At 65.5% G+C, this 112423-nt stretch carries 107 protein-coding genes, 1 tRNA gene, 1 other RNA gene and 5 pseudogenes (2 of these 114 only partly in view); 56 read left to right on the top strand and 58 right to left on the bottom strand.

Features of this window, described 5'->3' with window-relative positions:
* The 8 genes from ACZ1JS_RS08135 to ACZ1JS_RS08100 form a co-directional block, all read left to right on the top strand.
* On the top strand, positions 1-866 hold the 3' portion of the coding sequence (locus ACZ1JS_RS08135; RefSeq protein ID WP_465168480.1) for a bifunctional [glutamine synthetase] adenylyltransferase/[glutamine synthetase]-adenylyl-L-tyrosine phosphorylase. It extends 1807 nt beyond the left edge of the window; 866 of the gene's 2673 nt are visible here — the last part of the coding sequence; its start codon lies off the left edge, out of view; the stop codon is at positions 864-866.
* The gene (bcp, locus tag ACZ1JS_RS08130; RefSeq protein ID WP_465168479.1) at positions 847-1308 is read left to right on the top strand and encodes a thioredoxin-dependent thiol peroxidase; all 462 of its coding nucleotides are present in this window, start codon (positions 847-849) and stop codon (positions 1306-1308) included. The genes ACZ1JS_RS08135 and bcp overlap by 20 nt, the downstream gene beginning before the upstream one ends.
* Positions 1309-1587: 279 nt before the next feature.
* Positions 1588-2739, top strand: a complete 1152-nt coding sequence (locus ACZ1JS_RS08125) for a M23 family metallopeptidase (protein WP_465168478.1) — start codon at positions 1588-1590, stop codon at positions 2737-2739.
* 68 nt (positions 2740-2807) lie between these two features.
* Positions 2808-3143, top strand: a complete 336-nt coding sequence (gene erpA / locus ACZ1JS_RS08120; RefSeq protein WP_465168477.1) for an iron-sulfur cluster insertion protein ErpA — start codon at positions 2808-2810, stop codon at positions 3141-3143.
* Between the two features lies 1 nt (position 3144).
* Positions 3145-3915 (top strand): exodeoxyribonuclease III, encoded by a 771-nt coding sequence (gene xth, locus ACZ1JS_RS08115; protein WP_465168476.1) that lies wholly within the window; start codon positions 3145-3147, stop codon positions 3913-3915.
* Complete coding sequence (locus ACZ1JS_RS08110) at positions 3912-4670, top strand: transporter (RefSeq protein ID WP_465168475.1); 759 nt, start codon at positions 3912-3914, stop codon at positions 4668-4670. The genes xth and ACZ1JS_RS08110 overlap by 4 nt, the downstream gene beginning before the upstream one ends.
* A 195-nt stretch (positions 4671-4865) precedes the next feature.
* On the top strand, positions 4866-5180 hold the full coding sequence (locus tag ACZ1JS_RS08105; protein ID WP_242116475.1) for a hypothetical protein: 315 nt from the start codon (positions 4866-4868) through the stop codon (positions 5178-5180).
* Positions 5181-5204: 24 nt separating this feature from the next.
* Positions 5205-5423 (top strand): hypothetical protein, encoded by a 219-nt coding sequence (locus ACZ1JS_RS08100; RefSeq protein ID WP_465168474.1) that lies wholly within the window; start codon positions 5205-5207, stop codon positions 5421-5423.
* A 45-nt stretch (positions 5424-5468) separates the two neighbouring features.
* On the opposite strand, the gene ACZ1JS_RS08095 is transcribed toward ACZ1JS_RS08100, so the two are convergent.
* From ACZ1JS_RS08095 to ACZ1JS_RS08045, 11 genes are all read right to left on the bottom strand, one after another.
* Positions 5469-6626, bottom strand: a complete 1158-nt coding sequence (locus ACZ1JS_RS08095; RefSeq protein ID WP_465168473.1) for an N-acetyltransferase — start codon at positions 6624-6626, stop codon at positions 5469-5471.
* Between the two features lie 68 nt (positions 6627-6694).
* Positions 6695-7453, bottom strand: a complete 759-nt coding sequence (locus ACZ1JS_RS08090; RefSeq protein ID WP_242116472.1) for a sterol desaturase family protein — start codon at positions 7451-7453, stop codon at positions 6695-6697.
* 94 nt (positions 7454-7547) lie between these two features.
* The gene (lptG, locus tag ACZ1JS_RS08085) at positions 7548-8639 is read right to left on the bottom strand and encodes an LPS export ABC transporter permease LptG (RefSeq protein ID WP_465168661.1); all 1092 of its coding nucleotides are present in this window, start codon (positions 8637-8639) and stop codon (positions 7548-7550) included.
* Positions 8639-9832: an LPS export ABC transporter permease LptF gene (gene lptF / locus ACZ1JS_RS08080; RefSeq protein WP_465168472.1), complete on the bottom strand. Its 1194-nt coding sequence runs from the start codon at positions 9830-9832 to the stop codon at positions 8639-8641. The genes lptG and lptF overlap by 1 nt, the downstream gene beginning before the upstream one ends.
* A gap of 174 nt (positions 9833-10006) precedes the next feature.
* Positions 10007-11269, bottom strand: a complete 1263-nt coding sequence (gene spt, locus ACZ1JS_RS08075; protein WP_465168471.1) for a serine palmitoyltransferase — start codon at positions 11267-11269, stop codon at positions 10007-10009.
* Positions 11270-11300: 31 nt separating this feature from the next.
* Complete coding sequence (locus ACZ1JS_RS08070) at positions 11301-11546, bottom strand: acyl carrier protein (RefSeq protein WP_242116468.1); 246 nt, start codon at positions 11544-11546, stop codon at positions 11301-11303.
* Positions 11547-11591: 45 nt separating this feature from the next.
* On the bottom strand, positions 11592-12482 hold the full coding sequence (locus tag ACZ1JS_RS08065) for an SDR family oxidoreductase (RefSeq protein ID WP_465168660.1): 891 nt from the start codon (positions 12480-12482) through the stop codon (positions 11592-11594).
* 5 nt (positions 12483-12487) lie between these two features.
* Complete coding sequence (proB, locus tag ACZ1JS_RS08060; RefSeq protein ID WP_465168470.1) at positions 12488-13648, bottom strand: glutamate 5-kinase; 1161 nt, start codon at positions 13646-13648, stop codon at positions 12488-12490.
* A complete protein-coding gene (gene obgE, locus ACZ1JS_RS08055) occupies positions 13633-14679 on the bottom strand; it encodes a GTPase ObgE (protein ID WP_465168469.1) in 1047 nt (348 codons plus the stop codon). Before obgE ends, proB begins: the two co-directional genes overlap by 16 nt.
* A gap of 45 nt (positions 14680-14724) precedes the next feature.
* Positions 14725-15207 carry an N-acetyltransferase family protein gene (locus tag ACZ1JS_RS08050; RefSeq protein ID WP_465168468.1) on the bottom strand — a complete coding sequence of 161 codons (483 nt, stop codon included), beginning with the start codon at positions 15205-15207 and terminating at the stop codon, positions 14725-14727.
* A gap of 2 nt (positions 15208-15209) precedes the next feature.
* Positions 15210-15788 (bottom strand): TetR/AcrR family transcriptional regulator, encoded by a 579-nt coding sequence (locus tag ACZ1JS_RS08045; protein WP_465168467.1) that lies wholly within the window; start codon positions 15786-15788, stop codon positions 15210-15212.
* A gap of 47 nt (positions 15789-15835) precedes the next feature.
* Between ACZ1JS_RS08045 and ACZ1JS_RS08040 the strand changes: the two genes are divergently transcribed.
* Together ACZ1JS_RS08040 and ACZ1JS_RS08035 are read left to right on the top strand one after the other, a co-directional pair.
* Positions 15836-16684, top strand: a complete 849-nt coding sequence (locus ACZ1JS_RS08040; protein ID WP_465168466.1) for a metal-dependent hydrolase — start codon at positions 15836-15838, stop codon at positions 16682-16684.
* Between the two features lie 40 nt (positions 16685-16724).
* Entirely contained in the window at positions 16725-16922 is a 198-nt protein-coding gene (locus ACZ1JS_RS08035; protein ID WP_465168465.1) for a hypothetical protein, read from the top strand.
* A 14-nt stretch (positions 16923-16936) separates the two neighbouring features.
* Here ACZ1JS_RS08035 and ACZ1JS_RS08030 read toward each other — a convergent pair whose 3' ends face one another.
* From ACZ1JS_RS08030 to rplU, 4 genes are all read right to left on the bottom strand, one after another.
* The gene (locus ACZ1JS_RS08030) at positions 16937-17824 is read right to left on the bottom strand and encodes a hypothetical protein (protein WP_465168464.1); all 888 of its coding nucleotides are present in this window, start codon (positions 17822-17824) and stop codon (positions 16937-16939) included.
* A 256-nt stretch (positions 17825-18080) separates the two neighbouring features.
* A complete protein-coding gene (locus tag ACZ1JS_RS08025; RefSeq protein WP_465168463.1) occupies positions 18081-18623 on the bottom strand; it encodes a GNAT family N-acetyltransferase in 543 nt (180 codons plus the stop codon).
* Between the two features lie 158 nt (positions 18624-18781).
* The gene (rpmA, locus tag ACZ1JS_RS08020) at positions 18782-19051 is read right to left on the bottom strand and encodes a 50S ribosomal protein L27 (protein ID WP_242116461.1); all 270 of its coding nucleotides are present in this window, start codon (positions 19049-19051) and stop codon (positions 18782-18784) included.
* A 30-nt stretch (positions 19052-19081) separates the two neighbouring features.
* The gene (gene rplU / locus ACZ1JS_RS08015) at positions 19082-19408 is read right to left on the bottom strand and encodes a 50S ribosomal protein L21 (protein WP_055785208.1); all 327 of its coding nucleotides are present in this window, start codon (positions 19406-19408) and stop codon (positions 19082-19084) included.
* A gap of 255 nt (positions 19409-19663) precedes the next feature.
* Between rplU and ACZ1JS_RS08010 the strand changes: the two genes are divergently transcribed.
* Positions 19664-22237 carry a TonB-dependent receptor plug domain-containing protein gene (locus tag ACZ1JS_RS08010; protein WP_465168462.1) on the top strand — a complete coding sequence of 858 codons (2574 nt, stop codon included), beginning with the start codon at positions 19664-19666 and terminating at the stop codon, positions 22235-22237.
* 40 nt (positions 22238-22277) lie between these two features.
* Here the strand turns inward: ACZ1JS_RS08010 and ACZ1JS_RS08005 are convergent, their stop codons facing one another.
* From ACZ1JS_RS08005 to ACZ1JS_RS07985, 5 genes are all read right to left on the bottom strand, one after another.
* Positions 22278-23381 carry a Gfo/Idh/MocA family protein gene (locus ACZ1JS_RS08005; RefSeq protein WP_465168461.1) on the bottom strand — a complete coding sequence of 368 codons (1104 nt, stop codon included), beginning with the start codon at positions 23379-23381 and terminating at the stop codon, positions 22278-22280.
* A gap of 57 nt (positions 23382-23438) precedes the next feature.
* Entirely contained in the window at positions 23439-24527 is a 1089-nt protein-coding gene (locus tag ACZ1JS_RS08000; RefSeq protein WP_465168460.1) for an AI-2E family transporter, read from the bottom strand.
* 258 nt (positions 24528-24785) lie between these two features.
* Positions 24786-26423 (bottom strand): M28 family peptidase, encoded by a 1638-nt coding sequence (locus tag ACZ1JS_RS07995; RefSeq protein ID WP_465168459.1) that lies wholly within the window; start codon positions 26421-26423, stop codon positions 24786-24788.
* A 118-nt stretch (positions 26424-26541) separates the two neighbouring features.
* The gene (gene rhaT, locus ACZ1JS_RS07990; protein WP_465168458.1) at positions 26542-27597 is read right to left on the bottom strand and encodes an L-rhamnose/proton symporter RhaT; all 1056 of its coding nucleotides are present in this window, start codon (positions 27595-27597) and stop codon (positions 26542-26544) included.
* The gene (locus ACZ1JS_RS07985) at positions 27594-28532 is read right to left on the bottom strand and encodes a DUF4861 family protein (RefSeq protein ID WP_465168457.1); all 939 of its coding nucleotides are present in this window, start codon (positions 28530-28532) and stop codon (positions 27594-27596) included. The genes rhaT and ACZ1JS_RS07985 overlap by 4 nt, the downstream gene beginning before the upstream one ends.
* Before the next feature lie 199 nt (positions 28533-28731).
* On the opposite strand from ACZ1JS_RS07985, the gene ACZ1JS_RS07980 reads away from it, so the two are divergent.
* The 3 genes from ACZ1JS_RS07980 to kduI are packed head-to-tail and all read left to right on the top strand — an operon-like array spanning position 28732 to position 31989.
* Positions 28732-29997: an MFS transporter gene (locus tag ACZ1JS_RS07980; protein ID WP_465168456.1), complete on the top strand. Its 1266-nt coding sequence runs from the start codon at positions 28732-28734 to the stop codon at positions 29995-29997.
* Between the two features lies 1 nt (position 29998).
* Complete coding sequence (locus ACZ1JS_RS07975) at positions 29999-31153, top strand: glycoside hydrolase family 88/105 protein (protein ID WP_465168455.1); 1155 nt, start codon at positions 29999-30001, stop codon at positions 31151-31153.
* 2 nt (positions 31154-31155) lie between these two features.
* Complete coding sequence (gene kduI / locus ACZ1JS_RS07970) at positions 31156-31989, top strand: 5-dehydro-4-deoxy-D-glucuronate isomerase (RefSeq protein ID WP_465168659.1); 834 nt, start codon at positions 31156-31158, stop codon at positions 31987-31989.
* A 95-nt stretch (positions 31990-32084) separates the two neighbouring features.
* On the opposite strand, the gene ACZ1JS_RS07965 is transcribed toward kduI, so the two are convergent.
* Complete coding sequence (locus ACZ1JS_RS07965) at positions 32085-33383, bottom strand: BNR repeat-containing protein (protein ID WP_465168454.1); 1299 nt, start codon at positions 33381-33383, stop codon at positions 32085-32087.
* 172 nt (positions 33384-33555) lie between these two features.
* Positions 33556-36246 (bottom strand): TonB-dependent receptor, encoded by a 2691-nt coding sequence (locus ACZ1JS_RS07960; protein ID WP_465168658.1) that lies wholly within the window; start codon positions 36244-36246, stop codon positions 33556-33558.
* Positions 36247-36573: 327 nt separating this feature from the next.
* Here ACZ1JS_RS07960 and ACZ1JS_RS07955 point away from each other — a divergent pair.
* The 3 genes and pseudogenes from ACZ1JS_RS07955 to ACZ1JS_RS07945 form a co-directional block, all read left to right on the top strand.
* Positions 36574-36768, top strand: a pseudogene (locus tag ACZ1JS_RS07955) (FadR/GntR family transcriptional regulator); the annotation flags it as partial.
* Between the two features lie 3 nt (positions 36769-36771).
* The gene (locus tag ACZ1JS_RS07950; RefSeq protein ID WP_465168657.1) at positions 36772-37287 is read left to right on the top strand and encodes a FadR/GntR family transcriptional regulator; all 516 of its coding nucleotides are present in this window, start codon (positions 36772-36774) and stop codon (positions 37285-37287) included.
* Positions 37288-37424: 137 nt separating this feature from the next.
* Positions 37425-38774, top strand: coding sequence for a GntP family permease (locus tag ACZ1JS_RS07945; RefSeq protein ID WP_465168453.1), 1350 nt, complete (start codon positions 37425-37427; stop codon positions 38772-38774).
* A 530-nt stretch (positions 38775-39304) separates the two neighbouring features.
* Here ACZ1JS_RS07945 and ACZ1JS_RS07940 read toward each other — a convergent pair.
* The 5 genes and pseudogenes from ACZ1JS_RS07940 to ACZ1JS_RS07920 form a co-directional block, all read right to left on the bottom strand.
* The gene (locus ACZ1JS_RS07940) at positions 39305-39439 is read right to left on the bottom strand and encodes a hypothetical protein (RefSeq protein ID WP_465168452.1); all 135 of its coding nucleotides are present in this window, start codon (positions 39437-39439) and stop codon (positions 39305-39307) included.
* Positions 39440-39603: 164 nt separating this feature from the next.
* Positions 39604-39795 (bottom strand): annotated as a pseudogene (locus ACZ1JS_RS07935) (transposase); the annotation flags it as partial.
* A 57-nt stretch (positions 39796-39852) separates the two neighbouring features.
* Positions 39853-42069 (bottom strand): TonB-dependent receptor, encoded by a 2217-nt coding sequence (locus ACZ1JS_RS07930; protein ID WP_465168451.1) that lies wholly within the window; start codon positions 42067-42069, stop codon positions 39853-39855.
* Positions 42070-42116: 47 nt separating this feature from the next.
* On the bottom strand, positions 42117-43340 hold the full coding sequence (locus ACZ1JS_RS07925; protein WP_465168450.1) for a serine hydrolase domain-containing protein: 1224 nt from the start codon (positions 43338-43340) through the stop codon (positions 42117-42119).
* Between the two features lie 121 nt (positions 43341-43461).
* Positions 43462-44526, bottom strand: a complete 1065-nt coding sequence (locus ACZ1JS_RS07920; protein WP_465168449.1) for a helix-turn-helix transcriptional regulator — start codon at positions 44524-44526, stop codon at positions 43462-43464.
* 348 nt (positions 44527-44874) lie between these two features.
* Here ACZ1JS_RS07920 and ACZ1JS_RS07915 point away from each other — a divergent pair, with 348 nt between their 5' ends.
* The 3 genes from ACZ1JS_RS07915 to ACZ1JS_RS07905 all read left to right on the top strand — a co-directional run bounded on the left by ACZ1JS_RS07915 (position 44875) and on the right by ACZ1JS_RS07905 (position 46582).
* Entirely contained in the window at positions 44875-45909 is a 1035-nt protein-coding gene (locus ACZ1JS_RS07915) for a TonB-dependent receptor plug domain-containing protein (RefSeq protein WP_465168448.1), read from the top strand.
* The gene (locus ACZ1JS_RS07910) at positions 45906-46040 is read left to right on the top strand and encodes a hypothetical protein (protein WP_465168447.1); all 135 of its coding nucleotides are present in this window, start codon (positions 45906-45908) and stop codon (positions 46038-46040) included. The genes ACZ1JS_RS07915 and ACZ1JS_RS07910 overlap by 4 nt, the downstream gene beginning before the upstream one ends.
* A 113-nt stretch (positions 46041-46153) precedes the next feature.
* Positions 46154-46582, top strand: a complete 429-nt coding sequence (locus tag ACZ1JS_RS07905) for a hypothetical protein (RefSeq protein ID WP_465168446.1) — start codon at positions 46154-46156, stop codon at positions 46580-46582.
* Positions 46583-46710: 128 nt separating this feature from the next.
* On the opposite strand, the gene ACZ1JS_RS07900 is transcribed toward ACZ1JS_RS07905, so the two are convergent.
* From ACZ1JS_RS07900 to ACZ1JS_RS07890, 3 genes are read right to left on the bottom strand one after another with little or no spacing between them, the layout of a single operon-like run.
* On the bottom strand, positions 46711-48270 hold the full coding sequence (locus ACZ1JS_RS07900) for a sulfatase family protein (protein WP_465168445.1): 1560 nt from the start codon (positions 48268-48270) through the stop codon (positions 46711-46713).
* Positions 48271-48317: 47 nt separating this feature from the next.
* Positions 48318-49133: a TonB-dependent receptor domain-containing protein gene (locus ACZ1JS_RS07895; RefSeq protein ID WP_465168444.1), complete on the bottom strand. Its 816-nt coding sequence runs from the start codon at positions 49131-49133 to the stop codon at positions 48318-48320.
* Between the two features lie 11 nt (positions 49134-49144).
* A complete protein-coding gene (locus tag ACZ1JS_RS07890; protein ID WP_465168443.1) occupies positions 49145-49480 on the bottom strand; it encodes a hypothetical protein in 336 nt (111 codons plus the stop codon).
* A gap of 255 nt (positions 49481-49735) precedes the next feature.
* Between ACZ1JS_RS07890 and ACZ1JS_RS07885 the strand changes: the two are divergent.
* Positions 49736-50005, top strand: a pseudogene (locus tag ACZ1JS_RS07885) (hypothetical protein); the annotation flags it as partial.
* A gap of 128 nt (positions 50006-50133) precedes the next feature.
* A pseudogene (locus tag ACZ1JS_RS07880) lies at positions 50134-51281 on the top strand (IS3 family transposase).
* A gap of 114 nt (positions 51282-51395) precedes the next feature.
* Here ACZ1JS_RS07880 and ACZ1JS_RS07875 read toward each other — a convergent pair.
* The 5 genes from ACZ1JS_RS07875 to ACZ1JS_RS07855 form a co-directional block, all read right to left on the bottom strand.
* A tRNA-Glu gene (locus tag ACZ1JS_RS07875) sits at positions 51396-51470 on the bottom strand.
* Between the two features lie 325 nt (positions 51471-51795).
* Positions 51796-52386: a 50S ribosomal protein L9 gene (rplI, locus tag ACZ1JS_RS07870; protein ID WP_465168442.1), complete on the bottom strand. Its 591-nt coding sequence runs from the start codon at positions 52384-52386 to the stop codon at positions 51796-51798.
* A gap of 12 nt (positions 52387-52398) precedes the next feature.
* Positions 52399-52623: a 30S ribosomal protein S18 gene (gene rpsR, locus ACZ1JS_RS07865; RefSeq protein ID WP_010543816.1), complete on the bottom strand. Its 225-nt coding sequence runs from the start codon at positions 52621-52623 to the stop codon at positions 52399-52401.
* Between the two features lie 12 nt (positions 52624-52635).
* Positions 52636-53061 carry a 30S ribosomal protein S6 gene (gene rpsF, locus ACZ1JS_RS07860; protein WP_056451105.1) on the bottom strand — a complete coding sequence of 142 codons (426 nt, stop codon included), beginning with the start codon at positions 53059-53061 and terminating at the stop codon, positions 52636-52638.
* A gap of 149 nt (positions 53062-53210) precedes the next feature.
* Positions 53211-53588, bottom strand: a complete 378-nt coding sequence (locus ACZ1JS_RS07855) for an RcnB family protein (protein ID WP_465168441.1) — start codon at positions 53586-53588, stop codon at positions 53211-53213.
* Positions 53589-53757: 169 nt separating this feature from the next.
* Here ACZ1JS_RS07855 and fabD point away from each other — a divergent pair, with 169 nt between their 5' ends.
* From fabD to mltG, 7 genes are all read left to right on the top strand, one after another.
* Positions 53758-54693, top strand: a complete 936-nt coding sequence (gene fabD / locus ACZ1JS_RS07850) for an ACP S-malonyltransferase (RefSeq protein ID WP_465168440.1) — start codon at positions 53758-53760, stop codon at positions 54691-54693.
* Positions 54694-54739: 46 nt separating this feature from the next.
* On the top strand, positions 54740-55156 hold the full coding sequence (locus ACZ1JS_RS07845) for a GxxExxY protein (RefSeq protein ID WP_465168439.1): 417 nt from the start codon (positions 54740-54742) through the stop codon (positions 55154-55156).
* Between the two features lie 15 nt (positions 55157-55171).
* A complete protein-coding gene (gene fabG, locus ACZ1JS_RS07840; protein ID WP_465168438.1) occupies positions 55172-55909 on the top strand; it encodes a 3-oxoacyl-[acyl-carrier-protein] reductase in 738 nt (245 codons plus the stop codon).
* Positions 55906-56415 carry a hypothetical protein gene (locus tag ACZ1JS_RS07835; protein ID WP_465168437.1) on the top strand — a complete coding sequence of 170 codons (510 nt, stop codon included), beginning with the start codon at positions 55906-55908 and terminating at the stop codon, positions 56413-56415. Before fabG ends, ACZ1JS_RS07835 begins: the two co-directional genes overlap by 4 nt.
* Before the next feature lie 80 nt (positions 56416-56495).
* A complete protein-coding gene (locus ACZ1JS_RS07830) occupies positions 56496-56732 on the top strand; it encodes an acyl carrier protein (protein ID WP_055760552.1) in 237 nt (78 codons plus the stop codon).
* A gap of 118 nt (positions 56733-56850) precedes the next feature.
* Positions 56851-58107, top strand: a complete 1257-nt coding sequence (gene fabF / locus ACZ1JS_RS07825; protein ID WP_465168436.1) for a beta-ketoacyl-ACP synthase II — start codon at positions 56851-56853, stop codon at positions 58105-58107.
* A gap of 4 nt (positions 58108-58111) precedes the next feature.
* Entirely contained in the window at positions 58112-59080 is a 969-nt protein-coding gene (gene mltG / locus ACZ1JS_RS07820) for an endolytic transglycosylase MltG (protein ID WP_465168435.1), read from the top strand.
* 144 nt (positions 59081-59224) lie between these two features.
* Here the strand turns inward: mltG and eda are convergent, their stop codons facing one another.
* The 8 genes from eda to ACZ1JS_RS07780 all read right to left on the bottom strand — a co-directional run bounded on the left by eda (position 59225) and on the right by ACZ1JS_RS07780 (position 67242).
* On the bottom strand, positions 59225-59833 hold the full coding sequence (gene eda, locus ACZ1JS_RS07815) for a bifunctional 4-hydroxy-2-oxoglutarate aldolase/2-dehydro-3-deoxy-phosphogluconate aldolase (protein WP_465168434.1): 609 nt from the start codon (positions 59831-59833) through the stop codon (positions 59225-59227).
* Positions 59830-60798: a glucokinase gene (locus ACZ1JS_RS07810; RefSeq protein WP_465168433.1), complete on the bottom strand. Its 969-nt coding sequence runs from the start codon at positions 60796-60798 to the stop codon at positions 59830-59832. The genes eda and ACZ1JS_RS07810 overlap by 4 nt, the downstream gene beginning before the upstream one ends.
* A 121-nt stretch (positions 60799-60919) precedes the next feature.
* On the bottom strand, positions 60920-62740 hold the full coding sequence (gene edd, locus ACZ1JS_RS07805; protein ID WP_465168432.1) for a phosphogluconate dehydratase: 1821 nt from the start codon (positions 62738-62740) through the stop codon (positions 60920-60922).
* Positions 62740-63444, bottom strand: coding sequence for a 6-phosphogluconolactonase (gene pgl, locus ACZ1JS_RS07800; RefSeq protein WP_465168431.1), 705 nt, complete (start codon positions 63442-63444; stop codon positions 62740-62742). The genes edd and pgl overlap by 1 nt, the downstream gene beginning before the upstream one ends.
* Before the next feature lie 136 nt (positions 63445-63580).
* Complete coding sequence (zwf, locus tag ACZ1JS_RS07795; RefSeq protein WP_465168430.1) at positions 63581-65041, bottom strand: glucose-6-phosphate dehydrogenase; 1461 nt, start codon at positions 65039-65041, stop codon at positions 63581-63583.
* A gap of 125 nt (positions 65042-65166) precedes the next feature.
* Complete coding sequence (gene argC, locus ACZ1JS_RS07790) at positions 65167-66096, bottom strand: N-acetyl-gamma-glutamyl-phosphate reductase (protein ID WP_345875474.1); 930 nt, start codon at positions 66094-66096, stop codon at positions 65167-65169.
* A complete protein-coding gene (locus tag ACZ1JS_RS07785; protein ID WP_465168429.1) occupies positions 66093-66986 on the bottom strand; it encodes a C40 family peptidase in 894 nt (297 codons plus the stop codon). The genes argC and ACZ1JS_RS07785 overlap by 4 nt, the downstream gene beginning before the upstream one ends.
* Positions 66919-67242 carry a MarR family transcriptional regulator gene (locus ACZ1JS_RS07780; protein ID WP_056401160.1) on the bottom strand — a complete coding sequence of 108 codons (324 nt, stop codon included), beginning with the start codon at positions 67240-67242 and terminating at the stop codon, positions 66919-66921. Before ACZ1JS_RS07780 ends, ACZ1JS_RS07785 begins: the two co-directional genes overlap by 68 nt.
* Before the next feature lie 223 nt (positions 67243-67465).
* On the opposite strand from ACZ1JS_RS07780, the gene secG reads away from it, so the two are divergent.
* Entirely contained in the window at positions 67466-67825 is a 360-nt protein-coding gene (gene secG, locus ACZ1JS_RS07775; RefSeq protein ID WP_345875476.1) for a preprotein translocase subunit SecG, read from the top strand.
* 94 nt (positions 67826-67919) lie between these two features.
* Positions 67920-69569, top strand: a complete 1650-nt coding sequence (locus ACZ1JS_RS07770; RefSeq protein WP_465168428.1) for a CTP synthase — start codon at positions 67920-67922, stop codon at positions 69567-69569.
* A 337-nt stretch (positions 69570-69906) separates the two neighbouring features.
* Here the strand turns inward: ACZ1JS_RS07770 and ACZ1JS_RS07765 are convergent, their stop codons facing one another.
* Entirely contained in the window at positions 69907-70395 is a 489-nt protein-coding gene (locus ACZ1JS_RS07765; RefSeq protein ID WP_465168427.1) for an Hsp20 family protein, read from the bottom strand.
* 952 nt (positions 70396-71347) lie between these two features.
* Here ACZ1JS_RS07765 and ACZ1JS_RS07760 point away from each other — a divergent pair.
* From ACZ1JS_RS07760 to ACZ1JS_RS07740, 5 genes are all read left to right on the top strand, one after another.
* Positions 71348-72598, top strand: coding sequence for a lipoprotein-releasing ABC transporter permease subunit (locus ACZ1JS_RS07760; protein ID WP_465168426.1), 1251 nt, complete (start codon positions 71348-71350; stop codon positions 72596-72598).
* Positions 72591-73265 (top strand): ABC transporter ATP-binding protein, encoded by a 675-nt coding sequence (locus ACZ1JS_RS07755; RefSeq protein ID WP_465168425.1) that lies wholly within the window; start codon positions 72591-72593, stop codon positions 73263-73265. Before ACZ1JS_RS07760 ends, ACZ1JS_RS07755 begins: the two co-directional genes overlap by 8 nt.
* Complete coding sequence (locus ACZ1JS_RS07750; RefSeq protein WP_465168424.1) at positions 73262-73741, top strand: glutathione peroxidase; 480 nt, start codon at positions 73262-73264, stop codon at positions 73739-73741. Before ACZ1JS_RS07755 ends, ACZ1JS_RS07750 begins: the two co-directional genes overlap by 4 nt.
* 120 nt (positions 73742-73861) lie before the next feature.
* On the top strand, positions 73862-77449 hold the full coding sequence (dnaE, locus tag ACZ1JS_RS07745) for a DNA polymerase III subunit alpha (RefSeq protein WP_465168423.1): 3588 nt from the start codon (positions 73862-73864) through the stop codon (positions 77447-77449).
* Positions 77450-77496: 47 nt separating this feature from the next.
* A complete protein-coding gene (locus tag ACZ1JS_RS07740; RefSeq protein WP_465168656.1) occupies positions 77497-79071 on the top strand; it encodes a long-chain fatty acid--CoA ligase in 1575 nt (524 codons plus the stop codon).
* 41 nt (positions 79072-79112) lie between these two features.
* Here the strand turns inward: ACZ1JS_RS07740 and ACZ1JS_RS07735 are convergent, their stop codons facing one another.
* Both ACZ1JS_RS07735 and ACZ1JS_RS07730 read right to left on the bottom strand, forming a co-directional pair.
* Positions 79113-80930 (bottom strand): S8 family serine peptidase, encoded by a 1818-nt coding sequence (locus ACZ1JS_RS07735; protein ID WP_465168422.1) that lies wholly within the window; start codon positions 80928-80930, stop codon positions 79113-79115.
* A 178-nt stretch (positions 80931-81108) separates the two neighbouring features.
* A complete protein-coding gene (locus tag ACZ1JS_RS07730) occupies positions 81109-82326 on the bottom strand; it encodes a TetR/AcrR family transcriptional regulator (protein ID WP_465168421.1) in 1218 nt (405 codons plus the stop codon).
* A 132-nt stretch (positions 82327-82458) separates the two neighbouring features.
* Between ACZ1JS_RS07730 and ACZ1JS_RS07725 the strand changes: the two genes are divergently transcribed.
* The 4 genes from ACZ1JS_RS07725 (at position 82459) to ACZ1JS_RS07710 (ending at position 86635) form a co-directional block, all read left to right on the top strand.
* A complete protein-coding gene (locus tag ACZ1JS_RS07725) occupies positions 82459-83703 on the top strand; it encodes an acyl-CoA dehydrogenase family protein (RefSeq protein ID WP_465168420.1) in 1245 nt (414 codons plus the stop codon).
* Complete coding sequence (locus tag ACZ1JS_RS07720; RefSeq protein WP_465168419.1) at positions 83693-84700, top strand: phosphotransferase family protein; 1008 nt, start codon at positions 83693-83695, stop codon at positions 84698-84700. Before ACZ1JS_RS07725 ends, ACZ1JS_RS07720 begins: the two co-directional genes overlap by 11 nt.
* On the top strand, positions 84700-85494 hold the full coding sequence (locus ACZ1JS_RS07715) for an SDR family NAD(P)-dependent oxidoreductase (RefSeq protein ID WP_465168418.1): 795 nt from the start codon (positions 84700-84702) through the stop codon (positions 85492-85494). Before ACZ1JS_RS07720 ends, ACZ1JS_RS07715 begins: the two co-directional genes overlap by 1 nt.
* A 61-nt stretch (positions 85495-85555) precedes the next feature.
* On the top strand, positions 85556-86635 hold the full coding sequence (locus ACZ1JS_RS07710) for a catalase family protein (protein ID WP_465168417.1): 1080 nt from the start codon (positions 85556-85558) through the stop codon (positions 86633-86635).
* Between the two features lie 5 nt (positions 86636-86640).
* Here ACZ1JS_RS07710 and ACZ1JS_RS07705 read toward each other — a convergent pair whose 3' ends face one another.
* The 4 genes and pseudogenes from ACZ1JS_RS07705 to ACZ1JS_RS07690 form a co-directional block, all read right to left on the bottom strand.
* Positions 86641-87513, bottom strand: coding sequence for an acyl-CoA thioesterase (locus tag ACZ1JS_RS07705; protein WP_465168416.1), 873 nt, complete (start codon positions 87511-87513; stop codon positions 86641-86643).
* Entirely contained in the window at positions 87513-88640 is a 1128-nt protein-coding gene (locus ACZ1JS_RS07700) for an acyl-CoA dehydrogenase family protein (RefSeq protein WP_465168415.1), read from the bottom strand. The genes ACZ1JS_RS07705 and ACZ1JS_RS07700 overlap by 1 nt, the downstream gene beginning before the upstream one ends.
* Before the next feature lie 19 nt (positions 88641-88659).
* On the bottom strand, positions 88660-89838 hold the full coding sequence (locus tag ACZ1JS_RS07695; RefSeq protein WP_465168414.1) for an acyl-CoA dehydrogenase family protein: 1179 nt from the start codon (positions 89836-89838) through the stop codon (positions 88660-88662).
* Positions 89835-91860: pseudogene (locus ACZ1JS_RS07690) on the bottom strand (3-hydroxyacyl-CoA dehydrogenase NAD-binding domain-containing protein). Before ACZ1JS_RS07690 ends, ACZ1JS_RS07695 begins: the two are co-directional and overlap by 4 nt.
* A 208-nt stretch (positions 91861-92068) precedes the next feature.
* On the opposite strand from ACZ1JS_RS07690, the gene ACZ1JS_RS07685 reads away from it, so the two are divergent.
* From ACZ1JS_RS07685 to ACZ1JS_RS07665, 5 genes are all read left to right on the top strand, one after another.
* The gene (locus ACZ1JS_RS07685; RefSeq protein ID WP_465168413.1) at positions 92069-93781 is read left to right on the top strand and encodes a class I adenylate-forming enzyme family protein; all 1713 of its coding nucleotides are present in this window, start codon (positions 92069-92071) and stop codon (positions 93779-93781) included.
* Between the two features lie 238 nt (positions 93782-94019).
* A complete protein-coding gene (locus tag ACZ1JS_RS07680; protein ID WP_242117458.1) occupies positions 94020-95876 on the top strand; it encodes an ABC-F family ATP-binding cassette domain-containing protein in 1857 nt (618 codons plus the stop codon).
* A 554-nt stretch (positions 95877-96430) separates the two neighbouring features.
* Entirely contained in the window at positions 96431-98071 is a 1641-nt protein-coding gene (locus ACZ1JS_RS07675; protein WP_465168412.1) for a DNA polymerase III subunit gamma/tau, read from the top strand.
* Complete coding sequence (locus ACZ1JS_RS07670; protein WP_056401092.1) at positions 98068-98391, top strand: YbaB/EbfC family nucleoid-associated protein; 324 nt, start codon at positions 98068-98070, stop codon at positions 98389-98391. Before ACZ1JS_RS07675 ends, ACZ1JS_RS07670 begins: the two co-directional genes overlap by 4 nt.
* Positions 98392-98464: 73 nt before the next feature.
* On the top strand, positions 98465-98713 hold the full coding sequence (locus tag ACZ1JS_RS07665) for a hypothetical protein (protein ID WP_465168411.1): 249 nt from the start codon (positions 98465-98467) through the stop codon (positions 98711-98713).
* 44 nt (positions 98714-98757) lie between these two features.
* Here ACZ1JS_RS07665 and mtgA read toward each other — a convergent pair whose 3' ends face one another.
* From mtgA to ACZ1JS_RS07650, 3 genes are all read right to left on the bottom strand, one after another.
* The gene (gene mtgA, locus ACZ1JS_RS07660) at positions 98758-99483 is read right to left on the bottom strand and encodes a monofunctional biosynthetic peptidoglycan transglycosylase (RefSeq protein WP_465168410.1); all 726 of its coding nucleotides are present in this window, start codon (positions 99481-99483) and stop codon (positions 98758-98760) included.
* 146 nt (positions 99484-99629) lie between these two features.
* On the bottom strand, positions 99630-100535 hold the full coding sequence (gene rpoH / locus ACZ1JS_RS07655; RefSeq protein ID WP_055792879.1) for an RNA polymerase sigma factor RpoH: 906 nt from the start codon (positions 100533-100535) through the stop codon (positions 99630-99632).
* A 51-nt stretch (positions 100536-100586) separates the two neighbouring features.
* Complete coding sequence (locus ACZ1JS_RS07650) at positions 100587-101540, bottom strand: RluA family pseudouridine synthase (RefSeq protein ID WP_465168409.1); 954 nt, start codon at positions 101538-101540, stop codon at positions 100587-100589.
* A 17-nt stretch (positions 101541-101557) separates the two neighbouring features.
* Here ACZ1JS_RS07650 and ACZ1JS_RS07645 point away from each other — a divergent pair, with 17 nt between their 5' ends.
* From ACZ1JS_RS07645 to ACZ1JS_RS07595, 11 genes are all read left to right on the top strand, one after another.
* Positions 101558-102052, top strand: a complete 495-nt coding sequence (locus ACZ1JS_RS07645) for a M67 family metallopeptidase (RefSeq protein WP_465168408.1) — start codon at positions 101558-101560, stop codon at positions 102050-102052.
* Positions 102049-102687 (top strand): histidine phosphotransferase family protein, encoded by a 639-nt coding sequence (locus ACZ1JS_RS07640; RefSeq protein WP_242117474.1) that lies wholly within the window; start codon positions 102049-102051, stop codon positions 102685-102687. The genes ACZ1JS_RS07645 and ACZ1JS_RS07640 overlap by 4 nt, the downstream gene beginning before the upstream one ends.
* Positions 102688-103023: 336 nt before the next feature.
* Positions 103024-105363, top strand: a complete 2340-nt coding sequence (locus ACZ1JS_RS07635) for a chemotaxis protein CheA (protein WP_465168655.1) — start codon at positions 103024-103026, stop codon at positions 105361-105363.
* 2 nt (positions 105364-105365) lie between these two features.
* Positions 105366-105806, top strand: coding sequence for a chemotaxis protein CheW (locus ACZ1JS_RS07630; protein WP_465168407.1), 441 nt, complete (start codon positions 105366-105368; stop codon positions 105804-105806).
* Between the two features lie 61 nt (positions 105807-105867).
* Positions 105868-106233, top strand: coding sequence for a response regulator (locus tag ACZ1JS_RS07625; RefSeq protein ID WP_056401071.1), 366 nt, complete (start codon positions 105868-105870; stop codon positions 106231-106233).
* Between the two features lie 19 nt (positions 106234-106252).
* Positions 106253-107302 carry a chemotaxis protein CheB gene (locus ACZ1JS_RS07620; RefSeq protein WP_465168406.1) on the top strand — a complete coding sequence of 350 codons (1050 nt, stop codon included), beginning with the start codon at positions 106253-106255 and terminating at the stop codon, positions 107300-107302.
* A complete protein-coding gene (locus ACZ1JS_RS07615; RefSeq protein ID WP_465168405.1) occupies positions 107299-108135 on the top strand; it encodes a CheR family methyltransferase in 837 nt (278 codons plus the stop codon). Before ACZ1JS_RS07620 ends, ACZ1JS_RS07615 begins: the two co-directional genes overlap by 4 nt.
* Positions 108136-108202: 67 nt before the next feature.
* Complete coding sequence (locus tag ACZ1JS_RS07610; protein ID WP_465168654.1) at positions 108203-108886, top strand: N-acetylmuramoyl-L-alanine amidase; 684 nt, start codon at positions 108203-108205, stop codon at positions 108884-108886.
* Positions 108887-108919: 33 nt separating this feature from the next.
* An RNA gene (gene rnpB / locus ACZ1JS_RS07605) (RNase P RNA component class A) lies at positions 108920-109319 on the top strand.
* Positions 109320-109370: 51 nt separating this feature from the next.
* Complete coding sequence (locus tag ACZ1JS_RS07600; protein ID WP_242117486.1) at positions 109371-109907, top strand: J domain-containing protein; 537 nt, start codon at positions 109371-109373, stop codon at positions 109905-109907.
* Positions 109904-110206, top strand: a complete 303-nt coding sequence (locus tag ACZ1JS_RS07595) for a (2Fe-2S) ferredoxin domain-containing protein (protein ID WP_465168404.1) — start codon at positions 109904-109906, stop codon at positions 110204-110206. Before ACZ1JS_RS07600 ends, ACZ1JS_RS07595 begins: the two co-directional genes overlap by 4 nt.
* Positions 110207-110430: 224 nt before the next feature.
* Here ACZ1JS_RS07595 and ACZ1JS_RS07590 read toward each other — a convergent pair whose 3' ends face one another.
* The 5 genes in view from ACZ1JS_RS07590 to ACZ1JS_RS07570 are tightly spaced (at most 25 nt apart) and all read right to left on the bottom strand, a layout consistent with a single transcriptional unit that may run on beyond the window.
* The gene (locus ACZ1JS_RS07590; RefSeq protein WP_465168403.1) at positions 110431-111243 is read right to left on the bottom strand and encodes a metallophosphoesterase; all 813 of its coding nucleotides are present in this window, start codon (positions 111241-111243) and stop codon (positions 110431-110433) included.
* Positions 111240-111644 carry a SufE family protein gene (locus ACZ1JS_RS07585; RefSeq protein WP_465168402.1) on the bottom strand — a complete coding sequence of 135 codons (405 nt, stop codon included), beginning with the start codon at positions 111642-111644 and terminating at the stop codon, positions 111240-111242. Before ACZ1JS_RS07585 ends, ACZ1JS_RS07590 begins: the two co-directional genes overlap by 4 nt.
* Positions 111645-111667: 23 nt before the next feature.
* The gene (locus ACZ1JS_RS07580) at positions 111668-111898 is read right to left on the bottom strand and encodes a hypothetical protein (RefSeq protein WP_465168401.1); all 231 of its coding nucleotides are present in this window, start codon (positions 111896-111898) and stop codon (positions 111668-111670) included.
* 25 nt (positions 111899-111923) lie between these two features.
* A complete protein-coding gene (locus ACZ1JS_RS07575) occupies positions 111924-112187 on the bottom strand; it encodes a hypothetical protein (RefSeq protein WP_056451243.1) in 264 nt (87 codons plus the stop codon).
* A gap of 11 nt (positions 112188-112198) precedes the next feature.
* Positions 112199-112423: the 3' portion of a hypothetical protein gene (locus ACZ1JS_RS07570; RefSeq protein WP_465168653.1), read on the bottom strand. It continues 87 nt past the right edge of the window; the window shows 225 of its 312 coding nt (coding positions 88-312); the start codon falls outside the window, past its right edge; the stop codon is at positions 112199-112201.

Raw genomic sequence — 112423 nt, 5'->3', positions numbered from 1 at the left:
TCGCGGAGCGTCACGGCCGGGTGCCGGACAGCGAATTGATCGTCCTGGCGCTCGGCCGGTTGGGTGGCGGGGCGCTGACCCACGCCTCCGACCTCGACCTCGTCTATTGCTTCACCGGCGACTTCTCGGCGGAATCGGACGGCGCCAAGCCCTTGGGCGCGGTGCTCTATTACAACCGGCTGGCGCAGCGGCTGACCGCGGCCTTGTCGGTACAGACCGCGTCCGGACCGCTGTACGACGTCGATACGCGGCTGCGGCCCTCGGGGGCGCAGGGGCCGCTGGTGGTCTCGCTTGCCGGGTTCGAGCGCTATCAGCGCGAGGATGCGTGGACCTGGGAGCATATGGCGCTCGCCCGGGCGCGACCGATCGTCGGATCACCGGCCGGGCGCGTTGCGGCGGCGGACATCATTGCACGGGTGCTGGCGGGGGATCGACCGGACCGCGATGTCGCGGCGGAGGCAGTGACGATGCGTGGCGACATGGCGCGCCACAAGCCTCCCGCCGGTCCCCTCGATGCGAAGCTGGCGCCGGGCGGCCTCGTTGATCTCGAGTTCGCGGTCCATGTCACGCAGTTGCAAAGCGGGGAGGGGCTGTCACCACGACTGGGCGAGGCGATCGATGCGCTGGCGGCGGCCGGCCGGTTGCCGGCAGGGCTGCATGCGGCGCATGATTTCCTCACCCGGCTGATCGTTGCAATGCGGCTGGTCGCGCCCGATGCGCAGGTCCCGCCCGAAGCGACGCGACCGATCCTCGCCGCCGCGCTGGGCTGCCCCGACTGGCCGACCGTACTTGCCAGGCTCGATGCTGCGCGGCAGGTGGTCGGCGATACGTGGCAGGAGATAGCGAATGGCGTTGGCGATCGGTGACATGCTGCCTGCGGGCGAACTGGTGCTGGCGGACGGCACGCCGCTGTCGTTGCACGATCGGCTGGGAAAGCCGCTGGTTCTGTATTTCTATCCCAAGGCTGATACGACCGGCTGTACGCGCGAAGCACAGGATTTTTCGGCACTTACCGACGATTTCGAACAGGCCGGGGCAAGCGTCGTCGGTATCTCTCGCGACACGCCGGCGAAGCTGGCGCGCTTTGCCGAGAAACATGCGCTGGCCGTGACGCTGGCGAGCGATGCCGATGGTAGTGTGTGCGAGGCGTTCGGCGTCTGGGGCGAAAAGCAGATGTACGGCCGGACCTATATGGGCATCGAGCGCGCGACCTTCCTGTTCAATGCAACAGGCCGGCTGGTCCGCGAATGGCGCAAGGTGAAGGTCGCCGGCCATGCCGCCGACGTCCTTGCCGCGGTTCGGTCCTGATCCCGGCGAATCGATTGCAGGCGATGGCACAGTCGATTTGGCGGCGGTGGCAGGCCCTTCCGATGCAGATGGTTAAACGACTGACCGCGCCGGTACGACGCTTTGCCGCGCGGGTGCCGCCGGACGCTTGCGCAACCGGGCCACGATCCGGCAAGTCCTCGATCCGTCGACGCGCGGTGGGGCAAAACCGTCGGGACATTGGGGTTCATCGTTCGTGTCGGCGCTTCCGACGCGTGCATAACGCTCGGATAGCGGGACAGAATGTCGATTAATTCCGTATTGAAAAACAACGTCGCTCCGTTCGCCGGGTTCCGTTCCATCTTCCGTACGCGGCATTTTCTGTTCCATGACGGCGGCCAGCTCCGCCGCCACACCATCACCGGCCGCAATCAGGCCGCGGCCGCGGGCCTTGCCGCGGTTACCATCGCCTTCTCGGCATTCGGCATGAGCCAGGCGGCGACCGGTGCGGTCGCGACCTCGGACGAAAAGGTCGCGGCGATGCAGCAGCAGGTCGATGCGATGCGCGCCGATGTTGCCCGCCTTCACGCCGATGCCCGCGCGCATGCCGCCCGGCTCGACAAGCGGCAGGCAGCGCTGGCGGCGGTGCTGACCGGTGACGAGGATGCCGATGCGCTGGCGCTGGCCGCGCTCGATCAGGCGCCTGCCACCGGTGCCAATTTCGTCACCCGTCCGTTCGAACGCGTCGCCCGGCAACAGGCCGCGATGGCGTCGCAGGCCAAGGCGATCGCCGATGCCCGCTATGCCGATACCGCGCGAACCATCCGCAAGCTGGGGCTGAACCCGCGCCGCGTGATGCCGGCAATGGGTGGCCCGTACGAACCGGTCGATGCCGCCACCGCTGCCGCGGCGACCGCAGCTTCCGCCACCGCCGATGCGCAGGCCGATGCCCAGTTCCGCGCCCTCTTCCTCAGCTGGAAGAAGCTCGACACGCTGGAACAGGCGGCGATCTCCATCCCGTCCTATCAGCCGGTCGAACGCCTGTCGTTCACCAGCAATTTCGGCGTCCGCTCCGACCCGTTCCGTGGCACCGCAGCGATGCACGCCGGGGTCGATATTCCCGGACCGATCGGCACCCCGGTCTATGCCACTGCCGACGGCATCGTCGCCCGCGCCGAACGCGCCGGCGGCTATGGCAATCTGATCGAAGTGAACCATGGCAAGGGCATCGCCACCCGCTATGGCCATTTGTCGAAGATTATCGTCCATGACAGCCAGCGGGTGAAGCGCGGCCAGTTGATCGGGCTGATGGGTTCGACCGGCCGGTCGACCGGCAGCCACCTCCATTACGAAGTCCGCATCGACGGATCGGCGGTCAATCCGGCCCCTTATCTGCAGGCGGGTGAACTGGCGATGGCGGCGGATCGTGCGCAGCGGCAGCGGGTGGCGATGGGCGGTCCCGTCGCCGACTGATCCGTGGGTGACGGGCCCATCACGGACTGCCCGTTGCCGATCGGTCGCGGCGCGCTTATCTGAACGCGATGACGACCAGCACCGACATTTCCCTGTCGCCCTCCGCCGCGCAACGCGTCGCGGCGATCGCGGCGAAACAGGCCAAGCCCGCCATCCTGCGCCTTTCGGTCGAGGGGGGCGGTTGTTCGGGTTTCCAATATCGCTTCGGACTGGCGGAAACGGTCGAGAGCGACGATAGCGTTGCACAGACCGATGGCGTTACGTTGGTCGTCGATCCGGTCAGCATCGATCTGGTCCGCGGCAGCGAGGTCGATTTCGTCGAATCGCTGGGCGGCGCGGCGTTCCGCGTGACCAATCCGCAGGCGGCATCGGGCTGCGGCTGCGGCACCAGCTTCGCGATCTGACGTGCGGATCGTCACCTACAACGTCAACGGCATCAAGGCGCGACTGCCCCGGTTGCTCGAATATCTGGCGGGGGAACAGCCGGAGATCGTCTGTCTGCAGGAGCTAAAGTCCAGCGACGATACCTTCCCCGAAGCCGATATCCGCGCTGCTGGCTATGGCGCGCTATGGCACGGGCAGAAGGGGTTCAACGGCGTTGCGGTGCTGGCGCGGGGCGCCGACCCCGTCGAGCGGCAGCGCGGCCTGTCGGGTGAACCCGAGGACGAGCATAGTCGCTATCTGGAGGCGGAGGTCGACGGTCTGGTGGTCGCCTCCATCTATCTGCCCAACGGCAATCCGCAGCCGGGGCCGAAATTCGACTACAAGCTGCGCTGGATCGACCGCCTGCGCGACCGGGCGGCGGCGCTGCTGACCGAGGAACGCGCGGTCGTGCTGGCGGGTGACTATAATGTCATTCCCAACGACGACGATGTCTTCTCGGTTCGGGCGATGCAGAGCGATGCGCTGATGCAGCCCGAATCCCGGGCCGGGTACCGTGCATTGCTGGCGCAGGGCTGGACCGACTCGCTACGGACCCGCTTTCCGAAGGGTGGCGTGTGGACCTTCTGGGACTATCAGGCTGGATCGTGGCAGCGCGATGCCGGGTTCCGGATCGATCACCTGTTGCTCAGCCCGATCGCCGCCGACCGGCTGGTCGATGCCGGCGTCGACAAGGCGTATCGCGGTCGGGAAAAGGCAAGCGATCACGCGCCGACCTGGGTCCGCCTGCGTTGATCGCGCGGCTGGCGGCGCTGGGCGCGGTGGCGGCGCTGTCGACCACCGCTGCGGCGGCGCGCGACTATTGTCCGACGCGGCCGAGCCTCGGCCAGTCGGCTTGCGTGCTCGATCCCGGCCGGGCCGCCATCGAAACGGCGCTCGCGGACTGGGAACGCGACGACGATAGCGATACCGTCCTGTTCGGCGACAGCCTGTTCCGGCTCAGTCTGACCGACCGGATCGAGGCGCAGGTGAACTGGACGCCGCTCGGCATCGAACGCGACCGAGGCGATGGCCGGCGGACGACGCGGACCGGGGATATCGAGGTCGGCGGCCGGATCGCGCTGCGTAATCCCGATGGCAAGGGGTTGTCCTATGGCGTGCAGCCATCGGTCACGGTGCCGGTCGGACGCTCGCCGATCGGCGGCGGCGGCTGGGGGGCGGGGGTCGTCGCACCGATCAGCTACGATCTCAGCAAGGTGCTGAACCTGCAATTCTCCCCTGAACTGGCGTGGATGCCGCGCGAGGACGCGGCAGGGCATATGGTGGCGACGACCGCGACCCTTGGTCTCGGCATCACCTTGTCCGATCGGTGCCAGCTGACGGCGGAGGGGCAATGGTCGCACGACGACGAAGCGACCGAGCATCGCGTCGCGCTTGCCATCGCATGGCAATTGTCGCCGGACTTGCAGATCGATGCGGGCGGTGTCGCCGGCCTGGATGCCGATACGCCGAAATTACGGATTTATAGCGGGGTCTCGCACCGTTTCTGACCGGTGCCGATCGATGCATGGGATACTATCCCAACCGATGGCGGTATTTCCCGCGGATTGGTGGCGGATACCACATCTACAACTGTAGTCATTTGTTAAGATATTGATAAATAACGAAATTTAAAACTGGCACGGTCGCTGCAAAGCTACTGGCATGTCCGGCAACACACCGGACGCGCACAGGGAGACAGCATCATGACCGCCATTCGCTTCGCCACTTCGATCGTTCTCGGCCTCGTTGCCACCACCTCGGCCTTCGCCGCCGAACCCGAAGCGGCACCGGTCGCCACGCCCAGCCCAGTTGCCGCAACTGCCGCGGTTTCGGCGCTGCCGCTGACCGTCACGCTCGCCGCCGGCCCTGCCGCCGTCGCGTACAAGGCCGCACCGAACGCGCGCTACTGCTTCCGCACCGAACGCACCGGTTCGCGCATCATGCCGCGCGTCTGCAAGACCCGGGGCGATTGGGAAGCGATGGGGGTCGATCTCGACGCCGCGCTGGCTGGCCGCTGATTTCGGGAACGGGAGGGACTATCCATGATCGCAACCTTGCTGGCCGCATTGATCGCCACCGCCGCGCCCGCCGCCGAAGCACCTGCGCAACCGGCCACGCCGGTCGCCACCACGCCACGCGTCAAGCGCTACTGCATTCTCGATCGCCGCGAAGGGGCGCGGCTGAAGGGAAAGATTTGCCGAACCCGTGACGAATGGCGCACCCGCGGCTTCGACCCCGTCCTGGTGCTGAGCGGGAAGTGACGGCGACGATCGCCGCCGGGGCGGGGCACCCGGCGGCTGTCGGCGTCACAGTGTCCGTTCGTACATCTGATAAACGCGATTGATCTTGCTATCGATGGTGGTAGCGATCGCGTTCATGCCTTGATTATCATCGAGCACCCAGCCGATCTCGCCGCGAGAGGCACCGAATTTGGCCACTGCATCGCGGCGGATATATTCGATCATCATAAAGGCAAGCTGGCTCGCCATGCGCGATGCCTGCAGCTTCTTGACGACGCCCATCAACGGCACGCGCATCGTCCGTGCCTTGGGCGCACGCAGCCATAGCAGCAGTTTCAGCCAGTTGAACGGCAGCAGCGACCCGCCCATGGGTTTGAGCGGCTCGTTCATGTCCGGCAGCGTGATCATGAACGCGACCGGCTCGCCGTCCAGCTCGGCGATGCGGATCAGGTCCTCAAACACCAGCGGTTTCAGCTTCTTGCCGACGTCGTCAACCTCGGGCTGGGTCAGGGGCACGAAACCCCAATTGTCCGACCATGCGTCGTTGAGGATCCGCAGGATGATCGCAGCCTCGTCGGCGAACTTGGCCTTGTTGACCCGGCGGATGCGGATACGCTCATTCTTCTCGCCGGCAGCGACGATGCGCTGAACGATCGGCGGAAAATCCTTGGTTATGTCAAGCTCATAGGTCACCAACTGCTTGACGGGAGCATAGCCGGCGCTCTCGATCCAGCCACGATATTGCGGCAGGTGATGGCCCATCAGCACCGTCGGGCTGTGATCGTGCCCCTGAATGAGCAGACCCGGTTCTTCCCAGATCGACAGCGCGACCGGACCGATCGCGCGGGTCATCCCCTTGTCGCGCAGCCACTGCTCGGCCTGCGCGATCAGCGCCTTCGCGGTCGCCTCGTCCTCCGCCTCGATCATGCCCCAGAAGCCGACACCGGGGCCAAAGCCCTTCTCGGTCGGCATAGTCAGCGCAAGCGTGTCGATATGGGCGGAGATACGGCCGACGACTTGTCCGCTACGTTCGGCGATGAAGAGTTGGCCATCGGCATGGCTGAACCAGCCATTCTTCTTCGGGTCGATCGTTGCCGCGACCTCGGTCTTGAGCGGCGGCACCCAGTGCGGATCCCGGGCGTAGATCCGGTAGGGAAGGGCAATGAATGCCTTGCGATCGGCTCCGTTCAGAACCGGACGAACCTTCACCAGTGTATCCGACATTGCTTCCCCCCAAACGACAACGGGGCGGCAATGCGCCGCCCCGTATCAAACATCAAATGACAAATCGGTCATCCGCGATAGCGGGGATGCCCCTTGGCGACGCCACCCGACAGTTCGGCAACCTTCGGATATTTCTTGGCAACTTCCTCGGTATAGCCGAGGTTGAACACCGTCGCGCTCTTTTCCGGGCGTTCCGACCGTTCGTAATGGGTGCCGAACACCTTGTCCCAGAAGAAGTTGGTAATGCCGAAATTGCCATGTTCGTCATGGAAATGGTGCGCCATATGCTTGCGCTTCCATGCCACCAGCAGCTTATTCTTCGGCTTGTAGGCCAGATGCTGGATGCAGTGGCAGAATTCGTAGAAGCAGGTCGTCAGCAAGCCCGTGGCCAGCGCCGCCATCGCCCCGCCGAACCCGCCGATCAGATATCCGATCGGTGCCGTCGCAATTGCGATCGCGGGCAGGGTGGTGTGCAATGCGCCGAACAGCACCTCCAGATGATTGGGGTCCTGATGGTGATCATAGTGGATGCGCTTCCACGTCGCGGCGAGCGGCGAAATCTTGAACATCCAGTTCGAATGCAGCACCCAGCGATGCAGCACATACCATACGAACGGATAAGCGAGGACAGCCACCCCGACCGATGCCAGCGTCGGCAGGAGCGGTGCGGGCGACCAGACGAACAGCCCAATCGCGACGAACGACAGCGCGATATAGGCGATGATTGCCGGGTACTGAAAATACGCGACGACAAGCTCCTTGAAGGTCATCTTGTCGAGATGGTGCGACTTCTTCCAGAAGCCCTGCTTCTCGGTGATCGCGTTCATCGGGCCAACTTCCTCAACTCATTCCTCGATCGGGCGATGCCGCCCATCCTCCGCATCTGGGGACGATTTGCGGCCAAAGTACGACGATCCTGCGTCATTCCTCGGTTCGGATCAGCACCGCTTCGCCGATCAGAAAGAACAGCAGGAACGGTGCCCATGCCGCTAGGAACGGGGGATAAGCGCCAAGGTTGCCCATCGCCAACGCAAAATTGTCCGCCACGAAATAGGTAAAGCCGAGCGCCATGCCAATGACCGCGCGCACGAACAATTTTCCCGAACGCGCCACACCGAATGCGGCGACCGCCGCGAGCAGCGGCATCAGCACCGCCGACAGCGGCCCCGACAGCTTGTGCCACAGCGCGCCCTCCAGCGCCTTGGTCGGGCGACCGGCCTCGACCAGATCGTCGATCGCGCGCGACAATTGGGCGAAGGACAGGCCGTCGGGATCGACATTTTGCAGCGTGAACTGGTCGGGCCGTACGCCGCCGGCGATGCGCAGCGTGCCCAGTCGTTCGCGAACGCCGGTCGCAACGGTGAAGCGTTCGGCATTCTCGATCCGCCACGCGCCATTCTCGCGCCGGCCGCTGCTGGCCGTCGTCAAGGCGCGGAGCGATGAGCCATCGCGGCTGTAGACTGTGATTCCGCGCAGCCTGGTCTGCTCACCACGTCCCGTCACCCGTGCGACCTGGATCAGATTGTCGCCGTCGCGGACCCACACATTGGTACGGTCGCCGCGATCGATCGGCATCGCGCCGTAATCGACATCGTCCCACGCCGTCAGCGTCGCCGTCGCCCGCGCCACCACGCGTTCGTTGAACGCGAACGACAGCGCGGCGACCCCGAAGCTGGCAAGGATCAGCGGCGCGAGGACCTGATGCGCCGACAGGCCGGCCGCCTTCAGGCTGATGATCTCGCTATTCTGGTTCAGCTGGGTCAGCGTCAGGATCGTGCCGAGCAGCACCGAGAAGGGCAGGAAGCGTGCGACGATCTGCGGTGCGCGCAGCGAAATGTAGCGCAGGATTTCGGCCTGCCCGTTGCCCGGCTGCGCGAGAATCTTGCCGCTCTCCGACAACAGGTCGAGCGCCTGCAGCACCAGCACCAGCGCGAACAGGATCGCGAACGTGCGCACGAGGAACAGCCGCGCCATGTAGATGGCGACCGTCGTCGATGGAAAGAAACCGCGCATCACGCGGTCGCCTTGCGACGGCCGGGCAGGTATCGGCCGATGAACTTGCCGATCTTGGCCGCGCCGCGCTCCAGCCCGCCGATCGGCTCTCCGCCCGGCACGCGCGCGATCACCCAATAGAGGCGGAACACCAAAGCCGCGAACAGCAGGAACGGTACCCACAGGGCGAGGATCGGATCGATCCGCCCAAGCCCGCCGACCGCTTCGCCATATTCGTTGACCTTGTGATAGGTCACGATCATCACGATCGACAGGAATACGCCGAGCGCGGACGACGACCGTTTGGGCGGCACGCCCAGCGCCAGTGCCAACATCGGCAGCAGGAACATCGTCGCCACTTCGGCCAGACGGAAGTGGAAGTTGGCCCGCGCGCCGTCGCGATCCTCCTCGCTGACCTTCGGGTCATGGCCGGTGATGGCGAGCTGCGGCAGCGTCTGTTCAAGGTCGCGTCCGCCGCGCGGGCGGAAGCTGCCGAACTTGGGCAGGTCGATCGGCAGGTCGTGCGCGGTGAAGGTCAGCGTCCGTGGTACCCGGAAGTCGGGCGAATTATGGATGAGCGTCCCGTTGGTCAGGCGAAAGATGATCGTGTTGGGATCGTCGGTGCGCAGAAACTGGCCGCGTTCGGCGGTGACGCCCAGCCATTGGCCGTCGGGCCGGCTAGCCTGCACGAAAATGCCGCGCAGGTCGGCCCCTGAATTTCGGCTTTCCTCGATGCGCAGCGTCATCCGTTCGCCGAGCTTGGTAAACTCGCCGACCTTGATCGATGCCCCGAGCGCGCCGGTGCGCAGTTCGAAGCGCAACGCTTCGTAATTATAGCGGGCCAGCGGCTGGATATAGCCGACAATAGCAAGGTTCGCCGCTGCCAGCACCGTAGCATAGATGAACGGTACGCGCAGCAGCCGCCAATAGCTCATGCCGACGCCCAGCATCACGTCGAGTTCGGACGAGGTCGCCAGCTTGCGGAAGGCGAGCAGGATGCCGAGCATCAGTCCGATTGGAATGCCGAGTCCCAGATATTCGGGCAGGAGGTTGGCGAGCATGCGCCACACGACACTGACCGGTCCGCCCTCCGCCGCGACGAAATCGAACAGCCGCAGCATCCGGTCGAGGACGAGCAACATCGCCGAAATCAACAGCGTAGAGAAAAGCGGCACCGCGATCAGCCGGGCCATGTAGCGATCGATCGATGGCATGGGGGACGGCTATACCGAAGGTTGCGAGCGAAGCTAGTCCCCACAAATCTCCCCGCTTCGCGGGAGGGGGAGCGCCGCGAAGCGGTGGTGGAGGGGGAGGGCCGCAAACGATCCGTTTGGGGATGCCCCCCTCCACCAGCTTCGCTGGTCCCCCTCCCCGTACCGGGGAGGAGTTCAGGCGATAACCCCCACCGCCTTACCGGCTGCTTCGAACATGCCCAGGATCGTCTCAACCTGTTCCGCGCTATGCTCGGCGCACAGCGAGCAGCGCAGCAGGAAGGTGCCGGCCGGGGTCGCGGGCGGGCGGGCCATGTTGACGTAGAGACCGCCTTCCAGCAGCGCCTGCCACATCGCCACCGCCTGCGTCTGATCCTCGAGGATCACGGCGATGATCGCCGATTGCGGCGTGTCGGTACCGAGCTGGAACCCCAGGTCCTTCAAACCGCCGTGCAGCCGCTTCGAATTGCGCCACAGATGCGCGCGCTTGTCGCCGGCATGCATCAGCTTGCGGATCGAGGTGGCGGCGGTCGCGACGACCGAGGGCGGCAGCGACGCGGTGAAGACATAGGGGCGGCAGACCAGCCGCATCACGTCGAACTTCGGATGGTTCGACACGCAGAAGCCGCCGACCGTGCCGACCGATTTCGAGAAGGTGCCGACGACGAAATCGACGTCCTTCTCGACGCCCTGTTCCTCATACACGCCACGGCCGTTGGGGCCGAAGAAGCCCATGCCATGCGCTTCGTCGACCAGCACCATCGCGCCGTGCTTCTTCGCGACGGCGACCATTTCGGGCAGCGGCGCGATGTCGCCAAGCATCGAGTAGACGCCCTCCAGCACGACCAGCTTGCCCGGTTCCTTGGGCAGGCGTCCCAACCGCTTATCGAGGTCCTCGACAGAATTATGGCGGAAGCGAACGATCTCGGCATTGCCGAGCGAGCAGCCGTCATAGATCGACGCATGGCTGTCGGCGTCGAGGATGATATACTCGCCCTTGCCCGCCAGCGTCGAGATGATGCCCAGATTGGCCTGATATCCGGTCGAAAACACCATGGCATGGTCGGTGCCATAGAATTCACGCAGTGCCGCCTCGCAATCCTTGTGCGGGTCATAGGTGCCGTTCAGCACCCGGCTGCCGGTGGTGCCCGATCCGAAATCGTCGAACGCCTTCTTGCCCGCGGCGATCACGTCGGGGTCGAAGGTCATGCCCATATAGTTGTAGGTGCCGAGCAGGATCGTGTCCTTGCCACGGATCACTGCCTGGGTCGGCGACGTCACCTTGTCCATCACGATCGCGAACGGATCGCGCACCCCGGTCGCGAGCAGCGCCTCGCGCTCGGCGATCAGCGGATCGAACTTGCTGAACAGGTCGCGTTCGGGCGCGACCGTTTCGGGCGAATCGGACGGGGCATGGGCGGTGGCAGCGGCTTCGGTCATCGGTTCGGTCTTTCGGGGCCGGGCAGGGCGGTCAGGCGGTCTTCAGCTTTTCGACGGCGTCGGCAAGCTGGCCGACCGTTTCGATATCGGCCTGCATGTTCATGGTGATGACGATGTCGAATTCGTCCTCCACCGCCGCGACGAAATCCATTACGGTCAGGCTGTCCCATTCGAGATCGCCGGCGAAGGTCGTCGCCTCGGTCAGCGCGACGCCCTTCTTGTTGAACGGTTCGATCAGGCCGGTGATGGTGTCGAGGGTGGCTGCGCGGTCGCTCATGCGGGTCTTTCCAATATGCGTGCCAAAGTATTTGGTTCTGCGGGCCTATAGCAGACCGTGCGCGCGATACCATGCCGCGGTGTCGGCAAGCCCGCGCGGCGTGGCGATGCGCGGTTCCCAGAGGCGCGGATCGGGACGGCGCTCCGGGTCGGCGGTCCAGTCGGGATGCGCAAGATAGCGGGCGCGGTCCTCGGTCAGCTTGGCCGCCGCGCCGCGAAATTTACGGTCGAGTTTCGCGCCGATCCGCAACAGTTTCGCCGGCAGATGCATTGGCAACACCCGCTGCCCCACGGCATCGCCGATCAGCTTGGCGAGCTCGGCATGGCTCATCGGATTGCCGTCATCGACTTCGAGGATCGCGCGAGGACCGTCGCTGTCGGCCAGCGCCAGCAACAGCCGCGCCAGATCATCGACCGCGACCAGTGCGACCCGGCCCGGCGGCGGCAGCAGCGCCAGCCCCAGCTGCGCCATGCGGAACATGTCCCGCATCTCGGTATCGCCCGGCCCATATACCCCGCTCGGCCGTACGATCGTCCAGTCGAGACCGCTTCCGGCGACCAGATCCTCGCCCGCGCGCTTCGATGCGCCATAGGCCGAAAGCTGTGGCTCGCGCGCCGATAGCGAGGAGACATGGACGAAGCGTCGTACGCCGCCCGTCCGTGCCGCATCGAGCATCGCTTGGGTGCCGGTCACGTTGCCGGCGGTGAAGCCTGCCGCATCGGGCGCGTTCACGACGCCGGCAACATGCACGACGACATCGGCCTGCGCGGCCAGTTCGGTCAGGCTGTCGGGCTTGTCGAGTGCGCCGCGAACCCAGCTGACATTCGGTTCGGCCGGCTGCGCCCGGCGGGTCAGCGCGCGCACGTGCCAGCCCTGACCGACCGCCTGCGCGATCACGCGGCGCCCGACAAAGCCGGTGCCGCCGGTCAACGCCATCGTCCTCACAGCAGGGCCATATGGTTGCGATGGACCAGCGCCGATCGTGGCGCATAGCCGAGCAGGTCGGGCAGTTCGTCGCTGCGCCGCCCGACGATGCGGACGACTTCGCCCGCGTCATATTCGACCAGCCCGCGCGCGATCGTGCGATTGTCGGCATCGACGATGCGGATCAGGTCGCCGCGAACGAAGTCGCCCTCGACGCCGATGGCGCCGGCGGCCAGCAGGCTGCGCCCGGTGGCGAGCGCCTTCGCCGCGCCGGCATCGATGCGGATCGCGCCGCGATCGGTCAGCCCGCCCGACAGCCACGCCTTACGCGCAGGGGCATTGCCCGCCGTCGCAAAGACGGTGCCGTGCCCGGTTTCCCCGAACCGGGCGAGCGGATGGTCTATCCGGCCGCTGGCGATGGCGAGATTGGCGCCGGCGGCGGTCGCGATCCGCGCCGCTTCCACTTTCGACACCATGCCGCCCGATCCCATGCCCGACGACGATTTTGCGTCGGCCATGCCCATGATCGCGGAGTCGATCTGCGGGACGTGCGGAATCAGCTTTGCGTCCGGGTTGCTGTGCGGATTCGAATCGTACAGCCCGTCGATGTCAGACAGCAGAACGACGCCGTTCGCCCGAGCCGCGGCTCCGACCCGCGCGGCGAGCCGGTCATTGTCGCCGAAGCGGATTTCCTCGGTCGCGACGCTGTCATTTTCGTTGACGACCGGCACCACGCCCAGCGTCAGCAACCGGCCCAGCGTCGCCGAGACGTTCAGGTAGCGGCGGCGATCCTCCAGATCGTCGAGCGTCACCAGCAGTTGCGCGGCGGTCAGGCCGTGGTGGCCAAGCAGTTCGGCCCAGATGCTCGACAGCGCGATCTGCCCGGTTGCCGCCGCGGCCTGTGCGTCTTCGAGGCTGGCACGACCGCCCTTCGCAAGGCCGAGGCGTCGCGCGCCGAGCGCGATCGCGCCGGAGGAGACGATGACGATCTGCTGCCCTGCCGCGACGCGTTCCGCAATGTCCGCAACCAGCGACGCCAGCCACTCCCGCCGCGCCTGTCCATCCGAAGCGACGAGGAGCGCGGAGCCGACCTTTACGACCAGGCGCGGGCAAGCTTGCGGAGAAAACTCCTCGCCACGAAGCGGGGAGGAGCTTTCCCCCCCTAGATCGGCGACCATGCCCGTGGTTCCTCGTCGTCGCCGGTGTCCTGCGCGTGCATCTCGGCCGGCCCGATCGCCTCGATCAGCCGGTCGAGCACTGCTTCCAGCCCCTGTCCGGTCGCGCCCGACAGCGGCAGAACCTTCGCCCCGCTCTCCGCCTCCAGTTCGGCGATCAGCGCCGCGGTCAGTTCGTCATCGAGCAGATCGGCCTTGTTCAATGCGATGACCTCGGGCTTTTCCGCCAGGTCGGCACCGTAATTCTCCAGCTCGCCGCGCACGATGCGGTACGCCGCGACCGGATCGTCGACATGGCTGTCGATCAGATGCAGCAGCACCCGGCAGCGTTCGATATGGCCGAGGAAGCGGTCGCCGATCCCGGCCCCTTCCGCCGCACCCTCGATCAGCCCGGGGATGTCGGCAATCACGAACTCGCGCTGCTTGTGGCTGACCACGCCCAGCTGCGGCCGGGTGGTGGTGAACGCATAGTCGCCGACCTTCGCATTCGCGTTGGTGACAGCGTTGATGAACGTCGACTTGCCGGCATTGGGCAGCCCGACCAGCCCGGCATCGGCGAGCAGCTTGAGCCGCAGCCAGACCCACGCCTCGTCGCCCGGCCAGCCGGTACCATGCTGGCGCGGCGCGCGGTTGGTCGAGGTCTTGTAGCTGGCATTGCCGCGGCCGCCGTCGCCGCCGCGCAGGAACACCTCGCGCTGGCCGGGGCGGGTGAAATCGGCGAGGACGGTCTCCTTGTCCTCCGACAGCACCTGCGTCCCCACCGGCACCCGGATGATCAGGTCGCGCCCGCCCGGTCCGGTGCGGTTCGCACCCGACCCGCCCGACCCGCGCGGCGCGCGGAAATGCTGGGTGTAGCGAAAGTCGATCAGCGTGTTGAGGCCGGGGACCGCTTCGAAGATGATGTCGCCGCCCTTGCCGCCATTGCCGCCGTCGGGGCCGCCATATTCCATGAATTTTTCACGGCGAAAACTGACGGCGCCGGGGCCGCCTCCGCCCGAACGGACGAAGATCTTGGCTTGATCGAGAAAATGCATTGCGTGCGCTTAGTCGGAGTCGCCCCAAGGGGGAAGGGCATTATGCTATAGCCGTCGGTAGAGTACCAGCGCGTCGACTTCGCCCAGTGTCGGATGGTCGAACGCTCCGGGCAGGCGGCCGACCTGTTCGAAGCCAAGCGACAGCCATAGCCGGACCGCGCGGACATTGCTCGCGATCACGAAGTTGTACTGCATCGCACGAAAGCCTGACGCCCGCGCATGATCGAACGAATGCAGCGCCATCGCACGAGCGACGCCGCGCCCGGTCGATTCCGCATGGGTGGCATAACCGCCATTGGCCACATGCGCGCCGCCCCCGGCCTGGTTCGCACGGCAATAATAGCTGCCAATGACCCGGTCCTCGACCTCCGCCACGAACACGCTTTGGGCGGGGGCCATCCAGTAACGAAGCGCATCCTCCCGGGTCATGTCCCGGTCGAGCGCATATACTTCCCCGGCGCGGATGTGCGGCAGGATGATTTCTGCGATCGCGGCGTGATCGGCTGGCGTCGCGGCACGGATCAGCACGTTCAGTTCTCCCGCACCGCGATCAGGCTGCGCACTGCCAGTTCCCGAGCGCGTTCGCGCGGCAGGCGCAGCGCCTTGGCCATCGGCCCGCCCAGCAGTGCGTCGCCCAGCGCCATCAGCACCAATTGCAGCGTCTCGTCCGCCAGCGGCATCCCGCTGAGCGCATTCTCATGTCCCAACCGGTCGACCAACGCATGGATCGCGTCGAGGATCGGATCGAGCGCGTCGTCATTACCCGACAGGATCATCCAGCTCGCCAGTGCGCCGGCACCCTCGCGATCGAAGGCGTCGAATGTGAGGTCGACCACTTCGCGCGGATCGTGATCGCCGTCGCGGGCGCGCAGCACTGCCGCGCCGATCGTCGCGGTGATCGTCGTCGCCATCCGCTCGGCGAGCGCCTTTTGCAGGCCCGACGCCGATCCGAAATGATGCAGCAAATTGGCGTGCGTCCGTCCGATTCGCGTCGCGACCGCCTTCAGCGTCACCGCCTGCGGTCCGGCCTCGATCAACAGGTCGCGCGCGGCATCAAGTGCCGCGTCACGCGATGCTTCGGGGGAGAGGCGGCGGCGAGCTATTGACATATGTGTAAGTAGTCGGCATCTGGCATGGTATCAGTTGGAGCAGAACCGTGGCGAAAGCAAAGACTCCCGACGATCTGACGATCACGCCGCGCGACCTGCGCTTCGGGCGCGATGGCGGCTATCGCCGGTGGTGGCTGAACGATGATCCGATCGCCACCGCCTTCTACAACGCGTTGTCGGTCACTTTTCCGAAAGGGGAGGGGTTCTTTATCGACAGCGTCCGCCAGTATCGCGATGACGTGCCGCCCCGCCTCGCCGCCGAAATCCGGGCATTTGTGAAGCAGGAGGCGATTCACACCCGCGAGCATGTCGCGTTCAATCGCCATGTCACCGATCAGGGCTATGATACGTCGCGGCTCGACGCGCGGATCGATCACGAATTGTCGATCACCAAGGGGCGTCCGCCGATCGCTAATCTGGCGGCGACGATGTGCCTCGAACATTTCACTGCGATCCTCGCGCACGAACTGATCGCCGATCCGGCGCATCTGGCCGGCGGCGATCAGGCGGCGGCCGACCTGTGGCGCTGGCACGCGATCGAGGAGATCGAGCATAAGGGCGTTGCCTACGACACCTGGCTCCACGCAACGCGCCACTGGACCCGGTTCAAGCGCTGGCGGGTCAAGGCGCTGGTGATGCTGATCGTCACGGCCAGATTCTTCCGCGGACGTACCGAGGGGATGCTCGACCTGTTGGCGCAGGACGGTTTCACGGGGGCGCGGTTGAAATGGCGGCTGTTCGCCTATGCCTTTGGCCGGCCGGGCATGGCGCGCAAGGTGCTGGGCATGTATCTCGCCTTCTTCCTGCCGGGCTTCCATCCGTGGAACCATGACGACCGCGCGCTGATCGGACTGGTCGATAGCGAGTTCGAGGCGGCACGACTGGCCCGCGCCTGACCGGCTTGCACCGCGGGCCGCGGCCGCGCATGGATCGGTAATGCGAACGGTATCGGAAGAAGCGGCGGTCCGGCTCTATCACCTCGATGACGAAGGCGGCGTGGCGAGCACCATCCTGTACGGCACGCTGGCCGAAGCGATGGCGGCAGCGGCGCGCGAGCCGGAGGAGATACAGGCCGGCCTCTATCTGCAAACCAGCAACGACGTGGTCGGCTATCTCGATTTGCTGGGGGGATAGGCTGCCATCAGGCGTCAGTTTTTGTCCGATTGCGAGGTTCTGGTTGCAGGCGATCGTTCCTGTGGCTGCACCGGGATCAAGGTCGGGACGTCGCGGACCGCAAGCGCCCAGCGATACAGTGCATCCCCTATGAACGCGCGGAACTGGTAGGGATCTACCGTCAGCCGCTTTGCGTAGCCGGTGCAGGCTCGCGTACGTTCGATAAGATGCGCCTGAACGGCTGCGGTCGACCTTTCAACCGGATTGGTCTGGATCAGCCGGATTGCCAGTTCCGGCTGTTCGCGCACGATGCAGATGGCGGTCCGGAAGAATCGGAGATCGCCCGGCAGTCGCTTGCTGGCGCGAGCATCTTCGCGCATCAGGAAACGTTGCTGCACCTGAGGGTCAGCGAGCTGTTCGCGAGTGATCGAAAGATCGGGTGCGAAGGCGCGGATGGCCTCGATAATGAACGCTCCGCGATAGAGCGTGCCCGGGTAATAGGCAGAGTCGGCCCGGACATTCACCCGATCAAAACTGTTGATTCCCTGGTTGCGGATCCCCGATCCCTCTCCGCAAGTTGCAGTCTGCCAGACCAGCTGGTCCTGCGCTCTTTCTTGAGCCGATGTCGCAAAGACGCCGTCTACGACTCTGCGTAGCAGCGCCAACCTGCCGGAGCCGCCGCGCGTGGCGCACAGGGCGGCACGGCGGGAGGCATCTTCGAACACTACCGCCGCTTCTGTGTCGTAGCCGCCCGTTGAAGGTGGCGGCACGATGACAGTGTGTGGATTGGCGGGCATCGAAAGTTCGCCATTTACGATGATATCCCGTGCTGTTCCCGCTCCGCTGGAACCGCTTCGGTCCTGCGCCATCGTTGGTGATGCGATGACCATGCCAATCAGGGCGGTTACACCGGAATATCGCATCGGATCGTTCCTACCTTGCCTGTTGGCAGGCTAGGATAATCGGTTTTTCCCGGCAAGCCGGCGTGCCGTTCGCACGCCGGCCCGGCAGGTCACTGATAGCCGCCTTCTTCCTCACGTTCCTCGGCGGCTTCTTCCTGTGCCTCTTCCATTTCTTCCTGTTCGGGCGTGTCGGGGTCGATCATCGCGGGCATCCTCTCGTGCGGCAGCAGCGCCGTCCGCTGTCAACCAGCCGGACGGCGCGAGCGTTCCGTGCGTTTCATGCCGCCTTCCGCCGATCGTGGCGACGATCGGTCAGGTCGATCGCATAGTCGATCGTCTCGACCGCCACGCCGCGCCCACGCGAATGAATTGCGCTGCGCGTGCCCGTGGCCACGAAGCCCAGTCGGCGCAGTACGGCGCCCGACGCCGGATTGTCGACATAATGGCCAGCCGTGACCCGTTCGATGCCGAGCGTCGCGGCGATATCGAGTACGGCGCGTCCCGCCTCGACCGCATAGCCGCATCCCCATGCCGATGGCGTCAGCCAATAGCCCATGACGTGCGGCTGGTCGCCGAGCGGACCGATGCCGATTCCGCCGATCAGGTCACAGCGTCCGCCGTCATGGGCGAAGATCAGGAACAGGGGGCCGGGCTCGCCCTGCCACGCAGCGATGAACGCCTCGGCATCGGCAGTCGTGTACGGCCACGGTACGCGCGACAGGTTGCGGACGACGGCTTCATGACCGATCGCGGCAAGCAGTGCGGGCGCGTCCTCGATCCAGCCGGGGCGCAGGGTCAGGCGTTCGGTACGGGCGAACATCAGCATCTCTCCAATGCGACGCGCCTCCGCAGAGGGAAGCGGGCAGGGGCCGGAGAGAGCAATAAAAAAGGGAGCCGGGGTGACCCGCCTCCCTCTTGTTGGCTGGTTCCGTCGCCGGAACCCGGGTCACCCTGGTGGGCGACCCGTTTGGTAGCCCGTTATTCTGCGGCCTGCGCCTGCAGTTCGACATAGGCGAACTTGCGGCCGAGCTTGCCTTCCTTGAACGCCACGCGGCCATCGACCAGTGCGAACAGGGTATGGTCCTTGCCCATGCCGACGTTCACGCCCGGATAGAATTTGGTGCCGCGCTGACGCACGATGATGTTGCCGGCGACCACTTCCTGGCCACCGAACTTCTTCACGCCAAGGCGACGGCCGGCCGAGTCACGACCGTTGCGCGACGAACCGCCTGCTTTTTTATGTGCCATGGTTCAAACTCCTCGTATTCGCTCAGGCGCTTATGCGGCGGCGCTGTCGTCGGCGCGCTTGTCGCCGATCGCGGTGATCTTCAGGATGGTGTGCTGCTGGCGATGACCGTTCTTGCGACGGTAGTTGTGCCGGCGGCGCTTCTTGAAGACGATGACCTTCTCGCCCTTCGCCTGCGCGATGATTTCCGCCGAAACCGTCAGCCCTTCGACCGACTTCAGTTCCGAACCTTCGCCGGCAAGGAGCACGTCGCCGAGCGTCACGTTGCTGCCAGCTTCGCCGTCGAGCTTCTCGACGACGATCTTGTCTCCTGCGGCAACGCGATACTGCTTGCCGCCCGTGCGCACGATTGCGAACATGGCCCTTGCTTCTTTCCCAAATGCAATATGTCCGCGTGGAGATACCCCACGCGGCAAGTGGATCGTGACTAGGCAAGCTGCTCGCCGCTGTCAATGCCGAACAGTCGATTCGCCTAGGAAACCAATGTTGCGGCGCGGCAACAGCGGCGTGACAATCGTGTTACGCTATCTGGCACAGGGTTGCGCCAGAATATGTCCCGGTCGAACTAGACGGCGCAACGACTAGCCCTAAAGGGCGGTTTCGGGGAGATTTTCATGCGTAAACCGGTTTTCACCGCGCTGTTCCTGTCGACGGCATTCACCGCCATCCCTGCCTTTGCGCAAGTGACCGAGGCGCCGCCGCCCGCCGCCGATGTGCCTGCGGGCGAAGAGATCGTCGTCGTCGGCACGCGTGCGCAGGGCCGCACCGTCGCCGAAAGCCCGGTGCCGGTCGACGTCATTACCGGCGACGCGCTGGTCAATGCCGGCTATACCGAAACCAACAAGCTGCTGAACCAGCTTGTCCCGTCGTTCAACTTCCCGCAACCGTCGATCACCGACGGCACCGATGTGGTCCGTCCGGCGACGCTGCGTGGCTTGTCGCCCGATCAGACGCTGGTGCTGGTCAACGGCAAGCGCCGTCACACCACCTCGCTGCTGAACGCGAACGGATCGGTCGGGCGCGGTTCGTCGGCGGTCGATCTGAACACCATTCCCAGCCTCGCGATCGAGCGGATCGACGTGCTGCGCGACGGCGCGTCGTCGCAATATGGGTCGGACGCGATCGCCGGCGTCATCAACGTGCAACTCAAGCGTCGCGAAGGCGGTCGCGCCACGATGACCTACGGCAAATATGTCTCGCAGATGGAGGGGGTCGCCGAAGTATCGGGTGTCGCGCGGCAGACGAACGGGGAGCCGCAGGTGCGCGCCGACGGCACCTATGTCCTCGAAGAGACCGGCCGGGATCGTCAGGTGCGTGACGGCCGTACTGTCACCTTCGCCGCGAATATGGGCCTGCCGATGGGCGAGACCGCCTATCTGAACCTGACCGGCGAATATCGCGACCGCGAGCCGACCAACCGGGCCGGCTATGATCCGCGCCGCAACTATCCGCTGCTGTCGACCGGCGGCGTCGATCCGCGCGAATTCGGCTTCGATCGCGTCAACCATCGCTATGGCGATGCGAAGACCACCGACTTCAACTTCTTCCTGAATGGCGGCGTCGATCTCGGCGCAACCTCCGAACTCTACATCTTCGGCAGCTACGGCATTCGTGACGGCGAAAGCGCCGCCTTCTATCGCCGTGCTTCGGGTCGCGACGCCAACAGCAACATCCAGGACCTGCGCAACTGCACCTTTACCGGCACGGTCTGCACACCCTTCTACGCCGATGGCTTCCTGCCGCTCATCACCAGCCAGATGGAGGATTTCTCCGGCGCGCTGGGCGTGAAGGGTGACATCGCCGGGTTCAACTACGACCTGTCCTATGTCTACGGGACCAACAGCTTTGATTTCCGCATCGAGAACAGCTATAACGCCTCGTTCGGTCCGCAGTCGCAGCGCGCATTCAACGCGGGCGGCACGCGCTTCGGCCAGCAGACGGTCAATCTCGACCTGCAGCGCGACATCGCCGTCGGCTTCCTGTCGCAACTGTCGCTGGCGCTCGGCGGCGAATATCGTAACGAGAATTACCGCATCGTTGCCGGCGAATTCCAGAGCTACGCCGCCGGCCCGTTCGCGTTCAGCAACGGCGCTGCCGCCGGGTCGCAGGGCTTCCCCGGCTTCTCACCGAGCACCGCGGTCGACACGTCGCGCGACAGCTTCGCCGGCTATGTCGAACTGGACGGCAAGGTCAGCGATGCGTTCAACGTCGTCGCCGCCGGTCGTTACGAACATTACAGCGATTTCGGCGATACGGTGAACGGCAAGCTGGCCGCCCGTTTCGCGCCGGTCGAATGGGCAGCGCTGCGCGGATCGATCTCGACCGGTTTCCGCGCGCCGAGCCTTGCGCAGCAATTCTTCTCCTCCTTCGCCACGCAGAATATCGGCGGGACGCTGGTCGAGATCGGCACGTTCCGGGTCGGCGATCCGGTCGCCCGGGCGCTCGGTTCACGGCAGCTGGAGGCCGAAAAGTCGGTCAACATCGGCGGGGGCCTGACACTGACGCCGTTGCGCGGGCTGACGCTGACCGCCGACTATTACAACATCAAGATCAACGACCGGATCATCCTGTCCGAAAACCTGCAGGGCACGGCGGTCGTCGCGGTGCTGCGGGCCGCCGGTATCCAGGACATCACCTCGGCTCGCTTCTTCATCAACGGCATCGACACCCGGACGCAGGGCGTCGAGGTCGTGGGAACCTACCGCGTGCCGGACCTCGGCATCGGCAGCGTCACGCTGACCGCCGGTTACAATTACAACCAGACCGACATTACCGACCGTTCGACGCTGTCGGCGATCCCGGGCGTCACCCTGTTCGGGCGGCAGGAATCGCTGCGGCTTACCGAGGGGCAGCCGCGGTCGAAGATCAATGCCGGTCTCGACTGGTCGCAGGGTATCTTCGGCGTGACCGCGCGCACCAATCGCTTCGGCAACACGCTGTCGCCGGGCGGATCGGCGGCGACCGATGTCGAACTGACGCCGAAATGGCTGACCGACGTCGAAGTCCGTGCGACCCCGGGGCAGTTCGAACTGGCGATCGGCGCGAACAACCTGTTCGACGTCTATCCGACGCGCAACCCGATCCTCGGCGCGGCGGCGATCAACAATTACTTCATTCCCTATTCGAGCTTCTCGCCCTTCGGCTTCAACGGGCGGTATCTCTACGCGCGTGCCGGCGTGAAGTTCTGATCGATCGGCGGGCAGGGGCCTTACGCTCCTGCCCGTCGCTTCAGGCGCGCTGGTCCAGCCGGATCGTGCGCCCTTCGCGAGCCGATCGATAGATCGCCTCGATGATCCGCATGTCGCGCAGGCCTTCCTCACCCGACACGATCGGTTCGCGCCCGCTGACCGCGCATTCGGACAGATGATCGAGTTGCGCGGCGAACTGGTTCCGCCCCGGCCCCGGCGGTGGCGTCACCTGCCGCTCGCGGTCGCCGCCCACCCATAATCGCTGTCCGCTATAGCCGGTCGCCGGTTCGAGCTCGATCCGGCCCTTCTCGCCCATCAGCATGATCTGGTTGCGGTTGGCGCTGTACATCGACTGGCAACTGCCGATCGCCCCCGACGGGAAATCTAGCGTGAAGTCGATCATGTCCTCGACTTCCCGGAAACGCGGATCGCGCCGGTCGGTGGATTCGCGCGCGGTGACGGCAACGGGTTCCTCGCCGGTCATGTAGCGCACGGCCTGCAAGGCATAGATGCCGATATCCATCAGCGACCCGCCGCCCGACAGCGCGCGCTTCAGCCGCCATGCATTGGGGTCGCCGAAATCGAAGCCATGTTCGGACCGGACATAGCGGGTCCTGCCGACCGCGCCGGTCCGGGCAAGGCGCATCGCTTCCCGGTTATGCGGTTCGAAATGGCTGCGATATCCGATCATCAGCTTGCGGTTCGCGGTGCGCGCAGCGGCGATCATCGCTTCGCATTCGGCGACGGACACCGCCATCGGCTTTTCGCACAGGACATGTTTGCCGGCCTGCGACGCGCGGATCGAATATTCGGCATGCATCGCATTAGGCAGGCAGACATAGACGATGTCGATGTCGGGATTGTCGCGGATGCGATCGTAATTCTGGTAGGAATAGATCGCGCTGGCCGGCAGGCCATGTTCCCTCGCCACCCGTTCGGCCTTTGCCCGGTCGCCGCTGACCAGGGCGGCGAGGCGACTATGCTCGCAATTCCGGAATTCGGGGATGATCCGGCCGAGGCCATATCCGCCCAGCCCGACAATGGCATAGCCGAGCTTGCGGTCGGACTGGCCGAACGATGCGCAGCCAGGGGCGATGGACAGCGCGGCGGCGGTGAGGATCAGTTCGCGACGGCCGATTTCCATGGGCTTCTCTCCGGCAACGATCGCCGCAGGATGACCCGATAGCGCGGTCGTTACAAGCTATGCCGTTGATTTCTCTTCGTCCGCCGCCGCCTGTGCCGCGCGTTGCTCGGTCAGGATGCTCCATGCGGTAATGAACAGCGCGCCTGCCAGCGGTCCGACGACGATCCCGCTCAGTCCCATCAGGTCGATCCCGCCCAGCGTCGTCACCAGCACCAGCCAATCGGGAATGCCGGTGTCGCGCCCGACCAGCACCGGGCGCAGGATATTGTCGGCCAAGCCGATCACCAGCACCCCCGATGCGACGACCACCACCCCCTGCCAGATCGCTCCGGTCGCGAGGAGATAGATGGCGACGGGCGTCCAGATGATGGCTGGTCCGATGGCCGGCAGCAGCGCCGCGATCGCCATCACCACGCCCCACAGCAATGCGGCGGGCAGCCCGACGATCCAGAAGGTGATCGCCCCCAGCGCGCCCTGCACCAGCGCGACGACGCCCGACCCCTTGATCGTCGCCCGGACGACGGCGGTGAATTTATTGGCGAGCCGCCATGCCACGTCGCGCTCCAGCGGCAGCGACCGGACGATTGCCGGGCCGAGCCGGTCGCCGTCGCGCAACAGGAAATAGGTGACATACAGCCCGACGCCGAACGCGAGCAGGAATGCCGCAGCATTGGCGCCGATCGACAGCGCGCTGCGGGCGAGCACGCTGGCGCTGGCGCCGACCGCCTGTGAGACCCGGGCCTGTGCGCGTTCGAAACTGCCGAACCCGGCGCTGTCGATCGCGTGCTGCATGCGCTGGGGCAGGGCGCTGTGAACCTGTTCGAAATAGGTCGCGAAATTGATCTGGCCGCTGCGCAGCTGCGTATAGACGCCCGCCGCCTGTTCGACGACCATGCTGGCGATGACGAGCGCCGGGATCACCACCGCGACGGTGATGATGAGCAGCGACAGCGCCGCCGCCAGATTGCGCTGCCCGGGCCGCCACCGCAGCAGCCGCTGGAACAGGGGCTGGAACAGCAGCGCGGCAAGTGCCGCCCATAGCAGCGCACCGACAAAGCTCGATACGACCAGGATCAGCCCGATGGTCACCAGTGCAAGGAACAGGATGAAGCCGCCGGATTCCACGCGCCGCCGAACGATCGCCATGCTTTGCTGCCTTATAGTCTCTGCCGACGAAACGCCGGAATTGGTCGTTGCGCAAGCGGAACGCCGCGCCGCGCTCTATGCTCCCTCGCCGGATGACGATAGCCGGAATTGCGTATGCGGAGCCGGCCGACGATCGGCCCATGGCGATGCCGCATCATTCCGTCTGAACCGAAGCGGCCATCGTGCCAACCTGGCATCAGGGGCGCGGCGGAAGCGCCAGTGCAAGCGACCGGCCGCGCGTAGCCGGTCCGGCCGCCCTCATTGCGAGGCGCGGCTGCGGTCACGGATCGCGCGGAATTCGTCCCCCGCGACCCAGTTGGGCCATGCGGTCGTGTTCGCCAGTTCGCGTCCGATCGTGTAGAACAGGTTCAGATCCTGCGCGACGCCCGCCCAGTTCCAGTTCGGGTCATATTCGTCCTTGGGGCCGTGATAGCGCTTTTTGGTATAGTCCTTGACCGCCGCTTCCCCGGCCGCCTTGCCCCCTTCGATCAGGTCGTCGCCCGAATCGACATAGAGCATCGGCACGCCATGCTTGGCCAAGCTGAAATGGTCGGAGCGGTAGTAATAGCCGTTCTGCGGCATCGGATCGGCCTCCGCGACCCGGCCCTGCGCCGCCAGCGCGCGGTTCAGATAGGCGTCGAGTTCCGATTTGCCCTTGCCGACGACCACGACGTTGCGGGCCGGTCCGGCGACCGACAATGCGTCCATGTTGATCCCGCCGACGGTCTTTGCGAGCGAATAGACCGGATGGTCGCCATAATAGGCCGAACCGAGCAGCCCCGATTCCTCGCCGGTCACCGCCAGATAGACCTGGCTGCGTTCGGTCGCGCCGGCCTTGGCATTCGCCTGCGCCAGCCCGATCAGGGCGGCGGTACCGGTCGCGTTGTCGACCGCGCCGTTGCAGATATCGTCGCCGTCGCTCGCCGCCTCGCACCGGCCGAGATGGTCCCAATGGCCGGTGAACAGCACCACCTCATCGGGGCGTTTGGTGCCCGGCAGGATACCGATCACGTTCTTGGACGCATGGCGACGCACCTGATTGTCGAACGACACGCTCGCCTTGACCCCGGTGAGCGGCACCGCACGAAAGCCCTTCTTCTGCGCGGCCGCGACTAGTTGATCGTAATTCTTCCCCGCTGCCGCGATCAGGCGCTTTGCGGCGGGCAGTTGCATCCAGCCGATCGCCTTGCTCTGGTCCAGATGGTCGTTGGCGGCGTCGGCAACCTGTTGCGGACCGGTCCAGCTCGACTGGACGACGTTCCAGCCATAGGCGGCGGGCACCGTATCGTGGATGATGATCGCGGCGGCCGCACCCTGCCGCGCCGCTTCCTCGAACTTGTAGGTCCAGCGCCCGTAATAGGTCATCGCCTTGCCCCCGAACGGTCCGTCCAGCGTCGGGCTGGCATAATCGGGATCGTTGACGAGGATCAGCACCGTCTTGCCGCGCACATCGGTGCCGGCATAGTCGTTCCAACCCTTTTCAGGCGCGTTGATGCCATAGCCGACGAAGACGACGTCGCTGTTCGCGACGACCGACTTCGGCGTCACCTGATAGGTGCCGACGACCATATCGGAACCGTAGCTCAGCGCGATCGGACTGCCCGCGCCGGTGAAGGTCAGCGGCGACACGTTGCGGCTGGTGATCTCGACCAGCGGCACGTCCTGGAACCAGCTACCCTTGTTGCCCGGCTTCAACCCCGCCTTCGCGAATTGTTCGGCCAGATAGGCGAGCGTCTTCTCCTCGCCCGGCGTACCGGGGGCGCGCCCTTCGAACGCGTCGGACGACAGGACGCGCGTGGCCTCCTTCACCGTTTCGATCGAGACTGGGGCAGGGGCCGTCTGCGCGAGCGCCGATGCGGCGACGGTCAGGCATGGGGCGAGCAACAACGAACGCATCGAACCTCCGGAAACGCTGGAGGGCGGAATGTGCCATGCTCAAAGCGGTCAGGCAACGCGGGCGGACCATGAGGATCCGGTGTCGGCCGCGCCCTGTATCTGCGAATGCTGTTCGGCCTTATCCGATCATGTTGCCATAGCCGATGACGATCGTCGCGAGCACCAGCAGCGCCACGCCGGCCCACACCATCGCGCGGGTACGGGGGGCGGCGTCCTTCCATTCCCGGAGCGCGAAGCCCCACAGCGTGCCGAAGATGATGATCGACGCCATATGCAGCGTCCAGCTCGAAAAGCCGAACCGTCCCATCTGGCTTTCGCCCATGGTGTAGAAGAAGAACTGGAAATACCATGCGGTCCCGGCCAGCGCGCACAGCGCGAAGTTGCAGCCGAGCGGCGCGCCCGCCGCCTTGCCCCGACCGGCCCATTCGCCGCCGCTGCGGTTGCGGACGATCAGGATCGCGCACCACAGCGCATTGGTCAGCAACCCGCCGAACATGACGAGGCACAGCACCGGCAGGCCGGTCCATAACGGCCCGGTCCCGGCCGCCGCCGACAGCACCTTGATCGGTTCGCCGGCTGCAAGACCGAAGGCGAAGCAGGCCGACATGATCCCGGCGAAGATGGCGACGACGATCCCCTTACGGAAGTCGAACTCGGCGACGGCCGCTGCTTTCTGTTCGGGCGAAAGTGCCTGATCCTTCTTCGCGCCGGCCATGGCGACGACGACGATCCCGGCGAGCGTCAGGGCGAGGCCGAGCAGGATGATGTTGCCCGACACGCTGTCGAGCAGTTTCGCTGCGAATTCGCCGGCGAACAGCGGCGGGATCAGCGTGCCGAAGACGGTACACAGCCCCAGCACCACCGCCATGCCCAGCGACAGGCCGAGATACCGCATCACCAGCCCGTAGCCGAGCCCGCCAAAGCCCCACAGCACCCCGAAAAAGATCGGCCACAACAGGGTCGCGACCGGCGTCGCCGCGAACACGCCGAGCAGGTTTTCGGTCTGGATCCCGGCGAAGAACCAGGGTGCGAGAACCCAGGAAAATATGCCGCCGGTCAGCCAATAGATTTCCCAAGACCAACGTTTCACGCCGCGATAGGGAACGTAGAAACTCGCCGAGGCGAAGCCGCCCAGCCAGTGATAGAAAACGCCGGTCAGCGGATTGGGGGTCATTTGGCCTGGCCTGCGCGCGAGGAGGGTTGGAAGTCGAGAGGTGTCCGTCGCGCATAGTCGGCCCATGCTGCGGCCGACCGGAACCCGCCGACGCCGCGGCTCCACGCCGAACCTGCGAAATAGACAAAGGGGCGCCCCGGATTTGCGCGAAGCAGGATCAGATAATTGTCGGCATCCTGCCGTATTTCGACGATCGCCGCCGGATCCACGCGAAGGGCGAGGCCCAGCGTGCCGTGATCGGGGTGTTCGGGGCCCCATAGCGCGATCAGTCCGCGCGACCGGTCGATCGTCGCAACCGGATTGTCGCCGCCCGCGCGCTTCGACAGGCCGATGCCGATCGTCAGCGCGCCCGGCCGGTCCGAACGGATCGTCGATTCCATGCGGGTGAAATGGGTCCCCATCGGCAGGGTGAAGCGTCGCGTTTCCCAGACCCGGCGCCCGACATCGACCGGCCATGGGGCGTAATCCACCTCGAATTCCGCAACCTTTCCCCCGGTCTGGAGAATGCGGTGGGCGACGAAGTTACGCGAGGTCCACAGCTTGTTGTCGAACCAGATGCCGAGCCCGCCCATGCCGCGGCTGGTACCTACATTGTAGAAATCCATGCCCTCGCCATGGAAGCTATGCTGGTCGCCGGTGCGAAGCTGACGGTCCATGAACGGACGCGCCACATTTTTTCCCCAGGCATCGATGCCCGATCCGGACGGCGGTTCCACCGGTTCCAGCGCATGTCCATAGATGCGGTGCGCGGTCCGATCATTCTCCCACAACAGGTCGTCGTGGCGATAATCGGCAAGGATGACACGGGCGCCCGGCGTGCGGTCTGCCACCGGCGGTTCGGGGAGCGGACGGACGACCGGTGGCAGCGGCGCATCCTGCCCCGGTGCCGCAGCGGCGGCGGTCAGCAACGCAAACATGGCGATCGATCGACGCATCCGGTTCGTCCTGTTGTGGTCCCCCGTACCTAATCACAAAAAATTGATACGACAACACCTGACGCCGCCCGGCCCGTTGACGGACGGATGCGGTTCCCGGACGGCGGCTTGTTGACATCCGTGGAATTGTTGTCGTACCAATTCCGCCGACCGGAACGATCCGGCGGGGGAGGACGCGATGGCCGGAACGGGCAGGACGATGGCGGCCAAAGCCGGATCATACCGCTGGACGATCTGTGCTTTGCTGTTCGCGGCGACCGCGATCAATTACATCGACCGGCAAATGATCGGCGTGCTCAAGCCGCTGCTGCAAGCCGATCTTGGATGGAGCGAGCGGCAATATGCCGACATCGTGTTCTGGTTCCAGGCGGCCTATGCGATCGGATTTCTGGGCATCGGGCGGTTCATCGATCTGGCCGGGCCGCGCGTCGGCTATGCGCTGGCGTTCGGGTTCTGGACGCTGGCGCATATGGCGCATGGGCTGGTGCATAGCGTCGTCCAGTTCGCGGCGGTGCGCTTCGCTTTGGGTCTGGGCGAGTCCGGCAACTTTCCGGCAGGGCTGAAGGTCGTCGCGGAATGGTTTCCGCAAAAGGAGCGGGCCTTTGCGGTCGGCGTGTTCAATGCCGGGGCCAATGTCGGGGCGATCGTCACGCCGTTGCTGGTGCCGGCGATCGCGCTTTCCTATGGCTGGCGTATGGCGTTCATCGCCACCGGCGCGTTCAGCATCGTGTGGCTGATCGCCTGGGTCGCGATCTATCGTCGACCGCGCGAGCATCGCCGCGTCGGCGCTGCCGAACTGGCGCTGATCGAAAGCGATCCGATCGCGCCCGCCGGGCATCTGCCCTGGCGACGGCTGTTCGCACGGCGCGAGACCTGGGCCTATGCGCTGGCCAAGTTCCTGACCGATCCGATCTGGTGGATGTTCCTGTTCTGGTTGCCGGACTTCCTGGGGAAGCGGTACGGCCTCGACCTGAAAGGCTATGGCCCGCCCTTGGTCGCCATCTATGTCCTCTCCGATCTGGGGAGTGTCGCGGGCGGATGGATGTCATCGCGGCTGATGGCAGGCGGACGCAGCGCCAACGTCGCGCGCAAGCTGACCATGCTCGTCTGTGCGCTGGCGGTGCTGCCGATCGTGACCGTGCAATATGTCGATCATCTGTGGGGCGCGGTGCTGCTGATCGGCCTCGCCACCGCCGGGCATCAGGCGTTTTCGGCCAATCTCCTGACGTTGCCATCGGATTTGTTTCCCCGCGCGGCGATCGCATCGGTGGTCGGAATCGGCGGCACGGCCGGCGCGATCGGCGGCATATTGATCGCCCAGTTCGTCGGCCATGTGCTGGAAGCGACCGGCAGCTATGCGCCGATCTTTGCCGTGGCAGGCAGCGCGTATCTGCTGGCGCTGCTTGTAGTTCATTTGCTCAGCCCGCGTCTGACGCCGGTGCATATCCCTGTCGTGGAGGAATAAGATGACGAAATTGGCGCTGCTTACTCTGGCGCTTGCGGGGATGCCGGCCAGCGTACCGGCACAGACGCCAACATCGATGAGCGCTGCTTCGCAACAGCCGCTGGCGGTGGCGGCGAAGGTCGCGCGCTGGCAATTGGCCCGGCTGGACGACCCGTCGCAGATTTCGCAGGCGACGCCGGAAACCGCCGAACCACGCGCGTGGGAGAAGGCGGTATTCTGGGTCGGCATGACCGCCCTCGCCGATGCCGGGGCGCCCGCTGAAATCGGGCAGGCGATACAGACCATGGGCCGCGGCAACGAATGGAAACCCGGAGATCGCTGGTTCTTCGCCGACGACCATGTCATCGGCCAGACCTATCTCTGGGCGGCGAAGCACGGCGCCGGGGCGGCAGCGGTCGCGCCGATGAGGGCGACGCTGGACAAGGTGCTGGCGGAAAAGCCGCGACCGCATCTGTCCTTTCTGAAGGCGCAATCGAACTATTTCGATACGGCATGTCTGAAGCGCTGGTGCTGGTGCGACGCATTGTTCATGGCACCGCCGGTATGGCTCGAACTTGCACGACAGACCGGGGATAGCCGGTACCGCAGCTATGCGATGTCCGAATGGTGGGCGACCACCGACTTCCTCTTCGATGAGGAAGAGAAGCTGTATTTCCGCGACAGCCGCTTCTTCGACCGGCGTGACGACAAGGGGCGCAAGCTGTTCTGGTCACGCGGCAATGGCTGGGTCTTCGGCGGGATCGCGCGTTCGCTTCCGCTGCTGCCGAAGGGGAGCGCGGACGCGGTGCGGATGACCGCCCTGTACCGGGCGATGGCGCAGCGGATCGCCGCGCTGCAAAAGCCCGATGGCTATTGGTCGCCGTCGTTGCTGGCACCCGAAGGGTCGCCGCCCGAAACCAGCGGGACCGGTTTCTTCGTCTATGGACTGGCATGGGGGATCAATGCCGGGTTGATCGACCGGGCGACCTACGAACCGGTGGTGCGCCGCGGCTGGGCGGCCCTGACGCGGGCGGTGCAGCCCGACGGCAAGCTCGGCTATGTCCAGCAGGTCAGCGATCGTCCCGACCAGGTCGCGGCAAGCGATACCCAATATTACGGGGTCGGTGCATTGTTGCTGGCGGCGTCCGAGGTCGCCCGGCTCGACCGCAAGCGGTGAGCATGTTCGAGCGCACCTATCATCCGACCCACCCGGCAATGATGACGGGGGCGAGCAATGCCGACCTTGCCGGACAGCATCGGATCGACGACCTGTTCCGCGACGGTGCATTGACGCTGGTCTATTCGCATGGCGAGCGGTTCATCATCGGCGCGGCGGTCCCGGGCGAGGGTTTGCTGCGCCTTCCCGACCAGACCGAGCCGGCAAGCGCGGCGGGTCTCCCGCTGCTCGACCGGCGCGAGCTGGGGGTGGTCCAGGTCGGCGGATGCGGAACGGTTACGGTCGACGGGGTGGCGACGGTCCTCGACCGCTGCGAAGCGCTGTACGTGCCGCTGGGTAGTCGCGAGGTGACGTTCGCGGGGGCGGAAGCACGCTTCTTCCTGCTCAGCGTTCCCGCCCACCGCGCCTTTCCGTTGCAAAAGGTCAGTGCGGCCGACGCACCGCCGATGCGACGGGGCGATCCCGCGACCGGCAATGCGCGGACGATCCACCAGCTGATCCTGCCCCATCGCTGCGCCAGCGCGGCCTTGTGTCTCGGCATCACCATCCTCGATCCGGGCAGCGTGTGGAACACCATGCCGCCGCATGTCCATGACCGCCGCAGCGAAGTGTATCTGTACTTCGGTCTGGGACCGAATGACCGGGTGATGCATTTCATGGGACGGCCAGACGCGATGCGGCATATCGTCGTCGGCAACGAACAGGTGGTGCTGTCGCCGCCATGGTCGGTCCATATGGGTGTCGGTACGCGTGCCTATGGTTTCGTCTGGGCGATGGCCGGCGAGAATCTGGATTATGAGGATATGGACGTCGCCGACGTGGCGGCGTTGCGATAGGCTTCCGACGTCGAACCTGCCGTTAGGGGTTCCCGTACAAGGCCGGGCGAGCGCCTGGGACCGCGACGGCCTTGCTCGCCGCCTTTAGCAACGGATCAGGGCAGCACCAGGCGTAAGGTGGTCGCTTCGGGAATGTCCTCGCTTGCCAGGTCGCGGTGCGGGGGGCGGGTGGGCCATGCGATTGCCGCGCCATCGGCCTCGACGGTATTGAGCATCATGCCCGGCGGGGTGGCGATCATCGGCGCCAGACGATCGGCCAGCGTCATCGCCGGTTGCTCGCCGACCCGGGACAGGGTGGCTTCGTCGACGAGGAGGTCGATGGGCGTACCGTCGCGGCGGACGCGGACTCGCAGCCGGCCGGGCGCGTCGGGCACGGCACCCTCGACGAACAGCCGGCTGTCGAGCGAGCCGCCGCCGCCAAAGTCCCACCGGAACCCGCGCCAGTCGCTTGCCTGCGCGATCCGCCAGCCTTTCCCTTCGAAGCGGGCGAGAAAGATCTGGGTCGATCCGTCGGTGACGAATTTATGGTAGGTGATGATCGGCCGGTGCTGACGGTCGAAGCCGATGACGGTGTTGTTGTTGATCATCCCGCCGCGCTCCGGCACGGGATCGACGATCTCCGCCTGCTTCAGCGTAATCGGCAGCGGTAGCGGCGTGCCGTCGGCGCGGGTCCAGTGGATCAGGTCGCGGCTGACCGCATAGGACAGGTCGTGGTTCGTCGCCGCATCGGGCGTCTCGCGCCAGACCCAGGCGAGGTGGAACCGCCCATCCGGCGACGGCGTCGGCCCGACGAAATAGGCGTTGCGCTGACCCTCGCCATCGGTGAGCGGCGTCGCCAGCAGCGCACTCCACCGGCCGGTCGTGCTGTCGTAGCGGTTGTATATCTCGTTCCCGTTCCCGCTCCCCCCATCCCGATATTTAAAGATCAGCCCGCCGGCCGCGTCGGTAAGAAAGATCGGATAGGTCATGCGCTGTTCGCGCGCCGCCGCGACCATCGTCGTGATCTTCGTCAGGCTACGCGGATCGCCGGGACGAGTGCTACGGTAATAGACCAGCGGATCGCCGTGCAGATTGGCGACGACATGAATCTGGCCGGCGCGATCGACGGCCGCCGCGATATAGTTATGGCTGTCCCAACCGGTCCAGCTGTCGAGCCGATGATAGACCCAGCTCGCCCCCCTGTCGCGCGCGCGGGTTGCGACCGTCAATTGCCGGTTCGCGTCATAATAGGCGATCACGATCTGCTTGTCGGTCGTGACCAGTGCGAAGCGGCTATAATGTCCTGCCCAGACGCGATCGACCGCTTCCAGCGTCGGGCCGGCGCGCTGCGGGAAGGCCGGCGCGGCAAGTTGCGCGACGGACGGGGCGGTGAGCAACAGGGCGGCGAGCAACATCACGAATTCCCAAAAAAAGATGCAGCGGCACGGCGCGAACGCCGGCCGCTGCGAGTGAGGGAGGCTGTCAGAGCCGGATCCGGCAAAGACCGGCCCGCTCCCCCGCCCATAGCATATCCTGTTGGGCTGCTGCTCGGGTGGGCGGAATGGGCCGGTACCGCTGGATCATCGGCTAGAATTGCGCACGTACGCCGAACTGGACCGTGCGACCGTCGAAGTCGGCGCGGCGCGGCTTCAGCGGATCATTCTCATATTCGATGCGCTCGGCATTCGTGATGTTGAACGCATCGAGCGACAGCGACAACCGCTCGCTGATGTTGAACGATGCCGACGCATCAAGCTGCCCGCGTTCCTTCACCTGTCGGGCCGCACCGGCAAAGGTGCCGCCCGCCGCAAGATCATATTTGCTGCGATAGTTATAGGTCAGGCGCAGGCCGAACAGCTTGGTTTCATAATAGCCGATCAGATTGCCGGTATGCTTCGACACGCCCGGCAGGATCGCGGCGCTGCCCGACGCCGTACGGCCCGAAACCTCGGTATAGGCATAGTTGATGCCGCCACCCAGGCCGTTCCACGGCGCGGGAAGGAAATCGAGATTCTGCTGGACCGAGAATTCAAGGCCCCGCACCGTGATCGGGTTGGCGGAATTGATGTTGCCGTTCACCACCACCTGCACCGGTTGTCCAGCCGAGACCAGCGTCGTCGACTGGCAGGTATCGCCGACGAGCTGGAGCGGACCGAGGCCGAAGCCGCCGCCATCGGCGGGGCACAGCCGCGTGCGGTCGGTCTCGGGCGCGATCAGCCCGTCGAGCCGCTTGGTAAAGGCGGCCAGCGAGATGTTGCCGCCGGGCCGGTTGTAGAACTCGAGCGAAACGTCGAACGAATCCGACGTGAAGGGTTGCAGATCGGTATTGCCGAGCGTGACGTTGAACACCGTACCGCTGCCCGCGATGACTGTCGACGGCGACACCTGGCGCGGCTGCGGCCGGACGAAGGAGCGGTAATAAGCGCCGCGCAGGATCAGCCGGTCGGTCAGGTCGGCGGCGACCAGGGCGGACGGCAACCATTCGCCATAGTCGTTATCGTCGCGCCGCGACGATGGCACCCCGCGCAGATATTGGGTCGACAGGATGCTCGCGCGGGTATGCTCGTAGCGCAGTCCGACATTGCCGCGAATGTTGACGCCGGCCACTTCGCCCTCGAGCTTGCCCATCGCATAGGCCGAGGCGATGTCGTTGGTGATGTCGAAGTTGAGCTGGCCGACACCGCCATCGGCGGTGTTGTTGACGAAGCCGTTGCTCGTCAGGGTCTGGCCGGGCTGGACCGTCACCGGCTGCAACTGGCTGCGCATGAGGTCGAAATCGATCGTCTGCCAGTTGCGGTTATAGCCGTCCACCTTGTTACCGAAGAAGCGATCGGCGAACGGGCTTTGGACGATGATCGCCGATGTCAGGTTCTGGCTCGGAACGCCGAACACGGTCGAGCGGAACTGTTGCGACGTAAAGCCGGTGCGCTCGGCGCGGATGCCGGCCTGGATGCTGCGCAGGATGCCGCTGCCGAAAAAGCGTTCGACATCGGTTTGGCCGGCATACAGGTCGTTCCGCGCGATGCCTTCGCTGCCGGCGACGATCACCACGTCGCCGGTGGCATTGCGAAGCTGATTGGCATCGAGGACGGTGAACGGACCCGGCGTGAAGACGAGCGCCGGGGAGGGGGCAATGATCGCGCTATAGTCCCGGATATCGGCACCGCCCGAAAAGATGCTGCCGCTGGTCCCGTTACCGCCCGCCCTTGGCAGGCGGCGGAAGTCGAATTGCGTCTGCAGTTCCTGATTGCCGGCATCGGAATAGGAGAAGGTCGTCAGCAGACGCCAGTCCTCATTCTTCCATCCGATATCGCCATATAGACCAAAGGCGCGCACCAAGGACGGTTGCGCCCGGTTCGATCCGAAGATGCGCGCGTTCGAGAAGTCGTATTTGTTGATATAGCGATTGCCATCGGCCAGCGTGAACACGTCGCCGGTCGGATTGACGACGGTATTGCCGTCGCGCATGTCGTATTCGTTAACGTCCAGCATCGCCTCGCTATAGTCGCGACGGGTATAGATGCTGTTGAGCGACAGCGTCAGTTCGGGCGTCGCGGCATATTCGATGCCGCCGGCCAGTGAAAGGCGATCCCCCTTGTTCGTCCGGGCGAACTGACGCACGTCGGACGGGAACAGCACGTTTCCGGTAGTGCCGTAGCGTGCGGCGTAATTCGGCGTCGTCGTCCGCGACAACGGCGTATATTGATTGAACGAGATCGAGTCGCGGCGGAAATTCTGTTGCGAGAATGCGCCGACCACGTAGACGCCGAGCGTATCGTTCAGGAAATGCTTGGAATAGCTTCCGGTGAAGGACGGTACTACCGCCTTCGTCATCTCCTCATATCCGGCCGTCGCCTTCAACGACAGAGCGCCATCCTTTCGCGCCAGCGCCCGCTGGATCTGCAGGTCGACATTGCCGCTGATCCCGCCAGGAAGCTCGGCGGCGCCCGGCGACTTCACGACGACGAAGGCGCTGAAAATGTCGGATTCGAACGCGCCCAGCGGACTCGATCCGTCGAGCACCGGGTCGGCAAAGCTGTTGCCGTTGATCGTGGTACGGGCATAGGTGCCGGGCAGGCCGCGAATATTGATCGTCGCGTCGCGGCTCTCCGCCTCGCGGTTGATCTGCACGCCGGGCACGCGTTGCAGCGCTTCGCCGACATTGAGATCGGGGAATCGACCGATGCCGTCCGATGAGATGCCGTCGGTGACGCCGACCGCACGGCGCTTCGCCTGCAGCGCATTGGCATAGCTCTGGCGCAGGCCGGTAACGACGATCTCGCCTTCTGGGTGGTGCCCTCCTGCGCCTGCGGCGTGGTCGGCTCGGCTACGGGGTCGGTGCCGATCACCGGGCTAGGCGGACGATCGGTAGGCGAAGTGGCCGGCTCCTGCGCGGCCGCCTGTGCGAACACCGCAGCAGGCGAAGCGGCAAGCCAAAGGACGGCGGCAGTGCCGAGCAGACGCGCCCGACGGATCGTAGCGAACTCCATGGTTCCTCCCCACAATTCTTCGTTGTTGCCGTGAGTCGTAGTATAAATTTTTGAGGGTCGCAAGATAGGTACTACAAATCTTGCGGCAAATTCGAACCGCTTCTATAAGGCGGCAATGGCCAGCCTTTCTCTCGCGGACGACCTGTTCCGCAAACTCCATGCGCAGATCCGATCCGGGACGATCGCCCCCGGGGATCGGTTTCCGACGCAACGGGAAATCGCCGAGAGCGAACAGGTCAGCCGTACCGTGGTTCGCGAAGCCGTCGCCCGGCTGACGGCGCAGGGGCTGACGATATCGCGCCAGGGATCCGGCGTGTATGTCGCCCCCGATGCCCGGTATGAAGCATTCCAGGTAACCCGCGACGATCTTGCCGAACTGACCGAAGTCGTCAAACTTCTGGAAATGCGTCTTGCGATCGAGTCTGAGATGGCAAGCCTTTCAGCAGTAAGGCGGCAAGAAAGTGATCTGGGGGATATGCGCAAATGCCTTGCGGACATCATTACCGCCGGTGACGACATGGCCCGAGCGGCCGAGGCCGATGCCGCCTTCCACATCGCGATCGCACGATCGACGGACAATAATTATTACGAACGTCTGATCGAGTTTCTCGGCGTTCGGCTCGTGCCGCCCCGGACATTGGCGTTGCGCAGTCAGTCGAACGACGCGCTGAGTGCCTATTCGATGACGATCCAGCGCGAGCATGAGTCGATCCTGAACGCGATCGAGCTGCAGGATGCCGAGGGCGCACGATTCGCGGCGCGGCGACATATTGCGAACAGCATCGCCCGCCACAGTCGAACGCACCCCGACGAGAAAACTGGCAAATAGGTATGATAAATCTCACATCGTGTATGCCGAATGTGTAATCGTGCCTTGCCCGGCCGAGTGCGGCGGCAACGATGGTACGCAGTCCCTGACGCGGCGGCGCGCACCGCATACAGGCGCCTGTCGTTGGGGCAGGTTGCATGAGCGGCGGTGACCTACGGCTGGTGACGGCCGCGATCGCGGGCATTGCCTTGGCGATCGTCATGATCGTACGCGGTCGCCTCCACCCCTTTCTCGGCCTGTTGTGCGGAGCTTTCACGGTCGGGCTGCTCGCCGGACTGCCGCTGATCGACACGGCCAAGGCTGTACAGAAAGGGGTAGGCGACATCATCGGCGGCACCGGGTTGGTGGTGTCGCTCGGCCTGTCACTCGGCGCGATGCTGCAATTGTCGGGTGCGGCGGCGTCGCTGGCAACCGGCGCGTTGCGGCTGACCGGTCCGCGCGCGGCCCCATGGGCGACGCTCGGCATTGCGATCGTCATCGGTCTGCCACTGTTCTTCGAGACGGGGCTGGTGCTGCTGCTGCCGATCGTCGTCGCGGCCGCTAAGGAAATGGCTGCCAATGCGGATCCGGCCGCTCGGGACAGTGCCAAGTTGCGCCTGATCATGCCTGCGCTCGCCGGCCTGGGTGTGGTCCACGCACTGGTGCCGCCGCATCCGGGGCCGTTGCTCGCCGTAGAGACGTTGAATGCCAATCTCGGACTGACGATGTTCTACGGCACGCTGATCGCGATCCCGGTCGCGATTCTCTCGGGACCGGTGCTTGCGCACTTCGTGACGCCGGGGATCAGGCTGACCGAAACGGTCCCGGGCGATCCGATGGGCCAGCTTGCCGCCCCATCCCGCACCAGGGCGCTGTTCATCGTCCTGCTGCCTATCGCCCTGATCGCGGCAGGCGAACTCGGCAAGCTGGTGCCGGGCCTTGAAGGCTCGATGCTGCTCGACGCTGCGGCCAATCCCGTCATCGCGCTGCTTCTTGCCAACCTGCTGGCGATGCCACTGCTGTTCGGGCGCCGCTTCCGGGAGACCGGTGTCCAGGAGACGATCTGGCATCAGACGATGGGCGCGGCCGGCGCGATCCTGCTCGCGATCGGTGCGGGCGGCGCGCTGAAGCAGGTGCTGGTCAGTGCCGGCCTGTCCGATTTGCTCGCCCGTACCGTCATGGCCTATTCGATCTCGCCATTGCTGCTAGGCTGGCTGATCGCGGTCGGCATCCGTCTGGCTGCAGGATCGGCGACCGTCGCCACGATCACTGCGGTAGGGGTGATGCCGGGCGTGGTTGCCGCCTCGGGCGCCGCACCGGAGCTGGTCGTGCTGGCGATCGGCGCGGGTTCGGTATTTTTCAGCCATGTGAACGATCCCGGTTTCTGGCTGGTCAAGGGCTATATGGGCACCAGTACCGCCGACACCTTTCGGACTTGGTCGCTGCTGGAAACGGTGATTTCGGTCGCCGGACTCTTGTTCGTCATCGGTCTCAGCTACATCGTCTGATCCACCGGGGGATCGGCGGATCCAGCCGATCATCCTACGGTTCGACAGACCGCCCGTTTACCACGTAGCCCCCCGCCAGGATTGTTGAGAGGGCGATAGCTTCCCGCTCCAGTCCTGGCTCGGTTCGCCAAGCGCCAGCCTACTTAGAACCGATATATTGCCGAAACAGGGACCCGTATTTCCGATCAGGCCTTCGAATGCTTGTAATCGCTTGGTGACCCCCTACGAGAGGCGTTGATCCAGCGCAAGAAACACGTATTTCTGAGGTTCTCGTGGGTAGCTTGCCCATCGGTTTGTACATACGGCCTGTACCCGTGTGCATGACGACATGAGCCCGCTACTTGCCATCCGTCAAGACGAAGCTGGTGGAAAGGGGACTGACCGCTTACGGGCATCGCGCATTCGCGCGCAGACGTCCGTTCACGCTCACGTTGATCTGAACAGCAGGCAGTTGAGTGGAAGTCGCAGCTTTGCCCGCGCGGAAAGGCTACCTGACTCCGCATCCAGAAAGAAAGGGAGTTAGGGAGCGACTAAGAGCTTAGATCGATGCCGAACGCGTCGGCGTCGATCGCGCGGAAGCCACCTCCACGGGTCCAGGACATGTGGCCGCCCAGCCGCTCGATGAGCGCGTGCGCGACGGTGCCCCCGGGGTTGACCACGCGCAACGCCTGCTCCGCCAGCGTGCCTTCATCTTCACGCTGCTCCAGTATCTCGCGCGATCGTCAGCCGAGGTCCCCGCGGATCGGGTGGACGGCGAAGACGCAGCCGACCTCCTGCGACGCCGGCGCCCAACCTGATACTCGCGATCGAGGCGCCGGAACTATACCAGCAGGGTCGTTGAACGAGGGGCCTTCGGCCCGGTCTTCAGATCCTCGATGGTTGTCCTCTTGCGCCACTTCGCCACGGTCTTGGGGTTGATCCCCAGCTCCCGGCTCAGCGTCGCGAGCGAAGCTTGCGATCGCTGTATTGCTGCTCGGACGGCGTGCGTGGTCGTGGCGCACCCGTGACGTACCTGTCCCATACGGCTTCCTTCCATTTCAGCGAAAGGAGCGCACCATCAAACCTTGGGATCAAACACCTAGAACGTCATGCGGACCCGAACGCCATATTCGCGGGGCGGACCGTAAAATTCGTTCAGGTTGAATTGCCCGCTGACATAGTCCTTGTCGGTCAGGTTGGTGCCATAGGCAGTGACCTGCCAGTCGCCCATGTCGAGCGTCAGCAGCGCGGAGACGAGGCCGCGTCCGTCCAGCCGGTCGCTGATCGGCGAATAGCCCAGATAGGTGAATTGCGGCCCGACATAGGCATAGTTGATGCGCGGCGTCAGCGTGCCGCCGCCCACCTCGATCCGGTAATCGACGCCCAGATTATAGGTCCATTTCGGCGCGTAGAGATTGGGTCCGTCGCCAGACACCTGGATGAAGGGCGTGTAGTTAAAACAGACCGGTGGGTTGGACGCGACGCCCGCCGGACATTGCGGGCCAAGCGTCCCCGCCGGCAGGTTGCGGGTGTTGACGAAGGTCACGCTGGCAAGCTTGGAATCGACATAGGCGACATTCGCGTCGAACCCGAACCCGCGCACCCGTGCCTGTAACTGCGCCTCGAACCCCTTGATCGACACTTCGGAGATATTCTGGACGCCGGAAAAGCCGGTGCTGGGTTCGATGATGTTGAATTGGAAGCCCTTATATTTGTTGTAGAAGGCGCTGACTTGGGTGCGGATGCGTTCGCCGAGGAAGCTGGACTTCCAGCCGGCTTCGTAGCTCATCACCGTTTCCGGATCGAAGCGTGAACTGGTCGAGTTGAACCCGCCAGGCTTGTAGCCGCGCGCGACTAGCGCATAGAGTAGGTTGTCGCCGTCGACCTTCCAGTTCAGCGCCGCCTTGCCCGTGAAGCGGGCGTCGTCATGTTCGCCGGACAGGTCGGACACCGGAATGCCGCCCGCGGGGAAGCCGGGAATGCCGCGCCCGATCGTAACGAAGCCGGTGCCGGTCGCCTTGTACGCCGAATAGCGGCCGCCGAGCTGGAATTCGACCGCGTCGGTGATCTGGTAGTTGCCCTGTGCGAAGACGCCGGTGGTGGTGCGCTGGTTCACCGGCGTAATGTCGGTCGGGAAGCCGCCGTCGCTCTGCGCGATGCGGACGTCGATGTCGTTGCGCTGGAAATAGCCACCGATGATCCAGTCGAACGCGCCATCGGTCGGCGAGATGATGTTGATTTCCTGGCTATATTGTTTTTCGCGCGCGAAATAATTCTGCGAGATTTCGCCGCCCGCCGCCAGCGGCGCCCGCGACCCGTCAATGTCCAGCAGGTTCCTGATCCGCTTGTTCTGGTACCCGGTCAGCGACCGCAGGACGATGCCGTTCGCCAGTTCCTGCCGCAGTTCCAGCCCGGCCTGGAACGCCAGGTCACGATTGCCCATCGGGCTGTCGAAGCTGAGTGTGCGGATGTCGCCGACGCGATAGGCCGCGAAGCGCGTGCCGGGGATCGGGCGATAGGGATAGCCGCCGGTATCGCGGTCGTTCAGGCTGACCTTCGCGGTCGCGGTGAAGCTGCCGGGCTGCCACAACACGGTGACGCGCCCGCCCTTTTCGTTCAGCCGGCCGGCATCGCTGCCCAACGGGCCAGTGTCGCGGTAATAGCTGTCGTGGCGGCGATAGAAGCCGGCGACGCGCACGCCCAGCGTCTGGCTGATCGGCAGGTTCAGCGCCGCTTCGGCGGTCACCGCATCGTAATTGCCATAGCCGATCTCGCCATAGCCGCCGACCCCGCCGGCGAGGTCGGGATTGCGCGAGTTGATGAAGATCGCGCCGCCGGTCGAGTTCGATCCGACCAGCGTCCCCTGCGGCCCGCGCAGCACCTCGACGCTGCCCAGGTCGTAGAAGCTGTTGGCCTGGACGATCGGCGGCTGGAACAGCCCGTCGACATAGGTCGCGACGCCCGCCGTCACATTGGGGCTGTCGCTCGCCAGCCCGATGCCGCGAATATTGACGTTCTGGATGATGCCGCCATTGGACACCGACAGCGCGGGCGTCGCCGTCTGAAGATCGGCGAGGTTGGCGACGGCGTTCTTGGTCAGCGCGTCCCCGTCGAGCGCGGTCGCCGACAGCGGCGCGGTCTGCAACCGTTCGCTGCGGCGCTGTGCGGTGACCACGATGTCCTGCAACTGGTCTTCTTCCGCCGTCGCCGCGTCGGCCGGGGCGGGCGTGGCGGGCGGGAGCGTCTGCTGCGCCCATGCCGGCGCGGCGGTGGAAGCGAGCAGCAGCGCCATCGCCGCCTTGGTGCGAATGTTCATCGGTCCTCTCCCCATTTTATTGTTGTCGGTTCGATCGGGAGCGCGCCTCAGCGCGGCGTCCATGCCGATGCGGCAGCCAGGAAGGCGGCGGTTTCTTCGGAGGCGGCGTCCATGTCCGACGGGAAATAGCTGAGCTTCACCACCACGGTGCGCGTCGCGGGATCGACGAAGACATATTGCCCTTGCAACCCGATCGCCGAATAGGCGGGGGTGTTCGGCATCGTCCACCACTGCATCCCGTACCCGCCGCGCGCATCCTCGGCCGCAGCCGGCGCGCTCGCCATGTCGACCCATTGCGACGACACGATGCGATGGCCGTTGGCGACGCCGCCGTTCAGCATCATCTGCCCGAAGCGTGCCCAGTCGCGCAGCGTCGCATTGAAGCCGGCGCCGCTGAATTCCCGCCCGATGCCGGGCGCGCCGTCCATGATGTAGAAGCCGTCCGCTTCGGTCCCCAGCGGTTCCCACAGCTTGCGCGCGGTATAGGCGGCGACGCTGCCCCCCGACACGCGCTCGACCAGCCAGCCGAGGACGGCGGTGTCGATCGTCTTATACGCGAATTCCTTGCCCGGCGGATGGGCGCGCTTGATCGTGCGGGCGACATCGGCGAAGCGCGCGACGTTCTTGACCAGCGCGTTGATATGGTTGGTCGCTGCAATTCCCGGATTGGTGAAGTCGTAGCGTTCCTCATAGTCCACGCCCGACCGCATCTGCAGGATCTGGCGGATGGTCGTCCCGTCATAGCCGCCGCCGCGCAGTTCGGGCAGGTAGCGCACGATCGGATCGTCGAGCGAGGCGATCAGCTTGTCCGCCAGCAACGCGCCGACCAGCGTCGATGTGACCGACTTGGTCATCGACCAGCCCATGAAGCGGGTGCGTTCGTTGCTGTTGTTGCGATAGAGTTCGGAGACGATCCGCCCGTCCTTCATCACCAGCAGCGCGTTGGTATAGCTGCGTTCGAGGAAATCCTCGGCGGTGTAGGTCTTGCCGTTCACCTGGTAGGTGAAGTCGAGTGCGTGGTCGGCGCGGGGCAATTGCCAGACGGGGCCGCTGTGCGCGACGGTGCGCGTCGTGAACAGCGTGTCCATGTTGCGGAACGTCAGCGTGTTGATGTCGCCGTCGAGCATGTGCCAGCGTGCGATCTGTATCGCGACCGGCACGTCGGACTTGGCGCCGCCGGCCAGCGGGGCGGGCAATTGCTGTTGCGCGGCGGCCGGCATGGCGACCAGAAACGCAGCGGCGGACAACAGACGAACGAAAGACTTGCGCATGATCCTCTCCTCATGTCGCGCGGTGCATGTCCCGGTTGCACGGGCTGTCGCTACGACCATGGGGCAAGCATAGGGCGGGTCAGACGACCGCCGCGACTATCATTTGATATATGGCATAGCTTTATCGGGCGGTCAGGCTGCGCCGGGCGGGCGATCCGTGGACGACCCGCACCAGATCGGCCTGTCGCTGGGTGCCGGTCTTCGACAAGATGCGGTTAAGCTGGACGCGGGCGGTGCCGGTCGCGATGCCGCGCGCCTGTGCGTATTCGGTGATCGACGCGCCGCCCGCCAGCGCGGAGGTCAATCGTGCCTCCGCCGGCGACAATTCGAACAGTGCGGCGATGTCGTCGACGTCGAAATCGGTGCGGCTGTCAGGCAGCGACAGCATCACCGACAGCGGTGCGGTATCGCCGCCGGATGGAGAAACGCCGACGGCATCGGCGGTCGGTACGATGCGCAGATGCAGGCTGCCGCCATCGTCATCGATCAGCACCACCCGACCGACGCGCACCGCGCCGCTCGCCACCGCGCTCGTCGCACCGCGCAGCCGGTCGCCATCCTGCGACCGTGCGCAGCGCAGCCGTCCGGCGACCTTTGCGACCAGCGCGGTGCGGGCCAGCACGTCGATGGCGGCGGCATTGCACCATTCGACCGACAGGTCGGCGTCGCACAGCAACAGCCCCGCCTGCACATGGCTCGACACCGCCTCCAGCGTATCAGCGCGACGTTGCAGCGCCCCGATCCGGGTGCTCAGCCGCACGGCCTGTTGCAGATGGGGCAGCAGTCGGGACAGGTCGCGTTCCTCCTCCTCGGTCAGGTCGCGCATGTCGCCGGGATGGCGGTGCAGGATGAGGCTGAACGTGCGGTCGCCACCGATCGGGAAGGCTGCCCATAGCCCGACGCCCAGCTCCGCCTTCGCCATCCGTTCGCGCAGGTTGCCGATCAGGTCGGGGCGCGCGCCGAAGCTGCGCTGGTCGCTGGAAATCTCCGGGCGGGGAACATAGCCGGGGGGAAGCTGGAAACGGGGGCTGTCGGGCCGGTTGATACAGCTGTCATGGCGTTCGGCATGGATCGTCGAATGGGTATCGCGCGACGTCCACGCCTCCCAGCTGGTCGAGGCCGATTCCTGCACGATCTGCACGACCGCGCTGCGCACCGACAACGCGCTGCACAGCGCGTCGAGCATCGGCGTCCAGCGTGCGTCCGATTCCGCAGCGGCATAGAGATCGAGAAGGACGCGATCGTCGTACAGCTGCCCGCTCCCCTTTCGTCAGCTTTTGGAAGCGAACGATAGGGCGACTTCGGGATGCCTGCAATCGGTTCGGAAAGGAGCGCGATGGCGCAGGGTCCGGCGGATCGGCTCCCGACCGCCGTGCGAATGTCGGGTGGAGCCTTCCCGCGTTAGTCCGACAATCCCTGCCGAGGCCGTCCCCGTACATCGGCGGCGGCACACGAGGTTCCGCAAGGAACCGCCGCCGCGCACCCGCGACGGGGCGGTACGTCCGACGCGGAGGACGAAATCGTCGTCACCGGCGTGCGTGCATCGATCGTCGGCGCGCTGAACGTCAAGCGCAATGCGACGCAGGTCGTTGATTCGATCGTCGCTGAGGATGTCGGCAACTTGCCCGACAACAACGCGATCGAGGCATTGCAGCGGATCAGCGGCATGCAGGTCACGAACCGCGCGGGCGGGAAAGCGGCGGCGATCTCGATCCGAGGCCTGCCCGATGCGCTGACCACGATGAACGGCCGCAACATCTTTACCGCGTCGGGCCGGGCGTTCGCGCTGCAGGATATTCCGGCGAATCTCGTCAAGCGGATCGACGTGTACAAGACGCGCGCCGCCGACCAGATCGAAACCGGCATCGCCGGTCAGATCGACGTGTTCATCCGCCGTCCGTTCGACTTCACCGGCTTCGCCATTTCGGGCGTCGCGCGCGGCATCTACACCGAACAGGCCGATACGTTTAACCCGAACGTGTCGGGCCTCATCAGTAATCGCTGGGAAACCGGCATCGGCGACATCGGCGTGCTGGTCAGCGGCAGCTATGCCTGCACCAAATATCGCGACATGAGCGTGACGTCGGGGGCGATGGTGCCGTTCGTCACCGGAAACCCGCTGCCGGGCTATACCCCGCTGCAGCGCGCCTTCCCCGAAAGCGGCGCATGGACGCCGGGTACCGAGCGCGGCCTGCCCTATGCCGCCGGGTCGACCTTCCTGCCAGGCGGGCGGCAGGTGCCCTATTATCTGTCGCGCGACGCGGTGTTCAGCCCCGACGTGACCGGCACGCGCGAAGCCCGACGGTCAACGCCGCGGTGCAATGGTCGCCGAACAACAGTTCGACCTATACCGCCGAATTTTTCTGGAGCCAGTTCAGCGCGACGACGCAGACCAGCCTGTTCTTCAGCTTCGTCGACTGGTGGGGATCGCTCGGCGCCAATCCGAAATCGACGATCGAGCTGTTTCCCGACACCAACATCATCAAGGCGCGCTCGGTCGGCGACGTCTATGGCTTCAACAGCGGCGACTATACCCGGTCGAAGGCCAACAGCTTCGTCTATGCATTGAACGGCGACTGGAAGGTCGGTGACAATGCGCGGATCACCGCCGACCTGTCGTACCAGAACAGCCAGTTCGACACGCAATTCCTGGCGATGCGGATCGGGGTCGGCCGGGCCACCGATTGTCCCCTCGCATGACCACGACGATGCTGACGCCGGCACGCGATAATTGAGGTCTTGGCCCGGTCCTGTATACCGATGGGGCGAAGCGCTTCGGGCACGACGGCCTGAACGAACGCTGTCAGTCGTCGATGCTGTTTTATGCCGACAAGGGCGAAGGCATCGTGATACTAACCAATGGCGGGCAGGGGCGGCGGCTGATGGACGCGCTCGTCCGAGCGGTGGCGACCGAGTATGGCTGGAGCGAAATCGCCGCGCCGGCCGCAACGGAACAGCATTTGTCCGCGACCATATTGTCGAACAGGGCGGGGCGGTTCGAAGGGAGCGGTCTGTCGGTGTCGTTCGAGGCGCGCGATGACGGGCTGTACGCGCATACCGCCGGCCCCGCGCCCGAACGTCTGATCGCGCTACCCGGCGATCGGTTCTTTGCAAGCGGCATGGGGATCGTCATCCGGTTCGCGGCCGGATCGGATTATTTCGATATTACCGAAGGTGGGCCGCCCATCCGGTTCGAGCGTCAACTGGTACCCAAGAGCAGCGAAGCGCCAACGTCGCGCTAGTGGCTACCTACCATGTGCCCGCCTATCGCACATGAACGAATGGACGAAGTTGGGCAGCCCTGAAACTACCTTGGATGACTGGTTCTCGGTCGTCCTACGCGACTACGCAGTTCCTGAATTATTCAAGATCATCGCGATCTGCGTGCCAGTGGTTGGAAGAAGCTTTCCGGAAACGGAGCCGGCCCCGCTGCTTCGGGTTTGCGCAGGTTCGCGCGATAGCCGGCATCAGCACTTAGCGGAATCTGCATACCGTCGGTCTGTTCCAACAGCGTGAACAGCTTACCGCTCAACCGCTCCGCCAGATCCTCATGTCCCGGACGTGCCAGCAGATTGTCGTTCTCATGCGGGTCAGCGGTCAGGTCGTACAGTTCGTCGAGATCCCAGATGCCGTGGAAGTGCATGTACTTGTACCGATCTTCGCGGATCGCATGGACGGTCGGCGTCTGCGGGAAATTGCGTTCCCAATAATATTCGTAGAGCAGTTCTTTGCGCCAGGGGGCGGCTTTGTCGCGCGCAATCGGCAGCATGTTGGACCCGGCCATATGCGCGGGCGGCTTCAACCCGGCCGCTGTGAGCATCGTCGGGGCAATGTCGATATTGGCGACAACCGCATCAACCTGACTGCCCGGGGCAAACAGCGACGGACAGCGCGCCAGCATCGGCACGCGCATCGATTCCTCATAGGCGGTGCGTTTGTCGATCAGTCCGTGCTCGCCGAACATGAAGCCGTTGTCACCCATGTACAGGATCAGCGTGTCGTCCAGTTCACCGCGCTGTTCGAGCAGATCGAGGATGCGGCCCAAGCCTTCGTCGACCGCCAGCAGCGTTTCCATATAGCGCTTGTAATAGTCGGCGATGTCGAGATTGCCGTGATACGCATAGTCGACGCCGTGCCAACTGTTGCGCTGGTTCTCGACCCACATCGGTCGACCGGGGACGCCTTTCCGCATGTTGTCCGGATATCGGAACGTCTCGTTCGCGTAGCGGCCCTTGTGGCGTTCGGCCGGAATGAATTCGGAATGCACCGCCTTGTGCGCAAGATGCATCATCCATGGCCGCTTGGCGTCGCGCTTGTTGATCCAGTCGATCGCGTAGTCGGTCAGTTCGTCGGTAATATAGCCTTTCTGCGGCACGCGACGGCCATCGACGTTCAGTCCGTCGGCGCTGGGGAGGTAGCTGCCTTGCCCCTTGAAGCTGACCCAATGGTCGAAACCCGGTTGCGGTTCATCACCGGTATCGCCCATATGCCATTTGCCGATGAACGCCGTGTCGTAGCCGGCCTGCTGCAAATACTCGGGATAATAGATCAGCCCCGACGGGATCGGGTGGTTGTTGTCGACCACCTTGTGCTGGTGCGCATACAGACCAGTCAGGATCGATGCGCGACTGGGCGAGCAGAGCGCGGTCGTGACGAACGCGTTGCGGAAATGCGCGCCTTCCCGTGCGAGACGGTCGAGGGTTGGCGTCTCGCCGAACGATTGCGCCTTCATGAAGCCCATGGCGTCGTAACGATGATCGTCGGTCAGGACGAACAGGATGTTCTTCGGCTTGGCGGTGCCCTGCCGCGGAAGGCGCAGGCTGCGCTTGGCCGGCTGTTGCGCGGTTGCTCCCGCTGCCCAGCTGTACAAGCCGAAGGCGCCGCCCGTTCCGGCGAGCAGGACGCCGCGGCGATCGAGGGTGTTGGCCATGATGGTTCCTTTTCGAGACCGTTCGCGCTGTCGCGTGGATAAGGGGGTTAGATGCTGAGGCGCAGCCCGCCGAACACGCGGCGACCGGCATCGAGATAGTTGGCGGGCAGCCCGGTCGTGAACTCGACGATCTCGTCGCGATCGAGCAGGTTGACCGCTTCGAGCACGAGTGACGCCTCCGGCGCGATCTTGACGCTGATGCTGGCGTCGAGCGTGCCGAACGCGCGGTTCTCGCGCCCCTGTGCCGGGGCGACCGCCGCCGCGGCAAGGAAGCTGCTGCGCCACGAATAGGAGACGCGCGCCGCGACCGGTCCCTTTTCGTAATAGCCGATCAGGTTGTAGTTATGCTTCGACGCGGCGGTGAGTTGGGTCGGATCGCTATTGTCGATGAAGGTGTAGTTGGCGATCGTCCCCAAACCGTCGAACGGGGCGGGAAGGCTGGTGAACGCCTGTTGGAAATACAGCTCGACGCCCTTCAGATCGACGCCGGATCCGTTGACGAGCTGGCTGACGGTGAAGTCGGTCTGGACCCGGGTCGTCCCCGTCGTACGGATATAGGCGATAGGAAGCGACTGGACCGTGATCTCACGCCGGATCAGGCTTTCCAGATTTTTGTAGAAGAAGGATGCGCCGACCAGTGCGTCACGAGCAAAATAATATTCGATCGTCGCGTCGAGATTGTTCGATCGGAACGGGTCGAGATAGGGGTTGTTGCGGGTGACGGTCAGTGCGTTGCCGTTGGCGGTCGTCGTCGGCGAAATGTCGCCGAGGTTGGGCCGGGCAATGGTCCGCGACGCCGAGAAGCGGAATTGCAACTGGTCGGTAGCTTCGTATTTAAGGTTCAGGCTGGGCGGCGTGGACAAATTGCCGGTAATTATCGCTGCCAGATTTTGAACCAGAATAGCGTTATCGCAGCTCCGGCCACCAGCATGAACACGTATGGAGGGACGAAGCCGGCATCAGGCGTGAATGCGCCGCCACAAGGATCGGTTGGTAGCAACTGATTGACGCCGAAGCCAGCGATCAGGCCGGTGGCGATCGGCAGCAAGCATCCTCCCGTCAGATTTTTGCCCGAACTCGCTGACAACGCGAAGCTGGATTTTGAGAACACGGCCGTCAGGGCGAAACCAACGATAGCTCCTGTAATAATGGAAGCCAGCCCAATCGCAGCCCATATACCAGTTGGGATTGTGCAGAAGTCGAATTGCATTTTGACTTGTTAAGCAGAGTGTCTGAGGGCGCCAATGGTGGTTGACGGGCGCCTCATGGATTAATTCAAGGCTGCCTTTTGGAGGTAGGCTTGAGCCGACGCGATCTCGCCGAAGCGGCATGGCGCATTTTGAAAGGCTTGCTGCCCATCGCGCCTGAGAACCGTGGTCAAGGCAGGCCACCCGAGTAGAACCGATCAATCATCAACGGCATCTTCTGGCGGCTCCGCTGCGGTGCTCCGTGACGTGACGTTCCGCCCAAATACGGGAGTTGGAACACAATCTACCGGCGGTTCCGGCGATGGAGTGAAGCTGGGGTCTGGGAGACCGTTGCCATAACGCTCGCCGAAATCATGGCGGACAGCGGCCACTACAGCATCGACAGCACCACCGTTCGCGCCCACGTCTCGGCAGCGGGCGGAAAAGGGGGACGCATCGACGCGCTCTTGGCCGCTCGCGGGGCGGGTTCACCAGTAAACTTCACTGTCTGGCTGATGCCCTCGGAAGACCGCTCGCCTTCCACTTAACCGTTGGCGAGGCGGCAGATTGCAAGGCGTATGATGCTCTGATCGGTCTGCCCGAACGCGCGCCCGATGTGAGCTGCTGCCGGTTTCGTGGACACCGAGATAAGGTGTTTTGGGACCGGAGGGTGTGAATGCAACGACGGAAGTTCAGCCGGGAGTTCAAGCTCGAGGCGGTGAAGTTGGTTCGGGAGCGCGGGGTATCGGTGTCGCAGGCCGCCCGGGATCTGGACCTTCACGAGAACGTGCTGCGCAAATGGGTGCGTGAGCATGTGTCGGATCCTGGGTCGGCCTTTCCCGGTCATGAAATAATGAAGCCCGAGCAGCAGGAGATTGAGCGGCTACGCCGCGAACTGGCTCGGATGAAGGCCGAGCGCGACATCCTAAAAAAAGCGGCGGCCTACTTCGCCAGGGACTCGATATGAGGTTCGAGTTCATCGCGAAGCACCGGGGGATCTGACCGGTATCGTGGATCTGCGAAGCGCTCGGTGTTTCGCGTAGCGGCTTTCACGCCTGGCTGGTTCGTGCGCCCAGTGCCCGCGCCCGCAGCGACGAGGAATTCGGCGCCAGGGTCCGGGCCAGTTTCATCTCCAGCTATCGGACGTACGGTGCGCGCCGCGTCTGGCACGACCTTCTGGCCGAAGGCCTGTCATGCGGCTTGCATCGCGTCGAACGGCTGATGCGTGTCTACGGTCTGAAAGCGCGCCCGCGCCGTCGCGGCCTGCCAAAAGACGACGGCCTGCGGTCGGTCATCGCCGACAACATCCTCGATCGCCAGTTTACGGCCGAGGCGCCCAACCAGAGGTGGATCGCGGACTTCACATACATCTGGACCGCCGAGGGCTGGCTGTACGTCGCCGTGGTCATCGACCTGTTCCCGCGCCGCGCGGTTGGCTGGTCGACGAGCAACACCATGACCGCCCAGCTCGTGACCGATGCATTGATGATGGCGATCTGGCGACGTGGCAAACCCGATGCCCTGCTGCATCACTCGGACCAGGGCAGCCAATACACCAGTGAGCAGTTCCAGCGACTGATGACGGACAATGGCGTCACCTGCTCCATGAGCCGGTCGGGCAACGTCTGGGATAACGCGGCAATGGAGAGCTTCTTCTCGTCGATGAAGACCGAACGCATCGGCCGGAACACATATCGAACGCGCAATCAAGCGAAGGCCGACGTGTTCGATTACATCGAACGCTTCTACAATCCGACGCGACGCCACTCGACGCTGGGCTATCTCAGCCCCATGGACTTTGAGCGGCAAGCGCAGGTAGCTTAACTTCGTGTCCGCGAAACCGGCAGCAGCTCAGACATCCACGCTCGCCCGTGGACGACGTGTGGACGAAATCACCAATTTTAGGAGGTCAATCACAATCTAAGTGATTGGTTTCGCTGGTGACCCCTACGAGAATCGAACTCGTGTTTTCGCCGTGAGAGGGCGACGTCCTAACCGCTAGACGAAGGGGCCGCTTGCGGGGAGGGGCGCTCCTACGCCGCGCGCGTGCCGGCGTCAAGCCATGGGGCAGGGGTTTCGTGGCGGGCGGGGCGTTCATCGGCGCGAAACCTTTTGCCGGCTGCGGGATTGAACGGACAAACCCTTTGCACAAAGGCATTCGTCATGGCCAAGGCCGTTCCGCTGATCTTGTCGCTGATTCCGCTCGCTGCCGTCATCGGGACGTGCGTCGCTTGTCCCTGACCTTCGACGCGCCTTCCGCCTATTGGCCATGACGGCATAAACGAAAGGCCGCCGGATCGCTCCGACGGCCTTTGTCTGTTCGTCGAGGCGGGGGGGATCAGCCCTGCGCTTCGTCCGTCGCGTCGTCGCGGGCGATTTCGCCCGGCTCAGCGTTGGGATCATAGTCTTCGGTGAAGCCGGCGTCGTCACGCTCGAACATCGAGGCCATGACGTCGACGCCCTGCGCCTGCATCTCGGCTTCTTCCGGCGAACGGGCGACGTTGACCTTGACGATCGTGGTGACTTCCGGGTGCAGCGCGACCTTCACGTCGTACAGGCCGATGGCCTTGATCGGACGGTCGAGTACGATCTGCGACTTGTCGACCTTGTGGCCGTCGGCGACGAGCGCTTCGACCAGATCGCGAACCGCAACCGAACCATAGAGCTGGCCGGTGTTCGACGACTGACGGATCAGCGTGACCGAAACGCCTTCCAGCGTCTTGGCTTCGGCTTCGGCGTCGGTGCGACGGGCGGCGTTCTCGGCGACGATCCGCTCGCGGTTCGCCTCGAACACCTTCTTGTTGGCTTCGTTGGCGCGCAGCGCCTTCTTGCGCGGCAGCAGGAAGTTACGGGCGAAGCCGTCCTTTACCTTCACCACGTCGCCGATGGCGCCGAGCTTCTCGACGCGTTCCAGCAGAATGACGTCCATGTCGGGCGCTCCTTACTTAACGATGTAGGGCAGCAGGCCCAGATGGCGGGCGCGCTTGATGGCCTGGGCCAGTTCGCGCTGCTTCTTGGCGCTCACCGAGGTGATGCGCGACGGGACGATCTTGCCGCGTTCGGACACGAAGCCCTGCAGCAGACGAACATCCTTGTAGTCGATCCGGGGAGCGTCCTTGGCGGAGAAGGGGCAGCTCTTGCGACGGCGGAAAAACGGACGTGCCATGGGTGCTGCTCCTTACGCTTCGACTTCGGCCGACGGTTCGCGCTCGCGGCGCGGACCACGGTCGCCACGATCGTCGCGGTCACGACCGCCACGACGGTCGCCACGCTCCGAACGCTCGCTCTTGCGCATCATCACGGTCGGGCCTTCCTCATGCGCGTCAACCTTGACGGTCATGAAGCGGATCACGTCTTCGTTGATCTGCGTCTGGCGCTCCAGCTCGGCCACGACGTCGCCCGGCGCGTCGATCTCGAGCATGACGTAGTGCGCCTTGCGGTTCTTCGCGATGCGATAGGCGAGGCTGCGCAGGCCCCAGGTCTCGGTCTTGACGACCTTGCCGTTCATGTCCTGAACGATCTTGGTGGCGGTTTCCGCCAGCGCGTCCACCTGCGCCTGTGCCAGATCCTGGCGCGCAAGGAACACGTGCTCGTAGAGAGCCATGTGTCTTTCTCGTCTGTTGGCCGATCGCTGACGCCGCGCCAATCGCGAACGCCCCTCCGGCTGTCGTCTTCAAATGCAGTCCGGGGCGACAGGACATGCCTGCCACCCCGGATGCGCTTCCCATACCCGAATCGGGCGGGAAAGCAAGGTCAGTTGGCGATCGCGCCGCCGATGACCGCGCCGATCAGGCCGCTGGCGATCGCAACGAGTACCGCGTCATTGCCTGAGCGGACCCACTGATAGCCGCGCGGGGGTGCATAGACGCCGCGCTGGCGATAGCTGCGATAATCGATCACGCGGTAATTCGCGGCGCGATTGCGGTCGAACTTCTGGCCGCGCTGCCACTTGGTGGCACGTGCCTGTTGCGGGCGGACGACGGTCTTGGTGACCTTCTGGCCCCGGCCGTCCTTCTGGACGACGACGGTCCGGCCCGGCTTCTCCTTGATGACGGTGCGGCTCTGCGCCGACGCGGCCATCGGGGTCGCGAGCAGCGATGCGGTGATCGCGGCGAGGATCAGCTTCTTCATCTTCGGTCTCCTTGTGATCGGTTGCTGGAGCCAAGATGGGGACCCGCTGTAACCGGGATTTGTCAGCCGCGCGACGAAATGGTCGCAGCATGTCGCGATGCGCCCCCTTGCGTTCAGCTTGGCCATGCGACTACCCCGCCCGGCTTGGATTTGCAGGAGACGTTTGGCGATGCGCGCATTCATCTTTCCGGGGCAGGGGAGCCAGTCGGTCGGCATGGGCGCCGCGCTTGCCGCCGCCAGCCCCCATGCCCGCGAGGTGTTCCAGGAAGTGGACGAGGCGCTGGGCCAGCATCTCTTCCGCCTGATGGCCGATGGTCCCGATGCGGACCTGCTGCTGACCGAGAATGCGCAGCCGGCGATCATGGCCAATGCCATCGCGACGCTGCGCGTGCTGGAGCGGGAAGGCGGCATCCGCCTGTCCGACAAGGCCGATTTCGTCGCGGGCCATTCGCTCGGCGAATATACCGCGCTATGCGCCGCCGGCGCGCTCGACCTATCGACCACGGCCCGGCTGCTCAAGCTGCGCGGGCAGGCGATGCAGGCGGCGGTGCCGGTGGGCGAGGGCGCCATGGCGGCGCTGCTCGGTGCCGACCTCGCCAAGGCGCAGGCCTTGGCCGAGGCGGCGGCCGAGGGCGATGTCTGCACCGTCGCCAACGACAATGATCCGTCGCAGGTCGTCATCTCGGGCGCGAAGGCGGCGATCGACCGTGCCGTGCCGCTGGCAAAGGAAATGGGCATCAAGCGTGCGGTCGTGCTGCCGGTGTCGGCGCCGTTCCACTGCCCGATGATGCAGCCGGCGGCCGATGCGATGGCGGCGGCGCTGGCCGATGTCGCGCTGTCGGCGCCGGTGGTGCCGGTCTATGCCAATGTCACGGCAGCGCCGGTCGCCGATCCGGAAGCGATCCGCACGCTGCTGGTCGAGCAGGTGACCGGCATGGTCCGCTGGCGCGAGTCGGTGCTGGCGATGCAGAATGCCGGTGTCGGCGACTTCGTCGAACTGGGCGGCAAGGTCCTCGGCGCGATGGTCAAGCGCATCGCCCCCGACGTGACCGCAACCAGCGTAGTGACGATGGCTGATATCGAGGCGCTCGTGGGGCGGTTGTAAGAACGATGTAGCGCGCAAAGGCGCAAAGGACGCAAAGGGGTTGTGGATGTCGGATGTTGACCGGATCAGTCGCGATGTCATTGATCTGGCCATCCGCATCCACCGTCAGCTTGGTCCGGGACTATTGGAAAGCGTGTACGAGACGGTGCTTGCAGCGAAGCTCCGTGAACGCGGCTATGACGTGCAACGACAATATCCGGTCGATTTCGAGTTTGAAGGGACGCATTTTGATGCTGCGTTCCGGCTGGACCTCCTGATCGATGGACAGTTCATCGTGGAGATAAAATCGACGGAGCAACTGTCCCGGGTTCATGCGAAGCAGCTTCTGACGTATCTGCGGCTGACGAAGCAGCCGGTCGGTCTGCTGATCAATTTTGGCGGCGAGACGCTGAAGGAAGGGGTGCGGCGGTTGGTCAACAACTATGACCCCTCTGCGTCCTTTGCGCCTTTGCGCGAAATATAATCAAGGGAAGATACGATGTTCGACCTAACGGGAATGACCGCCCTCGTAACCGGCGCCAGCGGCGGGCTCGGTTCCGCGATTGCCAAGGGCCTCGTCGCGCAGGGTGCTCGCCTCGCGCTGTCCGGCTCCAATGCCGCCAAGCTGGAGGCGTTCGCCGCCGAACTGGGCGGTGACCATGTGCCGCTCGTCTGCGACCTGTCCGACGGTGCGGCGGTCGACGGGCTGGTGCCGCAGGCGGTGGCCGCGCTCGGCAAGCTCGACATCCTCGTCAACAATGCCGGCGTCACCCGCGACAACCTCGCGATGCGGATGAAGGACGACGAATGGGACCAGGTGATCCGCGTCAACCTCGAGGCGGCGTTCCGCCTGTGTCGTGCCGCTGCCAAGCCGATGATGAAGGCGCGCTTCGGCCGCATCGTCTCGATCACCTCGGTCGTCGGGCAGACCGGCAATCCCGGACAGGCCAACTATGCCGCGTCGAAGGCGGGCCTGGTCGGCATGTCGAAGGCGCTGGCCGCCGAACTTGCCAGCCGCGGCATTACCGTCAACTGCGTCGCGCCCGGCTTCATGGCGTCGGCGATGACCGATGTGCTGCCCGATGCGCAGAAAGCCGCCCTGCTGGGCAAGATTCCGGCCGGGGCGTTGGGGACGGGCGGTGACGTCGCCGCGGCGGTCGCCTATCTCGCCAGTCGCGAGGCCGGCTATGTCACCGGCCAGACGATCCATGTGAATGGCGGGATGGCGATGATATGAGCGTAGTGCTGATGGCGGCGATGCTGGCGGCGGGCGATGCGAACGTCGTACGTTGCGTCGCGACCAAGATGCCCAAGGCCGACATGGCGCGCCTGCAACAGGGCATGATCGTCGGCGTGCTGGAGGGCAAGAAGCCGGCGCCCGCGACCGAGGCACTGGTCAGGAAGGCGCGCGCCCAGGCCGCCGCCTGTCAGCCCGGCACCGGCAAGGCGGATGCCCGCGCGGGCGAGATCGTCGTCACCAGCATCGCGGTCGAGGCGCTGGCGTCGGGGCTGAGCGCGAAGGGCGTCGATCCGATCGCGGTCAACCGCCGGTTGAGCCAGACGCCGACTGCCGTCCTGAACGCCTTTCTGGCGCGTAAGCAGACGGCGCAGGTCGATGCCTTCATGAGCGGCATGATGACGCTGGCGGGCGCGCAAAAGGGCGATACGCGGGTGCAGCGGCTGATGGGCGGCTATGCGTATAATGCCGCGACGCTGGCCCGCCTGTTCGCTGCAAAGGCTTGAGCGGCGGACTTGCGCCGAAGCCGGACGCGCTTTAGGGGCGTTCAGGTACGATACACCCCGGATGTGAAGAGGGAATGAATATGAGCGAGACTGCCGAACGCGTGAAGAAGATCGTCGTCGAGCATCTCGGCGTCGAAGCGGAAAAGGTTACCGAAGACGCGAGCTTCATCGACGATCTGGGCGCGGACAGCCTCGACATCGTCGAGCTGGTGATGGCGTTCGAGGAAGAATTCGGCGTCGAGATCCCCGACGATGCCGCCGAGAAGATCACGACCGTCAAGGACGCGATCACCTATATCGACGAGCATAAGGGCTGATCCGGCGGGGGCGCGCTATCGCGTCCCGCCATCTGCCGAGACCATCGCGGCCCCCCGTCCCGGCGAAAAGCCATGGGCGGGGGGTCGTTCGTTAAGTATCTGAACGGAGAGTAATGCCATGCGCCGCGTAGTCGTGACCGGCCTCGGCCTCGTGACCCCGCTGGGTGCCGAGGTGGAAACCGCGTGGAAGAACCTGATCGCCGGCAAGTCGGGCGCGGGGCCGATCACGCATTTCGATGCGTCGAACCAGAAATGCCGGATCGCGTGCGAGGTGAAGCCGGCCGACCACGAATATGGCTTCGATCCGAACAAGCGCGTCGATCACAAGATCCAGCGGCAGGTCGATCCGTTCATCGTCTATGGCATCGATGCCGCCGGACAGGCGCTGGAAGATGCCGGCCTGACCGACATGGACGAGGCGACGAAGCTGCGTGCCGGTGTCTCGATCGGATCGGGGATCGGAGGTCTGCCGGGGATCGAGATCGAATCGGTCAACCTGCACGAACGCGGCCCGGGACGGGTCAGCCCGCATTTCGTCCATGGACGGCTGATCAACCTGATCAGCGGCCAGGTGTCGATCAAGTACGGCCTGATGGGACCGAACCATGCGGTCGTCACGGCATGCTCGACCGGCGCGCATTCGATCGGTGACGCGGCGCGGATGATCCGCGACGACGATGCCGACATCATGCTGGCGGGCGGTGCGGAAAGCACGGTCAACCCGCTGGGCGTCGCCGGCTTTGCGCAGGCGCGCGCCCTCAACATGAGCATGAACGACCGCCCGACCGAGGCAAGCCGCCCCTATGACAAGGATCGCGACGGCTTCGTGATGGGCGAGGGCGCGGGTGTCATCGTGCTCGAGGAATATGAGCACGCCAAGGCGCGCGGCGCGAAAATCTATGCCGAAGTCGTCGGCTATGGCCTGTCGGGCGACGCCTATCACGTCACCGCGCCGCATCCCGAGGGCAAGGGCGCGGAGAACGCGATGCGCATGGCGCTGCGTAAGGCGGGCATGGAGCCGTCGGACATCGACTATATCAACGCCCATGGCACCTCGACCATGGCGGACACGATCGAACTGGCGGCGGCCAAGCGCGTGTTCGGCGACGACCTGTCGGGCGCATCGATGTCGAGCACCAAGTCGGCGATCGGCCATCTGCTGGGTGGCGCCGGGGCGGTGGAAAGCATCTTCTGCATCCTCGCGCTACGCGACCAGATCGTTCCGCCGACGCTGAACCTCGACAATCCGGACGAGGGAACCGAAGGCGTCGACCTGGTGCCGCATGTAGCCAAGAAGCGGCAGGTGCGCGCGGTGCTGAACAATTCGTTCGGTTTCGGCGGCACCAATGCCTCACTGGTGATGAAGGCGATCTGACGCCATGCGCCGGATCGGTTGCGTCGGCCTGGTCGTCGGACTGCTCGCCATCGGCGCGCTGTTCCTCGTCATCCAGAGCTGGGGCGGGGCCGGTCCGGCGCAGCGGATGCTGACGGTGACCGTGCCGCAGGGCGCCAGCCTCGCCTCGGCGGCCGAGAAGCTGGAGGAGGCGGGCGCGATCCGGTCGGCCGGTCGTTTCCGCCTGCTCGCCCGCTTCCTCGGCAGCGACGAACCGATCCGCGCCGGCGAGTACCGCATCCCGAAGGGATTGAGCCAGGCGGACGTGCTGAAGCTGTTGCAGGGCGGCAAGACGCTGCAACGCTTCGTGATGGTGCCCGAAGGCTGGCCGTCGGTGCTGGTGCAGGAAGCGGTGGCGAAGGCGCCGCAGATGGCCGGGACCGCACCGCTGCCGGCCGAGGGCAGCATCCTCCCCGACAGCTATAGCTATGAGCGGGACGGCGACCGCGCCGCTCTGGTCGAGCGGATGCAGGGTGCGATGGATCGTTATCTTGCCGAGGCGTGGAAGAAGCGCAAGCCGACGACGGTGGTGAAGTCGCCGCGTGAGGCGATTATTCTCGCCTCGATCGTCGAGAAGGAAACCGGCAAGCCGTCCGAACGGCGGATGGTCGCTGCCGTCTACTCGAACCGGCTACGCGTCGGCATGCGGCTACAGGCCGATCCGACCGTCATCTACCCGATTACCAAGGGAAAGCCGCTGGGCCGGCGGATCCGCCGTTCGGAGTTGCAGGCGAAGAACGGGTACAACACCTATGCCTCGGCAGGCCTGCCGGTCGGGCCGATCGCGAACCCGGGGCGCGCGTCGATCGACGCGGTGCTCGATCCGGCGGAGACGAAGGCGCTGTATTTCGTCGCGGACGGCAGCGGGGGGCATGTGTTTGCCGACACGCTGGCCGAACATAACGCCAATGTGAAGAAGTGGTACGAGATCCGCCGCGCGCGCGGCGAGATGTAAGTCCCAACAATCCTCCCCATTCATGGGGAGGGGGACCAGCGAAGCTGGTGGAGGGGGATCGCCGCAAACGCTGACGTCGCGTACGGGGCCAACCCCCTCCACCATGCTGCGCATGGTCCCCCTCCCCGCGGAGCGGGGAGGATTCTATCCCTTCAAACCCGCCGCTGCGTGCGCCCGCGTTTCGGTCTCCGCATGGGTCGCGCCGACGATCCAGCTTCCGCCGACGCACAGCACCGGATCGAACGCGAGCCATTCGGGCGCGGTCGCTTCGGTGATGCCACCGGTCGGGCAAAATTTTGCCTGATAGAAGGGCGCCGCCAACGCCTTCAACGCCTTCAGCCCACCCGATGCTTCGGCAGGGAAGAATTTGAAGTGCGTCAGGCCGAGGTCGAGCCCGCGCATGATGTCGCCGGCATTGGCGATGCCGGGAAGGAACGGCACGCGGCTGTCGATGATCGGCCGTGCGATCGTTTCGGTCAGGCCGGGCGAGACGATGAACTCCGATCCGGCGTCCATCGCCTGCTTGAACTGCTGCGTGTTGACGACGGTGCCGGCACCGACGATCGCGCCGTCGACCTTCTTCATCTCGGCGATCGCTTCGAGCGCGGCGGGGGTGCGCAGCGTCACTTCGAGTACGCGCAGGCCGCCCTTGACCAGCGCCTCGGCCATCGGGCGCGCTTCGGCGGCGTCGTGAATGACCAGTACCGGGATCACCGGGCTGGTTTGCATGATATCGGCGATGGTGACGGTCATCGAGCGTGCTCCTGCGCAAAGGCGGCGGCGGCCCCGAACAGGCCGGGCTGGGGATGGGTGATGAGCTTGACGGAGACGCCCGCCATCAGCTGCTGAAAGCGGCCTTTCGCAGTGAAGCGCGTACCGAATCCCGATTCAAGCAGGTGATCCTTCAACCGCAGGCCGAGGCCGCCAGCGATGACCACCGCCTTCGCCCCCTGCGCCAGCGCGAGGTCGCCCGCGACCGCGCCGAGCGTCAGGCAGAAACGATCGAGCGCGGCGACGGCGATGCTGTCGGTCCCGTCGAGCGCGGCGGCCCAGATCGTCTTGTCGTCGCTATGCGGCATCGGCGCGCCTTCGATCTCGGCCAGCGTCTCGTACCATGCGACGATCGACGGACCGGCGCAGGCGCGCTCGTTCGAGCCGCGACCATGCGCCTTGCGCAGACGCTTGAGCAGCGCGTCCTCGATCCCGTCGAGCGGCGCGAAATCCTGATGCCCGCCTTCGGTTTCGAGGACGTGATAGCCTTCCTCGGTCCGCAGCAACTGCGCAACGCCAAGGCCGGTGCCCGGTCCGCAGATGGTGGTCACGCCGCGGGTCGGCAGCGGCCCTTCCGGCCCGCACAGATGGATGAAATCTTCCTCCGCGACCTGTGCCACGGCATGGCCCACCGCACCGAAATCGTTGATGATCGTCCAGGTTTCGACGCCCAGCCGTTCCTCCATCAGCGGCGGACGGATGATCCACGGATTGTTGGTGAATTTGATGAGCGTATCGTTGACCGGCGAGGCGACCGCGAGGCTGGCCGCCTTGGGCAGCGGACGGCCGAGATCGCGTTCGAACGCGCGCCAGGCGAGCTGCAGGCTGCCATGTTCGGCGACCTTCTGAGTGATCGGCTCGCCCAGATGGACGACGCGGCCATCCTCGACCTCGGCGATCGCGAAGCGGGCGTGCGTTCCGCCGATATCTACCGCAACGACTTCCATGACCTCTCCCTTTACCCCTTTTGCGTATCCCCGCGAAGGCGGGGATCCAGAGTTACGCAGGTCGACGCTTGTGCCTCTGGACCCCCGCCTGCGCGGGGGTACGATTGCATTCGTTAGGCGATTACAGCCCCGCCGCCGCCAGCATCGCCGATGCGCCGGCTTCGGCTTCGCTCGCCCCCTGCCGCATCATCGCGAAAATCTCGCGACCGGTGCCATCGGCCTCCGGCGGCACCGGCGCATGCTCGCGCGCCGCCCATTCGTCGGCAGGGACCAGCGCTTCGAGCGTATTCGCATCGGCGTCGAGCCGGACGATGTCGCCATCGCGCAGCTTGCCGATCGGACCGCCGCCCAGTGCCTCGGGCGACAAATGGATCGCGGCCGGCACCTTCCCCGACGCGCCCGACATGCGGCCATCGGTCACCAGCGCGACACGGTAGCCGCGATTCTGCAGCACGCCGAGCGGCGGGGTCAGCTTGTGGAGTTCGGGCATGCCGTTGGCGCGCGGCCCCTGGTGGCGAACAACGACGACGACATCGCGGTCGAGTTCGCCAGCCTTGAACGCCGCCTGGACCGACGCCTGATCGCTGAACACGCGGCAGGGCGCCTCGATGATCCAGCGATCGCGATCGACTGCCGACACCTTGATGCACGCGCGACCGATATTGCCCTGCAGAATGCGGAAGCCGCCCTCTTCGTTGAACGGATTGGCGACGGTGCGGACGATGGTGTCGTCGCCGCTGACCGGGCCATGTTCCTTCCAGACGAGCTGGTCGTTCTCGATCGTCGACTTGCGGCCATAGGCGGCCATGCCATCCTTCGCGATCGTCATCACGTCGCCATGCATCAAACCGCCGTTCAGCAGCTCGCGGATGACGAAGGACGGACCGCCGGCATCCTCGAACCCGTTCACATCGGCCGATCCGTTCGGATAGACGCGCGTCAGCAGCGGCACGGCCTGGCTCAACCGGTTGAAGTCTTCCCAGTCGATGATGATCCCGGCCGAACGCGCGATGGCGGGCAGGTGGATCAGATGGTTGGTCGACCCGCCGGTCGCGAGCAGCACGATCGCCGCGTTCACGATCGCCTTCTCATCGACCACGCGGCCGATCGGACGGTAATCGTCGCCGTCCCAGCCGATTTCGGCAAGGCGATGGACCGCATGGCGGGTCAGTTCCTGGCGCAGCTTCGTCCCCGGATTGGCGAAGGCGGCGTCGGGGACGTGCAGCCCCATCGCCTCCATCATCATCTGGTTCGAATTGGCGGTGCCATAGAAGGTGCAGGTACCCTTGCCATGATAGGCGGCGATCTCGGCGTCGAGCAGTTCCTCGCGCCCGACCTTGCCCTCGGCATAGGCTTCGCGGACCGCCGCCTTCTGCTTGTTGGGGATGCCCGACCGCATCGGGCCGCCGGGGATCAGCACCATCGGCAGATGGCCGAAGCGCAGCGCGCCCATCAGCAGGCCCGGTACGATCTTGTCGCAGATGCCGAGCAGCGCCGCGCCCTCGAACGTGCCGTGGCTCAGCGATACCGCCGTCGACAATGCGATGGTGTCGCGGCTGAACAGCGACAATTCCATGCCCGGAAAGCCCTGCGTCACCCCGTCGCACATCGCCGGCACGCCGCCCGCGACCTGCGCCGTCACGCCCGCCTCGCGCGCCCAGACCTTCATCTGTTCGGGATAGCGGTAATAGGTCGCATGTGCCGACAGCATGTCGTTATAGGCGGTGACGATGCCGATGTTCATGCGGTTGGCCGGCCGCATCGCATCGCGATCCTCGTCGGTGCCGGCATAGGCATGGGCGAGGTTCGCGCAGCCGAGCATCGGCCGGTCGACGCCACTTTCGCGCTCCCGATCGATCAGCGCGAGATAGGCGGCGCGTTTGTCGCGCGACGCTTCGATGATGCGGTCGGTGACGGCGGCGATCGTGGCGTTGAGGGCCATCAGCGGCTCCAGTGGATATCGACGGGAAGTTCGACTTCGGCCAGCACGCGGCCGATCGGATAGGCGGAGGATGCGCCCTGATCGACGGCGCGTTCAAGCACCGATTTCTTTTCGTCGCCGGTGATGGCGATCATCAGCGCGCGCGCCGAAGCGATCGCGGCGTGGCTCAGCGTCACGCGGGCGACGGGGGCCTCGGGCGGCAGCGGGTCGGGCATGACGCCCAGCGCGCGGCGTTCCTTAGGACCGGTCAGCGCCTCGGCCAGATCGGGGCCCGGAAAGATCGACGCGGTATGGCCATCGGCGCCCATGCCGAGCAGGCACAGGTCGAGCGGCCAGTGCAGATCCTGCAACCGGGCGTCGGCGGCGCGGCCGGCCGCCTTATAGTCCGCCGCCTTTTCGGCGGTCAGCGGGATCACCCGCGCGCCCTTGGGCAGGAACACCTTGGCGAGGCCGGTGACGTTCGACATCGCGTCGCCCATCGGGACGATGCGATCGTCGGTCGGGACGATCGTCACCCGCTTCCAGTCGAGCTTGGCCTTGATCAGCTTCTCATAGATCGGGGCAGGGGTGCGACCGCCCGCCAGCGCGATCACCGCCGCGCCGCGCGCGTCGATCGCCGATTCGATGATGAACTGGATATCGCCGGCCAACGCTTCGGCGAATTCGGCGGGTTCGTCATATTCCCACCATTCGATCTCGGTCATTCTGTCTTCCCGTGTATTTTTCCGTTCTGTTCGAGCTTGTCGAGAACCGGTTCTCGACGGACGCATCTCGACTTCGCTCGATGCTGCTCGAACTGAACGGGATAATTATGGTGTGGAAGTGGAGCGCGTAAGGCGCTCACTCGTTCCACGTCACCCCGTCGCGTTCGGTCAGCGCGACGCTGGCATTGGGTCCCCAGCTACCCGACGGATAGCCCTTGGGGCTGGTCGCATTCGCCTTCCACCCGTCGCGGATCGCGTCGATCCATTGCCATTGCGCCTCGACCTCGTCGCGGCGGACGAACAGCGTCGGATCGCCCTCGATCAGGTCGAGCAGCAGCCGTTCGTACGCGATGCGGCGCCGGGTGCCGGCAAAGGCGGTGGTCAGCGACAGGTCGAGCGGCACTTCGCGCAGGCGCACGCCGTCGCGGTCGAGGCCCGGTTCCTTGGCCATGACCAGCAAGCGGACATATTCCTCCGGCTGCAGGCGGATGACCAGCGTGTTGGGCTGCAACCGCCCGCCGCGATCGGCGAAGATCGAATGCGGTACCGGCTTGAACTGGATCGAAATCTCCGAATGCCGATCCTGCATCCGCTTGCCGGTGCGCAGATAGAAGGGCACGCCCTGCCAGCGCCAGTTGTCGATATGCGCCTTCACCGCGACGAAGGTTTCGGTGTCCGAATCCTTGCCCAGTTCCTCGTCATAGCCGCGTACGATCTCACCCTTGACCGCGCCGGCGTCGTACTGGCCGGTGACGGTGTGGGTGCCGACTTCGGCCGGGCCGATCGGACGGAGCGAACGCAGCACCTTGACCTTCTCGTCGCGGATCGAGGTGCCGTCGAACTTGGCGGGCGGCTCCATCGCGATCAGCGCCATCAGTTGCAGGACGTGGTTCTGCACCATGTCGCGCAACGCGCCGACCTCGTCATAATAGCCGGCGCGCCCTTCGAGGCCGACCGTCTCCGAAATGGTGATCTGGACATGGTCGATGCCGCGCGCGTTCCAGACCGGCTCGAACATCGCATTGCCGAACCGCAGCGCGAGGATGTTCTGGACCGTCTCCTTGCCGAGATAATGGTCGATGCGGAAGGTCCGCTCCTCGGGAAAGGCCGCCGCGACCAGATCGTTGATCTCGCGGCTCGATTCGAGATCCTTGCCGAGCGGCTTCTCAAGGCTGATGCGGACGTTCGGACCGGCGAGGCCGGCGCTCTTCAGCCCCGTGATGGTCGGACCGAACAGCCACGGCGCGGTCGACAGGAAGATGGCGAGGCCGCCCGATATGTCGCCCAGTTTCGTGGCGAGGTCGGCAAAGCCTTCGACGTTCGACGCGTCGAGCGGCTGATAGTGGAGCCGCGCGAGGAAGCCCTCGATCGCCACTTCGTCCTTGCGATCGTCGGGCAGGAACTGGTCGAGCGCGTGTTTGGCGAACGCGCGGAACCCTTCGTCGTCATGCTCGTGCCGCGCGGTGCCGGTGATCGTCAGCCCCGCGGGCAGCAGACCATCGGCATGGAGGCCGTAGAGCGACGGGAGCAGCATCCGTTGCGACAAATCCCCGGTCGCGCCGAACAACAGCAGCTTCGCTACCGCTTGCCTCGTCATGCGTGCTCCTATCTTCAAACTCGGTCCCGCGCGCTCCTAGCAGCCTATTTCGCAAACGCGAAGGCAGCATAGGTATGTAATGCGAACGATTGCAGGATTATCAGAATATTACAAACAGGCCGTTCTTACAGCGTCAGCCCCGCCGTCTGGTCGAATCCGGCCATCAGGTTGAAATTCTGCACTGCCGCCCCGGCCGCGCCCTTGCCCAGATTGTCGAGCGTCGCGACCAGCCGCGCCTGACCCGTTTCCATATTGCCGAACACGCGCAGCGAGAGGCGGTCGGTGCCGGCATCGGCCTCGATCGGGATCGCACTGTCGTCGCCATCGAGCACGCGCACCACCGGCGATTCGCGATAGGCCTCACGCAGCGTCTGCTCGATCGCCGACAGGCTGGGGCGGCGGTGGAAGGCGAACAGCGGCAACGGCACCTCGACCACCATGCCGCGATAGGCGCGCGCGACCGAAGGCTGGAACAGCGGCGGGTGGGCAAGGCGGGCGTGGCGCTGCATTTCGGGCACATGCTTGTGCGCGAGCGACAGGCCATAGCCGAGCCATGCGGTATCGGTCTCGCCATTCTCGAACGCGGCGATCATCGCCTTGCCGCCACCCGAATAGCCCGAGACGGCATTGACGCTGACCGGCCATTCGTGCGGGATCAGCCCGGCGCGGACCAGCGGCCGCACCAGCGCGAGGAAGCCGGTCGGATAGCAGCCGGGGTTCGACACCCGCATCGCCGTCGCGATCGCGCCCGGCTGGGCCGGCTCGAGTTCCGCCATGCCATAGGTCCAGCCATCGGCGACGCGGTGCGCGGTCGAAGCGTCGATGACGCGGGTCCGGTCGTTGTCGATCAACGACACCGCCTCGCGCGCCGCGTCGTCGGGCAGGCAGAGGATGACGAAATCGGCGTCGTTCAGCGCCTCGCGCCGCGCCGTCGCGTCCTTGCGCCGGGCATCGTCGAGGGTGATGAAGTCGATCTCGGTCCGGCCCGACAGCCGGTCGGCGATTTCGAGGCCGGTGGTGCCGGCGGCACCGTCGATAAAGACGCGAACGGTCATGCGGGGCGCCTCCGGGCGCGAATGGGGCCGAACCGGTCGAGCGTGGCGACGGGTTCGCACCGCACGACGTCGTCGGCATGGATGGCGGTATCGCTATCGACCAGCATTGCGACATGGTCGTTAAAGTAGATCAAATCGCCGCGACGCAGCGGATCGCCGACGGCCAGCGGCGTGCCGATCGTCTCGGCCTGCAGGTCGAGGAAGCGGGGCGGGGGCGACCCCGCCAGCGACAGGGCGAGGAAGACCAGACCGGCGGCATCGACACCCTCGGCGGATCGGCCGCCGGGGATCGTCGGCACCCCCTGCAACCGGGTCGCATAGGCTACCGCATCGCCGGCCTCGTCGCTGAGCGGCAGGAGCGTTGCCCGCAGGACATAGCCGCCATCGACCTCCGCCCATTCGTCGTTGGCCGGCACTGCCGCGACGCGACAACCCATCGGCAACGACAGGGGGAGGGGGCGATCGAGCGACCGATCGGCATGGAGAACCGTCTTCGCAGCCACGACGACATGCGTCGCGTCATATGCCTCGACCAACGCATCGCGCGCCACGAAGCCGACGCTGCCGTCGATCGGCGAGCGGCCCCAGCCATGGGTCGAGGTGAATTCGAGCACGTCGAACGGCTCGCCGGCAAGCGCCTGCGACACGATGCCGCCCTCGGTCGCGTCGAGGATCGCCGTCGTCAGGCCGACGCTGCGGCGAGCGGGAACGGCATAATGCGGCGCGAACACCCGGTCGGCCAGGCGGATATCGGCCAGATCGCGGCGGACCGCATCGATCCGGGAATCGAGCGCGACCGACCGGCCGCGCAGCGCAAAGCGGCTACGCGCTGGCGCGTCGTTGGAAGTCGCCGACGCCGTCGCCGCCCATGAACTGCCCGAACTCTGCAAGAAAATTGGCCCCTTCGCTGGTCTGCGCGACGAAGATGTTGCGCTTGTCGGCATCGTCGCGTTGGCGGCGGAGATAGCCGAGCGTACCCAAACGATTCAAGGCGCGCGTTACGACCGGCTTCGATACGTTCAGCGCACGCGCCAGACCGCGGACGGTATGGGGGCCGGGTTGCAGATAGACGATCATCATCAGCGCCATCTGGCGGTTGGTCAGGTCCGGCTCGCCCGAGCGGACATAGTCGACCAAGCCGTCCATCCATTTCTTCAGGGGGATCGTGGGGAACATCGCAGCAACCTAACGTCGATACAGGCCGTGAGGCGGGGTCGAAAGATGAACGTCGCAATTGCGCGCTTGGTTTCCCGGTCGATACGATAATGTTACGGATTGGTCGGTGGCGCTCGGTTGATTGGCGCGGCAGCCTCGCCTATGTGCCGCGCTTCGAACTCGCACTCCTTTCTTTCGGAAATGTTCCCCGACCATGTTCACCTTCCTGCTCGTCGTCCATGCGATCATCGCCGCGCTGCTCGTGACGGTGATCCTCATGCAGAAGTCGGAAGGCGGCGGGCTGACCACCGGCGGTAGCCCGTCGGGGCTGATGTCGGCGCGGGGAGCGGCCGATTTCCTGACGCGGGCGACCGCGATCCTCGCCGGGCTGTTCATCGCGATGAGCATCGCGCTGGCGGTGATCGCGGCGAATCGGGGGGCGAACTCGATCGATACCTCGCTGGCGCGGCCGACGACTCCGCCGCCCGCCGCCAGCGCGCCGGTCAATCCGGCCGCCGATCCGATCGGCAATCTGACGGGTGCCGACAACGGCGCGGTCCCGCTGGCCCGCTAAACCCACTTTCATCAACCGGTCCGTCGTATTTCGCGGGCGTGGGAGCAATCCCGCGCTTGGCGGCGATGGCGTTCGACGCTAGGCGATATCTCCCATGGCGCGGTATATCTTCATCACCGGCGGCGTGGTTTCGTCGCTCGGCAAGGGCCTCATGGCGGCCTCTCTCGCAGCACTCTTGCAGGCGCGCGGCTACAAGGTCCGCATCCGCAAGTTCGATCCCTATCTGAACGTCGATCCGGGCACGATGTCGCCCTATCAGCATGGCGAAGTCTATGTGACCGACGACGGGGCGGAGACCGACCTCGATCTCGGCCATTATGAACGCTTCACCGGCGTCGCGGCGCACCAGTCGGACAACGTAACGTCCGGCCGTATCTATCAGACGATCATCCAGCGCGAACGGCGCGGCGATTATCTGGGCGCGACGGTGCAGGTCGTCCCCCACGTCACCGACGCGATCAAGGCGTTCGCGCAGGCCGATACCGTCGATGACGACGGGCAAGACCTCGATTTCGTGCTGTGCGAGATCGGCGGCACGGTCGGCGACATCGAATCGCTGCCGTTCATCGAGGCGATCCGTCAGCTTAAAAACGAACTGGGCCGCGGCCGTTCGATCAGCATCCATGTCACGCTGGTGCCGTATATCGCGGCGGCCGGCGAGCTGAAGACCAAGCCGACCCAACATTCGGTGCGCGAACTGGCGGCGCTGGGCGTGCAGCCCGACGTGCTGGTCTGCCGCTGCGAAAAGCCGCTGCCGGCCAGCGAACGCGCGAAGATCGCGCTGTTCTGCAACGTGCCGGCGGGCGCGGTCATCCCCGCGCTCGACGCGCCGAGCATCTATGCGGTCCCCGAGCAATATCATGCCGAGGGGCTGGACGCCGAAGTGCTGCGCGCCTTCGGCATCGAGCCGGAGGGCACGCCTGACCTGTCGCGCTGGAGCGACATCATGGACCGGCTGCAGAACCCCGAGGGTGAAGTCACGATCGGCGTGGTCGGCAAATATGTCGGGCTGCAGGACGCGTACAAGTCGCTGAACGAGGCGCTGGTCCATGGCGGCATCGCCAACCGGGTGAAGGTCAATATCCGCTGGATCGACGCGGAACTGTTCGAGGGCGATCACGATCTGGTCGCCGCCGAGCTGGAGCCGTGCCACGCGATCCTCGTCCCCGGCGCGTTCGGCGAGCGCGGTGCCGAGGGCAAGATCGCCAGCGTCCGCTTCGCGCGCGAGCGCAAGGTGCCCTATTTCGGCATCTGCTTCGGCATGCAAATGGCGTGCATCGAGGGCGTGCGCACGACCGGCGGCATTCCGGATGCGTCGTCGACCGAATTCGGCCCGACCGAGGAACCGGTGGTTGGCATGATCACCGAATGGATGAGCCCCGAGGGCATCCAGAAGCGCGAATCGGACGGCGATCTGGGCGGCACGATGCGGCTGGGCGCCTATGAAGCGACGCTGACCGGCAATTCGGTGGTCGCGTCGATTTATGGCGGTACGACGATCAGCGAGCGGCATCGCCATCGCTACGAGGTCAACACCGGCTATCGCGACCTGCTCGAATCGGGCGGTCTGGTCTTCTCGGGCATGTCGCCCGACGGGATGCTGCCCGAAATCGTCGAACGGCCGGATCATCCGTGGTTCGTCGGCGTGCAGTTCCACCCGGAACTCAAGTCCAAGCCGTTCGACCCGCATCCGCTGTTCGCCAGCTTCATCGCGGCCGCGGTGAAGCAGTCGCGGTTGGTTTGAGGCGCAGAGGGTAGCTCCGCTAATTACGTCACGCCGGGCTTGATCGGGCCTTTTGCGGAAGTGCCGATTCCTGGCCTCCTACCGTACCCCCGCGCAGGCGGGGGTCCAGGGTCCTGAACGCAAACCGTTGTTTTGCTTGGCTCTGGACCCCCGCCTGCGCGGGGGTACGGTGCGTCGGCGGATTGGCACGCGGCTCTTGGCGAGGTTTCGAACTAGTCCTGCGGGATGTCGCTCCGCTCAATAATGTCACCGCCAAACCCACAAACCGGAACGGGCGCCCGAACCCAAATGGTTCGGGCGCCCGCCCACGGCGCGCAAGGGAGCAGCGCGCCGTAGTTTAGGCAGCGTGTGCCGAATCGTCGGTTTTGGTCGCGTCGTTCGCGATGACCGGCTGTTCGGTCGTGCCGCCGATCGCGATCCGGCGCGGCTTCATGGCGTCGGGGACCTCGCGACGCAGGTCGATGGTCAGCAGGCCATCGGCGAGGTCGGCGTGTTCGACGACGATGAAATCGGCCAGTTCGAACCGGCGCTCGAAGCTGCGGTTGGCGATGCCCAGATGCAGGACCGCACTCTTCTGTGCGTCGGTCTGGTCGGCCTTGCGGCCCGAGACGACGAGCAGGTTCTGCTGGGCGGTGATGTCCACCTCTTCGCGCTTGAACCCGGCGATCGCGAGCGTGATGCGATAGCGATCCTCGGCGAGGCGTTCGAGATTGAAGGGCGGATAGTTTTCGCCCGTGGTCGCGCGCGCGTTGTTTTCGAGCATGTCGAACAGACGGTCGAAACCGATGGTCGAGCGGCGATACGGGGTGAAGTCGAAGCTACGCATGTCAAATCCTCCGAATGAAGCGAGTTGAACCGAGCGGCATCCACGAAGCGATGCCGGTTCGTAAGCGGCCTCGAAAGCACCGCTCGTGAACCGATATGGTTCGCTGATGAAGCGCTTCAAGTGGATTTTCAGCTAATTTTCGCACGGCGCGCGGGTACTGATTTTTTGGAAAGCAGCCGCCGACAGACGCGATCGATGGTCGGTGCCGTCAACGTATCTCGTGATTCCGGCGTAGGCGGGATACCCGGTCGCTACCGTTTCCGATGGATCGACGATCTTGGCGCAGATCGACCCCCGCCCGCGCGGGAGCGACGATGGAGGTTCGTCGATCAAAGCTCCGTATTGCGAACGGATTGTCGGTCGGTCGCGGATCCCCCCGCTGTCCTACAAGACACGACCGTGCCACCATGCGCGCCGGTTGGTTCCTGTCTCGACTGCTGGCGGCTTTTATCGATCGAACCGGGTGACCTGTCAAAACGCGGCAAGTGTGAACTTTGTGAACTTTGGCACATGGCTGCTGCCGGCAGCGATCCAGATCGACAACGATTTGAGTAGCTTATGGTCGGCCAAGCGATCCGACGCAAAGAGACGACGGTAAGCCGCCGCGGCAAGCCGACAAATACGAGGTCCGCAAACGGCAAACGGCCGGACTGTCACCAGCCCGGCCGCCTGCGTGACGATCGCTCGTCAGCCCCCTTGGTTGCCACCGCTTCTACGCCCCTTCCCCCCTTCCAGGGCGGAGCCGGTTGGCCTCCCCGAACCGTGGCCTTGCTTGCCTGCGCTTCGTGGCATTCTCGATACGGAACCGCGCCTGATCTGTCACCGGCTTTGCGGCAGCTTTGCTACGGTTTTGCTAACCATGTGTCGATTCGGCAACAGCATGGATTGAAGTCGGACCCGCGCCTACCTACAGCCCGATCAACGCCCCCGTTCGAGGACACCGACCGCCCTTATGCTGCTATCGCGTTACGAGCGGATGATCGCCCGCCGCTATCTCCTGCCCGGACGGGGCGAGGCGTTCATCGCGCTGGTAGCGTCGATCAGCCTCGTCGCGGTGATGCTGGGTGTCGCTGCCCTCGTCATCGTGATGAGCGTGATGAACGGCTTCCGCGCCGAACTGTTCGACAAGATCGTCGGGCTGAACGGCCATGCGTTGATCCAGGGATATAATAACCAGTTGCCCGACTGGCGCCGCATCGCGGCGGAGGCTAGGCGGACGCCGGGCGTGACCAGTGCGACGCCGTTGATCGAACAGCCGCTGTTCGCGACCTATAACGGCCGGTCCGAGTTCATCCTGATGCGCGGCATGCGCATCGAGGATATCCGCGACAACCCGACGATCCGCGACAATGTGAAACAGGGGTCGCTGAACGCGGTGACGCCGGGCAGCGGCAATGTCGTGATCGGCAGCCGGCTGGCCATGGCGCTGGGTGTGACCGTCGGCAGTGAGATCACCGTCATCAGCCCGCAGGGGCCGACGACCCCGTTCGGCACGATGATCCGGCAGGTGCCCTATCGCATCGCCGCGATCGTCGAGGTCGGAGTGTATGATTACGACAAGGCGTTCGTCATCATGCCGATCGAGGATGCGCAGCAATTGCTGCTGACCGGCGATTCGGTCGGATCGATCGAACTGGAGACGTCCGACCCCGACGATGTCGACCGCATCCTAGCACCCTTACGCGAAAAATACGTCGCCAGCGCCCAGATCACCGATTGGCGACAGCTCAATTCCGAACTGTTCCAGGCGCTGTCGGTCGACCGGATCGTCACCTTCACCGTATTGTCGATCATCATCCTGATCGCGGTGTTCAACATCCTGTCCTCGCTGATCATGCTGGTCCGCGCCAAGACGCGCGATATCGCGATCCTGCGCACGATGGGCGCGACGCGGGGCGGGCTGTTGCGGATCTTCATGACCGTCGGCACGACGATCGGCGCGCTGGGCGTGGGCGCGGGGCTGATCCTCGGCTTCGTGTTCCTGACCTTCCGGCAGAAGGTGGTCGAGGGCATCGGCGCGGTGACCGGCATCGACATCTGGGACCCGACGATGCGCTATCTGACCGAATTGCCGTCGAAGGTCGATCCGGTCGAGGTGGTGACGATCGCGCTGGTCGCCTTGCTCTTCTCGTTCCTCGCCACGCTGTATCCGGCGTTCAAGGCGGCCAATACCGATCCCGTGCAGGTGCTGCGTTATGACTGAACCGGTCCTCCAGACTCGCGCCTTGCAGCGCAGCTTCACGCAAGGCGCGGTGACGATCGACGTGCTGCGCGGGGTCGACCTGACCATCGCGCCGGGCGAGATCGTCGCGCTGCTCGGGCCATCGGGGTCGGGCAAGTCGACGCTGTTGCAGGCGGTCGGCCTGCTCGAAGGCGGCTTCGAAGGCGAGATTCTGGTCTGTGGCGAACAGGTCGCGAAGGCCGGTGCCAATCGCCGGACCGAGGTGCGCCGCGACCGCATGGGCTTCATCTATCAGTTCCACCACCTGCTGCCCGATTTCAACGCGCTGGAGAATGTCGTGCTGCCGCAACTGGTACGCGGCGGCACGCGGGTGGAGGCGAATGCGCGGGCGGAGGAATTGCTGACCGCGCTGGGGCTGGGCAAGCGGCTCGATCATCGGCCGAGCCAGTTGTCGGGCGGCGAACAGCAGCGGGTGGCGGTGGCGCGCGCGCTGGCCAATCGCCCGGCACTGGTGCTCGCCGACGAACCGACCGGCAATCTGGACGAGGCGACGGCCGACGTGGTGTTCGCCGAATTCATCCGGCTGGTGCGTGGGCAGGGGTCGGCGGCGCTGGTCGCGACGCATAACGAGCGACTGGCCAACCGGATGGACCGGGTGGTCCGGCTGCACGACGGGGTGCTCGCATGAGCGACCTGTACGACCTGCCGGTGCGGACTGCCGACGGTGCCGAGACGACGCTGGCCGATTATCGCGGCAAGGTGCTGTTGATCGTCAACGTCGCGTCCAAATGTGGGTTCACGCCGCAATATGCCGGGCTGGAGGCGCTGCACCGCAGGTTCGGCGCGCAGGGCTTCGCGGTGCTCGGCTTCCCGTGCAACCAGTTCGGCGGGCAGGAGCCGGGCGATGCGGCGGAGATCGTGCAGTTCTGTTCGCTGACCTATGACGTCAGCTTTCCCGTCTTCGCCAAGGTCGATGTGAATGGCGCAGCGGCCGCGCCGCTGTTCCGCGCATTGAAGAAGGCCGCGCCGGGCGTGCTGGGCAGCGAGGGGGTGAAGTGGAACTTCACCAAATTCCTGGTCGGGCGCGACGGACGAGTGCAGCGGTTCGCGCCGACCACCAAACCGGAGGACCTCGAAGGGGCGATCGTCGCGGCGCTGGGGTGAAGTCCGTCCTTCGCGGCACCCGCTCCACGACATGCCCCGGATCGGGGCCGGGCAGATGAGGGGGCATTTGTAACCGCTCCCCCACTGGTCGAATCACGGTCGGATGGTTAGGTCCATCGGATGGCGCATTCCGGGTTCGTACCACTTCGTATCTTCTCCTCCTTCACCATGCTGGAAGGGGCGATCGATCCGAAGGCGATTGCCAAGGTCGCGCGCAAACTCGGCTTTCCTGCCGCCGGCCTGTCCGACCGCAACGGGCTGTATGCGGCGATGGCGTTTTCCGACGCGTGCAAGGATCAGGGCGTGCAGCCGGTGGTCGGCACGTTGCTGGCCGTCGCGCGCCCGGGCGGGGCGGATGGTGTTGAGCCGGAGATCGACTGGCTGCCGCTCTATGCACAGGACGCACGCGGCTACGACAATCTATGTGCGCTGGTGTCGATGGCGCATCTCGACCGGCCGGTCGAAATTCCGGCGCATGTGCCGATCGATGCCCTGATCGGGCGCAGCGAAGGGCTGGTCGCGCTGACCGGAGCGGGCGATGGCGCGCTGGCGCGACTGTTCGCGGCGGGGCGCGACGATGAGGCGGCGGCCTATGCCGACCGGTTGCAGGCGCTGTTCGGCGACCGGCTCTATGTCGAGATCGCCCGGCGCGACGATGTGATCGAGGCCAAGGCGGAACCGCACTTGCTCGACCTCGCTTATGCCCGCGACCTGCCACTGGTCGCGACCAATCCGTGCTGTTTTGCCGATGCCGACTTCCACGACGCGCACGACGCCATGCTGTGCATCGCGTCGTCCAGCTATGTCGCCAGCGAGGATCGCCAGCGTTCGTCGCCCCAGGCATGGCTGAAACCCGCGCCGGTGATGCAGGAGATGTTCGCCGACCTGCCCGAAGCGCTGGCCAATACGCTGGTCGTCGCGCAGCGCTGCGCGGTGGCGGCGCCGAAGCGCAAGCCGATCCTGCCGAGCCTTGCCGGCGATCGCGAAGGCGAGGCGCTGAAGCTGCGCGTCGATTCGCGCGCGGGCCTGGTCGACCGGCTGCGCAAGATCGTCGCGCTCGAAGCGGGCATGGTGACTGCCGAGGTCGCGGTGGAGGCACCCGCGCCATGGGAAGATGCACCGGCGCCCGCCGTGACCGGCAAGGTACCGGAATTGTCCGAGGACGAACTGGTCGCGCGCTTCCCCGACTATTTCCAACGGCTCGACTTCGAACTCGACGTCATCTGCCAAATGGGGTTTCCGGGCTATTTCCTGATCGTTGCCGACTTTATCAAATGGGCGAAGGATCACGATATTCCGGTCGGGCCGGGCCGTGGTTCGGGTGCAGGCTCGGCGGTCGCGTGGGCGCTGACGATCACCGATCTCGACCCGATCAAGCTGGGGCTGCTGTTCGAACGCTTCCTGAACCCGGAACGCGTGTCGATGCCCGACTTCGACATCGATTTCTGCGAAACCCGGCGTGGCGAGGTCATCCGCTACGTGCAGCAGAAATATGGTCGCGATCAGGTGGCGCAGATCATCACCTTCGGGAAGCTGAAGGCGCGCGCGGTGCTGAAGGACACCGGCCGCGTGTTGCAGATGAGCTATGGTCAGGTCGACCGCCTTGCCAAGCTGGTACCGAACCATCCGACCGATCCGTGGACGCTGGACCGCGCGATCAACGGCGTGTCCGAACTGAACCAGCAATATGAGCGCGAGGAGGATGTCCGGCGGCTGCTCGACCTCGCCATGAAGCTGGAGGGGTTGCCGCGGCACAGCTCGACCCACGCGGCGGGCGTGGTGATCGGCGACCGGCCGCTGGCGCAGCTGGTGCCGCTCTACCGCGATCCCCGTTCCGACATGCCGGTCACGCAGTTCGACATGAAATATGTCGAAGGCGCAGGGCTGGTGAAGTTCGACTTTCTGGGCTTGAAAACGCTCTCGGTCCTCAAATTCGCGGTCGAATTGTTGGCGCGGCGCGGGGTCGTCGTCGATCTCGACAGCCTGCTTTGGGACGACGAAGCGACCTACGAACTGCTCAAGCGCGGCGACACGGTCGGCGTGTTCCAGCTGGAATCGGAAGGGATGCGGCGGACGCTGACCGCGGTTCGGCCGACCAATTTCGGCGACATCATCGCGCTCGTGTCGCTGTACCGGCCGGGTCCGATGGACAACATCCCCTCGTTCGGCGCGCGCAAGGCCGGGCGCGAGGAGTTGATCTACCCGCACGACCTGCTCGAACCGATCCTGAAGGAGACCTACGGGATCTTCGTCTATCAGGAACAGGTGATGCAGGCGGCACAGATCCTCGCCGGCTATTCGCTCGGCGGCGCGGACATGCTGCGGCGGGCGATGGGCAAGAAGGTCAAGGCGGAGATGGACGCGCAGCGCTCGATCTTCGTAAAGGGCTGTGCCGAAGTGAACGGCATCCCGGCGGCCAAGGCCAATGAGCTGTTCGACTTGATCGACAAGTTCGCCGGCTATGGCTTCAACAAGAGCCACGCTGCGGCCTATGCGTTGCTCGCCTATCAGACGGCGTGGCTGAAGGCGCATCATCCCCACGAATTCTTCGCGGCGTCGATGGCGTTCGATTATGCGCAGACCGATAAGCTGGCGATTTTTGTCGATGATATGAAACGGCTGCGGATCGAGTGCCTGCCGCCGTGCATCAACGCCAGCGACGCGACCTTCGGCGTCGAGGAGACGGAGAACGGGCTGGCGGTGCGCTATGCGCTGTCGGCGCTGAAGGGCGTCGGCGAACGCGCGATGGAATTGATGGTCGAGGAACGCGGGGCCAAGGGACCGTATAAGTCGCTTGACGATTTCGCGACGCGGGTCGACCCAAAGCTGCTGAACAAGCGGCAGATCGAGACTCTGGCGTCGGCAGGCGCATTCGACTGTATCGCGCTCGACCGCGCCGGGGTCCACGCGCTGGCCGACACGCTGATGGCGACGGCGCAGCGGACCGAGGCGAACCGGTCGAGCGGGCAGGGCGGGTTGTTCGGTGAGGCGAGTGGCGCTGTCGAGGCGGCGATCCGGATGCCCGACGTGCATTGGTCGCTGACACAGGCGATCGCGGCGGAAAAGGACGCGTTCGGCTTCTATTTTTCGGCCCATCCGCTCGATCGCTACGCGCATCTCGCCAGCGCCCATGGTGCGCGCAAGATCGCGGATCTCGCCGATACCCATGTGCCCGAGGGCGGGCGAGTCGGCGCGACGGTGGCGGCATTGGTCGAGGATGCACGCTGGCGTACCTCCGCGCGGGGCAAGCGCTACATGATGGCGACGTTGTCCGACGCGACCGGACAGGTGCCGGTGACGTGTTTCGACGAGGGACCGGCGAACGATCTGGAAGCGGCGGGCAAGGTCGGCGGGTGCGGGCTGTTCACGCTCGAACTCGATCGCCGCGCGGGAGATGAGAGCGCGCGGGCGACCGTCAAGGCGTTGAAGCCGTTCGATATGATCGCGCGCGACGTGCGGCTGCGGCTGGACCTCACCATCGACGATGCTGCCGCCTATCCGGCCCTGGCAGGATTGGTGATGGGCGAGCGTGGCGGGCGTGGCGAAATCTGGGTATCGGTACCTGCCGTCGATGGAATCGAAGCTCGGGTATGCCTGGGACGCGATTTTCGGATCGATGGCGAGCTTGCCGAACGGGTCGGCAGGCTGCAAGGTGTCGCCCAGGCGGCGTTCGATACGGTGAAGCCACCGATCGCCGCCGTCGGATAGGGGCGGTACAGCCCCGTTCGCGAAGGAGAGTGCGCGTGCTGGGCGGAATGCAGGATTTCGAACTTCGAGTACCCCGCTTGCTCGATCATGCCGAACGCGAGCATGGCGGGCGCGAGATCGTCACTCGCTGGGCGAACGGCAGCGAGACGCGGACCAACTGGGCGGGCATTGCCCGCGACGCGCGGCGGCTGGCGCAGGCGCTGGAGCGGCTCGGCATCCGGCCGGGCGACCGGGTGGCGACGATGGCGATGAACCATGCCCATCACCTGATCGCCTGGTACGGCGTGATCGGCATGGGCGGGATCGTCCACACGATCAATCCGCGGCTGTTCGACGACCAGCTTGCCTATATTGCCGACCATGCCGGCGACCGGGTGCTGCTCTACGATGCAGTGTTTGCGCCCATCGTCGAGCGGATGAGGCCGCGCCTGTCGGGCATCGAACATTTCATCGTGATGGACGGCGACGGGCCGGACGGCTTCGCCGCGCTGATCGCGCCCGAAACCGGCGACTATGCGTGGGTCGAGGGCGACGAGCGCGACCATTGCATGATCTGCTATACCAGCGGCACGACCGGCGATCCGAAGGGCGTGATCTATTCGCACCGGTCGAACGTGCTGCATGCCATTGCCGAGTTGCAGCCCGACGAATTCGACCTCTCGCAGCGCGCGGTGTGCCTGCCGGTGGTGCCGATGTTCCATGCGGTCGGCTGGGGACTGCCCTTCGCCGCGCCGGCGGTGGGCGCGAAGATCGTGTTCTCGGCGGTCAACGAACCGGCGGTGCTGTGCGATCTGATGAACCGCGAACGGGTGACGCATTCGGCGGGGGTGCCGACCGTGTGGTTCGCGATGTTTCAGTATATGGACGCCACCGGCCACAGCCCCGAGCATCTGAAGGTCGTGACGATCGGCGGATCGGCTGCGCCGCGCGCGATGATCGAACGGATCATGCGGATGGGCGTACGGGTCAACCACGCCTGGGGCATGACCGAAACGTCGCCGATCGGGACGATGGGCGCGCCGGGCGCGGACTGGGACGATCTGAGCTTCGACCAGCGGGTCGATCAGGTGTGCCGCCAGGGCAAGGTGCCGTTCGGCGTCGAACTGCGCACCGTCGACGAGGATGGCGCAATCCTGCCGCGCGATGGCGCGACGTCGGGCCGGTTGCAGGTGCGCGGGCCATGGGTCCTCAAACGCTATTTCCGCGACGAAGCCGGCGACGCGCTGACGGCGGACGGCTGGTTCGACACCGGCGACGTGGCGATGCTGCACCCCGACGGCACGATGCAGATTACCGACCGGGCGAAGGACGTCATCAAGTCGGGCGGCGAGTGGATCAGTTCGGTCGATCTGGAGAACGCCGCGGTCGGTTGCCCCGGTGTGGCGGAAGCGGCGGCGATCGGCGTGCCGCATCCGCGCTGGGACGAACGGCCGGTGCTGCTGGTGGTGAAGCGCCCCGGGGCTGACGTCGATGCCGACGCTGTGCTGGCGCATCTTGCGACCAAGGTCGCGAAATGGTGGCTGCCGGATCGGGTGATCTTCGTCGACGCCCTGCCGCATAGCGCGACGGGCAAGTTGAAGAAGGCGGCGCTGCGTGAGGAATATCGGGACCTGCTGGGGTAGCGACCTCCGGGCGGCCTCCCGACCGCCCGGTATCGTTACGCCTATTTGGCGAGTGCCGGCCGCGTACGGAGCAGCGCCACCGATGCCTTCGGATCGATATTGTGACGCCTTCCATCCGCGCTGACGCTCGCTCCGTCCCGGATCAACTTGATCGTTGCCGCCGGAGTCAGTTTCGGATCGAGTGCGATCAGTTTGGCTCCCAGATTGGCGACATTTGGCGCTGCCATCGATGTGCCGGAATTCTCCAGGGTCGTGCCGCCAGGGATCAGCGATGGTACCTGATACCCGTTGGCGCTGACCGCGACGTTGCTGCCATAGGTCGTGAAGCCGGCTTCGTCGCCGGCGCGATCGACGGCGCTGACGGTAATCATGTTCGGCAGGACGAAGGATGACGGAATGGCCTCGTCGAACGCATTATCGGAATTGGAGTTACCCGCCGCAGCGACGAACAATATCTCCGGGGCCCCCTTGATCGCGGCGTATAGTCCGTCCCGATTCGCCTCGAAATAGCGGCGGGCCAATGCTTTGCGCTCGGCCGTGTCCTTGCCGATGCCGTTCTTTTCGAGGTCGCTCTCGAAATCGCCGGCGGTGCCGCCCCAGCTCATATTGACGACGCGCACGCCGTGCTGCCGGAACCAATGGATCGTCGCCCGGGCGGCAGCGTTGCCGCGCGCGACGCTGGCGTCGGTCGGCGGGGCGGGGATGTTGCGATAATCGAAGGTGCGGCGGGCGACGGCCAGCCGGACCGCGGGATTACCCCGCGCGACGATCCCGGCGACATGGGTGCCGTGGATATATTGACCGTAGAATTTCATCTGTTCGAGGAATGCCGGTACGGCCTCGCTGGGCAGTCCCGAAATCTTGCGCCGCACCGCGTCCGCCGCCGGGCTGTCGATCGCCTGTTCGAGGTCGTTCAGCCCCTGAAAATCGGCGATGACGGTACCATAGCGCCGCTGCTGGTCCGCCGTCAGCGGGTATAGTGTGCCAGTGGTAGGATTGTCGTCGATGTCGAACGCGATGCCGTGCGCGTTGGCGGGCGGTCTGGGCCGCGGATCGGTGTAGAGCTGCTGCGGGAACAGCGCGACATCGGTTCCCGAATCCCAGATGCCGACCACAACGGGGGTCGGGTGATCGGACGCGGTCAGCGTCACCTCGCGCGCTGCCCATATGTCGGGCTTTGCGACATTCTTGGCGGCAACGACCTTTTCCAGCGCGGAGATGGTCAGCGGTTGGACGGGCAGATCGACCTGCCGCATCATCCGCGCCCAGATAAGATCGTCGGCCGGTTTGTCGCTGACCGCCTGTTCCCGGGTGACGATCGGTTCGACATCGGTTCGGACAAAACCATCGACCAGCGTCGGCGACATGAGTTGCGCACGCTGGCGGTCTTCCTTCAGCGCCGTGCCGGTGATCGCCCAGGGCAGCGCATCGAGCGCCACGGCATAGTTTTTCGCGAACGCCTGTTCGAACGCGGGGCCACGCGTCTGACCGGTCGCGATCCGGGCGCGAACGATGGCTTCGGCGCGAAGGCCGCTGGTCAGTTTGGCGTCGGGTTTGTCCTGCGCCGCCCGTAGTGCCGCGATCGTGGCAAGCGCCGCTTCATTGCGATGGGTTAGCAGTTCGATGTTCAGGCGCCGGCCCAGCAGTTCGCGCAACGTCGCCCGGTCCTGAATATCATAGTCGCGCAGCGTCGCGTCGATATCGGTGGCAACCCGTGCCGCCCATGCGTTGAACGTCGCATCGTCCGCCGAAAGCAGCGCTGCGGCCGAAGGCGTTACCGGATAGCGATGGCGCGGCAGATCGTCTTGCGTCCGCACCGGTCGCTTGGTCGGTGCGGCGTCCTGCGGAACGATCGGCATCGACTGCGCCGTGGCAGTCGTCGTCAGTAACGCGATGGATAACAGGGCTCGCTTGAACATAGCCGCTCTCCCCCGCAGCAATGTTGGAGAAACAATGCTGTCACTGGAATGATCTGTTGTCCAGATGATTATCGGCTGTCTTGGCGATACTTGCCGGCCATCATGATGTTGAGCGTGATCAAGCTATCGGTTCGACGAACAGCCCGGTCAGGACCGTCGACGCATAGAACCCCACCGCCCGTTCGCGCGGCATGGTCGCGGCCCAGCCGCGCATGTCGAATGCGGCGTTCTGCAATGCCATCAGCGCCTGCGCCGCGATCAATGGGTCGACAGGGCGCAACGACCCTTCGGCGATGCCGTCGCTGATCGTGCCGGCAAAGCGTCGGGCGATGCGGTTGGAGCGGTCGACCATCGCCTGTCGCACCGTCGTGGGCAGGCCGGACAGGGCAGTGGTGCGCAGCAGCGGCCCCTGTTCGGTGAACTGCGCATCGATCAGCATCGCCAGCGTGCTGGACAGGCGCTGCCAATGGCTGCCGCCGTCGCGATCGGCGGCACGCTGTGCGGCGCCGATCGTATCGAAACTGCGGCGGTAACAGGCGATGACCAGATCGTCCTTGGCATCGAGATGATGGTAGAACGACCCCTTGGTCACGTTCAGTTCGGAGGCGATCCGCTGAACCGACGCGCCGCGATAGCCGAGTTCGTTGATGAGGCGGGTGGCGGCGCGGAGGAACGCGTCGCGCGCCGGTTCGGCATCGGCCTGTTCGGGCGCGAGCGGACGCGGGGTCCAGCGCTGGCCGGGGCCGGCAAGGCCATGGAGGAAGACGTCCATGAGCCGCGCCTCTACCCGGTCATATTGGTCGGGTTCGTATCGTTCGAGCCAGACGGTCAGCCAGAAGCAGTTTTCGAGCAGGACATGCGCACGGGCGCCCTGGATATCCTTTGCGATCCGGTCGCGCGGTTCGCCCCATAAGGTCCGCGTCTTGCGAAAGACGTCGCGCCAGCCGGACAGCAGCCGCGCCTTGAACGGGTCTTCCATCGCCCGCAGGTCGGACAGCATCGCGACGGGGCGTTCCTCGCCGGCTTCGATCCGGCGTTGCCGGTCGAAGTGGATCGACAGGAATTTCGCGACGCGCGCCTGCGGCGTGGGTTCGAGCAAGGCTTCGTCGAGCGACGCCTGTAACCATGCCAGCGTGTGGTCGAAGGCGGCGGCGGCAAGGTCTTCCTTGCGCTTGAAATAATAGGTCACGCTGGTGGTGTTGAGGCCGACGCGGCGGGCGACATCGGCGAAGGTCATCCCCTTCGCACTGGCTTCGTTGATCGCCTCTGCCGCCGCCGCGAGAATGGCGTCGCGTTTGGCACGATAGCGTTTGGTGGCCCCGTCGGTCGTCGTCATGCACGCGACCCTAGCAGATCGGGTGTGGAGCCCAAGTGCATTTTTCTTACCGATACGCGACGTCATCGGCGCTTTACCGAATATGCGGTATGGCATAGACCGGCAAAAACAGGTTGCAGCGGGAGACGGATTTTGGACTTTTCGCTAAGCGAACGCGAAGCCCATTGGCGCGACCGTGTCGCCGCGTTCCTGACCGAGCATGTCGCGCCCGCCGACCACCACTATCATCGCGAAGTCGCGAGCGGGGATCGCTGGGCACCGGTCGCGATGCTGGAGCCTTTGAAGGAGCGGGCGCGGGCGGCGGGGCTGTGGAACCTGTTCATGCCGCCGCATTCGGGCGCGCCGATGGTCGATGAGACCTTCGCGTTCGAAGGGACGCAATTGTCGAACCTCGAATACGCACTGTGCGCCGAGGCGATGGGGCGGTGGCATTGGACGAGCGAGGTGTTCAACTGCTCGGCACCCGACACCGGCAATATGGAGGTGCTGCACCGCTATGGCACGCGGGCGCAGAAGGAGGCTTGGTTGCGGCCGTTGATGGATGGAACGATCCGCTCCGCCTTCCTGATGACCGAGCCGGCAGTGGCATCGTCGGATGCGACGAATATCGAGACGCGGATCGTGCGCGACGGCGACGACTATGTGATCGACGGGCGCAAATGGTGGTCGTCGGGGACCGGCGATCCGCGCTGCAAGGTCGCGATCGTGATGGGCAAGACCGACCTCGATGCGCCGCGCCATCGGCAGCAAAGCATGATCCTGGTGCCGATGGATACGCCGGGGGTGCGGATCGAGCGGATGCTGCCGGTCTATGGCTATGACCATGCCCCGCATGGTCACGGCGAGGTAGTGCTGGACAAGGTGCGGGTGCCGGCCGGCAATCTGCTGCTGGGCGAGGGGCGCGGGTTCGAGATCGCGCAGGGGCGGCTGGGTCCGGGGCGCATCCACCATTGCATGCGCACGATCGGGGTGGCCGAAATGGCGCTGGAGGCGATGGCGACGCGGTTGCAATCGCGCGTCGCATTCGGAAAGCGGATCGCCGATCATTCGATCTGGGAACAGCGGGTGGCGCGGGCGCGGATCGATATCGAGATGACGCGGCTGCTGTGCCTGAAGGCCGCCGACATGATGGACCGTGCCGGGAACAAGGCGGCGCAGGGCGAGATCGCGATGATCAAGGTGCAGGCACCGACCATGGCGCTCAGCATCCTCGACGATGCGATCCAGGCGCATGGCGGGGGCGGGGTGTCGGACGACTTCCCGCTGGCGGCGGCATGGGCGGGGGTCCGCACCCTGCGTTTTGCCGACGGGCCGGATGAGGTCCATAACCGGGCGATCGCGCGGGCGGAGTTTGCGCGAGTGTCCGGTGGGCAGTGAGGTGGACCTCGATCTCGACCGTCTGTCGACATGGTTGGGGGAGCGGCCGGTCGCGGTGACACGCTATCCGGGCGGGCAGAGCAATCCGACCTATCGGGTCGATTTGCCGACCTGTTCCTATGTGCTGCGGCGAAAGCCGTTCGGGGTGCTGCTGCCGAGCGCCCATGCGATCGAACGCGAATATCGGCTCATCGCGGCGCTGCATCCGACCGGCTATCCGGTGCCGCGGCCGGTCGGGCTGTGCGAGGATCCGGCGGTGATCGGCGCGCCCTTCTACCTGATGGAGCGGGTTGCGGGGCGGACGATCTGGAACGGGGCGATGCCCGACCTGTCCCCCGATGCGCGGCGCGCGCATTACGACGCGATGGTCGATGCGCTGGCGGCGCTGCACGCGATCGATCCGGTGGCGGTCGGCCTGGGCGATTATGGCAAGCCGGGCAATTATTTCGAGCGGCAGGTCGCGCGCTGGACCCGGCAATATCGCGCCAGCCAGACCGACGATCTGGCGGATGTCGAGCGGCTGATCGATTGGCTGCCGCGCACGGTACCGACGCAGGATCGGGTGGCGATCGTCCATGGCGACTACCGGATCGACAACCTGATCTTTGCCGAGGACGGGGCACAGGTGGCGGCGGTGCTCGACTGGGAACTGTCGACACTGGGCGATCCGCTGGCCGATTTCACCTATCTGCTGATGAACTGGATGACGCCCGCCGATGGCCGGTCGGGCATTGCGGGCCTGAGCGGCGGGGACAGCGGCATTCCGACGATGGACGCGGTCGTGGCGCAATATTGCGCGGCGACCGGACGCGACGGTGTGCCAAGGCTCGACTGGTATTTCGCGTACAATCTTTTCCGCCTCACCGGGATCGTGCAGGGAATCAAGCAGCGGGTGCGCGACGGCAACGCTTCGAGTGCGCAGGCGGCAAGGATGGCGGAGCGGGTGCCCGAACTGGCGGCGGCGGCGTGGCGCTTTGCGGAACAGGCGGGGGCGTGATGCGGTTTGCGGGAAAGTCGGTGCTGGTAACCGGCGCGGGATCCGGCATCGGGCGGGCCTGTGCCCTGGCCTTTGCGCGGGAAGGGGCCGGGGTGGTCTGTGGCGACTTGAGCGAGGCGGAAGCGACCGTCGCACTGATCGAGGCTGCGGGCGGTAGCGCGGTCGCCTGTTCGATGGATGCCGGGGCGGACGCGGATGTTGCGCGGGCGGTGGAACTGGCGGTCGATCGGTTCGGCGGGATCGACATCGTCCACGCCAATGCCGGGATATCGGGCGGGCTGGCCGGGCTGTTCGAGCAGAGCGCCGAGGACTGGGCAGAAATCCTGCGGGTCAATCTGATCGGCCCGTTCCTTGCCATTCGCCATGCCGCGCCGGTGATGGCGGCGGCGGTTGGCGGGGCGATCGTCTGTACCGCCAGCGTCGCCGGACTGCGATCCGGCGCAGGCGGGGCGGCCTATTCCGCGTCGAAGGCGGGGGTGATCAATCTGGTCCAGACCGCCGCACAGCAATTGTCGGGATCGGGCGTGCGGGTGAATGCGGTGTGCCCCGGGCTGATCGAGACGGGCATGACGGCCATGGTTTACGACCATGCCCGCCAGTCGGGGAAGGAAGCACGGATCGGCCGCCTCAACCCGCTACGACGCGGCGGGGGGGCGGAGGAGATTGCCCGCGTCGTCCTGTTCCTCGCTTCGGGCGAGGCGAGCTATGTCAACGGACAGGCATGGGCGGTCGATGGCGGCCTGTCGTCGAGCCACCCGTTCACGCGCCAGGACTATGGGCGTACCGCCGTGTAAGGGGCCGGAACGAATACCGTTTTCCATGCTTGTCAGCGCGAGGATGAAGGAGTTCCCGCACATGACCGACATGCTGAAACCGCCGGTGCGCTACACCGCCGCACTCGAACATCCGGAGGCGGACGAGGCGGAGACGGTCGCCGAAATGGAGCAGGCGTTCGACACGATCCTGACGACCACGTCGAAGGATTATGGCAAGGCGGTGCGGGCCGTTCATGCCAAGTCGCACGGCATATTGAAGGGTGAATTGAGCGTCCACGACAACCTGCCGCCCGAGCTGGCGCAGGGGCTGTTCGCCGCGCCGGGCGTCTATCCGGTGTGGATGCGGTTTTCGACCAATCCGGGCGATATCCTCGACGATGCGATCGGCCTGCCGCGTGGCCTTGCGTGGAAGGTGATGGACGTCGATGGCGAACGCCTGCCCGGTGCGGGCGGGCGCACCCAGGACTTCGTGATGGTCAACGCGCCCGCCTTTGCCGCGCCGACGCCCGCGAAGTTCGCGAGCAATCTGAAGCTGCTGGCGAAAACCACCGACAAGGCGGAATGGGCGAAGAAGGCATTGTCCTATGTCCTGCGCGGCGCCGAGGCGGCGCTGGAGGCGGTCGGGACCGAAAGCACCTTGCTGAAGACGATGGGCGGTTCGAAGAATGTCCATCCGCTGGGCGAGACCTATTTCTCGGCGACCCCGTTCCGGCATGGTGCCTATGTCGCGAAATATCAGGTGGTGCCGGTATCGCCTGATCTCACCGCGCTGACCGATATGGTCGTGGATACCAACGGCCGACCAGACGCGATCCGCGAGGATTTGCAGGCCTCGGCAGCAAAAGTGCGGGGCGAGTGGGAAGTGCGGGTGCAGTTGCTCCGCGATCCCGAGGCGCAGCCGATCGAGGATGCCGCGACGCCGTGGCCAGAGGACGCCAGCCCCTACCTGACGGTAGCGACCCTGCGCTGCGAACCGCAGGATAGCTGGTCGGCGGACAAAGTGACAGCGGTCGATGAAAGCTTGCGGTTCAGCGTGTGGACCGGACTGGCGGCACATCAGCCGCTGGGTGGGGTGAACCGGGTCCGAAAGCCGGTCTACGACCATTCGGCGCAGTATCGCGAGCGGTTCAACGGCTGTCCGCTGCACGAGCCGGGGTGAGGGGGTTATCCCCTTACCCGCACCAGCCCTTCCTGCGCCACGCTCGCCACCAGCCGCCCGTCACGCGCGAAGATGCGGCCGCGATTGAAGCCTCGCGCGTGACCGGCCCATGGGCTATCGGTGGTGTAGAGCAGCCATTCGTCGGCGCGGAACGGCTCGTGCAGCCACAGCGCATGGTCGAGGCTTGCGGTCTGGACCTGATCCATCATCCAGTGGACGCCGTGGGGAAGCATGCAGGTGCCGAGAAGCATCATGTCGCTGGCATAGGCGAGGATCGCGCGGTGCAGCGTCGCGTCGTCGCCAAGCGGCGCGACCGCGCGGAACCAGCCATTCTGGAACGGGGGGCGGGGGGTCGGATCGACCAGATGGTCCGCTTCCACCGGGCGGATCTCGATCGGGCGAGCGCGCAGGAACAGGCGGCGGAACTTGTCGGGAATGCGGTCCTGCATCGCCAGTCGCAGGTCGCGGTCGGATTGCAACGCTTCGGGTGGAGGCACGTCGGGCATCGCGTCCTGATGGACCATGCCGTCTTCGGGCAACTGGAACGACGCGGCCATGTTCAGGATCGCCTGTCCACGCTGCATCGCGATGACGCGGGCGTTGGCGAAGCTGCGCCCGGCAAAATCGCGGACGACGCGGTAGATGATCGGATGCTGCTCGTCGCCGGGCCGCAGGAAATAGGCGTGCAGCGAATGGGCGATCTTGGCACCGCCGATCGAGCGTTGCGCCGCCTGCAGCGCCTGTCCGATCACCTGTCCGCCGAACACGCGGCCGACGCCGCCCGGATTGCGGGCGCCGCGATACAGATCGGTGTCGATCTCCTCTATATCGAGCAGTGCGACCAGTCCCGCGACCAGATCGGCGGGCGTCGACTCCATCAGTAGCCTCCGATCCGGGCGATGCGGTCGCTGTGATAGCCGATATCGCCGAACATCTCGGTCAGGACGCGGGCGCGTTTCATGAAGAAGCCGATATCGGCGTCGTCGGTCATGCCGATGCCGCCATGCATCTGCACCGCTTCCTGCACCGCCAGCGTCGATGCCATGCCGGCCATCGCCTTGGCGACCGAGACGGCTGTGTCGGCGTCCGCCGCGCCGTCATCGAGCAACTGCTGCGCCTTCAGGACGGCGGCGCGCGCGATCTCAAGCTCGGAGTAGAGATGCGCGGCGCGGTGTTGCAGCGCCTGAAAACTTCCGATGGTTTGCCCGAACTGTTTACGCTGACGGAGATAGTCGAGCGTCCGGATAGCAGCACCTTCGCCGACGCCGAGCGACTCTGCCGCCGCGCCGGATCGCACGGCGCTGAGCAATCGGTTCAGTACGGCGCGACCGTCATCCACGGTGCCGATGACCGCGTCGCCATCGACCTCGACATCGTCGAAGGTCAACCGGGCGGCGATACTGCTGTCGGTCAGGCGGCGGGGGGCGGCAGTCAGGCCGGGGGTGTCGGCGGCGACCGCGAACATGGTTATGCCATCGGCATCTTCAGGACTGCCGGCGGTGCGCGCGGCGACGAGGATCAGGTCGGCGACATGGCCATGGGTGACGAACTGCTTGGTGCCAGACAGGCGGAAGCCGTTGCCCGAGCGTTCGGCGCGCATCGCGACCGCGTCGCCATGCTTGGCGCGCTCGTCGATCGCGAGCGCGGCGACGGTCTCGCCGGTGGCGATGCGCGGCAGCCAGCGTTCGCCGGCACCGGTCCCTGACAGCGCGGCGACGGCGGCGACCGAGGTGGTGAGGAAGGGCGAGGGCGACAGGTTGCGGCCGATCTCCTCCAGCACGATGCCGGCCTCGACATGGCCGAGACCGAGACCGCCGGCGCTTTCGGGCACCATCATGCCGGTGAAGCCCATCTCGGCGAACTTCGCCCAAAGGCCGCGATCGAAGCCGGTCGGATCATCGGCATCGCGCAAGGCGCGAAGATGCGCGACCGGCGCGGCTTCAACCAGAAACTCGCGCGCGGTGTCGGCGAGCATCGTCTGATCTTCGTTCAGAAACAGAGACATAAGGGTTGTTCCTGACAGGCTATTGCAGGGGTAGATCAAGGATGCGGCGGGCGATGATGTTAAGCTGGATTTCGGACGTGCCGCCCTCGATCGAGTTCGCCTTGGTCCGCAACCAAGCGCGGGCCGCCGCACCGTGATCGCTGTCGGCACTCTCCCATTCGAGCGCGTCCGACCCACCCGATGCCATCAGCAGTTCGTGGCGGGTCTTGTTCAATTCGGTGCCGACATATTTCATCATGCTCGGCTGTGCGGCATGGGCGCGACCGGCCTTCAGTTCGTCGCGGAAGCGTTCGGACATGGCGGCGAAGGCGCGGGCGCGGACGTCGAAGGTGGCGATGGCGGAACGAAGCATCGGGTCGGCGAGCCGGCCTCCGTCGTCTGTGCCGATCGTCTCCACCGCCTTGGCGATCAGCGGACCATTGCCGGTCGATCCCATGCCCGAGATCATCTCGCGTTCATGGCCGAGCAGATATTTGGCGACGTCCCAGCCCTTGTTCAGTTCGCCGACCAGATTGCCCTTCGGCACGCGGACGTCGTCGAAGAAGGTCTCGCAAAAGGGCGAGTTGCCCGAGATCAGCTTGATCGGGCGGGTGGTGACGCCGGGCGAGGCCATGTCGAATAGCAGGAAGCTGATCCCGCCCTGTTTGGTCGATCGGTCGGTGCGGACAAGGCAGAAGATCCAGTCGGCCTTGTCGGCATAGCTGGTCCATACCTTCTGCCCATTGACGATGAAGTCGTCTCCATCGGCGACGGCGGTGGTCTGTAGCCCGGCAAGGTCGGACCCGGCGCCGGGTTCGCTATAGCCCTGACACCAGCGGATTTCGCCTCGGGCAATTTTGGGGAGATGTTCCTGCTTCTGCTCCTCGCTGCCATATTTGAGCAGCGCCGGGCCGAGCATCGAGATACCAAAGGAATAGAGCGGGTTGCGGGCGTTTATTGCCGCCATTTCCTCGCGCAATATCTTCGCTTCGGCCGGCGAAAGGCCGCCACCGCCATAGGCGGTCGGCCAGTCGGGTACCGTCCAGCCGCGCGCTGCCATCCGATCGAGCCACAGCTTCTGATCGGGGTTGGCGTAGCTGGAGTTGCGGCCGCCCCATGTCACGTCCTTGTCGGAACGGACCGGCTCACGCATCGATGGCGGACAGTTGGCCTCCAGCCAGGCGCGGGTGTCGGCGCGGAACGCGGCAAGGTCGCTCACTTGTTGAACCGCCCGCCGGTTTCCGCCTTCTCGCGTAGCAGTGGCGCGATGTCGAAGCCGTGCTTTTTCGAGACCGGCAACAATCTTCTTCGCACCTTCGGTATCGGCCCAGAACATCGGACCACCGCGATAGGGCGGCCAGCCATAGCCATAGATCCAGACGACATCGATATCGGACGCGCGCTGTGCCTTCCCCTCGGCAAGGATCTTCGCGCCTTCGTTGACGATCGGGTAGAGGGTGCGCTCGATAATCTCTTCGTCGGTTATCTCGCGTTGTGGGGTGTTGGTCTTCGTACGGAACTCGTCGATGATCTCGGCGACGCGCGGGCTGTTCGAAGCCTGTCGCTTGTCGTCATAATCGTAGAAGCCGGCGCCCTTCTTCTGGCCCCAGCGGCCCTCGGCTGCGAGGGCGTCGCGAATGTTCTCGATGCGCGAGGGATCGCGGTGCCAGCCGATATCGACACCGGCGAGATCGGCCATCTGGAACGGCCCCATCGGCATGCCGAAGTCGACATGGACGCGGTCGACCTGTTCGGGGGTCGCGCCCTCCATCAACAGCTTCATCGCCTCGACCTGACGCGGCTCGAGCATGCGGTTGCCGATGAAGCCATGGCAGACCCCGGCAACGACCGCGACCTTGCGGATCTTCTTCGACAGCGCCATCGCGGTGGCGAGCACGTCGTCGGCGGTCGCATCGCCGCGCACTATCTCCAGCAGCTTCATGACGTTGGCGGGCGAGAAGAAGTGCAGGCCGAGCACGTCCTGCGGGCGCTTGGTCGCGGCGGCGATGACGTTGACGTCGAGATAGCTGGTGTTCGACGCGAGGATCGCACCCGGTTTGCAGATGGTGTCGAGCTTGCCAAAAATGTCCTGCTTGACCGACATTTCCTCATACACCGCCTCGATCACCAGATCGACATCGGCGAGGTCGTGCAGCGACAGCGTGGGGGTGAGCAGGCCCATCGCGGCTTCGACCTGTTCGGGCTTCATCCGCCCCTTGGCGGCGGTCGCTTCGTAATTCTTGCGGATGATCCCGACGCCGCGGTCGAGCGCGTCCTGCTGCATCTCGACGATGGTGACGGGGATGCCGGCCGACAGGAAGTTCATGGCGATGCCGCCGCCCATGGTGCCGGCGCCAATCACGCCGATGCGCTTGATCGGGCGCAGCGCGATGTCGTCGGCAATGCCGTCGATCTTCGACGCCTTGCGCTCAGCGAAGAAGATGTGCCGTTGCGCCGCCGACTGGACGGAGAACATCAGCTTCATGAACTGCTGCCGCTCGAACGCAATCCCCTCGGCAAAGGGGGTTTCGCTGGCCTTTACGACGCAGGCGATGTTGGCGGCGGGGGCTTCGTAACCGCGGAAGCGGCGGGCATTGGCCTTTTCGAAGGCGGCGACCGCTTCCGGATCGGGCGAGACCGACTTCTCGGAGGTGCGGGGCAGGGGGCGGATGTCGGCCACTTCGCGGGCGAAGGCGATGGCTTCCTCCAGCAAATTGCCTTCGGTGGCGAGCCGGTCGACGATGCCGGCTTCCTTCGCCTTGCTGGCCGGGATCGGGTCGCCCTTCGCCACCAGTTCGAGCGCGGTCGCGACCCCGGCGAGGCGCGGCAGGCGCTGCGTGCCGCCGGCGCCGGGGAGCAGGCCGAGCTTCACCTCGGGGGTGCCGAGCTTCGCGCTGGGGACGGCGATGCGGTAATGGCTGCCGATCGCGACTTCGCAGCCACCGCCAAGTGCGGTTCCGTGGATCGCGGCGACGACCGGCTTGTCCGACGCCTCGATCATGTCGACCAGTTGCGGCAGGAGCGGTTCGACCGGCGGCTTGGTGAATTCGGTGATGTCGGCGCCGGCGAAGAAGGTCTTGCCCGCGCAGGCAATGACGATGGCGTGGACCGAGTCGTCCGCTGCGGCTTCCTCGATCGCCGCCTTCAGTCCCAGCCGGACCGAGGCCGACAGCGCGTTGACGGGGGGATTGTCGGCCATCGCCACCAGAATGTCGCCATGGCGTTCGGTGTTCACGGACATGATCGGCTCTTCTCCAGCTTTTGCATACCGGTCCTTCTAAACCGGGGTGCGTTTGGCGCATTCTATTGCCTTTGCCGAAAGGATAATCAATAACAACCTGCGAGATGGCGGCCGATCGGGCAAACCCGATATTCTAGGGTCGACGAACAGGAGCGGTGTCTTGCAGGCAGGTGAAGCGGTGATTCCTCCTCCGGCCGTTTGGCCGCGCATGTCCATAGCGCAGGTGCAGGCGGCGCTGACCGCGCCCGGCGCGCCGTTCGAAATAGCGACTGAGACGATCCGTGGCGTCCCGACGCGCATCTGGAAGAATGCGCCGGAGAACCTGGCGCAGCTGATCGCCTTTTCGCGCAGTCATGGCGAGCGGCTGGCGACGATCCATGAGGACCAGCGGGTGACGTACGAGGCGCAGTATCGCGCGATCGCGTCGCTGGCCGAGCATCTGCGGGTCAGCGGCATCGGCAAGGGCGACCGGGTGGCGCTGGCCATGCGCAACATGCCCGAATGGCCGGTCGCCTTCTTCGCGATCGTGGCGATCGGGGCGATCTGTGTCCCGCTGAACGCGTGGTGGAGCCCACAGGAACTGGCGTTCGGGGTGAATGATTCGGGCGCGCGGATGCTGATCGTCGATCGGCAGCGGCATGAGCGGTTGGGTGGTGATTACGGCAGTATGCCGGGGTTGGAGACGCTGATCGTGGCGCGGGCGCGCACGCCGCTGACGGCGCCCGCCCGTGCGCTTGAAGACGTGATTGGCAGCTGCGCGGACTATGCGACGCTGCCGGTGGTCGACCTGCCCGCGGTAGCGATCGCGCCGGAGGACGATGCGACGATCTTCTACACCAGCGGCACGACCGGCAAGCCCAAGGGGGCGCTAGGCACGCACCGCAATCTGGCGACCAACATCTTCTCCAGCGCCTATATCGCCGCGCGGGCGATGTTGCGGCGGGGCGAGATGCCGCCGCCCGCGCCGCAGCCCAAGGTCGGGTTGCTGGTCATCCCCTTCTTCCACGTCACCGCGTGCAGCGCGTCGCTGATGGGGGCGATGGCGAGCGGAACGACCCTGGTGCTGATGCGCAAATGGGATGCGGGACAGGCGCTGGCGCTGATCGAGCGCGAGCGGGTGCAGGTGACCGGCGGGGTGCCGACGATCGCGTGGCAGTTGCTGGAGCATCCCGACCGGGAGCGATACGACCTGTCGTCGCTGGAGGTCGTCCAATATGGCGGTGCGCCGTCCGCGCCCGATCTGGTGCGGCGGATATACGAGGTGTTCGGGGCGATGCCGGGCAATGGCTGGGGCATGACCGAGACGATGGCGACCGTCACCCAACATAGCGCCGAGGAGTATCTCAACCGCCCGACCAGTTGCGGTCCGCCGGTACCGGTCGCCGACCTGAAGATCATGGCCCCCGACGGCACGCGCGAACTGCCGGTGGGGGAGGTCGGCGAACTATGGGCGCGCGGGCCGATGATCGTGAAGGGCTATTGGAACTGTCCCGAAGCGACCGCCGAGACGTTCGTCGACGGATGGGTCCGCACCGGCGATCTGGCGCGGCTGGACGAGGAAGGCTTTTGCTTCATCGTCGACCGGGCCAAGGACATTATCATCCGCGGCGGCGAGAATATCTATTCGATCGAGGTCGAGGACGTGCTGTACGCGCACCCCGCCGTTACCGATGCCGCGCTGGTCGGGGTGCCCGACCGGGTGCTGGGCGAAGTGCCGGTGGCGGTGGTGCATCTCTGCCCCGGCTGTGCCGCGAGCGAGGGGGAGTTGCAGGACTTCGTCCGCGCCCGGCTCGCGGCGTTCAAGGTACCGGTAGCGGTGCGCTTTTCCGACACGGTGCTGCCACGCAATGCCAATGGGAAGATCGTGAAAAGCGAGTTGCGGCAGATGTTTGCGGAGGTTGACGCCGCCAAAGTTCACTAAGTTCACACTTGCGGGGTTTCACATATGTGATGCGAGCGGTTCGCAAGTGGCGTTCACCGGTAGTGATGCATGTGCTCTCTCAGCGCTTGTCGCGGAGCGACGGAGCGTCGCGAAACTAACCTGTTAAAGAGCGCACGCGGCATGCGGCCGGGGCGGATCATGCGCCGATGCGGACGTGTAGGAAAGCGGTTTTGCCACGCCCTTCGCAAACGCGGCGAAAAATGCTAGGCGCGCGGCCATGCTCAATCTGAACGGTATCACGGTGCGCCTGGGCGGGCGGACGATCCTCGACAATGCCAGCGCGGCGCTGCCGCCGGGCAGTCGCGTCGGGCTGATCGGGCGCAATGGCGCGGGCAAGTCGACGCTGGTGCGGGTGATCGCCGGGCAATTGGAGCCCGACACCGGCACCGCCGAAATGCCGCGCGGCAGCCGGCTGGGTTATGTTGCGCAGGAAGCGCCCGCCGGACAGGCGACGCCGTTCGACACGGTGCTGGAGGCCGATGTCGAGCGCGCCAAGCTGATGCACGATGCCGAGACGGTGACCGATCCCGACCGGCTCGGCGATATCCACGAACGGCTGCTGGCGATCGACGCGTACGGCGCACCGGCACGGGCGGCGCGGATTCTCGTCGGGCTGGGGTTTGACGAGGAGATGCAGCAGCGGCCGCTGGAGAGCTACTCGGGCGGCTGGCGGATGCGCGTCGCGCTGGCGGCGTTGCTGTTCAGCCAGCCCGACGTGCTGCTGCTCGACGAACCGTCGAACCACCTCGACCTCGAAGCGGTGATGTGGCTGGAGGATTTCCTTAAAGGGTACAAGGCGACGATCGTCGTCGTCAGCCACGAACGCGATTTCCTGAACAACGTCGTCGACCATATCCTGCACCTGCATCAGGGCAAGATCACGCTCTATCCCGGCGGTTACGACGCGTTCGAGAAGCAGCGCGCCGAGCGGCTGGCCCAGCTGGAAGCGGCGCGCGCCAATCAGGCGGCGCAGCGGGCCAAGCTGCAGGAATATGTCGCGAAGAACTCGGCGCGCGCCTCGACCGCGAAGCAGGCGCAGTCGCGGCTTAAGATCCTTGCCAAGATGAAGCCGATTGCGGCGATGGCGGAGGACCCCAGCCTGTCGTTCGACTTCCCTGATCCCGATGAACTGCGTCCGCCGCTCATCACGCTCGACATGGCGAGCGTCGGTTATGGTGAGACGCCGATCCTCAAGCGGCTGAACCTGCGCATCGATCCCGAGGATCGCATCGCGCTGTTGGGGCGCAACGGCAACGGCAAGACGACGCTGGCGCGGCTGCTGGCGGCGCAGCTGGCGCCGATGGACGGCGACATGAACGCGGCCGGCAAGATGAAGGTCGGCTATTTCACCCAGTATCAGGTGGAGGAACTGAGCACCGACGACACGCCGCTCGAACATATGACGCGCCAGATGAAGGGCGCGTCGCCGGCCGCCGTCCGCGCGCAGCTCGGGCGGTTCGGCTTCTCGGGGGACAAGGCGACGACATTGGTCGGCAAACTGTCAGGCGGTGAGCGGGCGCGTCTCGCGCTGGCGCTGATCACGCGCGACGCGCCGCATATGCTGATCCTCGACGAACCGACCAACCACCTCGACGTCGATGCGCGCGAGGCGTTGGTTCAGGCGCTGAACGCCTATACCGGCTGCGTGCTGCTGGTCAGCCACGACCGGCACATGCTGGAGGCGACGGCGGATCGGCTGGTGCTGGTCGATGAAGGCACCGCGAAGGAGTTCGACGGGACGATCGACGACTATATCGCGCTGGTGCTCGGCAACTCGGCGAAGGAAAAGGCGGCCAAGGCCAACAAGAAGAACGACCGCAAGGCCGCCGCCGAAGCGCGCGAAAAGGCGCAGGTGCTGAAGAAGGGCGCGCAGGCGATCGAGCGCGATCTCGCGCGGTTGACCGAGCAGCGCGATGCGCTCGACGCGGCGATGGCGGGGCAGGCAATCCCGGCGCTCGCCAAGCTGACCATGGCGCAGTTGATGAAGCGCCGCGCGAGCCTCGACACCGAGATTGAGGTTGCGGAGACGAAGTGGATGGAGGCGAACGAGGCGTTGGAGGCTTTGGCGGCTTAGGGAGCGGACGTTCCGGCGCGTGAAGCGGGGCAGAGTATCTCGGCCTTTTCGATCTCTCCATGGACGTCGCCTCAGCGAAGGCTGGGGCCTCAAGCGGCTCTTGTCCTGTGCTGCCACCGGAAGATCCCAGCCTTCGCTGGGATGACGTTCGTTTCGGTGGAGATTGATCGCGCTCCTATGCTGGACCCTGCTCACAATCATTCGGCCAATCACAGGTCGGAGTTGGAACGAAGCGGGCTATGTGGCTGCTTCTATTGTCTCCAAACATTTGCCCCTTCCGCCATAGTCGAATGGATCGCGGATGAGGGTGGAACAGCGCTTTGTTCGAACTGTGGTATCGATGCCGTAATCGGCGATGCTTCCGGCTTCCCGGCGAGCGATCGTTGCTTTCTCAAGTCGATGCACGATGTCTGGTTCGGTCCATCGTAAGTTTCTGATACTGGTAGGCCCTTTCGTCCGTTTGCATTGATTGAAATCCCTCCAAATCACAACGTGCGAAACTTGGCGACGCACGACAGGCGACACCGCCCCCGCCACCCGCTAAGACACCCGCAATGTCCGACTCCTTCCTCGCCCTCGACATCCCCGAACAGCCCGCCGCCGCGCAGCCCTACCGCGTGCTCGCGCGCAAATATCGGCCGCAGACGTTCAGCCAGCTGATCGGGCAGGATGCGATGGTCACTACGCTGGGCAATGCCATCAAGCGCGGGCGGCTGGCGCATGCGTTTCTGCTGACCGGGGTACGCGGGGTCGGCAAGACGTCGACCGCGCGGCTGATCGCCAAGGCACTCAATTGCATCGGGCCGGACGGGCAGGGTGGGCCGACCATCGATCCGTGCGGGGTGTGCGAGCCGTGCCGCGCGATCGCCGAAGGGCGGCATATCGACGTGATCGAGATCGACGCCGCGTCGAACAACGGCGTCGACAGCGTGCGCGAGATGACCGAGGCGGTGCGCTATGCAGCGGTGTCGGCGCGCTTCAAGATTTACATCATCGACGAAGTGCACATGATGTCGACGCCGGCGTTCAACGCGCTGCTCAAGACGCTGGAAGAGCCGCCGGCGCACGTCAAATTCCTGCTGGCGACGACCGAGGTGCACAAGGTTCCGGTGACGGTCCTGTCGCGCTGCCAGCGGTTCGACCTGCGGCGCATTCCGGCCGATCTGCTCGCCGGGCATTTCGCGCATGTCGTTGAAGCCGAGGGTGTCGAGGCCGAGCCGGAGGCGCTGCAACTGATCGCGCGGGCGGCGGAAGGGTCGGCGCGCGACGGGTTGTCGATCCTCGACCAGGCGATCGCGCATGGTGGGCTGGAGGGCGAGGGCGTGCGCGCCGATGCGGTGCGGCAGATGCTGGGCCTGTCCGATCGCGGTGCGATCCGAGGGCTGTTCGACCTGTTGCTGAAGGCGGATGCGGCGGGGGCGCTCCGGGCACTCCGCGCACAATATGATCTGGGCGTCGATCCGGCGTCGGTGCTGCGGACGCTGCTCGAAACCGTGCATGCGGTGACGATCGTCAAGGTCGGCGGGGATCGCGGGCCGGGCCAGTCGGCTGAGGAGCGCGCCGCGTTCGATGGCTGGAGCGCGCTGTCGTTTCCGATGCTGCACCGGTTGTGGCAGTTGTTGTTGAAGGGGCATGAGGAAGTGTCGCGCGCCGCACTGCCGATCGAGGCATGCGAGATGGCGTTGCTGCGCATTGTCCATGCATCGTCGCTGCCCGATCCGGGGACGCTGGCGAAGCAACTAGCGGCGGGGCAGGTGCCGGCGATGGCGCCCGCAGCCGCTTCGCCCGCTCCTGCGGCAGCGGAGGTCGCGGTCGATCCGGTGCCCGAGACGATGGAGCAGGTCGCGAACCTGCTGGCGAAACATGGCCGCCATTCGCTGGAGGCGCAGTTTCGCAATTGCGCGCGAATGATCCGGTTGGAGCCGAACCTGATCGAACTGAGCGGGTCGCGGCCCTTGCCCGCCGATTTCGCACGCGATCTGGAGAATGCGCTCAAAGGGATCACCGGCAGCCATTGGCGCGTTCTGATTGGCGAGGGGGCGGGAGCGCCTACCCTGCGCGAACAGGAAACGGCCAAGGCGAATTCGGAACGCGAACAGGTTTTGCAATCACCGCTGGTACAGGCGGCATTACAGGCGTTTCCGGACGCCACCCTCGATCATTGGCAACGCAGCGACGGGAGTATCGCGCGATGAAGAATCTCGACGACATCATGGCCATGGCGCAGAATGTGCAAAGCGAACTGACCAAGGCACAGGCCAATCTCGACACGATCGAGGTCGACGGACAATCGGGCGGCGGGCTGGTCAAGGTCCGCGCATCGGCCAAGGGACGCATCCTGGGCGTCGATATCGACGATTCGTTGTTGCAGCCGTCGGAGAAGCAGATGCTCGAAGACCTGATCGTCGCGGCGTTCAACGACGCGCGGGCGAAGGCGGACGCGGCCAGCTCGACCGAAATGTCGAAGCTGACCAGTGGCCTGCCGTTGCCGCCGGGGTTCAAGCTGCCGTTCTGAGCGATCGGAACGCTGCTGGAACAAGCGGTTATGCCGGGTGTTTTCGAGCGATCAGTTTGTAGGGAGGATGACCATGCAACCCGATCGTATCGAAACCACCACCAACGGCGCGCCGCATACGACGATCATCGAACGGCGTGGATCGGGCGGCGGGCTGTTGATCGGCCTTGCCGTACTGATCGCGGTGATCGTGGGTGCCTATTTCCTGCTGAACAACGCGAATAACGACACGGCGCGGACCAATGCGGTCACGTCGGCGGCGAAGAGCGTCGGGTCGGCGGCGGACAAGGCCGGCGATGCGGTCGAACGGGCGACCAAGTAACCGCCCGATCGTGCGTCGCCCCGGCTCTCGTCCGGGGCGACGTCTCAATTCAAGCAGCGATCCAGTCCCTCGCGACGGACGATGCCGATGCGGCGTTCGATCGTGCGGGCGTAGCGGCGGGTGAAGCCGGTCGGGGCGATGCCGGCGCGCTTCTTGGGCAGCGGCAGGACGGCAGCGATCTGCGCGGCTTCGCGGCCGGAGAGCTTGGCCGCACCGTGCTTGAAATAGCGCTGCGACCCGGCCTCGACGCCATAGGTGCCGATGCCGGTTTCGGCGACGTTGAGATAGACTTCCATGATCCGCCGCTTGCCCCACAGCGCCTCGATCAAGACGGTGAAATAGGCCTCCATGGCTTTTCGGAAATAGCCGCCGCCCTGCCAGAGAAAGACGTTCTTCGCGGTCTGCTGGCTGATCGTCGAGCCGCCGCGGATGCGGCCACCCTGCGCGTTGCGGCGCGCGGCATTGGCGATGGCGGCATAATCGAAGCCGTTATGCCCGCAGAAACGGCTGTCCTCCGCGGCGATGACCGCGCGAGGCATGTCGGGGTCGATCTTCGACAGGCTTCGCCATGATTTGGTGACGCCGTGGCCGGTTGGCACGTCGCCCAGCATGGTCAGGGTGATCGGCGGGGGAACGAAACGGAGCAGCAGGACCCACAGTACCGACAGGACCACGAAGCCGAGCATGCCCTTGATCGCCCAGCCGATCAGGCGGCGAGTCCAGCCTCGGGCGGCAGTGGGTTTGGGGCGGGGTGCGGTGCGGGCGGCCATCGCCGATCGCTAGCGGTAGTGCGTGGGGAAGGGCAAGTCGGCAACGCGCGTCGTCGCAAGAGCCCCGGGTGGCATGGGTTATGAATCCCGGCCTTCGCCGGGATGACGAAGGGGGCGGGGCGGGCCAGCGCGCCCGCCCCGGTCGGCTAGACGGCGGCCAGCATCCGGCGGTCGCCGGCGAGTCGCATCATCGCCTTTTGCAGCTTTTCAAAGGCGCGCACCTCGATCTGGCGGACGCGTTCGCGGCTGACGCCATAGACTTGGCTGAGTTCCTCCAGCGTCTTGGGATCGTCGGTCAGGCGGCGTTCGGTCAGGATGTGCTTCTCGCGATCGTTGAGGTCGTCCATCGCCTCGACCAGCATGCCGTGGCGGACGTCGGCCTCCTGCGCCTCGGCGACGACCGAGTCCTGCAAGGGGCTGTCATCGGCCAGCCAGTCCTGCCACTGGCTCTCGCCGTCCTCGCGCATCGGGACGTTGAGCGAGGTGTCACCGCCCATCGCCATGCGGCGGTTCATCGAGGTCACTTCCTCCTCGGTAACGCCCAGATCGGTCGCGATCTTTTGCAGATGCTCAGGCGACAGATCGCCGTCCTCGAAGGCGTCGAGCTTCGACTTCATCCGTCGCAGGTTGAAGAACAGCTTCTTCTGCGCGGCGGTGGTGCCCATCTTCACAAGGCTCCACGACCGCAGGATGAATTCCTGGATCGAGGCGCGAATCCACCACATCGCATAGGTGGCGAGGCGGAAGCCGCGATCGGGTTCGAATTTCTTCACGCCCTGCATCAGACCGATATTCCCTTCGGAAATCAGTTCGCTGACGGGCAAGCCATAGCCGCGATAGCCCATCGCGATCTTGGCCACGAGACGCAGGTGCGAAGTGACGAGCTGCGCCGCCGCCTCCGGATCGCCATGTTCCTGAAACCGCTTGGCGAGCATATATTCCTGCTCGGGTGCAAGGATCGGAAATTTGCGGATTTCGGAGAGATAGCGGTTGAGGCTCGCCTCGCCGCCAAGCGCCGGGATCGTCGCCGGGACGTTGCTGCCAGTTGCCATCGTCAAAACTCCCTTTGTCGTGGGCATTGCCGCATCGCGACATCCCCGGAACTAACCATGAAGATGATCTATCAGTTCCTGCATGTCTGCCGGAAGATCGCTATCAAACGCCAAAGCGTTCTTTGTCACAGGATGAATGAACCCCAGATGTGCGGCGTGCAATGCCTGTCGCCGGAAATCGAGTGTTTCGAGCTCGCCCCGAAGCGCAGGCTTGCGCCCCGCATAGACCGGGTCGCCGAGCAGCGGGTGGCCGATCGACGCCATATGCACCCGCACTTGATGCGTCCGCCCGGTTTCCAGCCGGCATTCGATCAACGATGCCCCCCGAAGTTGGCGAAGTTTACGCCAGTGGGTGATGGCGTGTTTGGCGGTGGGGGAACGGACGATCGCCATCTTCTTGCGATCATTGGGGGATCGCGCCAGCGGTGCGTCCACCGTTCCCGCCGAAGTTGACACCCGCCCCGCCGCGATCGCCACATAGCGGCGGTCGATGCTGTGATCCTTGAACTGGCGCGCCAGTCCCTCATGCGCCACGTCGCTCTTTGCGACGACCAGCAGCCCCGACGTATCCTTGTCGATACGGTGGACGATCCCCGGCCGCACGACGCCGCCGATGCCCGACAGCTTGCCCGCGCAATGATGGAGCAGCGCGTTGACCAGCGTCCCGTCGAGATTGCCGGCGGCCGGATGCACGACCAGTCCGGCGGGCTTGTCGACGACGATCACATGATCGTCCTCATAGGCGACGACCAGCGGAATATCCTGCGCCACATTGTCGAGCGGCACCGCCGCAGGCACGGTGATGACGAAATGCTGCCCCGCCGCAACCTTGCGCTTCCCGTCGGACACCGGACCGTCGGGACCGGCGACATGTCCCGATGCCAGCAGCGCCTTGATCCGTTCGCGCGACAGGTCGGTCACGACCTCGGCCAGCGCCTTGTCGATCCTGAGCCCGTGCGCGGCATCGGTAATGCGCGCCTCTATCGTGGAAACCCCCCGGTCCATTACCTACAAAGATGGGAATGAGACCGAGTTTTACAAGCGAGACGATCCGCGCGCTGCTGGTCGAGGTGGCGGCGAGCGCGCAGGAAGTGTGCGGTCTGCTGCGGGGGACAGGCGACCGGATCGAGGCGGCGCAGCCCGCCCGCAACGTCGCCGCCGACCCCGCGCGCCAATTCGAGATCGATCCGGCGGCACTGTTGAAGGCGTATCGCGACGCGCGGGGCGGCGGGGCGGGGGTGCTCGGCTGCTATCATTCGCATCCGGGCGGCAGCGCCGATCCGTCACCGACCGACGCGGCGCAGGCGGCGGTCGACGGTCGATTGTGGCTGATCATCGGCAGTCGCACCGCACGGTTGTGGCGGGCGGTCGCGAACGGGGAACGTCATGGCCGATTCGACCCGGTCCGTTTCGACGTCATCGACGCCGGCCACGTTGAAAATAACTGCGAGGCAGTGCAGATGGATATCAGCGGCCGGACGATGACGTTCGTCGCAGCGCAGGGATCGTCGCTTTGAACATCAGCCCAGCCGAATTCGCCAGCCTGATGTGTTCGCGATTATGCCATGATCTGCTGAGCCCGGTCGGGGCGCTCAACAACGGCCTCGAACTGCTGGCCGACGAGACCGATCCCGACATGCGTGCGCGTTGTCTCGAACTGCTGACCGATAGTGCGCGGGCATCGGCCAACAAGCTGAAATTCTTCCGTCTCGCCTTTGGCGCGGCCGGCGGATTCGGCGATTCGATCGATACGCGCGAGGCGCGGGCGGCGCTGGAGGGATTGTTCGGCGACAATCACCGGGTGAAACTCGGCTGGATGGTCGAAGCGCCGTCGCTGCCCAAGCCCGCGGTGAAGGTGCTGCTGAACCTGGCGCTGATTGCCGGCGATGCGCTGGTGCGCGGCGGACAGCTCGACGTCGGGGCGGAAGTCACCGCGACCGGCATCGATATCGCGGTGCGCGCCGATGGGCCGCGCATCGTCCTCGACGCCGAGTTGCGCGGCGCGTTGCTGGGGGATGCGGCGATGATGACCCCGCGCGCGGCGGCGGCCTGTCTGGCGCGCGAACTGGTCGAGCAAGGCGGCGGCACGTTGCAGGTATCGCCTAGCGATTCGCCAGTGTTGCTGTTCGGGGCTTCGTTCGCATCGGTTTGAGCGGGATTTTCGTCGGCGCTTCCTTTGCTGATGCGAAAGAAGTGGGACCCTGTATCCAGTCGTGATCCCGCCGAAATTCCGCTTCGCCGTATCCCCGCGAAGGCGGGGGTCGCGGGCCGTACCCGCAACCTTTGTTCTGCCAGTCTCTGGACCCCCGCCTTCGCGAGGGTACGGAAGGACTCCGGGATAGGCGAAGGCCTTTCGCAACGGTCTCGATTGATTCCGGGGAAACGGGTCGGGCCGCAGGTGGTGTGCGGAGGGCGTACCGAACCGGCCTACTAACTCCGCCTTAACCTATCGAACGCCATGGTCGCGCCCACAACCGGACGGGGCCGCATGGACGATCTGTTACAGGAATTCATCGCCGAGACCCGCGAGACGCTGGAGGCGTTGTCGTCGGAGATCGTCGCGTGGGAAGCCGCGCCCGACGATCGTGCCCGGCTGGATGCCATTTTCCGTTTCGTCCACACGGTGAAGGGAAGCTGCGGCTTCCTCGATCTGCCGCGCCTGTCGCGGCTGAGCCATGCCGCCGAGGACACGCTGTGCGAGGTACGCGACGGCAAGCGGCGGCCCGATAGCGCGCTGGTCGATGCGGTCCTCGCGATCGTCGACCGGATCGGCGACCTCGTCGAGGCGATCGATGCCGGACTGCCGCTGACCGACGAGGGCGAGGACGATCTGATCGCGGCACTGGCGCCGAGGATCGGCAATCCCGCGACGGCAGCGACGCCGGTGGCGGCGGCGGCGATGGCGGCGGGGCGGGCACCGCTGCGCAGCGTCCGGCTGAACGTCGATCTGCTCGACCGGATGATGAGCGGCATGTCCGACATGGTGCTGGTCCGCAACGAACTGGTCCGACGCCTGCGCGACACCGATCTGGACCCCGCGGTCGAGGCGGCGCTGGAGCGGCTGTCGAGCTCGGTGGCCGATATGCGCGATGCGGTGACGCGAACGCGGATGCAGAAGATCGAGACGCTGTTTCAGCCGTTGCCGCGCATCGTCCGTGACACGGCGGCGGTGGTCGGCAAGGCGGTGACGCTGACCGTCGATGGCAGCGACGTCGAGCTGGACCGCGAGATGATCGAGGTGATGCGCGATCCGCTGGTGCATCTGGTTCGCAATGCGATCGATCATGGCGTCGAGACGCCGATGGAGCGCCGCGCGGCAGGCAAGCGTGAGAGCGGGCGGCTGCACGTGTCGGCGCGGCAATCGGGCAATCAGATCGTCATCGAGATCATCGACGACGGGCGCGGCATCGATACCGAACGGCTGATGGCCAAGCTGGCGGCGACCGGGCAGCGCAGCGAGAGCGAACTGCGCAAGCTGAACGATCGGCAGCGCTGCGAACTGGTGTTCGCGCCGGGGCTGTCGTCGCGCGATACCGCGACCGAGATTTCGGGACGCGGCGTCGGCATGGACGTGGTACGCGCCGCGATCGACCAGATCGGTGGGCGCATCACGCTGGACAACAAGCCGGGCCGGGGGCTGCGGATCGCGGTGCAGGTACCGTTGACGCTGTCGATCGTGTCGACGATCGTGGTGCGGGCAGGCGCGCATCGCTTCGCCATTTCGCGGCAGACGATCGGGGAGATCGTCAACGAACGCGCCGCCAATATCCGCGTCGACCAACTGGGCGACAATCGCATCGCCCGCATCCGCGACCGGCGCATCCCGGTGGTCGATCTGTGCGACGTGATCGGCGTGGCCGCCGATGCACCCGCCGCGCCCAAGATGCTGGTGGTGGTGACGATCGGCGCGGGCGACTTCGCGATCGCGGTCGACGAGGTGCTGGATACCGAGGAACTGGTGGTAAAGCCCGCCGCGCCGGCGGTGATGGCGACCGGCCTGTATGCCGGGCAGACCTTGCCCGATACCGGACGGCCAATGCTGATGCTCGATTGCGCCGGGGTGGCGCAGGCGGCGGGGTTGAGCTTTGCCGATGCGATGGATCTGGAGATCGAGGCCGAGGAAGCGGCGGAAGCGGACCATCGCGTCACCGCCTTGCTGTTCGACGATCTGGACGGGCGGCGGCGGGTCATCCCGCTGGCGGTGATCGACCGGATCGAACGCATCCGGGCCGGGTCGCTACAGCAGAGTGCGGGGCGCATCCGGTTGGCGATCGACGGGCGGATCGTGCCGGCCGAGGCGAGCGATCCGACGGCGATCGAGCGGGTGACGACGGTGCTGCGGCTGACCGATGGCGTGATGGAAGTCGCCTATGCGATCGTCGATGCAGTCGACATCGTCATGCTGCCCGAACTGGCGCCGACCGGCGAGGTGCCGGGTCCGATCGCCGGCATCGTGCTGCTGGACGGCGAGCAGGTCGAACAGGTCGATCCGCTATGGCTGTTCGAACGCCATGCGCGCGAGGCGGCGTCGGCGCTGGTCACGCGCGGCCGGCCGACCTGTCTGTTGGCCGATGGCGGCAGTGGATGGATGCGCGCCTTTCTCCGCCCGATGCTGGAGCAGGCGGGTTATCGAATCGTCGAACGGGTCGAGGAGGGCGAACGCCCGACCCTGGTGCTGGCACAGGCCGATATCGCCGTGCCGGCCCCGGTCGCCGGCGCGCCGGTGGTACGGCTGCGCGCGTCTCCCGCCGATACCGGCGACGGCAGCATCTATCGCTACGACCGCGAAGGCGTGTTGCGGGCGCTGCGCATCGCGGCGGGAGGTTGAGCATGCCCCAGTTGTTCCTGCTTGCGACCATCGTCGGTCAGGAGGTCGCCATCCGGTCCGACCATGTCGAATCGGTGGTCGATATCGGCGAGATCACGCCGGTCGCGCGCACGTCGCGCGCGGTGCGCGGACTGGCGGCACTGCGCAGCCGGGTGGTGACGGTGATCGATACCGCGATCGTGCTCGACCCCGCGGCACCGCCGGCCGCGCGCCGCCGCGCGGTGGTGACGCAGGTCGACGGGCATCATTACGCGCTGCTGGTCGACGCGCTGGACGATGCGCATCGCTTCGTACCGAAACCGCTGTCGGCGGGTCTGTTGCCGGGGCCGGCATGGGCGGCGATCACCAACGGCCTGATCGAGCATGAAGGGCGCGTCGTCCTGATCCTCGACCTGCCGGCGATCGTCGCGCGGGCGGCCGATGCCGGACGGGCCGCCGCCTGAACTTTAACGCGGCGCTTACGAAAGCGCCCTATTGTCGTGCGTACCAACATGGGGTGTTGTCATGAAGAGTTGCCTGGTCGTCGATGATTCGAAGGTGATCCGCAAGGTCGCCCGGCATATTCTCGAAACGCTCCAGTTCGAGGTGCGCGAGGCGGGCGACGGACGCGAGGCGCTCGACCAGTGCGCCAAGGCGCAGCCCGACGTGATCCTGCTCGACTGGAACATGCCGGTGATGAGCGGCATGGATTTCCTGCGCGCGCTGCGCCAGAGCGAGGGCGGCATGCAGCCCAAGGTCGTATTCTGCACGACCGAGAACGGCATGGCCTATATCCGTGCGGCGATCGAGGCCGGGGCCGACGAATATGTCATGAAGCCGTTCGACCGCGAGACGTTGGAGAGCAAGCTTCAGATCGTCGGCGTCGCCTGATCCGGCCCGAAACCAGGTCGTGAACGCCCCGTTCGCCCGAACCGCCGCAGCGGACGGTACGGCCGTACGGGTCCTGATCGTCGACGATTCGGCGGTGACCCGCGCGGTGCTGACCCGCATCGTCGAGGCGATGCCCGGACACCGTGTCGTCGCGGCGGTCGGCGGCATCGTACAGGCGACCGGCAGTCTGGCGGGCGGGACGGCTGACCTGATCCTGCTCGACATCAATTTGCCCGGCATCGACGGCCTGTCGGGGTTGCCCGACCTGTTGGCGGCGGCGCCGGGGGTGCGGGTGATCGTGCTGTCCGGCGACTGTGCAGACGGATCGCCGACCGCCGCCCATGCGCTGTCACTGGGCGCGGCGGCAACGCTGGCCAAGCCCGAATCCTCGCCGCTGGCGGGCGGGTTCGCCGCGCGGCTGGAGGGGCTGGTCGAACGGGTGATGCGCACGGTGCCGCGCGCGACCGGCGGTTTCGCCCAGGCACGCAGCGACGCGTTCGACATCATCGCGATCGGCGCGTCGACGGGGGGCATCCATGCGCTCGCGCCGCTGCTGGCGGCGATTCCGCCCGAACTCGACATACCGATCCTCGTCACCCAGCATCTGCCGGGGACGTTCACCGAATATTTCGCGCAGCAGCTTGCCGGGCTGGCGCGGCGGCCCGTGGACGTGGCGCGCGACAGCCTGCGCATCCAGCGCGGGCGGCTCATCGTGGCGCCGGGCGATGCGCATATCCGGGTGGTGCCGACCAGCGACGGTGCGGCGACGCGTCTCGATCGGGCGCCATCGATCAGCGGCTGCATGCCGTCGGTCGATCCGATGTTCGATTCGGTGGCGCAGGTGTTCGGCGCGCGGGCGCTGGCGATCGTGCTGTCGGGCATGGGCCGGGACGGGGCACGCGGGGCGGCGAATATTCGGGCGGCAGGGGGCGTGGTCGCGGTGCAGGATCAGGCGAGTTCGGTCGTATGGGGCATGCCCGGGGCGGTGGCCGAGGCAGGACTGGCGAACACCATTGGGACGCCGGCGCAACTGGGCGCGTTCGTCGCGCGGCGGCGGCGACCGGCATGACCGTGGCGCGCCCTGCCGGCCCGCTCGGCCCCGCCGCGAACGCGATCGTCGCGCTGCTCGAACAGCGTACCGGGCAACAGCTCGACGCCGGGCGCGCGTGGCGGATCGACAGCGCGCTGCAGCCGATGCTGCGCGAACGCGGGCTGACCACGCTCGACGAACTGGTGGCGCGGATCAACGATCGGACGGCGGCCGAGCGCGGGCTGGCCGATCTGGTGGTCGATGCGCTGCTGAACCAGGAGACATCCTTCTTTCGCGACGCCGCGACGCTCGACACCGTCGTGCAGGCGGCGATCGACATGGTTGCGGAAACGCCGCGCCGGCTGCGCATCTGGTCGGCCGCCTGTTCGACGGGACAAGAGCCGCTGTCGATGGCGATGCTGTTCGCCGAAGCGAGCGAGCGGACCGGCATCCTGCCGCCCGAAATCCGCGCGACCGACATTTCGATGCGCGCGCTGACGCGGGCGCGGGCGGCGCGCTATACCCAGTTCGAGATCCAGCGCGGATTGCCTATCCGGCGGATGATGCAATGGTTCGAACCGCGTGACGATCTATGGGAAGCGAAGGCGGAGCTGCGCTTCCGGCTGCTCTACGGCCAGCAAAACTTGATCGCCGACCCGATGCCGGGGGGCAAGTTCGATATCGTGCTGTGCCGCAACGTGTTGATGTACCTGTCGCCCGCGACGCGCGGCGCGGTGCTCGACCGGATCGCCCCCGTGCTGCGGCCGGGCGGGTTGCTGGTGCTGGGCGCGGGCGAGACCGTGATCGGCCATACCGACGCGCTGGTTCCGTCCGAACGCTATCGCGGGCTGTACCGGCCGGCCGCGCACTGACCTTGCCTTTCCCCGCGTCCCGCCGCAATCGGGGCGCAGTGGCGTGAGGGGAAAGAGTCGCGTGCAGATGATCGAGACGCCGTCGCCCAATTTCGGCGAACGCAGCCTGCCGGTCACGATGCTGGTGCTGCATTATACCGGCATGACCGATGCGGCATCGGCGATCGCGCGACTGACCGATCCGGCGGCGGAAGTGTCGGCGCATTATGTCGTCGAGGAGGACGGGACGATCCACCGGCTGGTCGCCGAGGATAAGCGCGCCTGGCATGCCGGCAAGGCGCACTGGCGCGGGATCACCGACATCAACAGCGCATCGATCGGCATCGAACTGGTCAATCCGGGCCATGAATTCGGCTATCGCGCATTCCCCGAGGCGCAGATCGACGCGCTGATCCCGCTGGTCCACGCGATCAAGGACCGGCACCAGATCACCCGGGGCAATGTCGTCGGCCATTCGGACATCGCCCCCACGCGCAAGCAGGATCCGGGCGAGCTGTTCCCGTGGAACCGCCTGGCCCGGCTGCGGCTCGCGCTGCCGCGACCGACGCGCAACCTGATGGATCCGGGATGGAGCGATGCCGGCTTCCTGCTGGCGCTCGAACGCTTCGGCTATGACGTGTCTGATCCCACAGCGGCGATCACCGCGTTCCAGCGGCGGTTCCGTCCCGAGATGATCGACGGCATCGCCGATGGCGAATGCCGGATGCTGCTGCTCGCGCTGCTGCTGCCCAAGCCGCAAGGCGACGATTGAACGTGCGTCGACAAGCCGCTAGGGACGCCAGCGTCAGAGGGTCGGGCGGCCGCGTCACGCGATAAGCGTGCCGAGGAAAGTCCGGGCTCCACGGAAACGACGGTGCCGGGTAACGCCCGGCGGGCTTTCGGCTTCGGCCGGGGGTTCAGGGACAGTGCCACAGAGAGCAGACGGCCTTTGGCTTCGGCCGGGTTACGGTGAAAGGGTGCGGTAAGAGCGCACCGCGCGGCCGGTAACGGCAGCGGCATGGCAAACCCCACCGGGAGCAAGACCGAATAGGGGCGGCATGAAGTGCGCAAGCGCTTCGGGGCATGTTCCGGCCCGCTGCCCGGGTTGGTTGCTGGAGACGGCGCGCAAGCGTCGTCCGAGAGGAATGGTCGCCTATCCCGCTTTGGCGGGTGGACAGAACCCGGCTTACAGACCCTCTGACATTCGCGCGCGGCAATGGGTTGCGTGGGGCGCACGGCGGCTTATTTCGAAGACAATGGCACGACATACGCGATCGAACGACTGGGGCTTTCCCCGCTGGCGCGGCTATAGCGAGGGCCGCGAGGCGCAGACGGTGAAGCTGTGCGACCGGCATGGCTGTACCGAACCCGGCAAATGCCCGGCGCCCAAATCGCCGAACAACCCCGATCGCTGGTATTTCTGCGAAGCCCATGCCGCCGAGTACAATAAGGGCTGGAATTACTTCGAGGGGCTGAACGAAGAAGAAGCCAAGGCACGCGAAGAGGCCGAACGGCGCACCGCCAATGGCTATGCGGCGTCTGCATCGAACGCGTGGGCCGGGTCGGGCGACGGAAGCCGATCGCGCGATGAGATGCGCGCGCTGGAAGTGCTGGAGTGCGATCCCGACGCCGATTTCGACACGATCCGCCTGGCGTGGCGCAAGCTGGCCAAGGTCTTCCACCCCGATGTCCGTCCCGGCGATGCCGAGGCGGCCAAGAAATTCCACGCGATCCAGGCGGCCTATGACGTGCTGCGCGTTGCCGAGGAACGGCGGAGCTGGAAGCCGGCGTGAAGCGCGAGGTCCGTTCGCGCTGGAGCAAGGCGATACTGGTCTGCGCCAAATGTTCGAAGAAGCTGGACGGCGGCTTCGGCGAGTCGGCCAAGCCGCTGGCCAAGGCGCTGCGCAAGCACCTGAAGCTGAAGAACGGGCCGAAGGGCGCAGCGGGGGTGGTGGAAGTGAAGTGCCTCGACGTCTGTCCAAAAGGCGCGGTGCTCGTGGTCGACAGCGAACGGCCGGGCGAATGGCTGCTGGTGCGGCCGGGAGACGATCTAGATGCAGTGGCGGCGCGGTTGGGATTAGGCAGCAATTAGAGCGGTTCCCGACCGGTTTGAACCGCCGTCATCGCCCTGCGGACGACCGCTGAAGCGGCGGGGTGATCGAACCTGACCGGAAACCGCTCTAATGTCCCGCCATTGCCGCTGATCCGTCTCGTCATTCAAGCGCAGGCTAGAATCTCCCAGTGATAGTGCTGGGCACGAGTCGCCGAAGCTCCAGCCTGCGCCGGGGCGACGGGTCGAGGCAGATGAATCGGACCCTACCGCCCGATCGTGATCCGCCACAGATCGGGCGGCGCGCCGAAGCGGATCGGCAGGACACTGGTGCCGAGGCCGGCGCTGACCACGACCGTCCGCCCCCGTTCCCGGACGATGCCGCAACCATAACGGTCGCCATAGTCGGACGCATAGGTCAGCGCCCCGACGAACGGCAGATGCACCTGTCCGCAATGGGTATGGCCGGCAATCATCAGCCCAATCTCCGGAGGCATGTCGGGAAAGGCGTCGGGGCTGTGGCTGAGCAGAATCGGCAGGCCACCGATCCGGCGCATCGCGTTGACCGTATGGGGCATGTCGGCATGGCCGGTCATCGCATCGTCCACGCCGCCGACGACCAGCGGACCGACGCGGATCGCATCATTGTCCAGCAGCTTGACGCCAGCCGCCGCCAACTCGCGACGAACTTCCCCGGCATCGCGCCAGTGATCATGGTTGCCGAGCACTGCGATGGTCCCGTGCGTCGCGCGCAGCTTGGCGAGGGGAGCGATGGCGGCCCGGGTCGAATAGCGCCGCGTCGCCAGCCTCTTGTCACTGACGAAGTCGCCCGCGATCAGGACGAGATCGGGTTTGAGCGAATTCGTCTGCGCCACGATGCGTGCCAGCCGATCGGGCGGCATGTCCGGGCCTGCGACGTGCAGGTCGGCCAGCAGCACGACCGAGGTTTGCGGGACCGCGGCGTTCACCCGCAATTGGCGGACGATCGGATCAGCGAGCGCATTGTGGAAGCCCAGCGCCGCAACGGCCAGCCCGGCGGCGATCGCCACACCGCCCGCCCGGATCAGTGCCTGCTTCACGCCAGCCGCTGGGCCGTTTCCCGGATCAGGGCGATCATGTTCGGAATGCCCTGTGTCCGGTTGGAACTCAACTGGTTGCGCAGGTCGAAGGGGGCGAGGGTCGCTTCGATATCGGAGGCGAGGATCGCGTCGGGCTTGCGGTCCTGTACGGTTGCCAGCACCAGCGCGATGATCCCCTTGGTGATCGCGGCGTTGCTGTCGGCGAGGAAGTGGAGCGTGCCGTCGCCCTGTTGCTGGGGATAGACCCAGACCGATGCCGAACAGCCCCGGACCAGCGTCGCATCGGTCTTGAGGGGGTCGGGCATCGGCTCCAGCTGCCGGCCCAGATCGATGAGGAGCCGGTAGCGGTCGTCGCCGTCGAGAAAGTCATATTCTTCGCGGATATCGTCGATGCTCTGCATGACGCCGCTATAGGCATTAAGCGTTACAGTTCCACCCCGGCGGCGATCGCTTCGAGCTTGCGGATGCGTTCCTTCAAGTCGGCGATCTCGATCCGGGTGCCGGCATTGGGGGTAGGCTGGCTGACGGGCTGTTCGCCGAGCCGCTGTTGTTGCAGGGCCAGCCAGCCGCGCCAGCCCGACAGCAGCGTGGCAGAGACGATCGCCACGGCGGCAAGGGTGGTGGCGGCGAGTGCGAGGGTAAGAGTCAGGTTCATCGGACTGCCCTTTTCGTCGGGTTTGTCAGTTGAGCGGTTTGTCGCGGAGGCGTTCGATCTCGTCGGAGAGGTCGACGCCGCGGTCGGTAATGATGCGTTCGAGGACGCGCACCCGCTGTTCCAGCCGTTCGGTCTGCGCGGCATATTGCGCGGCCTTTTCGGCGGTCTCGGTGCCGCGGACCTGCAATTCGCGTTCCTTGAGTTCCAGCCAGGGTTGAAAGACCAGCTTGCTGAGGATCGCGACGATCGGGATCATCAGGGCGAGGGCGGGGATGATGAAGGGGCTCATGGTCGGTCCTTTCAGTTCGTCCGGCCGCGCAACTGCTCGATCTCACGTTCGAGGCCGTGCGCGCCGTCGGTCACGATGCGTTCGACATTGGCGAGCCGGTCCTTGATCGATCCCAGTTCGGCCTTGAGCTGCGCGTTTTCCTGACTCAGCAGCTTGACCCGTTCGACCGTCTCGTCATTGGCGCGGGGATAGACGCTCTGCCCCCAGCCGCCCTGTAGCGGATAGCCGTTCTTGAC

The sequence above is a fragment of the Sphingomonas sp. BL-S-05 genome, assembly GCF_055521695.1.
This window is presented reverse-complemented; position numbering and strand designations above follow the sequence as displayed.

Bases quoted from the DNA above. Each gene is read 5' to 3' on its own strand.
- bcp (WP_465168479.1), top strand. From the start codon at position 847: ATGGCGTTGGCGATCGGTGACATGCTGCCTGCGGGCGAACTGGTGCTG.
- erpA (WP_465168477.1), top strand. From the start codon at position 2,808: ATGACGACCAGCACCGACATTTCCCTGTCGCCCTCCGCCGCGCAACGC.
- ACZ1JS_RS08105 (WP_242116475.1), top strand. From the start codon at position 4,866: ATGACCGCCATTCGCTTCGCCACTTCGATCGTTCTCGGCCTCGTTGCC.
- ACZ1JS_RS08100 (WP_465168474.1), top strand. From the start codon at position 5,205: ATGATCGCAACCTTGCTGGCCGCATTGATCGCCACCGCCGCGCCCGCC.
- ACZ1JS_RS08095 (WP_465168473.1), bottom strand. From the start codon at position 6,626: ATGTCGGATACACTGGTGAAGGTTCGTCCGGTTCTGAACGGAGCCGAT.
- ACZ1JS_RS08090 (WP_242116472.1), bottom strand. From the start codon at position 7,453: ATGAACGCGATCACCGAGAAGCAGGGCTTCTGGAAGAAGTCGCACCAT.
- lptG (WP_465168661.1), bottom strand. From the start codon at position 8,639: ATGCGCGGTTTCTTTCCATCGACGACGGTCGCCATCTACATGGCGCGG.
- lptF (WP_465168472.1), bottom strand. From the start codon at position 9,832: ATGCCATCGATCGATCGCTACATGGCCCGGCTGATCGCGGTGCCGCTT.
- spt (WP_465168471.1), bottom strand. From the start codon at position 11,269: ATGACCGAAGCCGCTGCCACCGCCCATGCCCCGTCCGATTCGCCCGAA.
- ACZ1JS_RS08070 (WP_242116468.1), bottom strand. From the start codon at position 11,546: ATGAGCGACCGCGCAGCCACCCTCGACACCATCACCGGCCTGATCGAA.
- ACZ1JS_RS08065 (WP_465168660.1), bottom strand. From the start codon at position 12,482: ATGGCGTTGACCGGCGGCACCGGCTTTGTCGGGCGCCGCGTGATCGCG.
- proB (WP_465168470.1), bottom strand. From the start codon at position 13,648: ATGGTCGCCGATCTAGGGGGGGAAAGCTCCTCCCCGCTTCGTGGCGAG.
- obgE (WP_465168469.1), bottom strand. From the start codon at position 14,679: ATGCATTTTCTCGATCAAGCCAAGATCTTCGTCCGTTCGGGCGGAGGC.
- ACZ1JS_RS08045 (WP_465168467.1), bottom strand. From the start codon at position 15,788: ATGTCAATAGCTCGCCGCCGCCTCTCCCCCGAAGCATCGCGTGACGCG.
- ACZ1JS_RS08035 (WP_465168465.1), top strand. From the start codon at position 16,725: ATGCGAACGGTATCGGAAGAAGCGGCGGTCCGGCTCTATCACCTCGAT.
- ACZ1JS_RS08030 (WP_465168464.1), bottom strand. From the start codon at position 17,824: ATGCGATATTCCGGTGTAACCGCCCTGATTGGCATGGTCATCGCATCA.
- ACZ1JS_RS08025 (WP_465168463.1), bottom strand. From the start codon at position 18,623: ATGTTCGCCCGTACCGAACGCCTGACCCTGCGCCCCGGCTGGATCGAG.
- rpmA (WP_242116461.1), bottom strand. From the start codon at position 19,051: ATGGCACATAAAAAAGCAGGCGGTTCGTCGCGCAACGGTCGTGACTCG.
- rplU (WP_055785208.1), bottom strand. From the start codon at position 19,408: ATGTTCGCAATCGTGCGCACGGGCGGCAAGCAGTATCGCGTTGCCGCA.
- ACZ1JS_RS08010 (WP_465168462.1), top strand. From the start codon at position 19,664: ATGCGTAAACCGGTTTTCACCGCGCTGTTCCTGTCGACGGCATTCACC.
- ACZ1JS_RS08005 (WP_465168461.1), bottom strand. From the start codon at position 23,381: ATGGAAATCGGCCGTCGCGAACTGATCCTCACCGCCGCCGCGCTGTCC.
- ACZ1JS_RS08000 (WP_465168460.1), bottom strand. From the start codon at position 24,527: ATGGCGATCGTTCGGCGGCGCGTGGAATCCGGCGGCTTCATCCTGTTC.
- ACZ1JS_RS07995 (WP_465168459.1), bottom strand. From the start codon at position 26,423: ATGCGTTCGTTGTTGCTCGCCCCATGCCTGACCGTCGCCGCATCGGCG.
- rhaT (WP_465168458.1), bottom strand. From the start codon at position 27,597: ATGACCCCCAATCCGCTGACCGGCGTTTTCTATCACTGGCTGGGCGGC.
- ACZ1JS_RS07985 (WP_465168457.1), bottom strand. From the start codon at position 28,532: ATGCGTCGATCGATCGCCATGTTTGCGTTGCTGACCGCCGCCGCTGCG.
- ACZ1JS_RS07980 (WP_465168456.1), top strand. From the start codon at position 28,732: ATGGCGGCCAAAGCCGGATCATACCGCTGGACGATCTGTGCTTTGCTG.
- ACZ1JS_RS07975 (WP_465168455.1), top strand. From the start codon at position 29,999: ATGACGAAATTGGCGCTGCTTACTCTGGCGCTTGCGGGGATGCCGGCC.
- kduI (WP_465168659.1), top strand. From the start codon at position 31,156: ATGTTCGAGCGCACCTATCATCCGACCCACCCGGCAATGATGACGGGG.
- ACZ1JS_RS07965 (WP_465168454.1), bottom strand. From the start codon at position 33,383: ATGTTGCTCGCCGCCCTGTTGCTCACCGCCCCGTCCGTCGCGCAACTT.
- ACZ1JS_RS07945 (WP_465168453.1), top strand. From the start codon at position 37,425: ATGAGCGGCGGTGACCTACGGCTGGTGACGGCCGCGATCGCGGGCATT.
- ACZ1JS_RS07930 (WP_465168451.1), bottom strand. From the start codon at position 42,069: ATGAACATTCGCACCAAGGCGGCGATGGCGCTGCTGCTCGCTTCCACC.
- ACZ1JS_RS07925 (WP_465168450.1), bottom strand. From the start codon at position 43,340: ATGCGCAAGTCTTTCGTTCGTCTGTTGTCCGCCGCTGCGTTTCTGGTC.
- ACZ1JS_RS07920 (WP_465168449.1), bottom strand. From the start codon at position 44,526: ATGCTCGACGCGCTGTGCAGCGCGTTGTCGGTGCGCAGCGCGGTCGTG.
- ACZ1JS_RS07905 (WP_465168446.1), top strand. From the start codon at position 46,154: ATGCTGTTTTATGCCGACAAGGGCGAAGGCATCGTGATACTAACCAAT.
- ACZ1JS_RS07900 (WP_465168445.1), bottom strand. From the start codon at position 48,270: ATGGCCAACACCCTCGATCGCCGCGGCGTCCTGCTCGCCGGAACGGGC.
- ACZ1JS_RS07890 (WP_465168443.1), bottom strand. From the start codon at position 49,480: ATGCAATTCGACTTCTGCACAATCCCAACTGGTATATGGGCTGCGATT.
- rplI (WP_465168442.1), bottom strand. From the start codon at position 52,386: ATGGACGTCATTCTGCTGGAACGCGTCGAGAAGCTCGGCGCCATCGGC.
- rpsR (WP_010543816.1), bottom strand. From the start codon at position 52,623: ATGGCACGTCCGTTTTTCCGCCGTCGCAAGAGCTGCCCCTTCTCCGCC.
- rpsF (WP_056451105.1), bottom strand. From the start codon at position 53,061: ATGGCTCTCTACGAGCACGTGTTCCTTGCGCGCCAGGATCTGGCACAG.
- ACZ1JS_RS07855 (WP_465168441.1), bottom strand. From the start codon at position 53,588: ATGAAGAAGCTGATCCTCGCCGCGATCACCGCATCGCTGCTCGCGACC.
- fabD (WP_465168440.1), top strand. From the start codon at position 53,758: ATGCGCGCATTCATCTTTCCGGGGCAGGGGAGCCAGTCGGTCGGCATG.
- ACZ1JS_RS07845 (WP_465168439.1), top strand. From the start codon at position 54,740: ATGTCGGATGTTGACCGGATCAGTCGCGATGTCATTGATCTGGCCATC.
- fabG (WP_465168438.1), top strand. From the start codon at position 55,172: ATGTTCGACCTAACGGGAATGACCGCCCTCGTAACCGGCGCCAGCGGC.
- ACZ1JS_RS07835 (WP_465168437.1), top strand. From the start codon at position 55,906: ATGAGCGTAGTGCTGATGGCGGCGATGCTGGCGGCGGGCGATGCGAAC.
- ACZ1JS_RS07830 (WP_055760552.1), top strand. From the start codon at position 56,496: ATGAGCGAGACTGCCGAACGCGTGAAGAAGATCGTCGTCGAGCATCTC.
- fabF (WP_465168436.1), top strand. From the start codon at position 56,851: ATGCGCCGCGTAGTCGTGACCGGCCTCGGCCTCGTGACCCCGCTGGGT.
- mltG (WP_465168435.1), top strand. From the start codon at position 58,112: ATGCGCCGGATCGGTTGCGTCGGCCTGGTCGTCGGACTGCTCGCCATC.
- eda (WP_465168434.1), bottom strand. From the start codon at position 59,833: ATGACCGTCACCATCGCCGATATCATGCAAACCAGCCCGGTGATCCCG.
- ACZ1JS_RS07810 (WP_465168433.1), bottom strand. From the start codon at position 60,798: ATGGAAGTCGTTGCGGTAGATATCGGCGGAACGCACGCCCGCTTCGCG.
- edd (WP_465168432.1), bottom strand. From the start codon at position 62,740: ATGGCCCTCAACGCCACGATCGCCGCCGTCACCGACCGCATCATCGAA.
- pgl (WP_465168431.1), bottom strand. From the start codon at position 63,444: ATGACCGAGATCGAATGGTGGGAATATGACGAACCCGCCGAATTCGCC.
- zwf (WP_465168430.1), bottom strand. From the start codon at position 65,041: ATGACGAGGCAAGCGGTAGCGAAGCTGCTGTTGTTCGGCGCGACCGGG.
- argC (WP_345875474.1), bottom strand. From the start codon at position 66,096: ATGACCGTTCGCGTCTTTATCGACGGTGCCGCCGGCACCACCGGCCTC.
- ACZ1JS_RS07780 (WP_056401160.1), bottom strand. From the start codon at position 67,242: ATGGACGGCTTGGTCGACTATGTCCGCTCGGGCGAGCCGGACCTGACC.
- secG (WP_345875476.1), top strand. From the start codon at position 67,466: ATGTTCACCTTCCTGCTCGTCGTCCATGCGATCATCGCCGCGCTGCTC.
- ACZ1JS_RS07770 (WP_465168428.1), top strand. From the start codon at position 67,920: ATGGCGCGGTATATCTTCATCACCGGCGGCGTGGTTTCGTCGCTCGGC.
- ACZ1JS_RS07765 (WP_465168427.1), bottom strand. From the start codon at position 70,395: ATGCGTAGCTTCGACTTCACCCCGTATCGCCGCTCGACCATCGGTTTC.
- ACZ1JS_RS07760 (WP_465168426.1), top strand. From the start codon at position 71,348: ATGCTGCTATCGCGTTACGAGCGGATGATCGCCCGCCGCTATCTCCTG.
- ACZ1JS_RS07755 (WP_465168425.1), top strand. From the start codon at position 72,591: ATGACTGAACCGGTCCTCCAGACTCGCGCCTTGCAGCGCAGCTTCACG.
- ACZ1JS_RS07750 (WP_465168424.1), top strand. From the start codon at position 73,262: ATGAGCGACCTGTACGACCTGCCGGTGCGGACTGCCGACGGTGCCGAG.
- dnaE (WP_465168423.1), top strand. From the start codon at position 73,862: ATGGCGCATTCCGGGTTCGTACCACTTCGTATCTTCTCCTCCTTCACC.
- ACZ1JS_RS07740 (WP_465168656.1), top strand. From the start codon at position 77,497: ATGCAGGATTTCGAACTTCGAGTACCCCGCTTGCTCGATCATGCCGAA.
- ACZ1JS_RS07735 (WP_465168422.1), bottom strand. From the start codon at position 80,930: ATGCCGATCGTTCCGCAGGACGCCGCACCGACCAAGCGACCGGTGCGG.
- ACZ1JS_RS07730 (WP_465168421.1), bottom strand. From the start codon at position 82,326: ATGACGACGACCGACGGGGCCACCAAACGCTATCGTGCCAAACGCGAC.
- ACZ1JS_RS07715 (WP_465168418.1), top strand. From the start codon at position 84,700: ATGCGGTTTGCGGGAAAGTCGGTGCTGGTAACCGGCGCGGGATCCGGC.
- ACZ1JS_RS07710 (WP_465168417.1), top strand. From the start codon at position 85,556: ATGACCGACATGCTGAAACCGCCGGTGCGCTACACCGCCGCACTCGAA.
- ACZ1JS_RS07705 (WP_465168416.1), bottom strand. From the start codon at position 87,513: ATGGAGTCGACGCCCGCCGATCTGGTCGCGGGACTGGTCGCACTGCTC.
- ACZ1JS_RS07700 (WP_465168415.1), bottom strand. From the start codon at position 88,640: ATGTCTCTGTTTCTGAACGAAGATCAGACGATGCTCGCCGACACCGCG.
- ACZ1JS_RS07685 (WP_465168413.1), top strand. From the start codon at position 92,069: ATGTCCATAGCGCAGGTGCAGGCGGCGCTGACCGCGCCCGGCGCGCCG.
- ACZ1JS_RS07680 (WP_242117458.1), top strand. From the start codon at position 94,020: ATGCTCAATCTGAACGGTATCACGGTGCGCCTGGGCGGGCGGACGATC.
- ACZ1JS_RS07675 (WP_465168412.1), top strand. From the start codon at position 96,431: ATGTCCGACTCCTTCCTCGCCCTCGACATCCCCGAACAGCCCGCCGCC.
- ACZ1JS_RS07670 (WP_056401092.1), top strand. From the start codon at position 98,068: ATGAAGAATCTCGACGACATCATGGCCATGGCGCAGAATGTGCAAAGC.
- ACZ1JS_RS07665 (WP_465168411.1), top strand. From the start codon at position 98,465: ATGCAACCCGATCGTATCGAAACCACCACCAACGGCGCGCCGCATACG.
- mtgA (WP_465168410.1), bottom strand. From the start codon at position 99,483: ATGGCCGCCCGCACCGCACCCCGCCCCAAACCCACTGCCGCCCGAGGC.
- rpoH (WP_055792879.1), bottom strand. From the start codon at position 100,535: ATGGCAACTGGCAGCAACGTCCCGGCGACGATCCCGGCGCTTGGCGGC.
- ACZ1JS_RS07650 (WP_465168409.1), bottom strand. From the start codon at position 101,540: ATGGACCGGGGGGTTTCCACGATAGAGGCGCGCATTACCGATGCCGCG.
- ACZ1JS_RS07645 (WP_465168408.1), top strand. From the start codon at position 101,558: ATGAGACCGAGTTTTACAAGCGAGACGATCCGCGCGCTGCTGGTCGAG.
- ACZ1JS_RS07635 (WP_465168655.1), top strand. From the start codon at position 103,024: ATGGACGATCTGTTACAGGAATTCATCGCCGAGACCCGCGAGACGCTG.
- ACZ1JS_RS07630 (WP_465168407.1), top strand. From the start codon at position 105,366: ATGCCCCAGTTGTTCCTGCTTGCGACCATCGTCGGTCAGGAGGTCGCC.
- ACZ1JS_RS07625 (WP_056401071.1), top strand. From the start codon at position 105,868: ATGAAGAGTTGCCTGGTCGTCGATGATTCGAAGGTGATCCGCAAGGTC.
- ACZ1JS_RS07615 (WP_465168405.1), top strand. From the start codon at position 107,299: ATGACCGTGGCGCGCCCTGCCGGCCCGCTCGGCCCCGCCGCGAACGCG.
- ACZ1JS_RS07610 (WP_465168654.1), top strand. From the start codon at position 108,203: ATGATCGAGACGCCGTCGCCCAATTTCGGCGAACGCAGCCTGCCGGTC.
- ACZ1JS_RS07600 (WP_242117486.1), top strand. From the start codon at position 109,371: ATGGCACGACATACGCGATCGAACGACTGGGGCTTTCCCCGCTGGCGC.
- ACZ1JS_RS07585 (WP_465168402.1), bottom strand. From the start codon at position 111,644: ATGCAGAGCATCGACGATATCCGCGAAGAATATGACTTTCTCGACGGC.
- ACZ1JS_RS07580 (WP_465168401.1), bottom strand. From the start codon at position 111,898: ATGAACCTGACTCTTACCCTCGCACTCGCCGCCACCACCCTTGCCGCC.
- ACZ1JS_RS07575 (WP_056451243.1), bottom strand. From the start codon at position 112,187: ATGAGCCCCTTCATCATCCCCGCCCTCGCCCTGATGATCCCGATCGTC.